The 111308-nt window shown below is 68.1% G+C and carries 112 protein-coding genes, 3 tRNA genes and 1 pseudogene (1 of these 116 running past the window's edge); 42 read left to right on the top strand and 74 right to left on the bottom strand.

All coding sequences use genetic code 11. The annotated features are described in order from the left end of the window. Both Q0044_RS07455 and Q0044_RS07450 read left to right on the top strand, forming a co-directional pair. Positions 1 to 347, top strand: the 3' portion of a protein-coding gene (locus tag Q0044_RS07455) for a beta-helix domain-containing protein (RefSeq protein ID WP_298161213.1). It extends 1180 nt beyond the left edge of the window; only the last 347 of its 1527 coding nucleotides appear in the window; its start codon lies beyond the left edge, outside the window; its stop codon occupies positions 345 to 347. Between the two features lie 76 nt (positions 348 to 423). After that, the gene (locus tag Q0044_RS07450) at positions 424 to 3084 is read left to right on the top strand and encodes a TonB-dependent receptor domain-containing protein (protein ID WP_298161211.1); all 2661 of its coding nucleotides are present in this window, start codon (positions 424 to 426) and stop codon (positions 3082 to 3084) included. An 84-nt stretch (positions 3085 to 3168) separates the two neighbouring features. On the opposite strand, the gene Q0044_RS07445 is transcribed toward Q0044_RS07450, so the two are convergent. From Q0044_RS07445 to Q0044_RS07430, 4 genes are all read right to left on the bottom strand, one after another. Next, a complete protein-coding gene (locus tag Q0044_RS07445; protein ID WP_298161209.1) occupies positions 3169 to 4833 on the bottom strand; it encodes an amidohydrolase in 1665 nt (554 codons plus the stop codon). Between the two features lie 506 nt (positions 4834 to 5339). Continuing rightward, entirely contained in the window at positions 5340 to 7310 is a 1971-nt protein-coding gene (locus tag Q0044_RS07440; RefSeq protein WP_298161208.1) for a M1 family metallopeptidase, read from the bottom strand. Between the two features lie 78 nt (positions 7311 to 7388). Further along, a complete protein-coding gene (locus Q0044_RS07435; protein WP_298161205.1) occupies positions 7389 to 8639 on the bottom strand; it encodes a multidrug effflux MFS transporter in 1251 nt (416 codons plus the stop codon). An 81-nt stretch (positions 8640 to 8720) separates the two neighbouring features. Continuing rightward, the gene (locus Q0044_RS07430) at positions 8721 to 9041 is read right to left on the bottom strand and encodes a hypothetical protein (protein ID WP_298161203.1); all 321 of its coding nucleotides are present in this window, start codon (positions 9039 to 9041) and stop codon (positions 8721 to 8723) included. Positions 9042 to 9173: 132 nt separating this feature from the next. Between Q0044_RS07430 and Q0044_RS07425 the strand changes: the two genes are divergently transcribed. Then, positions 9174 to 10529 (top strand): DUF6880 family protein, encoded by a 1356-nt coding sequence (locus tag Q0044_RS07425; protein WP_298161201.1) that lies wholly within the window; start codon positions 9174 to 9176, stop codon positions 10527 to 10529. Between the two features lies 1 nt (position 10530). On the opposite strand, the gene Q0044_RS07420 is transcribed toward Q0044_RS07425, so the two are convergent. From Q0044_RS07420 to Q0044_RS07410, 3 genes are all read right to left on the bottom strand, one after another. Further along, a tRNA-Leu gene (locus Q0044_RS07420) sits at positions 10531 to 10615 on the bottom strand. An 80-nt stretch (positions 10616 to 10695) separates the two neighbouring features. Next, on the bottom strand, positions 10696 to 11838 hold the full coding sequence (locus Q0044_RS07415; RefSeq protein WP_298161199.1) for a metallophosphoesterase: 1143 nt from the start codon (positions 11836 to 11838) through the stop codon (positions 10696 to 10698). Between the two features lie 82 nt (positions 11839 to 11920). Continuing rightward, positions 11921 to 14296 (bottom strand): TonB-dependent receptor, encoded by a 2376-nt coding sequence (locus tag Q0044_RS07410; protein ID WP_298161197.1) that lies wholly within the window; start codon positions 14294 to 14296, stop codon positions 11921 to 11923. 177 nt (positions 14297 to 14473) lie between these two features. On the opposite strand from Q0044_RS07410, the gene Q0044_RS07405 reads away from it, so the two are divergent. Further along, positions 14474 to 15427, top strand: coding sequence for an ATP-grasp domain-containing protein (locus tag Q0044_RS07405; RefSeq protein ID WP_298161195.1), 954 nt, complete (start codon positions 14474 to 14476; stop codon positions 15425 to 15427). Further along, positions 15424 to 16467, top strand: coding sequence for an LLM class flavin-dependent oxidoreductase (locus Q0044_RS07400; protein ID WP_298161194.1), 1044 nt, complete (start codon positions 15424 to 15426; stop codon positions 16465 to 16467). The genes Q0044_RS07405 and Q0044_RS07400 overlap by 4 nt, the downstream gene beginning before the upstream one ends. 165 nt (positions 16468 to 16632) lie before the next feature. On the opposite strand, the gene Q0044_RS07395 is transcribed toward Q0044_RS07400, so the two are convergent. From Q0044_RS07395 to Q0044_RS07370, 6 genes are all read right to left on the bottom strand, one after another. Beyond that, complete coding sequence (locus Q0044_RS07395; protein ID WP_298161192.1) at positions 16633 to 17418, bottom strand: energy transducer TonB family protein; 786 nt, start codon at positions 17416 to 17418, stop codon at positions 16633 to 16635. Positions 17419 to 17443: 25 nt separating this feature from the next. After that, complete coding sequence (locus Q0044_RS07390; protein ID WP_298161191.1) at positions 17444 to 17980, bottom strand: CcdC protein domain-containing protein; 537 nt, start codon at positions 17978 to 17980, stop codon at positions 17444 to 17446. 83 nt (positions 17981 to 18063) lie between these two features. After that, the gene (locus Q0044_RS07385) at positions 18064 to 19071 is read right to left on the bottom strand and encodes a fumarylacetoacetate hydrolase family protein (RefSeq protein WP_298161189.1); all 1008 of its coding nucleotides are present in this window, start codon (positions 19069 to 19071) and stop codon (positions 18064 to 18066) included. A 45-nt stretch (positions 19072 to 19116) separates the two neighbouring features. Next, entirely contained in the window at positions 19117 to 19902 is a 786-nt protein-coding gene (locus Q0044_RS07380; RefSeq protein ID WP_298161187.1) for a hypothetical protein, read from the bottom strand. A 114-nt stretch (positions 19903 to 20016) separates the two neighbouring features. Beyond that, a complete protein-coding gene (locus Q0044_RS07375; RefSeq protein ID WP_298161186.1) occupies positions 20017 to 20277 on the bottom strand; it encodes a hypothetical protein in 261 nt (86 codons plus the stop codon). Further along, positions 20274 to 21344 carry an isoaspartyl peptidase/L-asparaginase family protein gene (locus tag Q0044_RS07370; protein ID WP_298161184.1) on the bottom strand — a complete coding sequence of 357 codons (1071 nt, stop codon included), beginning with the start codon at positions 21342 to 21344 and terminating at the stop codon, positions 20274 to 20276. Before Q0044_RS07370 ends, Q0044_RS07375 begins: the two co-directional genes overlap by 4 nt. Between Q0044_RS07370 and Q0044_RS07365 the strand changes: the two genes are divergently transcribed. After that, entirely contained in the window at positions 21344 to 21601 is a 258-nt protein-coding gene (locus tag Q0044_RS07365) for a hypothetical protein (RefSeq protein ID WP_298161182.1), read from the top strand. The genes Q0044_RS07370 and Q0044_RS07365 overlap by 1 nt on opposite strands. Before the next feature lie 187 nt (positions 21602 to 21788). Here the strand turns inward: Q0044_RS07365 and hppD are convergent, their stop codons facing one another. Beyond that, complete coding sequence (hppD, locus tag Q0044_RS07360) at positions 21789 to 22895, bottom strand: 4-hydroxyphenylpyruvate dioxygenase (RefSeq protein ID WP_298161181.1); 1107 nt, start codon at positions 22893 to 22895, stop codon at positions 21789 to 21791. Between the two features lie 220 nt (positions 22896 to 23115). Next, positions 23116 to 23742 (bottom strand): exopolysaccharide biosynthesis protein, encoded by a 627-nt coding sequence (locus tag Q0044_RS07355; RefSeq protein WP_298161179.1) that lies wholly within the window; start codon positions 23740 to 23742, stop codon positions 23116 to 23118. A gap of 76 nt (positions 23743 to 23818) precedes the next feature. On the opposite strand from Q0044_RS07355, the gene Q0044_RS07350 reads away from it, so the two are divergent. From Q0044_RS07350 to Q0044_RS07340, 3 genes are read left to right on the top strand one after another with little or no spacing between them, the layout of a single operon-like run. Then, the gene (locus Q0044_RS07350) at positions 23819 to 24394 is read left to right on the top strand and encodes a YqaA family protein (RefSeq protein ID WP_298161177.1); all 576 of its coding nucleotides are present in this window, start codon (positions 23819 to 23821) and stop codon (positions 24392 to 24394) included. 43 nt (positions 24395 to 24437) lie between these two features. Next, on the top strand, positions 24438 to 24974 hold the full coding sequence (locus Q0044_RS07345) for a disulfide bond formation protein B (protein ID WP_298161175.1): 537 nt from the start codon (positions 24438 to 24440) through the stop codon (positions 24972 to 24974). A 40-nt stretch (positions 24975 to 25014) separates the two neighbouring features. Next, positions 25015 to 25536: a demethoxyubiquinone hydroxylase family protein gene (locus tag Q0044_RS07340; protein WP_298161173.1), complete on the top strand. Its 522-nt coding sequence runs from the start codon at positions 25015 to 25017 to the stop codon at positions 25534 to 25536. A 176-nt stretch (positions 25537 to 25712) separates the two neighbouring features. Here the strand turns inward: Q0044_RS07340 and Q0044_RS07335 are convergent, their stop codons facing one another. The 6 genes from Q0044_RS07335 to rpmH all read right to left on the bottom strand — a co-directional run bounded on the left by Q0044_RS07335 (position 25713) and on the right by rpmH (position 31804). Then, positions 25713 to 26657: an esterase-like activity of phytase family protein gene (locus tag Q0044_RS07335; protein WP_298161171.1), complete on the bottom strand. Its 945-nt coding sequence runs from the start codon at positions 26655 to 26657 to the stop codon at positions 25713 to 25715. After that, positions 26657 to 28543 (bottom strand): cobaltochelatase subunit CobT, encoded by a 1887-nt coding sequence (gene cobT, locus Q0044_RS07330; protein ID WP_298161169.1) that lies wholly within the window; start codon positions 28541 to 28543, stop codon positions 26657 to 26659. The genes Q0044_RS07335 and cobT overlap by 1 nt, the downstream gene beginning before the upstream one ends. 197 nt (positions 28544 to 28740) lie before the next feature. Further along, positions 28741 to 29382, bottom strand: a complete 642-nt coding sequence (yihA, locus tag Q0044_RS07325) for a ribosome biogenesis GTP-binding protein YihA/YsxC (protein ID WP_298161167.1) — start codon at positions 29380 to 29382, stop codon at positions 28741 to 28743. Further along, positions 29379 to 31208, bottom strand: coding sequence for a membrane protein insertase YidC (gene yidC / locus Q0044_RS07320; protein WP_298161166.1), 1830 nt, complete (start codon positions 31206 to 31208; stop codon positions 29379 to 29381). Before yidC ends, yihA begins: the two co-directional genes overlap by 4 nt. Before the next feature lie 5 nt (positions 31209 to 31213). Continuing rightward, the gene (rnpA, locus tag Q0044_RS07315) at positions 31214 to 31639 is read right to left on the bottom strand and encodes a ribonuclease P protein component (RefSeq protein WP_366941109.1); all 426 of its coding nucleotides are present in this window, start codon (positions 31637 to 31639) and stop codon (positions 31214 to 31216) included. 30 nt (positions 31640 to 31669) lie between these two features. Next, entirely contained in the window at positions 31670 to 31804 is a 135-nt protein-coding gene (gene rpmH / locus Q0044_RS07310; protein ID WP_013268133.1) for a 50S ribosomal protein L34, read from the bottom strand. Positions 31805 to 31946: 142 nt separating this feature from the next. Here rpmH and Q0044_RS07305 point away from each other — a divergent pair, with 142 nt between their 5' ends. Beyond that, positions 31947 to 32669 (top strand): TVP38/TMEM64 family protein, encoded by a 723-nt coding sequence (locus Q0044_RS07305; protein ID WP_298161161.1) that lies wholly within the window; start codon positions 31947 to 31949, stop codon positions 32667 to 32669. Then, positions 32666 to 34126, top strand: a complete 1461-nt coding sequence (locus Q0044_RS07300; protein WP_298161159.1) for a sensor histidine kinase — start codon at positions 32666 to 32668, stop codon at positions 34124 to 34126. Before Q0044_RS07305 ends, Q0044_RS07300 begins: the two co-directional genes overlap by 4 nt. Before the next feature lie 3 nt (positions 34127 to 34129). On the opposite strand, the gene Q0044_RS07295 is transcribed toward Q0044_RS07300, so the two are convergent. After that, positions 34130 to 35869 (bottom strand): gamma-glutamyltransferase family protein, encoded by a 1740-nt coding sequence (locus Q0044_RS07295; RefSeq protein WP_298161157.1) that lies wholly within the window; start codon positions 35867 to 35869, stop codon positions 34130 to 34132. 167 nt (positions 35870 to 36036) lie between these two features. On the opposite strand from Q0044_RS07295, the gene Q0044_RS07290 reads away from it, so the two are divergent. Further along, positions 36037 to 36113: transfer RNA gene (locus tag Q0044_RS07290), tRNA-Arg, on the top strand. 163 nt (positions 36114 to 36276) lie between these two features. Here the strand turns inward: Q0044_RS07290 and Q0044_RS07285 are convergent. The 21 genes from Q0044_RS07285 to Q0044_RS07185 form a co-directional block, all read right to left on the bottom strand. Continuing rightward, positions 36277 to 37026 (bottom strand): hypothetical protein, encoded by a 750-nt coding sequence (locus Q0044_RS07285; protein WP_298161155.1) that lies wholly within the window; start codon positions 37024 to 37026, stop codon positions 36277 to 36279. Beyond that, the gene (locus Q0044_RS07280) at positions 37023 to 37559 is read right to left on the bottom strand and encodes a hypothetical protein (protein ID WP_298161153.1); all 537 of its coding nucleotides are present in this window, start codon (positions 37557 to 37559) and stop codon (positions 37023 to 37025) included. The genes Q0044_RS07285 and Q0044_RS07280 overlap by 4 nt, the downstream gene beginning before the upstream one ends. A gap of 26 nt (positions 37560 to 37585) precedes the next feature. Next, complete coding sequence (locus Q0044_RS07275) at positions 37586 to 38203, bottom strand: DUF1353 domain-containing protein (RefSeq protein ID WP_298161152.1); 618 nt, start codon at positions 38201 to 38203, stop codon at positions 37586 to 37588. Further along, positions 38200 to 38655: a D-Ala-D-Ala carboxypeptidase family metallohydrolase gene (locus Q0044_RS07270; RefSeq protein WP_298161150.1), complete on the bottom strand. Its 456-nt coding sequence runs from the start codon at positions 38653 to 38655 to the stop codon at positions 38200 to 38202. The genes Q0044_RS07275 and Q0044_RS07270 overlap by 4 nt, the downstream gene beginning before the upstream one ends. After that, the gene (locus Q0044_RS07265; RefSeq protein ID WP_298161149.1) at positions 38652 to 39059 is read right to left on the bottom strand and encodes a hypothetical protein; all 408 of its coding nucleotides are present in this window, start codon (positions 39057 to 39059) and stop codon (positions 38652 to 38654) included. Before Q0044_RS07265 ends, Q0044_RS07270 begins: the two co-directional genes overlap by 4 nt. Further along, complete coding sequence (locus Q0044_RS07260) at positions 39059 to 41737, bottom strand: hypothetical protein (RefSeq protein ID WP_298161147.1); 2679 nt, start codon at positions 41735 to 41737, stop codon at positions 39059 to 39061. The genes Q0044_RS07265 and Q0044_RS07260 overlap by 1 nt, the downstream gene beginning before the upstream one ends. Continuing rightward, entirely contained in the window at positions 41734 to 44415 is a 2682-nt protein-coding gene (locus Q0044_RS07255) for a hypothetical protein (protein WP_298161145.1), read from the bottom strand. The genes Q0044_RS07260 and Q0044_RS07255 overlap by 4 nt, the downstream gene beginning before the upstream one ends. A gap of 49 nt (positions 44416 to 44464) precedes the next feature. Further along, positions 44465 to 47536 (bottom strand): transglycosylase SLT domain-containing protein, encoded by a 3072-nt coding sequence (locus Q0044_RS07250; RefSeq protein ID WP_298161143.1) that lies wholly within the window; start codon positions 47534 to 47536, stop codon positions 44465 to 44467. Next, complete coding sequence (locus Q0044_RS07245) at positions 47536 to 49947, bottom strand: hypothetical protein (RefSeq protein ID WP_298161142.1); 2412 nt, start codon at positions 49945 to 49947, stop codon at positions 47536 to 47538. Before Q0044_RS07245 ends, Q0044_RS07250 begins: the two co-directional genes overlap by 1 nt. Next, positions 49948 to 50505 carry a hypothetical protein gene (locus Q0044_RS07240; protein ID WP_298161140.1) on the bottom strand — a complete coding sequence of 186 codons (558 nt, stop codon included), beginning with the start codon at positions 50503 to 50505 and terminating at the stop codon, positions 49948 to 49950. After that, on the bottom strand, positions 50495 to 50950 hold the full coding sequence (locus Q0044_RS07235) for a GNAT family N-acetyltransferase (protein WP_298161138.1): 456 nt from the start codon (positions 50948 to 50950) through the stop codon (positions 50495 to 50497). The genes Q0044_RS07240 and Q0044_RS07235 overlap by 11 nt, the downstream gene beginning before the upstream one ends. Then, positions 50943 to 53156: a phage tail protein gene (locus Q0044_RS07230; protein WP_298161136.1), complete on the bottom strand. Its 2214-nt coding sequence runs from the start codon at positions 53154 to 53156 to the stop codon at positions 50943 to 50945. Before Q0044_RS07230 ends, Q0044_RS07235 begins: the two co-directional genes overlap by 8 nt. Positions 53157 to 53286: 130 nt before the next feature. Then, positions 53287 to 53895, bottom strand: coding sequence for a phage connector family protein (locus Q0044_RS07225; protein ID WP_298161134.1), 609 nt, complete (start codon positions 53893 to 53895; stop codon positions 53287 to 53289). A 74-nt stretch (positions 53896 to 53969) separates the two neighbouring features. Continuing rightward, positions 53970 to 54467 carry a hypothetical protein gene (locus tag Q0044_RS07220; RefSeq protein WP_298161132.1) on the bottom strand — a complete coding sequence of 166 codons (498 nt, stop codon included), beginning with the start codon at positions 54465 to 54467 and terminating at the stop codon, positions 53970 to 53972. 85 nt (positions 54468 to 54552) lie between these two features. Next, positions 54553 to 55470, bottom strand: coding sequence for a phage capsid protein (locus Q0044_RS07215; protein WP_298161131.1), 918 nt, complete (start codon positions 55468 to 55470; stop codon positions 54553 to 54555). Positions 55471 to 55794: 324 nt separating this feature from the next. Continuing rightward, positions 55795 to 56721, bottom strand: a complete 927-nt coding sequence (locus Q0044_RS07210; RefSeq protein WP_298161130.1) for a hypothetical protein — start codon at positions 56719 to 56721, stop codon at positions 55795 to 55797. Then, a complete protein-coding gene (locus tag Q0044_RS07205; RefSeq protein ID WP_298161128.1) occupies positions 56693 to 57058 on the bottom strand; it encodes a hypothetical protein in 366 nt (121 codons plus the stop codon). The genes Q0044_RS07210 and Q0044_RS07205 overlap by 29 nt, the downstream gene beginning before the upstream one ends. Then, positions 57055 to 58734 carry a portal protein gene (locus tag Q0044_RS07200; RefSeq protein WP_298161126.1) on the bottom strand — a complete coding sequence of 560 codons (1680 nt, stop codon included), beginning with the start codon at positions 58732 to 58734 and terminating at the stop codon, positions 57055 to 57057. The genes Q0044_RS07205 and Q0044_RS07200 overlap by 4 nt, the downstream gene beginning before the upstream one ends. 46 nt (positions 58735 to 58780) lie before the next feature. Beyond that, positions 58781 to 58972 (bottom strand): hypothetical protein, encoded by a 192-nt coding sequence (locus Q0044_RS07195; protein ID WP_298161125.1) that lies wholly within the window; start codon positions 58970 to 58972, stop codon positions 58781 to 58783. An 8-nt stretch (positions 58973 to 58980) separates the two neighbouring features. Then, positions 58981 to 60486: a hypothetical protein gene (locus Q0044_RS07190; RefSeq protein WP_298161123.1), complete on the bottom strand. Its 1506-nt coding sequence runs from the start codon at positions 60484 to 60486 to the stop codon at positions 58981 to 58983. Between the two features lie 198 nt (positions 60487 to 60684). Then, a complete protein-coding gene (locus tag Q0044_RS07185) occupies positions 60685 to 61278 on the bottom strand; it encodes a hypothetical protein (RefSeq protein ID WP_298161122.1) in 594 nt (197 codons plus the stop codon). A gap of 708 nt (positions 61279 to 61986) precedes the next feature. On the opposite strand from Q0044_RS07185, the gene Q0044_RS07180 reads away from it, so the two are divergent. The 3 genes from Q0044_RS07180 to Q0044_RS07170 are packed head-to-tail and all read left to right on the top strand — an operon-like array spanning position 61987 to position 63103. Then, positions 61987 to 62298, top strand: coding sequence for a hypothetical protein (locus Q0044_RS07180; RefSeq protein ID WP_298161121.1), 312 nt, complete (start codon positions 61987 to 61989; stop codon positions 62296 to 62298). Further along, positions 62295 to 62837: a hypothetical protein gene (locus tag Q0044_RS07175; protein ID WP_298161119.1), complete on the top strand. Its 543-nt coding sequence runs from the start codon at positions 62295 to 62297 to the stop codon at positions 62835 to 62837. Before Q0044_RS07180 ends, Q0044_RS07175 begins: the two co-directional genes overlap by 4 nt. After that, positions 62834 to 63103, top strand: a complete 270-nt coding sequence (locus tag Q0044_RS07170) for a GreA/GreB family elongation factor (RefSeq protein WP_298161117.1) — start codon at positions 62834 to 62836, stop codon at positions 63101 to 63103. Before Q0044_RS07175 ends, Q0044_RS07170 begins: the two co-directional genes overlap by 4 nt. Here Q0044_RS07170 and Q0044_RS07165 read toward each other — a convergent pair. The 9 genes from Q0044_RS07165 to Q0044_RS07125 are packed head-to-tail and all read right to left on the bottom strand — an operon-like array spanning position 63100 to position 68756. Beyond that, a complete protein-coding gene (locus Q0044_RS07165) occupies positions 63100 to 65286 on the bottom strand; it encodes a hypothetical protein (RefSeq protein ID WP_298161116.1) in 2187 nt (728 codons plus the stop codon). The two genes, Q0044_RS07170 and Q0044_RS07165, sit on opposite strands and share 4 nt — an antisense overlap. Then, entirely contained in the window at positions 65283 to 65573 is a 291-nt protein-coding gene (locus Q0044_RS07160) for a hypothetical protein (RefSeq protein WP_298161114.1), read from the bottom strand. Before Q0044_RS07160 ends, Q0044_RS07165 begins: the two co-directional genes overlap by 4 nt. Further along, positions 65570 to 66001 carry a helix-turn-helix domain-containing protein gene (locus Q0044_RS07155; protein WP_298161112.1) on the bottom strand — a complete coding sequence of 144 codons (432 nt, stop codon included), beginning with the start codon at positions 65999 to 66001 and terminating at the stop codon, positions 65570 to 65572. Before Q0044_RS07155 ends, Q0044_RS07160 begins: the two co-directional genes overlap by 4 nt. Then, positions 65998 to 67149: a DUF7146 domain-containing protein gene (locus Q0044_RS07150; protein ID WP_298161111.1), complete on the bottom strand. Its 1152-nt coding sequence runs from the start codon at positions 67147 to 67149 to the stop codon at positions 65998 to 66000. The genes Q0044_RS07155 and Q0044_RS07150 overlap by 4 nt, the downstream gene beginning before the upstream one ends. Further along, entirely contained in the window at positions 67146 to 67400 is a 255-nt protein-coding gene (locus Q0044_RS07145) for a hypothetical protein (protein ID WP_298161109.1), read from the bottom strand. Before Q0044_RS07145 ends, Q0044_RS07150 begins: the two co-directional genes overlap by 4 nt. Beyond that, positions 67397 to 67750 carry a hypothetical protein gene (locus Q0044_RS07140; RefSeq protein WP_298161107.1) on the bottom strand — a complete coding sequence of 118 codons (354 nt, stop codon included), beginning with the start codon at positions 67748 to 67750 and terminating at the stop codon, positions 67397 to 67399. The genes Q0044_RS07145 and Q0044_RS07140 overlap by 4 nt, the downstream gene beginning before the upstream one ends. A 3-nt stretch (positions 67751 to 67753) precedes the next feature. After that, on the bottom strand, positions 67754 to 68140 hold the full coding sequence (locus Q0044_RS07135; RefSeq protein ID WP_298161105.1) for a hypothetical protein: 387 nt from the start codon (positions 68138 to 68140) through the stop codon (positions 67754 to 67756). Then, the gene (locus Q0044_RS07130; protein ID WP_298161103.1) at positions 68137 to 68499 is read right to left on the bottom strand and encodes a hypothetical protein; all 363 of its coding nucleotides are present in this window, start codon (positions 68497 to 68499) and stop codon (positions 68137 to 68139) included. Before Q0044_RS07130 ends, Q0044_RS07135 begins: the two co-directional genes overlap by 4 nt. Continuing rightward, entirely contained in the window at positions 68496 to 68756 is a 261-nt protein-coding gene (locus tag Q0044_RS07125; protein ID WP_298161101.1) for a hypothetical protein, read from the bottom strand. The genes Q0044_RS07130 and Q0044_RS07125 overlap by 4 nt, the downstream gene beginning before the upstream one ends. Before the next feature lie 167 nt (positions 68757 to 68923). On the opposite strand from Q0044_RS07125, the gene Q0044_RS07120 reads away from it, so the two are divergent. Further along, complete coding sequence (locus tag Q0044_RS07120) at positions 68924 to 69589, top strand: helix-turn-helix domain-containing protein (protein WP_298161099.1); 666 nt, start codon at positions 68924 to 68926, stop codon at positions 69587 to 69589. On the opposite strand, the gene Q0044_RS07115 is transcribed toward Q0044_RS07120, so the two are convergent. Further along, positions 69590 to 69871, bottom strand: coding sequence for a hypothetical protein (locus Q0044_RS07115; protein WP_298161097.1), 282 nt, complete (start codon positions 69869 to 69871; stop codon positions 69590 to 69592). A 157-nt stretch (positions 69872 to 70028) separates the two neighbouring features. On the opposite strand from Q0044_RS07115, the gene Q0044_RS07110 reads away from it, so the two are divergent. The 14 genes from Q0044_RS07110 (at position 70029) to Q0044_RS07045 (ending at position 80169) form a co-directional block, all read left to right on the top strand. Next, entirely contained in the window at positions 70029 to 70466 is a 438-nt protein-coding gene (locus Q0044_RS07110) for a hypothetical protein (RefSeq protein WP_298161095.1), read from the top strand. Next, positions 70463 to 70777 carry a hypothetical protein gene (locus Q0044_RS07105; RefSeq protein ID WP_298161094.1) on the top strand — a complete coding sequence of 105 codons (315 nt, stop codon included), beginning with the start codon at positions 70463 to 70465 and terminating at the stop codon, positions 70775 to 70777. The genes Q0044_RS07110 and Q0044_RS07105 overlap by 4 nt, the downstream gene beginning before the upstream one ends. Beyond that, positions 70774 to 71385, top strand: a complete 612-nt coding sequence (locus Q0044_RS07100; RefSeq protein WP_298161093.1) for a 3'-5' exonuclease — start codon at positions 70774 to 70776, stop codon at positions 71383 to 71385. Before Q0044_RS07105 ends, Q0044_RS07100 begins: the two co-directional genes overlap by 4 nt. Then, complete coding sequence (locus Q0044_RS07095) at positions 71382 to 71705, top strand: hypothetical protein (RefSeq protein WP_298161091.1); 324 nt, start codon at positions 71382 to 71384, stop codon at positions 71703 to 71705. The genes Q0044_RS07100 and Q0044_RS07095 overlap by 4 nt, the downstream gene beginning before the upstream one ends. Beyond that, complete coding sequence (locus Q0044_RS07090; protein ID WP_298161090.1) at positions 71702 to 72118, top strand: DUF6874 family protein; 417 nt, start codon at positions 71702 to 71704, stop codon at positions 72116 to 72118. Before Q0044_RS07095 ends, Q0044_RS07090 begins: the two co-directional genes overlap by 4 nt. 2 nt (positions 72119 to 72120) lie before the next feature. Further along, positions 72121 to 72585 carry a hypothetical protein gene (locus Q0044_RS07085; RefSeq protein ID WP_298161088.1) on the top strand — a complete coding sequence of 155 codons (465 nt, stop codon included), beginning with the start codon at positions 72121 to 72123 and terminating at the stop codon, positions 72583 to 72585. After that, a complete protein-coding gene (locus Q0044_RS07080; RefSeq protein WP_298161087.1) occupies positions 72582 to 73613 on the top strand; it encodes a hypothetical protein in 1032 nt (343 codons plus the stop codon). Before Q0044_RS07085 ends, Q0044_RS07080 begins: the two co-directional genes overlap by 4 nt. After that, positions 73613 to 73918, top strand: a complete 306-nt coding sequence (locus Q0044_RS07075; protein ID WP_298161085.1) for a hypothetical protein — start codon at positions 73613 to 73615, stop codon at positions 73916 to 73918. The genes Q0044_RS07080 and Q0044_RS07075 overlap by 1 nt, the downstream gene beginning before the upstream one ends. Positions 73919 to 73984: 66 nt before the next feature. Beyond that, positions 73985 to 75415 (top strand): site-specific integrase, encoded by a 1431-nt coding sequence (locus Q0044_RS07070; RefSeq protein ID WP_298161084.1) that lies wholly within the window; start codon positions 73985 to 73987, stop codon positions 75413 to 75415. Further along, complete coding sequence (locus Q0044_RS07065) at positions 75412 to 75777, top strand: hypothetical protein (RefSeq protein ID WP_298161082.1); 366 nt, start codon at positions 75412 to 75414, stop codon at positions 75775 to 75777. The genes Q0044_RS07070 and Q0044_RS07065 overlap by 4 nt, the downstream gene beginning before the upstream one ends. Continuing rightward, the gene (locus tag Q0044_RS07060; RefSeq protein ID WP_298161080.1) at positions 75774 to 76316 is read left to right on the top strand and encodes a hypothetical protein; all 543 of its coding nucleotides are present in this window, start codon (positions 75774 to 75776) and stop codon (positions 76314 to 76316) included. The genes Q0044_RS07065 and Q0044_RS07060 overlap by 4 nt, the downstream gene beginning before the upstream one ends. Positions 76317 to 76438: 122 nt before the next feature. Next, a complete protein-coding gene (locus Q0044_RS07055) occupies positions 76439 to 77146 on the top strand; it encodes an HAD family hydrolase (protein ID WP_298161078.1) in 708 nt (235 codons plus the stop codon). After that, positions 77143 to 79470 carry a glycoside hydrolase family 65 protein gene (locus Q0044_RS07050; protein ID WP_298161076.1) on the top strand — a complete coding sequence of 776 codons (2328 nt, stop codon included), beginning with the start codon at positions 77143 to 77145 and terminating at the stop codon, positions 79468 to 79470. The genes Q0044_RS07055 and Q0044_RS07050 overlap by 4 nt, the downstream gene beginning before the upstream one ends. A gap of 48 nt (positions 79471 to 79518) precedes the next feature. Continuing rightward, complete coding sequence (locus tag Q0044_RS07045; RefSeq protein WP_298161074.1) at positions 79519 to 80169, top strand: YoaK family protein; 651 nt, start codon at positions 79519 to 79521, stop codon at positions 80167 to 80169. Here the strand turns inward: Q0044_RS07045 and Q0044_RS07040 are convergent. The 4 genes from Q0044_RS07040 to Q0044_RS07025 all read right to left on the bottom strand — a co-directional run bounded on the left by Q0044_RS07040 (position 80160) and on the right by Q0044_RS07025 (position 83368). Beyond that, complete coding sequence (locus tag Q0044_RS07040; RefSeq protein WP_298161071.1) at positions 80160 to 80597, bottom strand: c-type cytochrome; 438 nt, start codon at positions 80595 to 80597, stop codon at positions 80160 to 80162. The genes Q0044_RS07045 and Q0044_RS07040 overlap by 10 nt on opposite strands. 62 nt (positions 80598 to 80659) lie before the next feature. Beyond that, positions 80660 to 81640: an L-lactate dehydrogenase gene (locus Q0044_RS07035; RefSeq protein ID WP_298161069.1), complete on the bottom strand. Its 981-nt coding sequence runs from the start codon at positions 81638 to 81640 to the stop codon at positions 80660 to 80662. Beyond that, positions 81637 to 82323, bottom strand: a complete 687-nt coding sequence (locus Q0044_RS07030; RefSeq protein ID WP_298161067.1) for a VIT1/CCC1 transporter family protein — start codon at positions 82321 to 82323, stop codon at positions 81637 to 81639. The genes Q0044_RS07035 and Q0044_RS07030 overlap by 4 nt, the downstream gene beginning before the upstream one ends. Before the next feature lie 4 nt (positions 82324 to 82327). Beyond that, positions 82328 to 83368: a sensor histidine kinase gene (locus Q0044_RS07025; RefSeq protein WP_298161065.1), complete on the bottom strand. Its 1041-nt coding sequence runs from the start codon at positions 83366 to 83368 to the stop codon at positions 82328 to 82330. A 129-nt stretch (positions 83369 to 83497) separates the two neighbouring features. On the opposite strand from Q0044_RS07025, the gene Q0044_RS07020 reads away from it, so the two are divergent. Continuing rightward, a complete protein-coding gene (locus Q0044_RS07020) occupies positions 83498 to 83803 on the top strand; it encodes a hypothetical protein (RefSeq protein WP_298161064.1) in 306 nt (101 codons plus the stop codon). On the opposite strand, the gene Q0044_RS07015 is transcribed toward Q0044_RS07020, so the two are convergent. The 3 genes from Q0044_RS07015 to Q0044_RS07005 form a co-directional block, all read right to left on the bottom strand. After that, positions 83804 to 84334 carry a pyridoxamine 5'-phosphate oxidase family protein gene (locus Q0044_RS07015; RefSeq protein ID WP_298161063.1) on the bottom strand — a complete coding sequence of 177 codons (531 nt, stop codon included), beginning with the start codon at positions 84332 to 84334 and terminating at the stop codon, positions 83804 to 83806. A gap of 76 nt (positions 84335 to 84410) precedes the next feature. Continuing rightward, positions 84411 to 85172, bottom strand: a complete 762-nt coding sequence (locus Q0044_RS07010; RefSeq protein ID WP_298161061.1) for a cyclic nucleotide-binding domain-containing protein — start codon at positions 85170 to 85172, stop codon at positions 84411 to 84413. 103 nt (positions 85173 to 85275) lie between these two features. After that, on the bottom strand, positions 85276 to 85665 hold the full coding sequence (locus Q0044_RS07005) for a c-type cytochrome (protein ID WP_298161060.1): 390 nt from the start codon (positions 85663 to 85665) through the stop codon (positions 85276 to 85278). Positions 85666 to 85781: 116 nt separating this feature from the next. Here Q0044_RS07005 and Q0044_RS07000 point away from each other — a divergent pair, with 116 nt between their 5' ends. From Q0044_RS07000 to Q0044_RS06990, 3 genes are read left to right on the top strand one after another with little or no spacing between them, the layout of a single operon-like run. After that, positions 85782 to 86615, top strand: coding sequence for a universal stress protein (locus Q0044_RS07000; protein ID WP_298161058.1), 834 nt, complete (start codon positions 85782 to 85784; stop codon positions 86613 to 86615). Beyond that, complete coding sequence (locus Q0044_RS06995; RefSeq protein ID WP_298161056.1) at positions 86612 to 87727, top strand: Acg family FMN-binding oxidoreductase; 1116 nt, start codon at positions 86612 to 86614, stop codon at positions 87725 to 87727. Before Q0044_RS07000 ends, Q0044_RS06995 begins: the two co-directional genes overlap by 4 nt. Continuing rightward, a complete protein-coding gene (locus tag Q0044_RS06990; RefSeq protein WP_298161054.1) occupies positions 87724 to 88428 on the top strand; it encodes a DUF6544 family protein in 705 nt (234 codons plus the stop codon). The genes Q0044_RS06995 and Q0044_RS06990 overlap by 4 nt, the downstream gene beginning before the upstream one ends. 15 nt (positions 88429 to 88443) lie before the next feature. Here Q0044_RS06990 and Q0044_RS06985 read toward each other — a convergent pair whose 3' ends face one another. From Q0044_RS06985 to cpdR, 5 genes are all read right to left on the bottom strand, one after another. Next, on the bottom strand, positions 88444 to 89910 hold the full coding sequence (locus tag Q0044_RS06985; protein ID WP_298161052.1) for a mannitol dehydrogenase family protein: 1467 nt from the start codon (positions 89908 to 89910) through the stop codon (positions 88444 to 88446). Beyond that, complete coding sequence (gene uxaC, locus Q0044_RS06980) at positions 89907 to 91322, bottom strand: glucuronate isomerase (protein WP_298161051.1); 1416 nt, start codon at positions 91320 to 91322, stop codon at positions 89907 to 89909. The genes Q0044_RS06985 and uxaC overlap by 4 nt, the downstream gene beginning before the upstream one ends. A gap of 81 nt (positions 91323 to 91403) precedes the next feature. Continuing rightward, on the bottom strand, positions 91404 to 92207 hold the full coding sequence (locus Q0044_RS06975; protein ID WP_298161049.1) for a tryptophan 2,3-dioxygenase: 804 nt from the start codon (positions 92205 to 92207) through the stop codon (positions 91404 to 91406). Between the two features lie 124 nt (positions 92208 to 92331). After that, positions 92332 to 92406: transfer RNA gene (locus Q0044_RS06970), tRNA-Val, on the bottom strand. A gap of 270 nt (positions 92407 to 92676) precedes the next feature. Continuing rightward, positions 92677 to 93036, bottom strand: a complete 360-nt coding sequence (gene cpdR, locus Q0044_RS06965) for a cell cycle two-component system response regulator CpdR (RefSeq protein WP_271084958.1) — start codon at positions 93034 to 93036, stop codon at positions 92677 to 92679. A 75-nt stretch (positions 93037 to 93111) separates the two neighbouring features. Here cpdR and Q0044_RS06960 point away from each other — a divergent pair, with 75 nt between their 5' ends. Next, a complete protein-coding gene (locus Q0044_RS06960; protein WP_298161046.1) occupies positions 93112 to 94080 on the top strand; it encodes an N-formylglutamate amidohydrolase in 969 nt (322 codons plus the stop codon). 260 nt (positions 94081 to 94340) lie between these two features. On the opposite strand, the gene Q0044_RS06955 is transcribed toward Q0044_RS06960, so the two are convergent. Continuing rightward, entirely contained in the window at positions 94341 to 95042 is a 702-nt protein-coding gene (locus Q0044_RS06955) for a DUF599 domain-containing protein (RefSeq protein ID WP_298161044.1), read from the bottom strand. A 113-nt stretch (positions 95043 to 95155) separates the two neighbouring features. Between Q0044_RS06955 and ppa the strand changes: the two genes are divergently transcribed. Both ppa and Q0044_RS06945 read left to right on the top strand, forming a co-directional pair. Then, positions 95156 to 95722, top strand: a complete 567-nt coding sequence (gene ppa / locus Q0044_RS06950; RefSeq protein ID WP_298161042.1) for an inorganic diphosphatase — start codon at positions 95156 to 95158, stop codon at positions 95720 to 95722. Between the two features lie 276 nt (positions 95723 to 95998). Next, positions 95999 to 97000 carry an LLM class flavin-dependent oxidoreductase gene (locus tag Q0044_RS06945; protein WP_298161040.1) on the top strand — a complete coding sequence of 334 codons (1002 nt, stop codon included), beginning with the start codon at positions 95999 to 96001 and terminating at the stop codon, positions 96998 to 97000. Here Q0044_RS06945 and Q0044_RS06940 read toward each other — a convergent pair whose 3' ends face one another. From Q0044_RS06940 to Q0044_RS06920, 5 genes are all read right to left on the bottom strand, one after another. Beyond that, a complete protein-coding gene (locus tag Q0044_RS06940) occupies positions 97001 to 97717 on the bottom strand; it encodes a hypothetical protein (RefSeq protein ID WP_298161038.1) in 717 nt (238 codons plus the stop codon). It lies immediately after the preceding gene. Positions 97718 to 97722: 5 nt separating this feature from the next. Further along, the gene (locus Q0044_RS06935) at positions 97723 to 98871 is read right to left on the bottom strand and encodes a polysaccharide biosynthesis/export family protein (RefSeq protein ID WP_298161037.1); all 1149 of its coding nucleotides are present in this window, start codon (positions 98869 to 98871) and stop codon (positions 97723 to 97725) included. Positions 98872 to 98961: 90 nt separating this feature from the next. Then, entirely contained in the window at positions 98962 to 100215 is a 1254-nt protein-coding gene (locus Q0044_RS06930) for a glycosyltransferase family 4 protein (RefSeq protein WP_298161035.1), read from the bottom strand. Further along, complete coding sequence (locus Q0044_RS06925) at positions 100212 to 101579, bottom strand: glycosyltransferase family 4 protein (protein ID WP_298161033.1); 1368 nt, start codon at positions 101577 to 101579, stop codon at positions 100212 to 100214. Before Q0044_RS06925 ends, Q0044_RS06930 begins: the two co-directional genes overlap by 4 nt. A gap of 163 nt (positions 101580 to 101742) precedes the next feature. Further along, the gene (locus Q0044_RS06920) at positions 101743 to 102738 is read right to left on the bottom strand and encodes a KpsF/GutQ family sugar-phosphate isomerase (protein WP_298161031.1); all 996 of its coding nucleotides are present in this window, start codon (positions 102736 to 102738) and stop codon (positions 101743 to 101745) included. Positions 102739 to 102964: 226 nt separating this feature from the next. Here Q0044_RS06920 and otsB point away from each other — a divergent pair, with 226 nt between their 5' ends. The 3 genes from otsB to Q0044_RS06905 all read left to right on the top strand — a co-directional run bounded on the left by otsB (position 102965) and on the right by Q0044_RS06905 (position 107031). Then, on the top strand, positions 102965 to 103735 hold the full coding sequence (gene otsB, locus Q0044_RS06915; RefSeq protein ID WP_298161029.1) for a trehalose-phosphatase: 771 nt from the start codon (positions 102965 to 102967) through the stop codon (positions 103733 to 103735). Positions 103736 to 103737: 2 nt separating this feature from the next. Then, positions 103738 to 105534: a glycoside hydrolase family 15 protein gene (locus Q0044_RS06910; protein ID WP_298161028.1), complete on the top strand. Its 1797-nt coding sequence runs from the start codon at positions 103738 to 103740 to the stop codon at positions 105532 to 105534. A 72-nt stretch (positions 105535 to 105606) separates the two neighbouring features. Beyond that, a complete protein-coding gene (locus tag Q0044_RS06905; RefSeq protein ID WP_298161026.1) occupies positions 105607 to 107031 on the top strand; it encodes an alpha,alpha-trehalose-phosphate synthase (UDP-forming) in 1425 nt (474 codons plus the stop codon). A 3-nt stretch (positions 107032 to 107034) separates the two neighbouring features. Here the strand turns inward: Q0044_RS06905 and Q0044_RS06900 are convergent, their stop codons facing one another. Beyond that, positions 107035 to 107646, bottom strand: coding sequence for a glutathione S-transferase family protein (locus tag Q0044_RS06900; RefSeq protein ID WP_298161025.1), 612 nt, complete (start codon positions 107644 to 107646; stop codon positions 107035 to 107037). A gap of 150 nt (positions 107647 to 107796) precedes the next feature. On the opposite strand from Q0044_RS06900, the gene Q0044_RS06895 reads away from it, so the two are divergent. Continuing rightward, entirely contained in the window at positions 107797 to 108498 is a 702-nt protein-coding gene (locus tag Q0044_RS06895; protein ID WP_298161022.1) for a helix-turn-helix transcriptional regulator, read from the top strand. A gap of 160 nt (positions 108499 to 108658) precedes the next feature. On the opposite strand, the gene Q0044_RS06890 is transcribed toward Q0044_RS06895, so the two are convergent. Both Q0044_RS06890 and Q0044_RS06885 read right to left on the bottom strand, forming a co-directional pair. Continuing rightward, positions 108659 to 109861, bottom strand: a complete 1203-nt coding sequence (locus tag Q0044_RS06890; protein WP_298161020.1) for an acetyl-CoA C-acyltransferase — start codon at positions 109859 to 109861, stop codon at positions 108659 to 108661. 118 nt (positions 109862 to 109979) lie between these two features. Continuing rightward, positions 109980 to 110885 carry an SDR family NAD(P)-dependent oxidoreductase gene (locus Q0044_RS06885; RefSeq protein WP_298161018.1) on the bottom strand — a complete coding sequence of 302 codons (906 nt, stop codon included), beginning with the start codon at positions 110883 to 110885 and terminating at the stop codon, positions 109980 to 109982. A gap of 195 nt (positions 110886 to 111080) precedes the next feature. Between Q0044_RS06885 and Q0044_RS06880 the strand changes: the two are divergent. Next, positions 111081 to 111308 (top strand): annotated as a pseudogene (locus tag Q0044_RS06880) (cell envelope biogenesis protein OmpA); the annotation flags it as partial.

The raw sequence follows: 111308 nt of genomic DNA, 5'->3' as shown, positions 1-111308 counted from the left end.
ATACGGCCACGGTGCAGCCGACCTTCAACGCGGTCTTCATGTCCTGCGCGATTTCGTATCGACCGAACAACGCCGCCCGCTCGGCCGCGACGTTCGTCCAGGCGCCCTCGGGTGGGAACACGGCCGCCGGTACGTCCACGCTGACGGCTCCGGCCGGCGCACCGCTGACGGGTCAGGCCCTGACCTTCATCAACGGCGCGAACGAAAACGCCGTGACCCCGGTTGCAGCCAACACGGTCTATCCGTTCTTCGTGAACACCGCCTACATCGGCGCCGTCCGCAACGCGACCGACACCTGGTACCTGGGGTGGACCTGCGGCCTGGCCTCCGGTTCGAACTGCCGCTGACGAATGCGGGGCGGCGGCTCTCCTGAGCCGCCGCCAGCCCTCGCGGACCTCGTTAACCCCCTTCAAGGCGCAGAACATGAAGACGCTTAAACTGACCCTGAGCGGGGTTCTCCTGGCGACAAGCGCGCTCATCGCGCCCTCGCTGGCCTTTGCCCAGGACGCCGTCCCGGCTCCGGCCCAGGACCCCGTCGAACAGACTCCGGCCGAACAGGCCAATGAAGAAACCACGGTCGACGAGATCGTCGTCCTTGGTCGCTACATTCCCGAACCCAATCGCGAAAGCTCGGAAGTCGCAGCCTTTCTGACGTCCGAGGACCTTGAGCGTACCGGCGACGCCAGCGCCGCCGCCGCCCTGACCCGCGTCACGGGCCTGTCGATCGTCGAAGGTCGCTTCATCTACGTCCGCGGCCTCGGCGAGCGCTACTCCTCGGCCATGCTGAACGGCTCGCCCCTGCCCAGCCCCGAGCCGCTCCAGCGCGTCGTGCCGCTCGACCTGTTCCCGTCGAACATTCTGGAGTCCGTTACGGTCCAGAAGACCTATTCGGCCAACTTCCCCGGTGAGTTCGGCGGCGGCGTGATCGACCTGCGGACGATCGACGCCCCGAACGAGCCCTTCTTCAGCATGGAAGCCTCGGCCGGCGGCAACACCGAGACGACCGGCCGTGAAGGCCTGATCTATTTCGGATCGCGCACCGACTTCACCAGCTTCGACGACGGCACCCGTGACGTGCCGTTCGCCCTGCGAGGCGCCTTCGCCCGCGGCCGCCAGATCACGAGCGCCAACTTCGACGCCGAAGAGCTGCAGGACATCGGCCAGGGTCTGATCAACGCCCCGCTGCGTCTGCTGCAACTCGAGGATAACCCGGTCAACTTCGGTCTCGGTGTCTCCGCCGGAGGCTCGACCGAAATCGGCCTCGGCACCCTGGGCGTGTTCGCTTCGGGCGGCTACGACAACAGCTGGCAGATCCGTGAAGGCAAGCAGCAGGCGGCCCAGTTCTCGGGTTCGGTCCTGGTGCCGGTGAACGACTTCGATGTCGTCTCCAACCAGAACGACGTTCAGCTGAACCTGCTGGCCGGCGCCTCGCTCACGGGCGACATGCATACGATCAAGTGGACCAACTTCTTTGTCCGCAACTCGACCAAGGAAGCGCGCACGCGCACCGGACCGGCGTTCGACGCCGGCGGAAACGTGCTGCGGACCGACTACACCGAGTGGTTCGTCCGTCAGTTGTTCTCGACCCAGCTGGCCGGTGAGCACGACTTCATGGACGGCGCACTGTCGGTCGACTGGCGCGCGGCCTACGCCGTGACCTCGCGCGACGCACCTTACGAGACCCGCTTCGGCTACAGCGTGGACGCCACCGGAACCTTCCTGCACAGCGGCAGCGGCAACCAGATCTCCTTCTCGGAACTGGACGACGATATCGTGTCGGGCGGTGTCGACGTGAGCTACGAAATGTCGCTGTCCGACTATCGCACGGCCGTGTTCAGCTTCGGCGTCGACGGTTTCGACAACAATCGCGACTCCGAGCGTCGCGACCTCCGCTTCGAGGCGGTCAATGGCCTGACGCCGGACCAGCAGCGCTCGCGCGTCGACTACCTGTACTCGGACTTCAACATCAACCGGTCGACCCTGCAGATCCAGGAAGTGACCGGCAGCAACGGCGCGGCGGCCTACGACGGCCAGCTGCAGGTCAAGGCGGCCTACGCCATGGTCGACGCCGAGATCATCCCGCTGGTCCGCACGACCCTCGGCGTCCGCTTCGAGGACGGCGAACAGAGCGTCACGCCGCGGGACCTGTTCGGCGGCGCCTCGCCCTTCGCGGCCACGAAGATCGAGGAACAGTACTTCCTGCCTTCGTTCACAGCGACCTGGAACTTCGCCGAGGACATGCAACTGCGCCTCGGCGCTTCGCAGACGATCGGCCGGCCCCAGTTCCGTGAGCTGGCTCCCCAGTCCTACACGGACCCGGAAAGCGATCGCACGTTCATCGGCAACCCGTTCCTCGTCGATACGGAAATCCTTAACCTGGACGCCCGGTACGAATGGTATTTCGCCCGTCAGCAGTATGTGACGGCGGGGGTCTTCTACAAGAACCTGGACAAGCCGGTCGAGGCGATCATCGTCGACGTTGGCAACCAGCGTCAGCAGTCGTTCCTGAACGCGCCCCAGGCCGTAATCATGGGCGCCGAGTTCGAGGCCAAGAAATATTTCGAGTTCCCGGACAACGGCTCGACCTTCATCGCCAACAAGCGTTGGCTGGTCCAGGCCAACTACACCTACTCGAACTCCGAGGTGCAGGTGGATTCGGGTGACAAGGTCCGTGATCTCGGCGGCGGCGGCGTCTCCTCTCCGGCGGCCTTCTTCATCCAGGACGGAAGCCGTCTCCAGGGCCAGTCGGAGCATGTCGCCAACCTGCAACTGGGCTGGGAAGACGACACCGCGCGGTCGCAGGCGACGATCATCGTCAACTACGTGTCCGAGCGGATCACCGCCCGCGGCGCCGGCGTCTCGTCCAGCCGCGAGCCTGACTACATCCAGGAGCCGGGCGTCTTCCTGGACCTCGTGTACCGCAAGGACTTCACCATGGGCACGCGCGAGATGGGCTTCTCCGTCGAGCTGCGGAACCTGCTCGGCACCGACTTCGACGAGTACCAGGAACTGGGCAACAAGATCCTGATCAACAACTACGATCTGGGTTCGAGCGTTTCCTTCAGCCTGAGCTCGCGCTTCTAGACGCCGACGACGTCGGCTACCGAAAGGGCCGTCCGCCGCAAGGCGGGCGGCCCTTTCTCTTTCTGCTTCCAGTCGCGCTGGAGACTACTCCCTCCGGTAGACGACCTCCCCGTCGACGACGGTCAGGACCGCGTGTCCCCCGGGGATATCCGCCTCGGGCACGGTCATCAGGTCGATATCGAAGGCGGTGAAGTCGGCGCGTTTGCCGACCTCGATCGTGCCGAGCTCGTCTTCGCGGAAGGAGGCGAAGGCGGGCCACAGGGTGAACATCTTCAGCGCCGTGGCGCGGTCCACGGCCTCGTCCGGACGCCAGTCGGGTCCCTGGAAGCCCTCGAGGTCGCGGCGGGCGACGGCGGCGTAGAACTCGATCAGCGGGTCGCCGCGCTCGACGGGTGCATCGGAGCCGCCGACCACCGCGACGCCGAGATCGACGAGGCTATGCCAGGCATAGGCGCCGTCCAGACGGGCGTCGCCGAGGCGGGCCGGGGCGAAGTGGAAGTCGCCTATCGCGTGGCTCGGCTGCATGGAGGCGATGACGTGCAGGTCACGGAACATCGGCTCATCCGACGGACGGAGGATCTGGGCGTGTTCGATCCGCCAGCGTGGTTCGGCGACCCCGCGATCGCCGGCCGGCACGGCGGCCAGGGCGTCGCGATACCAATTCAGCACCTCCGTATTGCCCCGGTCGCCGATGGCGTGGGTGGCGACCTGGATGCCGCGGCGCAGGGCGCTCTCATAGAGGGGGAGCATCTCCGCGCGCGTGGTCTGCATCAGGCCCGAGGTGTGGGGCGCGTCGGAATAGGGGGCATGGAGGGCCGCGCCGCGCGAGCCCAGGGCGCCGTCGACATAGTATTTGATGGCCCGGGTGATGATCCGGCCGTCGGCGACGCTGCGCGGACCCGAGGCGATCAGGGCGGCGCCGCCGTCGGGCGTGACCGAGTTGTAGATGCGGAGCGGCGCCTCGCCGGCCTCGGCCATCTGCTCCAGCAGGGGAATGTCGGACCAGGGCGCGCTCATGAAGTGGACGCCGGTCCAGCCGTAGCGCGCCTCGACCCGGAAACCGGCACGGTAGGCGTTCCGCTTCGCCTCGGGATCGGCCTGGGGCATCAGGGGGGCGAGCAGTGACATGGCGGCGTCGACAATGAAACCGGTCGGCCGGCCGTCCGGGCCCCTGGCGATCTCTCCGCCGGACGGGGCGACGGTCGAGGCGTCGATGTTTGCGGCGGCGAGGGCGGCGGAGGAGGCGGTGATGGCGTGGCCGTCCGCGCGTTCCAGCAGGACGACGCGGCCGGGGGCGGCGGCGTCGAGGTCGGCGGCGGTCAGGAAACGGGCGCCGTTCGCGCTCTCCGGCCAGCGTGTCTCGATCCAGCCGCGCCCGATAATGGGGCCGTCGGGATGGGCCCCGGCCCAGGCCGTCAGCCGGGCCATGGCGTCAACCACGGAGGTGGAGCCCTCGAGGTTCAGCGTCAACTCGCGCCAGCCGATCCCGTCAAGGTGGGCGTGGCCGTCCGTAAAGCCGGGGAACAGGGTCGCGCCGTCGAGGTCGATGACGGTCAGGCCCTCGGTCGAGGGCGCATCGGCGGCGGAACCGACCCAGGCGATGCGGCCGTCACGGGCGATGACGACCTCGGCCGTCGGAGCGGCCTCGACCCCGGTGTGGATCACGCCGCCCCGAATCAGCAGGTTCTGGGCCTGGGCCGGAAGAGCGAGCGCGGCGAAGGCGGCGGCGGAAAGAAGGGATCGAAGCATGGGGTCACCGGACTGGCGGAAATCGGACCCGGAGTTGCGGTCATGCCGATCGGAAGGTCAAGGTTCGGGGTGGCGGTCAGCGCGCACTCCAAAACACCGTCCGAAGCGTCCGAAGCGTCCGAAGCGTCCGAAGCGTCCGGGGAGGCGGCCGGACTCCGGAAATTGGAGTCCGGATAGTCCGTAGAGTCCAACGCCCGCGGTTCGTGATGGCGATGTCAAAGACCGGGACCAGTGTCTCACGGCTTTCGGGAGCGGTTGGGATAAGGGCTCAGAATAGAGCCGGGCGTTGAAATCGCGGGCGGATTCGGGGGATGTGTTGATGGGTAAGGGGCGCCGAACCCTCTCCCGGCGGGAGAGGGCTTGAGGCTCGCAGAGCGAAGCGATGCGGCTTAGCCGAAAGGGTGAGGGGCGTGGCTCACCGGTTACCATCCGACCCTCACCCTTTCGCGCAAGTCCGATCGCCTGACGGCTCCCGGGCGCTCAAGCCCTCTCCCTCCTGGAGAGGGTCAGGAAGTCGGAACCCACACCACCCCGTCGACCGATCCCGTGGTGACCGGGTGATAGCCCGGGCGCGCCCGGGCATAGACGCGGGTCGCGATCGGACGGCCCCAGTCGCCCTCGGCCCACAGCGAGGTGTAAAGCGGGAGGACGAATTTGCGGCGGCCCTGGGAGGTCAGGAAGCGTTCCAGAGTCGGCACGGCCGGCTGATAGCGGTGGGCGACGGCGATCTGGAGCCACTGGAACAGCACCTCGGCATTGCCCTCGGCGCGCAGGTTCAGAGTGGTTTCCAGATCGGCGAGCTGCTGGTTGGTCAGCCAGTCGCGGCCGGCGGCCAGACCCTCGGGACGCCAGGCGAGGAAATGCTGGCGTTCCTGCGTCGACCAGCCGCTCCACGGGACGGCCGAGGCCGGCCCCTTGTCGGCGAAGAAGGCCTCGGCGGCCGTGTCGACGGCGGTCAGGGCGGTGGAGACCGGCGCGACGGCGTTCGACGGGAGCCCGGGCTGATAGACCCAGGGATCCAGCTGGAGCGCGAATTCAAGCGGCACGTCACCGCGCACCAGATTGGCGCGGATGTCGGCCAGGAAGCCGGCCGCCGTCATCGGGCGGAAGGCGTTGCGTTCGAAATACCCCTTCAGCCAGGCGTCGAAACGCTCGCGTCCGACGATCCGTTCGATCGTGCGCAGGAAGGCGGCGCCCTTTTCATAGGGGATGTCGTTCAGGCCTTCGTCCGGATCGCGGTTTTCCAGATCGTTGTGCAGCCGGGTGTCCAGCGGCTCCATCTCGGCCAGTGAGGCCTGAAGATCGTTCCAGCCGAGAACCTGGAGCATCAGGGCGCGGTCGCGGCCATAGACTGCCTCCATGATCCGGTTCTCGAAATAGGTGGTGAAGCCCTCGTTGAGCCAGATGTCGGCCCAGGTGGCATTGGTGACGAGGTTGCCGGACCAGGAATGGGCGAGTTCATGGGCGACCAGGGAGACGAGGGACTTGTCGCCCGCGACGACGGTCGGGGTGGCGAAGGTCAGGCGCGGGTTCTCCATCCCTCCGAACGGGAAGGACGGCGGCAGGATCAGCAGGTCATAGCGGCCCCAGCGGTAGGGGCCGTAGAGGGCCTCGGCCGCATCGACCAACTGGCGCATCTCGGAGAACTCGTTGCGCGCGGCCTCCAGACGGCTCGGCTCGGTCCAGACGCCGACGCCCTCGCCGACCGAGGCGAAGTCGACGTCGCCGACGGCCAGGGCGATCAGATAGGGCGGGACCGGGTTGGTCATGCGGAAACGATAGGAATGCATCTTGCCGCCTGGGCCGTCGGCGGCGCGTTCGCCCTCGGGGGTCAGCATCTCGGCCGACATCACGGCGTGCAGCGCCTCCGGGACCGTGATCTTCGCCGACCAGGTCTGGCGGATGCCGGGGCTGTCCTGGGTCGGGACCCAGGTGCGGGTCAGAATGGCCTGGCCCTGGGAGAACAGGAAGGGCTGCTGGCCGCCCGCGGTCTGGGCCGGGGTCAGCCATTGCAGGGCGGCGGCGTCGGGGCGGGTGGAATAGGTCACGACGATCTTCTGCACCTTGCCGGCCTCGAAGGCGGGGACGGTGACGGTCAGGGCCTGGCCCTTGATCGGGTCTTCGGCGCCGAGGGCGAACTGCAGGGCATTGCCCTTGTCGTCGGCGACGGAGCGGATCTCAAGATTGCGGACGTCGAGAATGACCTGGGTCGCGCCCGGCTCGCCGGTGACGTCGAGCGTGGCCGTGCCGCTGAGCGTCTTCGCCGTGAAGTCGGCGACCAGATCCAGATCGACGTGCTTGACCCGGGCGATGGTGGGCTCGGCCCAGGAGTGGATGTCGCGCGCGTACTGGACCGGCGCCGTGGCCGACGGCGGCAGGGGCGGCATGTCCGACTTGCTGTCGGATTGGCCGCAGGCGGCGACGGCGGCGAGAAGGGCGGCTGTGGAAACCATGGCGATCAGGCGGGCGCGGGACATCGAGGCGTACTCCGGAAGGTGTCGGCGCGGAGGGAGCCCTGAAAGCGTGGCGAGATCAAGGGGGCTGACGCCCTTCGTCTACTCGGCCGGGACGGGCGCGGGATTGCGCGCCACGAACAGCTTGCCGCGCTCGGCCAGCAGGACGAAGCCCAGGGCGACGATCCCGCAGCAGGTGATGCCCAGGGTCATGGGGACGACCGTGCCGTTGAAGGACTGACCGATCGCGAAACCGATCAGGGACCCGATGATGGTCGAGATGAATCCCTGGGCCGAGGAGGCGGTGCCGGCGATATGGCCCATAGGCTCCATCGCCATGGCCCCGAAATTTCCGGCCAGCAGGCCGAAGCAGAACATGGTGCAGGCCTGAAGAATGCCGAAGGTCCAGATGGTTTCGTGGCCCGACAGGGTGACCATCAGATGGATCGCGCCGAAGGTGATGAAGCCCAGCAGGGCCGTGTGGCCGATCATCCGCGAGCCCAGCTTCTCGACCAGTTTCGCGTTGACGATCGAGGCGATGGCGATGCCGCCGGCGATCAGGGCGAAGACGGTGGTGAACAGAGCCGGGGTCTTGAACACATCGAAGAAGATCTGCTGCGAGGAGTTGATGAAGGCGAACAGGGCGCCGGTGATTGCCGTCATGGCCAGGGTGTAGCCGATCGAGGTGCGGTGGGTGACGGCTTCGCGGAAGGCCATGGCGATCCGCCTCGCCTCGATGGGCAGACGGTCCCGGGGGTGCAGTGTCTCGGGCAGGCGCAGACCGGCCCAGATCATCAGGGAGACGCCGGCGAAGGCGAGGACGCCGAAGATCGCCTCCCATGGGGCGACCAGCAGGATGGCCTGACCGAGCGAGGGCGCGATGACGGGCACGCCGAGGAAGACGAGGAAGCTGAGGCTCATCACCCGCGCCATGGTCCTGCCGGAGAAGCGGTCTCGCACGATCGAGACGGCCAGAACCCGTGTGGCGGCCGAGCCCATGCCCTGGCCGATGCGGGCGAGGATCAGGGTCTCGAACGTCGGGGCCAGCATGGCCACGAGGCTGAAGGCGACATAGACGCCGACGCCGATCATCAGGACGGGTTTGCGTCCGAACCGGTCGGCCAGCGGGCCGTAGACGATCTGCATGGCGCCGAAGCCCAGCAGATAGGCGGTGATGACCCACTGACGGCTGTTCTCATTGGTGACGCCCAGCGCCTTCCCGATGTCGGGCAGGGCCGGCAGCATGGAGTCGATGGCCAGGGCGTTGAGCGCCATCATCAGGGCGATCATGCAGACGAACTCGGGGAAGCCCGGGCCTTTGGGCTTTGCGATTTCGTCTGTCGTTGAGGTCATTGCGACCAGATGAGCCCTGCGGCGGAGCGCCGCAACCGGTCGTCCCGTAACTTTTCGCAACTGCGAGAAGGCGGCCGGCCGCTACGGCATGAACTGGATGGTGCGGGCGAACCGGTGGTCGGCCGACGCGCGGTCCGTCGTCGCGTCCCGCATCAGGGCGATCGCCGCCTCGCCGAATCCCAGGCCGGGATGGGTCTCTTCCAGGACGACGCAGTCGCCTACATGACCGTCAGCGAAGGCCGTGCATTCCAGGGTCACGGCGACGCTCTGGAGCATCGGCGCGGGTGCAAGCTCGACCGCCGTCGCCGGCGCGGGTTCGACCGTGAGCGCGGCGCGGGTGGGCATGGGCCGGCCCAGCGAGGGGTCGGCGAACAGGGCGAGGGCGAGGGTCAGGGCGATCATGGGGCGGGCCTTTGGACTGCTGCATCAATGATCGGCGAACCGGAGCGTTCCAGCTGTGCAGCCGTCGACAACGGACCTATCGCTGATGTGACCCGTTCGGCACACTGACCGACCCTGACAACAAGGCGACCCATGGCGAAACGACCGGCGACGGCGAAGAAGACCCTGTCGGCGGCGAACCTGAAGGCGCTTGGGGACGGGCGGCTGGCCGAGCTGCTGATGGAGATGGCCGGCGAGGACGCGGGCTGGAAGCGGCGGCTGCGGATGGAGCTGGCGGCCGAGGTCGGGGCGGCGGACCTGGCGCTGGAGATCGACAAGCGGCTGAACACCCTGGCGGGTAGCCGGGCCAAGGTGTCGTGGCGCAAGCGGCCCGAGCTGCTGGCCGACCTGGCCACCGTGCGGCGGATTATCGTGGACCGGCTGGCGGCGATGGATGCGCGTCTGGGGCTGGACCGGCTGGTGGCGTGGTTCGACCTCTATCCGGGACTGGCGTCGCGGGTGAAGGACCCGAAGGGCGAACTGGCCCTGTTGTTCGACGGGTCAGCGACGGAGCTGGCGGCGACGGCTTCGCTGGCGGGGCCCGAGGTCGCCGCGCCGATCCTGATCGAGGCCCTGAACACCCGTCTGTCGGAATGGGCGTCGTGGGTCGGGCGCGGCGCGGCGGCGATGGAGCCGGCGTTGGCGCGGGCGCTGCTGACCGGGATCACCGAGGGACGGCCGAAGCCGACCGGACGGCTCGCCCTGGTGGTGCGCAAGCTGGCGGACCGGGCCGGGGATCTGGACGCCTGGATTGCGGCCCTGCCGGCGGCGGAGGTGACGAAGCCGGAGATCGGGGCGGAGATCGCGCGGCGGCTGGCCGAGGCGGGCCGGGCGGGCGAGGCGCGGGCCGCGCTGGAGGCGTCGCGGCCGGTGTCGAAGGAGGCTGTGGGCCGGGGTGGTGGCGAGCCGCCGCCGTCCGAGGCCTGGCTGACCGCCGAGGTCGCCGTGCTGGAGGCCGAGGGAGATGCGAAGGGAGCCAGCGACGCGCGCTGGATGCTGTTCGAACGGACCCTGGCCGAGGCGCCGCTGCGGGCCGAGATCGCGAAGCTGGCGGACTTCGAGGACGTCGTCGCCCTGGATCGCGCCTTCGCCCACGCGGCGGCATATCCGGACGCGACGGCGGGCCTGAGGTTCCTGATGAACTGGCCGGCGCTGCGCGAGGCGGCGGAGATGGTGGTGGCGCGGGCGGGCGACCTGCGCGGCTCGGCCGACGAGGTCCCGCTGTGGGCGTCACGGCTGGAAGGACGGCATCCTGCGGCGGCCCTGGTGCTGCTGCGGGCGCGGGCGGTGGCCCTGACCCGGCTGGCGCTGGGCCGCGGCGGCGAGGAGGTCGAGCAGTTGATCCAGCAGGCGGCCGCCCTGGCCGACCAGACCGGCGACGACGGGCAGGACGGGTTCCTGCTGGCGCTGGAGGAGGCGGCGCGGCCGGTCAGGCGCGGCCGGCGCTAGTTGGTGCCCCCGGTCGGACTCGAACCGACACTCCTCGCGGAACCGGATTTTGAGTCCGGCGCGTCTACCAATTCCACCACAGGGGCCTGCGTCTGGTGCACTTAATGGGGCCTCGCCCGGTCGTCGAGCAAAACCTTGTCGACGGACGGGGCCGCGCGGGGGAGGTCTAGCGGTCGCCGAGAAGCTGGGGCGGGAAGTCGAGTTCGAACAGGGACTCTTCGGGCGCGACGCCGAAGGTCGCCTCTCCGTCCCGGCCCGCATGGCGATCGAGCAGCGGCGAATAGGTGTAGAAGCGCATCATCCTGCGCTCGACGTCGAACTCGATGAAGCGCAACCAGCCGCCGCCCCCGTTGGCCGATCCGGCCTGGCCGTCCGGCCCGAGGGTGTTGCCCTGATAGTCCTGAAGCACCTGATAGACGGGATAGCCCGCGTCATTCAGGTCGACCCGCCGGTTCTCGCCGTCGGAGACGCCCCCAACCGCGGGGATATAGGCGTGGCCGCTGAGGATCAGGAAGATCATCGGGTTCACGCGGATGAACCGGTCCCAGACCTGGTCGGGCGTCTGGTGATCGGTCCCGGCGAACAGGCCGGCGTAGCTGTTGGCGCGCTCGGTCCCGCCGGGCGTCAGCCACTCGTGGGTCGAGACGATGACGGGCAGGCCGGGATGGTCGTCGATCACGCCCTGGGCCCAGTCGAGCGCGGCGGTCGGCGGATCCATCTCAAGCGACAGATGCAGGAAGGTCCGGCCGTCCCCCTGGAAGGTCTGGAAGCTGTTCAGGTGGTTTTCGGACGCGCCGCCGTACCAGGCCTTGCCGGCGAAGTGACGCGACGTCGGCCCGAAATAGAAGCTCCAGGCGCGGCTGCCCGCCAGGGGGCGTGACGGACCCGGCCCGCCGTCTTCGGCAAACCAGGAATAATTGTCATAGTCGTGGTTGCCGGGGACCATGCCGAAGGGGATGCCGCTGCGGCCCAGGATCGAGACCGACCGGTTGGCGATGTCCCATTCGGCGCGGGTGTCGAAGGTGCGGGCCTCACGACCGTCCGCCGCCGGAATGCGGAACTGGCCGTCGCCGTGCTGGATCAGGTCGCCGACGAAGGTGACGAAGACGATGTTCTTCGACGCCTTCTGGTCCGCAAGATACTGCATCTCGAGCGCAAAGGTCTGTTCGCCGCGCGGCTGGGCCAGGGTGACGTCGGAATAGTTCTGTGTATCCGGGACGACGGCGACCGTGAACGACTGGGCGGCCGCAGCGGTGGCGAACAGCAGGCCGGCGAAGACGCCGAGTGCGGACTTGAGCCAGGTCTTCATCGATATATCCCGGAAAGAAAACGGGCTCCTCCCCGTCGGCGACGGGAAGGAGCCCTGGCAGTATAGGCGGCAGGCGTGACGCCTAGTAGGCGACGGTCAGGGTGGCGAAGACCTGTCGCGGCGCCGAGGTGTGGAAGACCACGATCGATCCGGCCGCATCGTCCGGCGCGAAGACGCTGGAGTCGAAGTTCGAGGCATAGCGCTCGTTGGTCAGGTTGGTGACGTTGACCGAGAACCGCGACCCCGGAGCGCCCAGATTGTCGAAGTCATAGCTGAGGCCGAGGTCGAAGGTGGTGACCGCGTCGAAGCCCTGGTCGTTGGTGTAGGTGTAGAACCGTTCGCCGGTGTATTTGCCGGCCAGGGAGGCCGAGAAGCCGTTCCAGTCCAGGGTCAGGACGCTGGCGACCATTTCCTTCGGCGTATCGACCTGCTGCTTGCCGGCCGTGGCCTTGAGCACGCAGGTCGCGGTGCAGAAGTTCAGGTCTTCGTCATAGGTGGTCTCGTTGATCGAGACCGAGTTGTACCAGGTCAGCCAGTCGGTTGCGCGCCACAGGGCGGCCATCTCGAAGCCGTTCGAGGTGACGCCGCCGGCATTGTGGAAGGAGTTGCCGCAACCGGGGTTCTGCTGCTGGTTCGTCGGGCAGGGGTTATACTGCAGCAACCGGTCGGCGAAGAGCATGTGGTAGGCGGCGACCGAAACCTGCAGCGGTCCCGAAACGTAGCGGTAGCCGGCGTCAAGGCTCTGCGAGGTCTCCGGCTTCAGGGTCGCGCCCTGCAGGTCCCAGATCGCCTGGGACACCGATTGCGGTCCAAGCTTGAACCCGCCCTGGTACATGGCGATGTTCTCGGAATAGCTGGCATAGAGCTCGTGGCCCGGTGCGACCTGCCAGTGCACCCCGATCTGAGGCAGGAAGTTGTCCTCGGCCGTCAGGCTGCCGGTCGCGAACTGGCTGGAGGCCGGCGGAGCGGTGACCGCGATGCCGGGACGGGCGAAGGCGTTCGATTCCGACCAGGTGCTCTTGAAGCCGAACTCGACCGTGACCGCGTCGTTCAGCAGCGAGACCGTGTCCTGGACATAGAACTGCCGGGTCTCCCACTCGGTCTCCTGTACCCATTGGGCCGAGGCGGGCTGGCCGCCGAGGAAGTGAGCCAGGCTGAAGGGACCGGTGACGTCGTTGCGGATGTAACGGGCGGCGCTGGACGTGTTCTCCTCCAGCCAGAAGCCGGCCTCGATCTCGTGCATGCCGAACGCCCAGGTGGCGCTTCCCAGAACGCCGGACCGGTCGATGGTGTAGCGGGTGTCGCGGATCTGGACCGGCAGGTCGTCGGCCGTGGAGGCCGTGCCCTGGGTCGAGAGGCCGGTGATGAAGTTGTTGCCCGCGCCCTTGTCGGTGTGGGTGTACACCTGACCGCGCACGCTCAGGTCTGCGGTGACGTCGAGGTCGGCGGCGAGATAGTAGAGGTCGTCGTCGCGCAGGATCTGACCGTTGGTGAAGGTCACGTCAGAGTTCCGCCGCGGGGCGACGGCCGGGACGCAACGCGCGGCCAGCGACGGCACGGAACAGGCGGCGACCCCGAGATAGGCGCTCCAGTCGGGCGCATAGCCGCCCCAGTCCGGACCCAGGCGGTTCAGCATGTCCTTGGACAGATAGGCGTCGTCGGCCTGGTTGGTGCGCGACAGGTCGGCGAAGGCGGTGATGCGGCCCCGGCCGAAATCATAGATCGCCTTGGCGTTCAGCTGCTTGCCCCATGAGGTGTTGTACTGGGGCTGGTTCACGAACAGATCCTGTTCGCTGTACTGGGCCGAGACATAGGCCGAGAAGCCGCCGTGCTCGCCGGTTTCGAGCCGGAGGAAGCTGCGCTGGGTGTTCTCGGAGCCGAGGCTCTGGCTGGCCGTGAACCCCATGTCCCGGGCCGGGTTGCGCGAGGTGTAGATCAGCGCGCCGCCGAGGTTGCTGGTCGACGGAATGCTCAGCCCGGCGATGCCGGTGGTAAGGTCGGCGCGGCCGAGGTTCTCGGAGATCAGGGCCCGGCTGATCGTCAGGCCGTTGTAATTGTTGTAGGCGCCGTCGCCGAGCGGCATGCCGTCCAGCGAATAGCCGAGGTGGGTGGTCGAGTAGCCGCGCACCTGCAGTGACAGCGACTGTTCATTGACGCCCAGGGCGTCGATCGACTGGGCCATCACGCCGGGGAGATAGTTCAGCGCCTTCTGGATGCTGGTTCCCGGCGGCAGGACGTCGAGGTTCTGGGACGTCAGGGTCGAGACCGAGCGGGTCTCGCCCGAACCGATGACGACGATTTCGTCGAGCTGATCGTCAGAGGCGACGACCTGGGCCGGGGCGGTCTGGATGACCTCGGCGGCGCGATCCGGCTCTGCAGCCGAAGCGGCTCCAGCGAGCGTGGTCACGGCCGTGCCGGCCAGCAGCCAGGCGAGCTTTGAGATTTTGAAGTGTGACATGATGACGCGATTTCCCCAGGAATTGGGTGACGCCTTAGGCCGGTCGCATAACGGCAAGGCTTCCATTCTGCGACGGTCGAATGACGACGGGCGACCGTGGCAAGAAAGTCCGCATTCCACCGACTTCACTTTCGGACCCCCTTGCGTTCCATCGTGGTGTAACGCATCTGCGCTGGCATGAGCGCCTCCCTGCCTGACCTCGCCGTCGTCTATGAGCATCCCGAGTGGTTCGAGCCGCTGTTCGCGGCGCTGGACCGGCACCGGGTCAGCTATGTGAAGGTCCCGCTGGCGGGCGGCGCCTTCGATCCGGCCGGGTCGCCGGCGCCGGGGACGGTGGTGTTTTCTCGCGTGGCCATGTCGTCGTTCCTGCGGGAGCCCGAGCATCCGATCTTCTATGCCCAGAGCCTGTTCGAGCACTGGCAGGGGCAGGGGACGCGGGTGGTCAATGCCTCGGCCCTGAACATCGACACCTCCAAGGCCCGGCAGATGTCGCTGATCGCGCGGCTGGGGCTGAAGGGGCCGGCGACCAGAGTCGCGCATCGGCAGGCGGACATTCCGGCCGCGGCCGAGGGGCTGCGCTATCCGGTGCTGGTCAAGGCCGATATCGGCGGCGCCGGGGCCGGGATCACCCGCTATGAGACGCCGGAAAAACTGGCCGAGGCGGCGGGCGAGAAATGGTGCCCGGTCGGGGTCAACGGCATCTCCCTGATCCAGGAATATGCGCCGCGCCGGGACGGGAAGATCACCCGCGTCGAGACGCTGAACGGGAGGTATCTTTACGCCATCGACATCGAGAGCCCGGGCGACGCCTTCGACCTGTGCCCGGCCGATGCCTGCCTGGTGCGGCCGGGCGCGCCGACCCTGACCATGACGAAGACCACGCCACCCCCGGAGATCATCGAGGCGGTCGAGCGGCTGGCAGTGGCCGGCGAGCTGGAGGTCGGGGGAATCGAATATCTGATCGACGACCGGGACGGGTCGGTCCTGTTCTACGACATCAACGGCCTGTCCAACTTCGTGGCGAAGCCGGTCGAGGTGCTGGGCTTCGATCCACACGACGATCTGGTTGAATGGCTCAAGGGCATCGTCGCCGAGGAGAAGGCGAAGCGCGGTAGGGGAGTGGCGGCATGAGGTACGGATACTGGGCGCCGGTCTTCGGCGGGTGGCTGAGGAACATCGCCGACGAGCGCGAGGCCTCGTGGGAGAATGCGTCGCGGCTGGTCAAACGGTCGGAGGCCCTGGGCTATGACCTGACCCTGATCGCCGAGCTGAACCTGAACGACATCAAGGGGATCGAGGCGCCCGCCCTGGACGCCTGGTCGACGGCGGCGGCCCTGGCGGCGGTGACCGAGACGATCGAGCTGATGGTGGCGGTGCGGCCGAACTTCCACCAGCCGGCCCTGTTCGCCAAACAGGCGGCCAATATCGACCGGATCTCGAACGGGCGTCTGGCCCTGAACGTGGTCTCGTCCTGGTGGGCCAAGGAGGCGGAGAGCTATGGCCTGCAGTTCGACCAGCATGACGATCGCTATGCGCGGACGACCGAATGGCTGCAGGTGCTGGATCGTCTGTGGACGGAGAAACGGGTCGATTTCGAGGGCCGATACTACACGCTTCAGGACGCCATCGTAGAGCCGAAGCCGACGTCGTCGCCTGAACGGCCGCGCCCGGTCATCTATGCCGGCGGGGAGTCCGAGGCGGCCAAGACCCTGATCGCGAAACACTGCGACGCCTATGTCATGCACGGCGACGAACCGGAGCATATCGCGGCGAAAATCGCCGACATGCGGGCGCGGCGGGAAGGCTTCGGCCTGCCGCCGATGTCATACGGCATGGCCGGCTATGCGATCGTGCGCGACACCGAGGCCGAGGCCGAACGCGAGCTGGAGCGGATCACGACCATCCCCGGTCTGGCCGAGGGCGCCCCGCCGGCGGGCTTCGCCAACTTCGACCAATGGCTCTCGGGCACCGAGCTGGAGCGCGAACTCAAGATCCGCGAATACAGCGTCTCCAACCGCGGCCTGCGCCCCGGCTTCGTCGGCACGCCGGAGACCGTCCGGGACCGGATGCAGGAATTCGAGGCCGCCGGACTGGATCTCGTCCTGCTGCAGATGTCGCCGCAGGAAGAAGAGATGGAACGGTTCTCGGCCCAGGTGATCCGGGCGAACTAGCGGCCCGATGGCTCAGCGACGCTCCATCTGGACGTTCGTCCGGTAGACTATGCGTCGGACCGGGAGGGGCCTGTCCGGCGGCCTCGAATTCCTGCAAACGGGGCCAGAAACAGACCGAGCCCTGCGGAGATGACGATCTTCAGCCCGGGAACTCCGGTCATTGGCTCATCCCATCCTGTAGTTCACGCGGAAGCCGATCATTCGGGGGGCGTACTGGCCGACGGTCTCGCCGGGACTGGTCAGGCGCGCCCTGTCGGTGGCGCGCAGGGCGGCCCGCCCAAAGCCGCCGTCGACCGGGAACTCGGATTCGACCTGGCATTGATCGATACCCCCGTCGGGCTGGACCACGCAGGTGAGCACCGCAAAGCCCTCGGCATAGTGGGTGGCGGGCCAGGTCGGCCGGGGTTGCCGTTCCCAGACGACGCCGCGCGGCAGACCGTTCTCCTCGATCTCCGGCAGGAGGGCGTCGCGGGCGTCCTCCAGGGGGCGTCCGCACGCGGCCAGGGTTTCGTCGATGGCCGCCGAGGATGCGGGCAGGGTGAGATCGTGGCGAAGGTTCCGACCCTGGCCGCCCCCGCCGGGAATTACGATGCTGACGGGGCCGCCGTCACGGAGCGAACGCGCCAGGCTGGCGGGATAGTCGGCCATGGCCACCGTGCGGTCTGTGGTGACGCTCCAGATCGAGTCATGCAGGTGGTCGGCGGAGGGGCCGATTCTCAGGGTCCGGATGCGGGCCTGGCGCGGGGCCACGGGCAGGCCGGCGATTACGGCGCCGTAGACTCCGTCGACGCAGCGGAAGGCGATGGTCAGACCTGTGGTGGTCGGGACGAAGGCGAAGACGGTCCTGTCTTCCGGCTGTCGAATGATCTCCCAGTCGTCGGTCTCGTCCTGGGCGAGGGCGGCGCCGGCGCCGGCGATCAGGAACAGGGTTGTCAGGGCCTTGAAACGCATACGCCTACTCTCGACTGGAAGGGGATCAGACGGCGGCCTCGACATGGCTGTCGGTTCCACCGGCGAGGACGCGGCGGGCGCGGATGAACATCTCGATCCGCTGGACCACGATCATGCCGACGACGAACAGCAGGAAGGCGTCGGCGACGGCCAGGGCGTTCAGATGCCAGGCGGCGGCGTGGGGTTCCAGCACCGAGCGCAGGGTGCTGCGGCCGAGGAAGAGGCCGATGATCAGGAGGATGCCGAGGGGCGAGGCCTGGGCCTTGAGCGTGCCGTCCGCATGGCGTTCGATCGTGGTCATCTTGCCGCGCCACCAGCCGGCGGCGCAGCCGAGGCCGAGGCCGAGGGCGAGAATGGCCCAGGCGATCGCGTCAAACGGCGTGTGATCGGCGCCGGGCTCCAGACTGGTTCCCCAGAGGGCCAGACCCATCAGGGGGACGATGATCGCGGGGGTGACCCACATCCACTCGGGTCGCAGCGTCCGGGGCGCGCGGTTCCGCAGCAGGATGATCGGCAGCATGATCACCAGGGCGATCAGCGGTGCGTACTGTTGCGGCGTCATGGCCGGGCTCTCCGCGACGGCGTGTCGCCGCGAGAGTCAGATAAGCACGTTCAGCTTGTGCCGGGAAGCGGCCGAAGATCCCGTCAGACGGGTTGAACGACCTGTTCGATGGCTCCGAAGATCGAGTGATGCCGGTCGTCGAGCATCTCGATCCGGACAGTGTCGCCGTGCTTCAGGAAGGGAGTGACCGGCGCGCCCGTCGTGATCGTCTCGACCGTGCGGATCTCGGCGATGCAGGAATAGCCCTGGCCGCCCTGGTCCACCGGCTTGCCCGGACCGCCGTCGGCGCCCTTGTTCGAGACCGTGCCCGATCCGATGATCGTGCCTGCGCCGAGCGACCGGGTCTTCGCCAGATGGGCGATCAGGACGCCGAAGTCGAAGGTCATGTCGACGCCGGCGTCGGCGCTACCGAATGCCTTGCCGTTCAGCTGGACCTGAAGCGCGCCCGAAAGCTTGCCGTCCTTCCAGCGGTCGCCGAGCGCGTCGGGGGTGACGAAGACGGGCGACAGGGTCGAGGCGGGCTTGGACTGGACGAAACCGAACCCCTTGCCCAGTTCACCCGGGATCAGGTTCCTCAGGGAGACGTCGTTGACCAGGCCGACCAGGCGGATATGGCCGCGCGCCTCTTCCGGCGTCACCCCCTGGGGCACGTCACCGGTGACGACGACGATCTCGGCCTCGAGGTCGCAGCCCCAGGCTTCGTCGGCGAGCGGGATCGGGTCGCGGGCGCCCATGAAATGATCGGAGCCGCCCTGGTACATCAGGGGGTCGGTCCAGAAGCTCGCGGGCATCTCGGCGCCGCGCGCCTTCCGCACCAGTTCGACGTGGTTCACATAGGCCGAGCCGTCCGCCCACTGATAGGCGCGGGGCAGGGGGGCGGCGGCGTCGCGCTCGTGGAAGCGGCCGCGCGGCACGGCCTCGTGGTCGAGGCTTTCGGCTAGGGCGCGGAGTTTCGGTTCGCAGGTCTCCCAGTCGTCGAGCGCCGCCTGCAGGCTGGGGGCGATCAGGAAGGCATCGGTGAACCAGGCGAGATCGGAGGAGACGACCACGAGGCGACCGTCGCGGCCGTGCTTGAGCGAGGCGAGTTTCATGGGCGCAGGCTAGGCGCTTTCGTCCCGGCTGCAAACCGTCTGCGGCTAGAGCAGAACCCGCCGGGCCTCGCGCAACTCGCGAATCCGCTCGGAACTGTTGGACCAGTGATCGTGGAACTGGCGGATGGCCCGGCTGAGCGCCTCGGTCTGTTCCGGCGCGCTCATGTATTCGATCTCCGGCCTGGCGGCAGGCGCGGGCGCGTCATGCTTCGGTTCGCCCTTGTGGTGGCAGTCCGGACGATGCGCACCCGTGCAGCCGCAGGTCGCGTTGGCACCCGGCGGAGGCGCGACCGGCAGGCCGCCCACATAGACCTGATTGATGGTCACGGAGGCCGGCGTCACAGGCCCGCTGCTGCCACCGCAGGTGCAGGCCTGAGGTTTCCCGCAGCTGCAACCGGTCGCGTGGGCTTGATCGTGCGACTTCTGAACCGCCAGCGCCGGTTCGGTCTTTGCGGGCTTCTTCTCGCCCTTGATCGCGTCGTCCAGCGCCTTGAGCGGTCCCGTAACGCCCTTCGTGGCCTCGATCACCGGCCCGAGGTGGCGCCAGATCGTCTGGCGCAGGATCTCGGCACGCGCCTTCAGTTCGTTGCTGGGCGAGGCGAGGGCGTCGGTCGAGGCCTTGAGAATGGCCTTGTGAATGTCGTCGGGCGTCCGGCTGCCGGCGGTGCGTGTCTCGCCCGCGTGCCAGCGGCCGAGGAAGAACATCCCGATCGCAATGGCCAGCAAGAGCAGGAACAGGATCAGGGCCAGCAGCGGCGGAAGCCCCAGGAACAGGGTGTCGTCCTGGGGCGTGAAGACCGCGTCGGCCGTTTCGAAATCCGATGGATACATACCCAGTCCCCGCAATCGCCGAACGCCGTGCGATCATGCCGCAGGGGTGAACGCCTGACCACGGAAAAGGTTAACGGCGGACTGTGAAGGTTGTGGGTTTCCCCGCTCTGCGTCTCAGGGCGCGTGCAGGATGGCCCGGGTCTCCACGCCTTCGCGGGCGGCGGTGTCGCGCACCTCGACCTCGACGATGATCGCGCCCTCGGGCTCGAGGGCCCAGAGGTAGCGACGCTCGATCTCGACCGTGCGGCCTGACGGGGCGAAGCCTTCGAAACTGTCGCCCCAGGGGGTGATCCGCCTGAGTTCGGGCCAGGTCAGGGCGCAGGCGGCGTTGAGCTCCTCGTGCGCCATCTGGGTCAGCTCGTCGGAGGCGCTCATTCTTCGTCCGCATAGATGGCGACGTCGGGGGCCGGCTGGTCGGCCGAGACGCGGCCGCGGTACATGCCCGAGGTGGTCATGGCGAAGGCAGGCCGGCCCTGGAGGTCCATGACGACTACCCCGCCATATCCTCCAAGCGACAGGGCGTCGTCGACCTCGGCCTGGGCCGCGACCTGACCCGTCGCGCCGTGGGCGATGCGGGAACAGATGTCGCGAGCCACCGAGGCGCGGATGTAGAACTCCCCGTCACCGGTCGCCGAGACCGCGCAGCCGTCGCGGTTGGAGGCGTAGGTGCCCGCGCCGATGACCGGCACGTCGCCGACCCGGCCCCAGCGCTTGCCGGTCGTGCCGCCGGTGGAGGTGCCGGCCGCGAGATGGCCCCGGCTGTCGAGGGCGACCGCCCCGACGGTGCCGAATTTGCGCTCGTTGAGGGGCGGGGCCGAGGCGTCATTGTCGGCGATGGCGGCGGGCGCGGGCGGCGCGCCTGCGGGGCGTTCGGGGATGGGCAGGTTGTTGTCGGTCAGGAACTTCACCAGTCCCTGCCAGCGGCGCTCGGTGAAGAAGAAGGAGGGGTCGACCTGCTCCAGTCCCTGGGAGGCGGCGAAGGCGTCGGCCCCGGTGCCGATCAGCATGACATGGGGCGACTGCTCCATCACCGCCCGGGCGGCGGCGATCGGGTGGCGGGTGGTGGTCAGGCCCGCCACGGCGCCGGCTGAAAGGTCCGAACCGTTCATGACGGCGGCGTCGAGTTCGTTGCGGCCGGCGGCGGTGAAGACCGCGCCGCGCCCGGCGTTGAACAGGGGGTCGTCCTCCATCAGCCGGATCGCGGCCTCGACCGCGTCGAGCGCCTCTCCGCCGTTGCGCAGGACCTCGGCTCCGGCCTCCAGAGCCCGGGTCAGGGCGGCGCGATAGGCGGCGTCCTGTTCGGGCGACAGGTTGGCGCGTTCGATGACGCCCGCCCCGCCGTGGATGGCGAAGGACCACCGGGGCGCGTCCTGGGCGGCGGCGGGCGTTGTCAGCGCGAGCGCGGCGAGACCTGCGAGGGCATACAGCTTCAGATTGCACATTGGCTTGGCATCCCCGTTCGCGCTATATTCCGGCCATGTCCGAGGTGACCGACATCGTCGTGCCGATGCTCCAGAAGATTCAGCACCAGCTGGGTCGTCTCGAAGCGGATATGTCGAACATCAAGGAAGACATGCACCTGATCAAGGTCCGGGTCACCGGGCTGGAAGAGAACATGGCCGGCATGAACCGGCGCATGGACAAGTTCGAAGTTCGCCTCGACCGCATCGAACGCAGGCTGGATCTCGTCGAGGCCTGATCCTCACGGTTCCCGCTTGTGGTGGGACCATTTCCAGACGCGATAAGCCACGATCGGGGCGAAGCCGCCGATCAGGGCGCAGGCCAGCACGGGCCAGAACCCCATCTGGAGCCACTGTCCGATCAGGCCGCCGACCACGGCCGCGACGAGCGGGCCGAGGAACGGCAGCCAGGAGGGAGGCGCGATCTTAATTGGCGTCGACCTTGATGACCCCGCGACGGATCTGGTCCAGCTCGATGGAATCGAACAGGGCCTGGAAGTTGCCGTTGCCGAAACCCTCATTGCCCTTGCGCTGGATGATCTCGAAGAAGATCGGTCCGAAGGTGTCCTGGGTGAAGATCTGCAGCAGCAGGCCGTCCTCGTCCGAACCGTCGATCAGGATGCGGTTCTTGCGCATCCGCTCCACGTCATGCCCGTGGTTGGGCAGCCGTTTGTCGATCAGTTCGAAATAGGTCTCGATCGTGTCCTGGAACTGGACGCCGCGCTCGCGCATCGTCTCGACGGTGGCGAAGATGTCGTCGGTGGCCAGGGCGATGTGCTGGATGCCCTCGCCGTTGTAGCGCTTCAGGAACTCCTCGATCTGGGAGTTGTCGTCCTGGCTCTCGTTCAGGGGGATGCGGATGGCGCGATCGGGCGCGATCATGGCCTGGGAGAAGAGCCCCGTCGCCTTGCCCTTGATGTCGAAATATTTCTGCTCCTCGAAGGCGAAGACGTCGCCGTAGAAGCCGGACCAGGTCCGCATCTGGCCGCGCTTCACATTGTGGGTCAGGTGATCCAGCAGGTGCAGGCCGACGTTGTTCTTGCGCTCGGCCTCCTCCCAGCCCTCGATCTCGTCCCAGCTGTCGTAGAGGGAGCCGGTCTCGCCGTAGGCGTCGATGATGTAGAGCAGGGACCCGCCGATGCCGCGAAGGACATAGGCGCCCTCGCCGAGGGCCCCGCCGTCGTGGGCGTCGGCCGGATGGGCGCCGCGGGCGACGGCCTCGTCATAGGCCTTCTTCGCATCGTTGACCCGGAAGGCCATGCCGTTGGCCGAGGGGCCGTGGTCGCGGGCGAACTCGCCGGCGTGACCCTCGGGCTTCGTATGGACGAGGAAGGTGATGTCGCCCTGCTTCATGCGGACGACCCCGTTCTTCGGGTTCACATGGGTCTGGACGAAGCCCATGATCTCGATCTGTCTGATCATCGACTGGGGGTCGGGGCCGGTGAATTCGACGAATTCGAAACCGTCCACGCCGAGCGGGTTTTCATAGGCGGGGAGGGTGGCGTCAGCCGTGCGGGCGGTCAGGTCGTCCATGGGGCGTCTCCTGGAATGGCGGGATCGGGCGACACGGCCCGACCGGATTGGCGCGGAACCTAGTCGCGGATCGCGCCAGAGCCAAGGCGGGGAAGCGAGACCTTGCACGCGAACGTGATTCCGGCGCGACGCGGGGTCGCCTGAACCCGGCCGGGCCGCGGCGTCCGTCCGGCGGCGGGCCTTGCCAGGAATCGCGTCTTCCAGCCCGCCGGATTGGCGATCAGCCCGGGATCAGCCGAGCGGCCCAGTCGGCTCCCATCAACAGTCCCACGCTCACCGCGCCCAGCAGGCTCAACCAGGCCGTGGCCACCCCGGACCCGGCGATGACAAACAGACCGTCGCGCTGGATCAGGCCGACCGACAGCAGGGCGAGCGCGATCGAAGGGATGGTGTTGGTGAAGGGCAGGACGATGGTCAGGGTGGCCAGGATCATGAACACTGCAGCCAGCTTTTCACCCGCCCCGGTCGCGAACCCGAGCAGGCGGGGCCGCGACAGGCGTTCAATCCAGCCCAGTCGTGTCTCGGCGAAATCGGCCATGGCCGCCAGCCATGCCCCCTTGGCGCGCAGGTTCAGGATCCTGCCCGGCAGCCACGGCTCCGCGCGTCCGATCAGCAGCTGTGCGGCGACCAGGATGATGATGACGCCGACGGCCTGGGGCACGCCGTAGAGCCCGGGGACGAGGCAGGGGATCGACAGCAGCAGGATCAGCAGGCCGTAGGCGCGCTCGTCCAGCCGGTCCCGGATCTCGCGCAGGGTCAGGCCGTGATCGCCGCCGTCGTCGGCGAGGCGACGCAGCAGTCGGGCCAGATCCTGGGTGACGTCGTCCTGATGACCGGGGGCAGGCATGAGCATGAGGCTCCTTGGGCGAGACGGGTCCGCTGACCGAGGTGACGCAATGCCGCAGGGATGCTAACGGCGCCTGATGCTCCGCAAACTCTACGACTGGGTCTTCGAACAGGCGCGCAAGCCCTATGCCGAAAAGACCATGGCGGTCGTGTCCTTCGCCGAGGCCTCTTTCTTCCCCATCCCGCCGGACGTGATGCTGGCGCCGATGATCCTGTCGCGGCCGGACCGGGCCTATCGCTATGCGGCGGTCTGTTCGATCGCCTCCCTGCTGGGCGGACTGCTCGGCTATGCGATCGGCGTCTTCCTGGAGCCCGTGGCCGTCAGGCTGCTGGAGGTCTTCGGCCACGGCATGGACATGAGCGTCTATCAGTCCTGGTTCGCGTCAAACGGCTTCCTGGTGATCCTCGGCAAGGGACTGACGCCCATCCCGTTCAAGCTGGTGACGATCGCGGCGGGTCTGGCGCATTTCCATCTGGGCCTGTTCATCCTGGCCGTCGCCCTCACCCGGTCCGGGCGGTTCTTCCTCGAGGCCTGGATCCTCAAGACCTGGGGGCCGTCGATGCTGGAGATCGTTGAAAAGCGACTGGCCCTGTCGTTCGTGGTCGCCCTGGTCCTGCTGGTCGGCGGCTTCCTGGCGCTGAAGCTTCTCTAGAGCCTGATCGACGGACGCCTTCGGCGCCGCTAAGACGGTCGTCATGAGAAGCGCTTACAGTCTCCTGACCCGTTGGTGGACCGCCTTCGCCCTAGCGATATCGCTGGCGATGCTGGGCGCAGCCCATGCGTTCGAGCGGTTCGCCGGCCTGTCGCCGTGCAACCTCTGCCTCAAGCAGCGCGAGGTGTTCTGGGGCGCGGTGGCCATCGCGCTGGTGGCCACCCTCTGGGCCATCATCAGTCAGGCGCGCCGGGGCACGCCGCGGATCGCCGCCTTCCTGCTTTTCGCCGTCTTCGCCACGGGCGCGATCACCGCCGGCTTCCATGCCGGGGGTGAGCTCAAATGGTGGGCCCTGCCGGCCCTGTGCTCGGGCGGCGGCGCGGCCGCCGATCTGGAAGGTCTGACTTCGCTGGCCCTGGGCACCGGGCCGGCCGTCCGTATCGCCATGTGCGACGCGGTGACGTGGAGCTTCCTCGGCCTGTCCATGGCAGGGTGGAACGCCCTGATCTCTGCTGCGCTTGCAGGGTTCAGCCTGCTCGCCGCCAAGAGGCCCAAGGATGCAAGAGCACCCCGGAACTGAGACCCGCCGCACGCCTCTGCCCCGTCCGGGGCGGGGGGCGATGCGCGCGAGGATGGCCGAGATCCTGCGCGTCGATCACGCCGGGGAGTTCGCCGCCGTCAAGATCTACGAGGCCCAGGCGAGGGTCTTCGACGGCGTTCGCGGCAAGGAGGCGATCACCGCCGACATGGTCGGGATGAAGGCCGGGGAAGAGGTGCACAAGGCGCGTTTCGACGTCCTGCTGACCCAACACGGTGTGCGACCGACGGCCATGTTGCCGCTGTGGTCGCTGGCGGCCACGGGGCTGGGCGCTGCCACGGCCCTGATGGGCGAGAAGGCCGCCCATGCCTGCACCGAAGCCGTCGAGAGCGTGATCGAGGAACACTATGCCGACCAGATCGCCGAACTGTCCGACCGCGATCCGGAACTGGCGGCGGAGCTGACGAAGTTCCGCGAGGACGAGCTGGAACACCACGACCATGCCGTGGCTCACGGCAGCCGCGAGGCCCCGGGGTATCGGCTGCTGAGCGCCGTGATCAAGGCGGGCTGCCGGGTGGCGATCAAGGTCAGCGAACGGGTCTAGACCGCCTTCCCTTCTCCCCTTGCGGGAGAAGGTGGCCGAGCGAAGCGAGGTCGGATGAGGGGTCACGCTGACGCCGAACGGCAACTCCCTCGAGCCCAAATTCCAGCCGCCGGCAAGACCCCTCATCCGTCAGCCTTCGGCTGCCACCTTCTCCCGCAAGGGGAGAAGGGACTTGGTCAGCGCCTCACATCAAACGCCAGCAGCAGGGTCTTCTGGACGAAGTTGTTGTTGTCGTCGCTCAGGAGATAGAGGCGGGTCCCCGTCGCCGTCGGGACCGCGGCGATCCCCTCGAAATTGTCGGTCGAGGCCGGCGGGCGCAGGTGGATCAGGGGCTCAGACAGGGTCCCGTCCGGGGCCATGCGCCGCACACGGGCCTGCATATTCAGGGGCGGGACGAACAGGCGCTGGACGATGAACCAGCCGCCCGCGGGGTCCACATCGACGCCCGTGGTCAGGAAGCCGTCGTCGTATGAGGTCGGGGCCCTGGGCAGGGGCTCGCAGGCGTCGGCGTCGCACAACCAGGCACCGCCGGCCTCGCCGAGCGCCAGCCACTTTCCGTCGGGGGCGGGGGTCAGACCCTCGAGGCCCTGATTGTCCTCGAACGGATGACGGGGCGTGGAGACCAGGACCGGCCGGTCGTTCGCCTCGACGCCATAGGACCAGATGCGGTGGTCGCGCTCGAAACTGATCAGGACGCGGCCGTCGGGCAGCAGGGCCAGGCCTTCCGCATCCGCATTGGCCTTGGGCGTCAGGACGGCGCCGTCCGGGCCGGTCAGGGGGCGGCTGACGGCACGGTCGGCCGAGGTCAGGCGGCCGTTGCGGTCGAGCCGGATCGTGAAGCGGATGAGGTCGCCGAAATCGCTGACCACCCAGGCGCGGTCGCCGTCCATCTTCAGGTCCGACAGGCCGTGCAGGTCCGGCCCGCGCAGGACCAGGCCGCCCGCCCAGGTGACGCCCGGCGCCAGGGTCGCTCCACCGATGCCCAGGGGCACGTGGCGGGCCTCCAGACGGATGGCGCGGTCGGGACCTGTGGCCGCACCCGGCATGGAGGTCGCGATGGCCGCGCAGGCCGCCATGCCCATGAGGGCCAGCGACATCCCCGCGCGGAAGACCAGCCTCATCACGCCGCGCGTTTCAGCCGGCGACCGGCCTTCTTCGCCGCCTGTTTCGGGGCCGCGTCGAACAGTTCGGCCAGCTTCTCGATCATGACCCCGCCCAGCTGTTCGACATCGACGATGGTGACGGCGCGGCGATACCAGCGGGTGACGTCGTGGCCGATGCCGATGGCGATCAGTTCGACGGGCGAATGAAGCTCGATGCGCTCGATGACGGCGCGCAGGTGCTTGTCCAGATAGAGGGCGGCGTTGGCCGACTGGGTCGAGTCGTCGACCGGGGAGCCGTCGGAGATGACCATCAGGATCTGGCGCGACTCCGGCCGCGCCTTGAGCCGGTCGTGGGCCCAGGTCAGGGCCTCGCCGTCGATATTCTCCTTCAGCAGGCCCTCGCGCATCATCAGGCCGAGGTTCTTCTTGGCCCGGCGCCACGGCGCGTCGGCGGCCTTGTAGATGATGTGTCTGAGGTCGTTCAGTCGGCCGGGCATGGCCGGTTTGCCGGCCGTGATCCAGGCCTCGCGCGCCTGTCCGCCCTTCCAGGCCCGGGTGGTGAAGCCGAGGATCTCGACCTTGACGCCGCAGCGCTCCAGCGTCCGTGCCAGGATGTCGGCGCAGACCGCCGCGACCATGATCGGCCGGCCGCGCATCGAGCCGGAGTTGTCCAGCAACAGGGTCACGACCGTGTCCCGGAACGGGCTTTCGCTCTCCATCTTGAACGACAGGGGGCTGGTCGGGTCGGTGATGACCCGGGTCAGGCGGGCGGTGTCGAGCACGCCCTCTTCCAGATCGAAGGCCCAGCTGCGGTTCTGCTGCGCCATCAGGCGGCGCTGCAGCTTGTTGGCGAGGCGGGCGACGACGGAGGACAGGATGGTCAGCTGCTGGTCCAGCAACGAACGCAGACGATCGAGCTCCATCGGGTCGCACAGGTCGGCGGCGTCCACGACCTCGTCGAAGGCGGTGGTGAAGACTCGGTAGGCGTCGATGACGCGGCCGTCGTCCGAATTTTCCTGACGATTGGGAAGCGCGCCCTCGGCCACGTCGGGACCGTCGTCGGCGGCGTCGCCGTCGCGTTCGGCGGGGGAACCGTCGGGGCGGGCGTCGCGGTCCTGTTCGGAGGTGGGGTCCTCGGAGGCGCCGTCCATCGACTGGCCGCCCTCGCCGCCGCCCTCGTCCTCCTCGTCGTCCTGGTCCTCGCTGGCCTCGGGCTCCTGGGGATCGGGTTCCTCGTCGCCCTGATCCTCGGAGGCGTCGTCGCCGCGGCCGTCGCCGGGATCGAGATCGAGCGCGCGCAGCACGTCCTTCAGCGCCTTGCCGAAGGCGGCCTGGTCGCCGGCCGTCTCCGCCAGCCTGTCGAGCTGGACGTGCGCCTTGCCTTCGATCTCGGCGCGCACGAGGTCCAGCATGGTTCCGGCCCCGTCGGGCGCACGCTGGCCGGTGACGCGTTCGCGCAGCAGCAGAGCGACGGCCTCGGCGACGGGAACGCGGTCGGCCTCGGTGACGCGCAGGGCGCCCATCTTCTCCAGACGGGTCAGGAGGGCGGCGTTCATATTGTTGCGTACGCCGGCCAGGGCGGTGGAGCCGTGGGCCTCGACCCGGGCCTGTTCAACCGCCTCGAACACCTCGGCGGCGCGGGTGTCGGAGGGGCGCAGGGTCGAATGGATAGCCGGATCGTGATTGGCGAGGCGCAGGGCCAGCCGGTCGGCCTGACCCCGTATGGTGGCGCTGTCGCCGTCCGAGGGCGTGCGCGGCGGATGGGGCAGGGTCAGGACGCCGCCGGTCAGCTTGGGGCCGTCCGAGCCGAACACGACCTCGAGCTCGGACTGTTCCGCGAGGGCGCGGGCCGCATGGGCGAGCGCGCGCTTGAAAACCTCGGCGGGGGTGTCGGCGGGGGGCATGGAGGCTAGTTAGGCGGTCAGGACTGGAGAGGCCAGAGCAGACCGGCTCCCTCTCCCGTTGGGAGAGGGATTGAGCGCCGGAGAGCGTAGCGAACCGCCTTACGCGAAAGGGTGAGGGTCGTGCGTGACCGGTGAGGCCGAACCCTCATCCGTCTCGCTTCGCGAGCCACCTTCTCCCACCGGGAGAAGGAAGGGAATCAGAGCTCCGCGCCCGTCGTGCGCATGATCTCGGCGCGAAGTTCGGGCAGGCCGGCACCCTTTTCGGCCGAGGTCACGGCAACGGCCGGGAAGGCGGCGGGGCGTTTGGAGATGGCCTTCAGCGTCGCGGCCTGGACCGTGTCGCGCTCATGCGCCTTGATCTTGTCGGCCTTGGTGAGGACGATCTGGTAGCTGACCGCGGCCAGGTCGAGGGCGTCGAGCGCCTCGGTGTCGACCGATTTCAGGCCGTGGCGGGCGTCGATCAGCAGATAGACCCGCTTCAGCGTGACCCGGCCGCGCAGATAGTCGCGGCCCAGATTCTGGAACTGGCGCACGGTCGATTTCGAGGCCTTGGCCCAGCCGTAGCCGGGCAGGTCGACCAGACGCATCTTGCCGTCGAGGTCGAAGAAGTTGACCTCGCGCGTCCGGCCCGGCTCGTTGGAGGCGCGGGCCAGCTTGTGCATGCCCACGAGACCGTTGATCAGGCTGGACTTGCCGACATTGGACCGCCCGGCGAAGGCGATCTCCGGCAGGTCGGGCTCGGGCAGCTGTTCGATCTTGGCCGCGCCCATGACGAAGGTCGCGGGGCGCTGGAACAGGACCCGCGCAGCCTCGACTTCTTCGTCGGAATACTCGGTCAAGCGGGCTTCTTCGTGAGTTTGGCGATCAGGTCGTCGATCGGGTTCTCGGCCTTGAAGCGGTGCATGATGACATACTGCTGGGCGATCGAGAGGACGTTGTTCCAGGCCCAGTAGAGCAGGAGCCCGGCCGGGAAGCCCGCCATGATGAAGGTGAAGATGATCGGCATCCAGGCGAAGATCTGGCGCTGGACCGGATCGGGCGCCGGCGGGTTCATCGCCTGCTGCAGCCACATGGTGAAGCCGTAGATGATCGCCAGCACGCTGAGCGCCAGGGTGAAGCCGCCGGCGTGCGAGCCGATCAGGCCGCCGATCAGCGGCACGGCCGACGGATCCCACGGGATCAGGCCGAACAGGTTCCAGATATTGGTCGGGTCCGGCGCCGACAGGTCGCGGATCCAGCCGAAGAAGGGCGCGTGCCGCATCTCGATGGTGACGAACAGCACCTTGTACAGGGCGTAGAAGACCGGGATCTGGACGAGGATGGGCAGGCAGCCCGCCAGCGGATTGATCTTCTCCTTCTGGTACAGCTCCATCGTGGCCTTCTGCTGGGCCTGCGGGTCGTCCTTGTGCTGTTCCTTGATCTTTTCCATCTGCGGCTGGAGCTTCCGCATCTTGGACAGGCTCTCGTAGCTCTTGTTCGCCAGCGGGAACATGATGAGCTTGATGGTCAGGGTCAGCAGCAGGATGGCGACGCCGAAGTTGCCGACCAGGCCGTAGAAGAACTCGACCAGCAGGAAGATCGGCCGCGTCAGGAAGAACAGGAAGCCCCAGTCGATCGCGTAGATGAAGCGCGGCAGGTCGTACTGCTCCTCGTAGGCGGACAGGATTTCGTTGCGCTTGGCGCCGGCGAACAGGTGCTGGACCTCGGTGATCTGACGACCCGGATTGATGGTGTGGGTCTCGCCCAGCATCCGGGCCTCATGGATGTTGTAGCGGTCGGCGTCCGTGACGACGAACTCGGCCTCGACCGTCTCCGTCTGGGGCGGGATCAGGGCCGCCATCCAGTATTTGTCAGTCATGCCCAGCCAGCCGCCGGTGGACTCGAACTCTTCGCGCGGCTTCTTGGCCCAGTCGCCGTATTTCAGCTGGGTGGTGGCGTAGCCGTCGCCCTTGGAGAAGGTGCCGATGGCGCCCTCGTGCAGGATCTGGGTCTTGCCGAGCGCCGGCGGCACGCCCTGGCGCTCGATGCGGCCATAGGGGGCGATGATGACCGGCTGGGTCCCCAGGTTGGCGACCGTGTCGGTGACCGTGAACATATACTGGGCGTCGATGGCGATCTGGCGGGTGAAGCGCAGGCCCTGTCCGTTGTCCCAGGTCAGGGTGACCGGGGTCGTCGGGGTCAGGGTCGCGCCGTCGGTCAGACGCCAGACGGTGTTCGGTCCGGGAACGCCGCCCGCGACATTGGGGCCGGTCCAGCCGAACTGGACGAAATAGGCGTGCTCCATGCCTTGGGGTCGGAACAGTTCCTCATAGGGCGAAGAGGGATCGACGGTCTGGCGATAGTTCTTGAGGAACAGGTCGTCGATACGGCCGCCCTGGAGCGACAGCGACCCCTGCAGCGTCGGCGTCGAGACCGGAATGCGCGGGACGCGGCCGAGCGCCTGGGTCCGGTCCGTGACGAAGGTCAGGGCGCCCGTGGCGCTCGAGCCGGGAACGGCGCCCGCCGTCGCTCCGGCCGGGGCCGCGGCCTGTGCGGCGACGGCGGCGTCCTGGGCGGCCTTACGGCGCTCCATCTGCGGGCCCATGACGAAGACCTGGTACAGGATCAGGATCGCCGCCGTGCACACGGCGAAGATCACCATGTTGCGCGTGTTCTCGTTTTTCATTCGGATCAGCGGTCCAGGTGGTCTGAAAGGGGGGCGGGCGTGTCGGGAGAAGTGGTGGCCGGCCGGGCCGGTCTGGGGCCGTCGGCGGGGGTCGCCAGCCTTGTAAGCGCCGATTTCACATCGTCAAGCAAACGCTCCCAGGGGCGGTCGGCCGTGCCTTGCCGGGCGATGAAGACATAGTCGCTTCCCGGCACGCCGTGCTGGCCGACCAGGGCCCGCGCGGCCTCGCGCAGGCGTCGTTTGCAGCGATTGCGCGCCACGGCCCCGCCGACCTTGCGCGTGGCGGTGAAGCCGACGCGCATCGTCGCATCCCCGTCGGCGCGATCCAGCCGCTGCACGACCACGGCGCCGCGGGCCAGAGAAACGCCTTTCGCGGCCGCCAGAAACTGGGGCCGCGAGGTCAGGCGATGGATTGTAATGGCAATCGTCATCGGTCCCCCCGGATGGAGGGGGCAGGCCGCTTAAGCCGTCAGCTTCTTGCGGCCCTTGGCGCGACGCCGCGCAACGATCTTCTGTCCGTTCTTGGTGGCCATCCGCGAACGGAAGCCGTGACGGCGCTTGCGCACGAGTCGCGACGGCTGATAGGTCCGCTTCACGGTCGGCTCCAGAGGTTATGAGTTGCGCAAGGGACGAACGTGTCCTCTGCGGGAAGGGCGGGCGTATAAGGGGCGAGGCTTCGGCTGTCAACGCCGGGGACGCCTCCGGCAGCCAGGAACGGCCGGGAGCGTTGGGGTGACTATGGACCGGATCAAACGATTTCTGCCCCTGGTGGTCCTGGCCTGCGTCATCGGCCTGATCTTCGGCATGGGCTGGAACCGCTATCTGTCGCTGGAAACCCTGCGGGAGCATGGCGCGGAACTGCGGGCCTTCACGGCCGGGAACTATGTCCTGGCCCTCCTGGTGCTGATGGCGATCTTCGCCACAGCGACGGCCAGTGTGGTGCCCGGAGTCTTCTTCGTCACCATCACGGCAGGCTATCTGTTCGGGCCATGGGTCGGCGGGGTCTCGACCTCGATCGCCGCCACCGTCGGCGCCCTGATCGTCTATGCCGTCGCGCGGTCGGCCCTGGGCCGGGACCTGCGCAACAGGGCCGAACGGGATCAGGGCATGCTGCAGAAGGTCTGCGCCGCCATCGACAAGGATACCTTCTGGTATGTGCTGGCGTCGCGCCTGGCCGTCGTGGTGCCCTTCCATATGATCAATATCGCCGCCGGCATCATGTCGGTGCGGCTCCTGCCCTATACGGTCGCGACGGTGATCGGCCTGCTGCCCGCCCACATCATCTATTGCTGGATCGGGGCGCGGCTGAACCAGCTTCTGGCCGAGAACCCGAACCCGGACATCCAGTCCCTGTTCGCCCAGTTCTGGGCCCCGATGGCCGGCGTCTTCGTTCTGGCCGTCGTCCTGCCCGTCGTCCTCAAGTCCATCCAGGCCCGTCTGCCGGGAGGCGCGCCGACGTGAGCGGACCCGGCGGCCTGCTGGATCGGTTGCGTCTGCCCGCGGACTGGCGCGAGCGGCTGACCCCCCATGCGCCGGACGGCCTGTCGTCGCGCCTGCTGCTGCTGACCGTCCTGTTCACCCTGGCGGTCCAGGCCCTGATCCTGGGACCCAATGCCGCGAGCTTCCATGAGCGCTGGCTGCAGGACCGGCTTCAGGCCGCAGAGCTGGCCTCGGTCGGCGTCGAGGCCCTGCCCTACAGCGCTGTGGACGACCAGACGGCCGAACAGCTGCTGCGCATCGGCGGGGTGTCGGCGGTGGCGATCAGCGACCAGGGGGTGATGCGCCAGCTGCTGCAGGCTCCGAACCTGACCCGGGCGCCCGACTTCATCGACCTGCGCCGCCGCAGTCTGGCGGCGCGGCTGTGGGATCCGGTGCGGACCCTGTTCGGGCCGCCGGACCGGTCGATCCGGGCCCGGGCGGCGCCCCGCTATCGGTCCGGGGATTTCATCGATGTGGTGGCGCCCGCCGAGCCGCTGAAGATCGAGCTCCGGGCCTTCCTTCTGAACAGTCTGCTGGTCTCGATCCTGATTTCGGTGGTGGCGGGCGGACTGCTGTACACCGGCCTGTCCTTCCTGGTGCTGCAGCCGCTGCGCCGGGTGACCCGCTCCATCGAGGGCTTCGCCGCGGACCCCCAGACCGTCGCCCCGACTCCGTCGGATCGCCACGACGAGATCGGCCGGGTCGAGCGCGAACTGGCCAGCATGCAGGAGGAGGTCCGCCAGGCCCTGCGCTCCCGTTCGCGCCTGGTGGCCCTGGGCGAGGCCGTGGCCAAGATCAACCACGACCTGCGCAACATGCTGACCTCGGCCCAGATCGCCTCGGAGCGTCTGGCCGATTCCGCCGACCCCCAGGTGGCCAAGGCGCTGCCACGGCTGGAACGGGCCCTGGGGCGCGCTGCGGCCCTGACGCGCAATGTGCTGGACTACGGCAAGTCCGAGGAGCCCGAGCCGGTTCTGGATCGCATCGTCCTGGCCGCCGCCGCGAGCTCGGCCGCCGAGGACGCGGGGCTGGACGGTCAGGGGGTGCGGCTGGTGAAATCCATCCCGCCCCGTTTCGCCGTCCAGGCCGACGCCGACCAGCTGCACCGCATCCTGGTCAATCTGATGCGCAACGCCCGCCAGGCCATAGAAGGCGACGCCACGCGCGCGACGCGCCGGAAGGGCCCTCTCGGCTCGGTCCGGATCGAGGGCTCCAGCGAGCCCGGCTGGTGCGTCATTCGCATCATCGACGACGGCCCCGGTATCCCGCCGCGCCTGTCGGAACGGCTGTTTGAACCCTTCGTCAGCGGCGGTTCAGCCGACCGCACGGGTCTGGGCCTGACCATCTCGCGCGAACTGGCGGCCAATCACGGAGGGGAGCTGAGGCTGGTCGAGACCGGCCCGACCGGGACGACCTTCGAGGTGCGCCTTCCGGGCTGAGGCCTATTCGGTGCGGGCCACGCCTTCGCGGCGGTCATCGGCGCCGCCGTCCCAGTGATCGCCGCGCCAGATCGCGCCATGCAGGCCCGAGGTCTCCGACGCATTGGGCTGGAGCACGATGCCGTTCCTCGCCAGGCCCTCGGTCAGGGTCGGTCCGAAGCGCGCTGTGTCCGCCCCGAAGCCCGGCCCCCGGGCGACCAGGTTGGGCAGGTCGAACGTGGCCTGGACCGGCAGGCCCCAGATCAGGGTCCCGATCAGGGCCTTGGCATTATAGGCCAGGATCGCCGAGCCTCCCGGCGACCCCATGGCTCCGACGAGGCGACCCTGCCGGTCCAGGATGATGATCGGCGACATCGACGACCGCGGCCGCTTGCCCGCCGCCACGGCGTTGGCGACCGGCGCGCCCTCCGCCGTCGTCGGCGAGAAGGAGAAATCGGTCAGCTGGTTGTTGAGGAAGAAACCCGCGGCCATCCGGCCCGAGCCGAAGATGCTCTCGACCGTCGTGGTCATGGAGACGGCGTTCCCCTCAGCATCCACCACCACCATGTGCGAGGTGCCCGCCGGCTCGCGCGTGCCGTCGGGTGCGCGGAACACGCCTCCGGGGGGCGTCCCGGCCATGGCGGCGGCGGTCGATGCGGGGGCCAGGGCCGAGCGCGCAGCGACATAGTCGGGGTCGAGCAGACCCGCGACAGGCACGCCGACGAAGGCCGGGTCGGCGACATAGCGGTCGCGGTCCGCATACATCAGCCGCTGCAGCTGGGCGAACAGGGTCCAGGCGTCGGCGCTGGTCGCGCCCTCGGCCAGGATCGGGGCGGAGGTGGAGGTCTCGGCCATGGCCATCAGTTGCAGCAGGGCCACCCCGCTGGACGGCGGCGGCGGCACGCAGAGGACATAGACCCGGAACGGACGGCACAGGGCGTCGCGCGCGACCGGGCGATAGGCCGCGAGGTCGGCGACGCTGAGCGAGCCCGGACGCGGCTCGGCATGGACGGTGTCGACGATGGCCTCGGCGATCGGACCGCTGCGCAGGGCCTGAATCCCGTCCCGGGCGATCGTCGCCACCGTTTCCGCATAGGCGGGGTTCCTGAGCGTGTCGCCGGCGACGTAACGGGTCCCGTCAGGCTTCGTGAAATACTCGGTCGCCCAGCGCGTCCTGGCCTGTCCGCCCCCGGCGATGAACCCGGCCAGACGGGGGCTGACGGTGAAGCCGTCGCGCGCCAGTCGTTCGGCGTCTCCGAACAGGGACGACCAGGCCAGGCTTCCGTGGGCCTCCTGCGCCATGGCGAGGGCTGCGACGGCGCCCGGCGCGCCGGTCGATCGGCCGCTCAGCACCGCGTCGAAGAAGGAGAGGGGTGCGCCGTTCTCGTAGAACAGCTCGGGCGTCGCGTCGGACGGCGCCGTCTCGCGACCGTCGTAGGTGGTGACCTCCTGGGTGTCCGCGTCATAGACCATGATGAAGGCCCCGCCGCCGAGGCCCGACGACTGGGGCTCGACCAGGCCCAGCACGGCCTGGACCGCGACCGCGGCGTCCACCGCCGAACCGCCCCGTCGCAGCACCGCCATCCCCGCCTCGACCGCCAGCGGGTTGGCCGCCGCCACGAAGGGGCCGCGCGCCGGCGCCGTGTCCGGAGCCTCGACGACCCGGGCGGGGGCGGCGGCGTCGCCGACCGTCGCCGTCTGGCATCCGGTCAGGGACAGGGCCACGGCGGCGACGAGCAGGGGACGGAAAGGCGACTTCGACATGAACATCTGGAGGACAGCCCGAAAAGCACTGACGCGGAGAGGCGTTCCTTCCGACCTAAGCCCCGCTGTCCGCCTCGCCAAGCACCGGTTTTACAAAGTCTCGAAAACCGGGTTGCGCCCGCGAAGACGACCCGCTAGATACCCGCCCTCGCCGTAAAGGCCTGTGCGCGCCCGTAGCTCAGCTGGATAGAGCATCAGACTACGAATCTGAGGGTCGGACGTTCGAATCGTTCCGGGCGCGCCAAACTTCCCGTGATGAAACAGAGACCTAGCCCTTCGGGCGACAGTCCGCATCGAGAACTTACCCAGAACAATGAGCTTTGTGAAAAGGCTCACGTGAGCTTTTCGGATTTGCGACCATGACTGAGGCTAGGCCGAACGCCTCCGCCGGCACTGGCGGGCGCGGGTCAGGTCAGCCGCAGGCGCAGGGCGATGACCGAGCCGGTCGGGGTGTTTGCCGTGGCCGTGCCGCTGAAGGCTTGCGAGATCCCTACGGCGCTGCTGGCCTGGGATGTGATCGGCAGATAGTTGAACCCGTGCGACATATCGTTGCCCTGCGTCGTCGAGTTGTTTCCGATCAGGGTCATGGGCACTGCCGAGTTCAACAGCATCGCTGCGTTCGGAGCGCAGACATCGCCATTCGCCGCGAGGGCGGTCACGACATAGTCGCCCGACACAAGAGGCAGGGCAGACCCGAAGCTCTCATCCCACGTCGTGGCGGGCGTCGCCTCAACGGCGCTGGCAGGGGTGACCGCCCACGTCCCGGCTGTCTTGCGGAACCCAACGATCTGGCCCTGCGAACAGATCGGCGACCCCGAAAGGGTTACGGTCAGTGACGCGCCTTCGCTTCCGTCTGCGATCCTCGTGTAGACATACGCCCGGAAAGACCCGCTATCCGCGCCATCAACGCCGATGCCGCCGATGCGATCGGCTTGATAGGTCCAGCCAGGAACAGAGCTGACGTCAACCCCGGTGTTCTTAAACGAGACGCTAAGCACAAGCAGATCGCCCGGCTGAACCCCTGTCGGGATGGCATATCCAGGCCCACTATTGGTGGATCCGGAGTTATACGCCCCCGCGCCGACGTAAGTGATGACCTTGGGGGTGTCGGCCCGACGCCCCAGCACTGCCCGGCCAATGGCGCTCGCGAGGTTCACAGTTGCACGAAGCCCAGCAGGGCCGTTATACCGGCCGCCGTGTGGGTCGGAGCGCCCCGCGTGATGGCAGCCAGATACAGGTCGCGGGTCGCCGCGCCAGCCTCAGCGAGGACCGGCTTGATCGTCGGCGTGGCGACCCGGATGCCCCCCAGGTCGATCCAGTCGCCCGCGACGACGCTGCACACGAGCTGGGCCTGGTTTGCGATCAGGTTGGCGTCGGAAATGTTGGGCGCGGTGTTGATCGTGCCGAACGCCACATTGCCCGAGCAGAGGAATATATCCATCGCCAGCCCCTGGTCGTCGCCGTCATAGAGGGTCAGCGACTGCAGGATCGCGCGACCGCCCACCGCCGGCACGGCGTTGGCGATGGTCGCCGGATTGAACAGGACGTCGCCGGACGTGTAGCCCACGGTGTCCAGCACCGGCTGGATCGCGATGACGTCCCCGGGCGTCGATCCGCCGCCGCCGATCGCGGTCGCCAGGGCGGCGATCGAGGCGTCGCCGATCTCGGCGGTCGAAGTTCCTGCACCCATAGTTCTCTCTCCTCTGACTGGCGGCCCTAGCGGCCCCAGCCGTTGCCGCCGCCCATGCGGACGGCGCGATGAATGATGGCGCGGTCCAGGCGCTTGGGCTCGCCGTCCGAGCGGTCGGCGGCAATGGCGATCATGGCGTCGCGCAGCATGTCGTCGGACTGGGCGCGGGTGAATGCAGGCCACGGCCCACCCATCTGGGCGACCAGCTGGTGATAGGCCGCGATCTGTTCGGGCGTGAACATCGGCACGCGTTCGCCCCGGATCAGGACCGTGCACATAGCCGGGTCCTGCGTCCCCTTGGTCAGATAGCTCCAGTCGTGGGGAATGGCGGCCCGCGCCCAGGGACCGAAGGCGGGATACCTGCGTCGGACGAGACGGGGCATGGAGGCGAAGTCAGTCACGAAGCCCGCCGGCACAAGGTTGAAGGTCGGTCCCTCCGGCCCTTCCACGCCCCACGCCAGCGGCTCCAGCATGGCGACCATTTCGCTGCCGTCTTTGGCGTAGTTCAGGATCTCGAACCGCAGGCCGCCGGTCATCCGCGCGGGCTGCAGGCAGGTCCCCGACAGCAGGCCGCCGCCCGCCCGGCCGGGCAGGAGGCTTTCGGTCAGCCCTGTGGCGGCGGCCTCGGCGAGGGCGGGGCTCATTGGCCCACGATCCCCTTCGTGTATCGGGTCCGGCCGCCGACCTTGCGGGCGGTCAGCTTCTGGCCGCGCGTGCCGGGGCCGAAGCCGACGTGGATCCACTGGCCGAACTCTTCGATGATCTGGTCATAGCCGGTCAGGTGCTGGGCCAGATGCGCGGCGACCTCTGCGACCGTGCCGAACTCGGGACAGACGAAATCGACGGCATGGCCGGTGCGGTGCGCCGACGTCCGCGACCCGCCCACGGCCCGGTTCACCGCATCGCTGCGATAGCCCGACAGGACGCGGATCGGCTTGCCGCCCAGCAGGTCGCGCACCTTCTCCATCCGGTTGGCCGTCAGGATCAGCTGATCGACGATCTCCGGCGGCGGCACGTTCGACAGGCCCTTGCGGGCGGCGGTGTTGCTGGCCGTCATCTCGGCCAGGGTGAAGTGATCGGACAGGCGACGGGTCATCTCGTTTTCCTTCGGGGTTCGCTGCCGCCGGTCAGGCCGCTGCGCAGCTGGCGGATCAGGGCCGCCATCTCGCGCCGGGCGCGGCGCAGGTCTTCGGCCAGGGCGTTGCAGCGCGCTTCGCACTCGTCATGCAGGCGGCGGGCCGCATCCATTTCCTTGCGGTGCTCGTCCTTCATGGCCTTCTGGGCGTCACGCAGGGCGTCCAGGTCCTCGCGCATCCCGGCCATCAGGGCGCTGGCATTCTCGATCGACTGCGCGTCCAGCTTGGCCGCGTCGCTGGCCTTCTGTTCCGGCGAGCGGCGCAGGGCGATCCAGCGATCGGCGAACCATTTCAACAGGCCGATCCCGACGGCGATCAGGGCGCCGCCGCCGCCGACGCGGGCGATGTCCAACGGCTCGGCCATCAGACGTTCGCGCGGTAGCGGCCGGACACGACGATCACTGCCCCCGTCGATCCGGCAAATGCGGCGTCAGCGCGCGCGATCCCCAGCACCGCCGAAGCCGCGTCGATGTTGCCACAGATGCCGACGTTCGTGTCTGCCCGCATTCCGGCGAAGGCTTGGCGATACTCGGCCGCGTAAGGCAGGGTGACGAACATCGCGCCCGCTGCCGTTCCTGCGTTTGTGACGGTGATGGTCAGCGTGAACTCGACCATTCCATAGGCGTCCAGCCTGCTGGCCAGAGAAGATGCGACCGTCGTGAACGAACCGGCCGCCGAAGTGACCGTTGGCGTGGTCGTGGCCCAACCGGCAGAGGCTGCGTTGACCTCGCGCGCCAGTTCTTTCCAGCCGGTGGCCGTCATCACCATCCGCATCAGCAAGCCGTTGCGGGCCTGTACGGGCTCAAGCCCGGCGAACTCGTTGTTGCCGGGCGAAACGCCCATCAGGGGCGTACCGGTGAAATGCACATCGACGATGTGGCCGACCTTGGTCGTCTGCCACGTCCCGAAATTCGTGTTGCCGGTGACGACGACATATTCGTCGGAAGGTCGCAGCGGCAGGGGGTCGGCCGAAACGATGGTCCGCGTCTTGCGCTCTTTTTGGCCGTAGCTTCCCAGATACCCCGACGTGGGTTCAGCCGGCAGCGCCAGGCCCCAGCCGTTCAGCCGTCGCGGATTGACGTAGTTTCCAGCCACGTCGGTCGTGAACTCGACGGCGACGCCCGAGCCCGATCCGATCGGATCGAACATCACCGCGTCGTCGATGACCATGGTCCCGGAGGTCTGTTTGAAGACAGGCTGCAGCCGGGTCGTGTTCGTCAGGCCGAGCACAGCACCCCCGGCAAGGGAAAACTGCCCGCCGCCCGAAACCTCGACCGCAGGATAGGTCGAGGAAACCAGAAACGCGCCCGTCCCCATCGTCAGATAGCCGCCCGCCACACGGACCAGCGCCAGCGAGCCCAGGCCTGCACCTGCGATCCAGAATGAGGCGAGCGACAGATGCCCGGCCGCCAGAGACACGGCAAAATCGTCCGCGGCGTCCGAGGTGCTGTAGAGGGCGGCGATCGCCAGCCGGCAGTTTTCAATCTCAAGATTGGCGAACCGGCCGTCCAGCTGAACCGCCGACAGAGTGCCGAACACGCCTTCGCCGCCGGTGTTCTCCAGAATGATCTTGCCCCGGAACGTCGACAGATCCTTGAACTGGAAGCCGTCACACCGCCCGATGCGCGCCGCAACGCGCGTCCCGTCCGAATAGGCGTCCAGCGCCCCACCTTCGAACTGGTAGCCGAAGCACCAGTCATGCAGGCTGTCACCGTGGGTGAAGTCGAGCGATGGCCCCGCCGCGCCCACGCCGCCGATGCGCAGGCCTTCGTTAATATAGCCGCCTTCCGCGCGGCCGATCATCAGCCCCCCGGTGTTGCCGGTCAGATCAGGCCCGTCCCACCCGCCGGTCACACGATGGTCGCCGATCATCAGACGCGAGACATCGGGCGCATAGATCGAGCGCGGGTATTGGAAGAAATGCGACCGCAGCACGACCGCGATCCGCGTCACCGCGCCCGCAACCGCCTGTGTCCCACCGCTGGGCGGTGCGCCGATGGTGACGGTCGGGCTGGACGTGTACCCCTTGCCCTTGCGCACGACCTTGATGCTGGCGATCGAGCCGCCCGACATGATGGGGCGCAGAAGAGCCCCGGTGCCGCCGCCCCCCGTCACCGTGATTACAGGCGGACTGGTGTAGCCGGCGCCGCCGTTGGTGAGGGCCACGGCCGAAATATGGTTGTCGCCGGGCTGGTGGCATACAAAGCCGATATCGTGGAACCCGGCCTGTTGTTCGTCGGCCGTGTCGGGGATGATCATGATGCCGTCGGCATCCATGTCGAAATCGCCGTCGATCTCGAAGAAGCTCTCGGTCTCGCCGTCGCCGGTGATGAAGTTGCCCAGCGACCGATGCGTCACCGGCCGCGTGATCCGATATCCGCCCCCGTTTCGGCCCGGCATTTTCAGGTTGCGATCAACGACCGTCCAGGCATCGACCGCGTCGGACCAGTCATCCAGCGCCGCCTGCGCCCCTGCAATTTTCAGGTGGCCGTATTCGCCCAGAGAAATCGCGTCTTCCTCGCGACGCTCCTTTTCCGTGCGCGCTCCGGCGCCCGCGACCCCCAGGGCGAACAGTCCGCCCGTACCCTCGACCTCATTCGCCTTTTCCAGCGCCGCCGCCGCATTCGCACCGGCCGCTGCGGCGTCTTCGAGGTTGGCGATCGTCGGCGGGGTCGCGCCCGGCGGGACGACGATCGCGCGGCTCAGTTTGGCGTCCAGCTCCTGCGAGATACGCGTCTGTTCGTTCAATCCCTCTTCGACCGATTTCGGGACCATGGTCGGCTGGGTCGGGAAGGCCTTCTTCTGCGCGATCGGCGTGCGCCGACGGATGAAGATGACGGTCCCGTCTTCGGGCGCGCTGACGAACACCACTTGGTCGCCGACCTTGTTGAAGTCCACGCCGAACGTCTGCGCCACGCCGTCGATCGTCACGACCAGGTTGGCCGCGATAGGCGCGGTGAAGCCGATCAGGAACGACGCGGTGACGCCGTCGCCGTCATGGATCGTCTCGGGAACCTCGACTGCAACCGGAAACGTAGTCATCGGCCCACAATCTCGGTCGGTTTGACGATGAAGGCGGCGCCCGTCTCTTCCTCGACCCGCTTCTCGTAGCGGGCGGCCCAACCGGGGCTCAGCCACTCGTTCATGTGCCAGAGCAGGCCCATGTCGAGCGCCTGGCGCGTCCACCACAGGTTCACGAAGGGCGTATTGCCGGTCACGAAACGCAGGGTGTCGGCCCCGGCGTCGCCGAGGCTTTCCTTGCGTTCGTCGCCGGTCAGGTTCGGATCCAGCGCGCCGCGCAGATGGCCGAACAGCTTCAGAGCCTTTTCCGCCTCGCCGACGGCCGGCCCCCCCAACGTCGCGATCGGCGAGCCGCCGAAGCGGTTGTATTCCCCGAACAGGAAGTCGCCGTAGATCCCCAGTCCGCCGCCCTGCAGCCCGGCCGCCAGGAAGGTGTCGAAGCGCGGACGGCCCTCATCGTCAAACAGGGGCCGCATTTCGCGACCCTTGACGATCTGTTTGGCCTGCATCGACACCAGGCCGAAGATCGTCGTGGACAGGATCAGGTGCGCCAGCAGGAAGGCCGGGGCCTTGCCTGCACCGCCGGCCGCCGCCGGACCGACATGGCGACCCATGAACGACAGGGGGAAGGCCCAGAATTGGGTGAACAGCCGCACGGCCTCACCCAGGGTCGTGCCGGGCTTGGTCCCCAGCTTCAGGGCACTGTTCTCGCGCGCCCGCGCTTCCGACAGGGCTGTGTCCAGGGTGTCGCTGATCAGGGTGCGATACCGCAGGCCCAGATCCTCGCGAGCCCGCGCCGCGTTCTCGGGCGTCGCGGCCTTGCCGGTCATGCCCGCCCAGGCGTTCAGCTCTGCGTCCGTCGCCTTGTCCAGGGCGTCAAAGGTCAGATAGGGGCGGCCGTCCTCGGCCGTCTCGACACCCTTCCTCAGGATGTCCCAGCCGCCTTCGTCGATGCCGAACCGTTCCAGCTGCTCGCGCGTGCCGGGTCGCAGCGATGCGAAATCGTTGACCGCCTCGCGGCCGAAGTGAACGCCCAGCATCTGGCCCGCGCCGCGACGCACCCCGTCCGACCAGAACTCGAACCCGTTGGCCTTGTAGAAGAACCGCATGGCCCAGGCCGACCAGCCGATCGGGCCGTCGCCGGCCGCGAACCGCGACGACAGTTCGGCCGCCGCTGAACGCGCACCGACGTCCAGCATGTCGGCGATCTCCCGCCCTTCCGGCCCCTGCAGGCGGGCGACGCCTTTCAGGATGGCGTCATAGCCCTCAAGGAAATCGACGCCGACCCGGCCCATGGTCTGGACCGCGATCGGCGCGTCGGAAAAGGCCGACAGCAACATCCCGCCCAGTTTCGACAGGCTCTGATCCACACGGATCAACCGGCCGACCGTGGCCAGTCTCAGGTTCTCGGGCGCATTGGCCGTGCCGTCGATCTCGTCGAACCGACGGGCCAGGGCGCTGGATCCCAGCGCCTTGCCGACCGTCGTGTCATTGCGGTCGCGGGCGGCCGACAGACCGCGCTGCAGATCCGCCTCGAACGCCGCGCGCGGCGACGGGCCGAAGGTCCGCATCAGGGCGGTGTTGCCCGCCGCGCGGCCCAGCTGGCCGACGACGTCGGCGTAGAGCGAGCGGCTGGCCCCGAACTTCAACCGGTATTCCCGGCGGGCCGTGGCGTCGCGGTAATGCAGGACGCGGCTCTGCGACACGCTGCGCGCCTTCGACGGCGGCGGGCGGAAATCGCCGAGATCGTCGGCGCCCTTCAAGATGGCGTGGCGTCCCGTCACGATGTCCCACCAGACTGCAGCGAGGAAGCGATCACGCGGTGTCGTGGCCTCGCCCAGGAAGGGCAGTTTCACGTCGCCGGCGGCCGCCTCGATGCCGTCGAATGTGCGGGCGTCCAGCCGAGGGACGGTAAAGTCGCGCCATGCCTTAAAGGCCTTCGCAGCCGCCGCATTCTTCGCCGCATCCCAACTCCGGGTCGCGCCCAGCGTCTTGAGATCGGCGATGCCCTTCCAGAAGCCGCCCGCGACCTTGAGCGCGTCGTGGGTCTGGCGGCCGTTGTAGCCTTCCATCTGGGCGATCCAGGCACCCTCGGCGTTCTGCATCGTCCGGGCGCGCTCCATCACCGGGGCCATGGCCTCGGCGACCTTGACCGCCTCGGCGTCGCCCGTCGGGGCGTCCTTGCCGCCGTTGACCCGCGCCAGCTCGATTTCGACCCGGCCTTCGAATTCGCTGTCGAAGAAGCCGTGCCAGGGCGCGACGCGGTCCAGCTGTCCGGTCGCCTTCATCGCCCGATCCAGCTCGCCCCAAAGTTCGGCCTGCAGGGCGCGGCCCTGCGCATCGACCGACAGGCCCCGGCCGAAGCCCAGCGCCTCGTCGCCGACGGTGACGGCGAGCAGCTGGCGATCCTCGCGCCCACCCATCCGCTCATAGGTGCCGGTTCGCCGGATCTGCGCGCGCGTCTGCGCCAGCCGCATGCGGCGCTCGACCAGGCTCATCTTCAGCTCTTCGGCCGTGATTTCCTCGGCCGCCGCTCGCCATCCGGCCGCGTCGTCGAGGTTGGCGTCCGCGCCGGTCCTGCGCTTCTTCGCAGCCGCCAGACGGTCGATGACGGCGTCGATTTCTTCGCCGCTGAACGCCTTCTCCTGCCCCTTGCCCTTCAGGGCGGCACGCACCGGACCACGGCAACGACGGGTCATTGACCCGACCTCAAGTAGCCCGACGGGCGGTAGGTCAACACAGCGAGCGTCATGCCTCGCCTCCTTCGGCAAGACAGGCGGTGGCGGTCTCGATGACCAGATCGAACAGGGAGGGGTCGCGGACGTCGGCGTCGATCGACGCGACGTCGTCTTCGCTGATCAGGCCGCGTTCGACATACAGATCCAGCTCGGCTTCGAGCGCGGCGATGTCGTCTTCCAGATCCTGTGTCTCAGGATCCTTGCCGGCGGCCTGTTCTAGATCTTCACCGTCGGGTCGATCTCTTGGGCTTTCGCCGAGATCCGACCGGCCGCCGCCAGATAGGCGGTCCTGTCCGCGCCCTTGAGCGTCGCCTGCGCCGCCGCCTTCATCCCCGCCGCGATCAGCGCCGGTCCGATCGCCAGCTCGCGCGCCAGAGTCTGCCTGGTCGGCACGGAGGGTCGCTTCGCGGGCTTGCCGCGCGGCGCGTTCGAGGATGGTGGCGGCGTCGAAGGCATGGCTGTCTCCAAAAAGGTCCGGGCCGGGTGTCGTGTCAATGGCCCGCGACGAGGTCTCTCTCAGGGTCGCGGCGATCGTCTCGGCCGAGGCGGGCCGTTTCAGGCCGTCGTCGATGAAGAAGGCCCTCAGATACGACTGGGTCGCGGGCGACAGGGTCTCGCCGCCCAGCAGCCGGTCCTGATCCGCCCAGTCCTCAACCAGCTCGCCCAGTTTCAGCCGGTTGTCGCGGGCGTGGCGCACCAGGGCGACGGCCGCCGTCAGGGCCTCGGTCGTATCCGCACCGGCCGCCAGCTCGCCGCGCGCCGAGGCCGCCCGCATCCGCGCCCAGTCGGGCGCCGCGCCCATCAATCCCTTGCCGATCGCCTTGACCGTGTTCGACTGGGTCTCGAACAGCGCATAGACCAGCGACCGGTCGCCATAGGCGCGCGCCACCATGGCCGCCTGCACGCGCTCGACGCCCGCCTGGCTCAGCCGCTGGGTCGCCCCATCGACCAGGTCGTTTTCCTGCCCCGCCCCGGCCTTGTCGATGAACCGGCGCGCGAAGGCATCGTTGGCGACAGAGGTGATCTCGCCCCCGGCGAACAGCCCCAGATCCGTGTCGTCCAGGGTGTTCGCATCGGCGAAGGCCTGTTCCGTGGCGCTCATCCGTTCGGTGACGTCGCCGTTCATCTCCCGCGCCAGCCGCGTCCGGGCCTGCCCGTCCATCGGCTCGGTCCGGAACCGCACCAGCACCGGCTGATCGAACCCGGCCAGGTCATAGCCCCGGCGTTCCAGCTCGCCCCGATAGGCGGCCGCGACCTTGGTCCCGCGCTCATAGTTCCGGCGCAGCATGATCGACCGTCCATTGCCGCTTTCGACCACGGCCCCGCGCGACAGGATCGGCGCGCCGCTCTCGGCGTCGGGCGAGGCCATCAGGCGGCGCGGATTGAATTCCTTCTCCATGCGCAACAGCCGCGCCTGCGATCCGGCCCGGCCACGATCGCGCGGCTGCAGATCCTCGGGGAAGGCCGGGTTGCGGATCAGATCGTCGTCATGGCTGGTGATCATGTCCCGCGCCTCGACGATGGCGTAGCGAACCGGGATCTCGGTCCCGCGCACGGTCACCGCGACGTCGTCGCCCACCCCGTCCAGCGGCCGCGCTTTGATCTCCACGGCCGCATCGGGCGTCTCGTCCAGCGCCGGCCGCGCCCGCCCGCCGATCTGCAGCTCGATGTCGATCAGCGGCCCGACCGACACCTGGCGATCGGCGGCCATGTCCTCGACCGCCCGCGCCAGAGCCCCGGCACGCGCCTCATCGTTGAGCAGGCTCACGGCCTGCGGCGGGGTTTCGAACGCAGCCTCAACCCTAGCCCCGGAACCGACGCCGGGCTCTCCGACCTCACGGCCGAGACGGGCAAAGACCTCGCGGGGATAGCGGGCGCTGCGCGGATTGTTACGGCCGACGCGGGCCAACCAGGCCTCCCGGCTGATCGCCCCGGTGCGCGGGTCGCCGTGGCGCTGGATCCAGCGATCCACATTGCCTTCGCCCGCGTGATAGGCGGTGACGGCCAGGAACTGATCGCCGTCATAGCGGGCGGTCAGCATCCCCATGTATTCGTCGGACAGGCGCACGTTGTAATCGACATCGTTGAGCAGCCGGTTCGCATCGAACGGAATGCCCAGCCGCCGAGCCATGGCCCTGGCCGTGTCCGGCAACAGCTGCAGCGCCCCGACCGCCCCGCCGCCCGCCGGTCCAGCCCCGTCCGGATCCCGGCTCACCTGACGCGGATTGCCGCCGGTCTCCTGCGCCATCATCGCCCGCCTCAGATCGACGGGCGCGATCGGCGACAGGTTCGGCGCGGTCGCGCTCCCGGCCGAGGAGGCGGCGCGTGTGACACGGGGGCTTCCAAACGACGCAGGAGACACCTCCGGGGGTCGCCAGCCTATCGCGTCCAGACCGCCCCTGACCGAGGCCCCGAACAGCGCATTCGTGCCCACGCCGACCATCAGATCGTTCAGGTCATAGTCGCGACCCTCACGCTGGCCCGCCAGATAATAGGCCAGGCCTTCCTGAGCCCCGCCGATCACCGCGCCTTCGACTGCACCGACGGCGAGGCCGCGCGCCGTTGCCACGCCGCGACTGGCGGCCGAGGCGATGCCCAGGCGGGTCAACAAGGCCTCCTGGCCGATGCCGGGGATCAGGTTGAACGGCACGGTGACGGGATCCACCATCCCGCCCAGAAGCTGGGTCCCCAACGCTTCCAGCGGGGTGATCCGGTTCGCGCCGGTGTTCCGTGACAGGATGTCCATTCGGCCCAGCTCGTCGCGCTTGGCCGACTGTCTCCACGCAGCCTCCCGCTCGCTCACCGGCCTGTCGAACGTGAGGCGGCCTTCGATCCCGAACCGCTCTGTGGCCTGTTCCGGCGTGAGCATCGGCGACCGTTCGCTCAGACCAAGCGCTTCACTGGCGTCATCCCACCGGCGCATCCCTTCGCGAACGACGAGGTCCGTCAGACTTCCGTTGGGACCGCCATAAGCGAACACATTGCCCACGACGTGCCGCGACGCGGGCGTGGCGCTGGCCAGGGCGTCAATCTCTTCCAGGGTGGCGGTCGGCGCGCTCGCGCCCGGCAGGACCTGTTGCATCAGCGGCGCTCAGGCGCTCGACCCGGGCGGGAAGCGCGTTCGAGCAGCTGCGCCCACGTCATCGTGACGCTGGACCCGGCGGCGTTGACGACTGGCACCATCTGTCCGGCCGGGCCGGGCACGACCAGCATCAGGCCGCCGTCGTCCGGGGTGGAGATCCAGCGGCCGTTCGAGGCGACATTGTCGGCGTAGCGGCTGCGTTTGTAGGCGTCGTCGAGATCAGGCTCCCGACCGGCGGCATATAGGCCTGCCCCCGCGCGGCCGACCAGGTCGGTCACAGCCCGGAACGCACCCAGCGAGATCGCGTCCGGGGCCGCCTCGGAAGTTCGGCCGACGGGAGTGACCCCGCCGACAGCGCGGATCTGGTTGCCCATCCGTTCAGCCGGCGATCGAATGGCGACGACGTGACTTCCCTGAGCGAGGGAGGCGGGCATGCGCCAGCCGTTCTCAAAACGGTAGTTGCTCAAATAGGCGGCCGTCGCTTCGCGAGCTGCACGATCCGGGTTCATCCCGTCAGCGACATGGGCGGCCGCCACGGTCTCGATACCGGTCACCAGGGCATCGCTGGCGGCCACGCCGCCGACGAGAGGGCGCATGGTTTCCAGCAGGGGCGCGAGACGTTCGACCACTTCGCTGCGGGTCTGACGTCGGACCGTCGGCGTCAGTCCGACATTCCCGCGCGCCCGTGCGCGGGCGTAATCGCCGAGCCGCACCGGATCCCCGTTCGCGACACCCAGGATCGCCGCGTCGGCGGGCGACAGGCCCTCGCGTGTCAGCTCTGTCAGGATCTGGCCTTCGTGACCGCCGAACTGCCCGACCATGGCCGAGGCCGTCTGCAGGGCGGTCAGGACATCTGGACCGGCCGCATCCTTGACCAGACCAGCCACCCGCCGGGCCTCTTCGACCGGCAGGATCCGGCGGCCTGTCGACGGCACACCCATGGCGGCCTGACGTCGTAGGGCGTCGTTCGCCCAGAGCTGGGCATTGGTCGGGGTCCGGGCGCCCTGATACTGACGCCAGAGCGAGGCGCTGGTTTCGTTGACCTGAACGGCGGCGGCCGGGTCGGTCTGCTGTTGCTGGCGGATCGCCGTCAGGGAGCCGACCGCACGTTGATAGGCGGCGAGGCGATCGTCATAATCCGGCGCGCCTTCGGCCGGGCGCAGGCTCGCGACGCGGCGGTCCTGTTCCGCCGGGGGCAGGGCCAGCAGGCCGCGCGTCGTCTCGAACACCGATCGCGACAGGGCGACCTGACGCCGGAATTGCTGGGCCGCGACCGGACCGCCGGCCGCAAGCGCATCGGCCTCGGTCAGGCCAGTGGTGGCCCCGGTGTTTTCCAGACTGGCGACCTCTGCGCTCAGCCTGTCGGAAAACGTGTCGGCCGCCAGCTGGCGCTGCACGCTTTCCGCCTCGGCCTGGGCACGGGCCTGCGCCTGCAGCGCCTCGCCGCGCACCTGGGCCTTCCGTTCGGATCCAAGGCGGTCGTCCCAGACGCCGCTGTCGATTTCGGTCAGGACCGATTGCCAGTCGCCGCCCTGCAGGATCCCCTGAAAACGGGCGACGGCCAGTTCGCGGCCAAAGTCAGTCCGCACGACCTCGGCCAGCTGGGCGGGCTGTTCCGCTGCCAGGACTTCGAGCTGATTGAGGGCATCGTCATATCGGCCCGGATCCGTGATCACGGTCGAGATCAGGGCGTCAGCCGTTTTTTGCGTCGTCGTCGCCTGCCAGGCCTGACGAGTGTTCTCTTCCAGGCTTTGCAGCCGGATCCACTCGCTCGCGCGGCTCGATGCGATCGAGACGGCCATGGCGTCGCGGGTGGCTTCTGGTGCGGCGGCCAGCGCCTTTTGCGCCTCTTCGTCGAACGCGGCAAGAGCGCTGTCGGCCAGACCGGCCTGAGAGCCGTCGAACCCATTTCGCAACGCGACGAAGCGGCTGGCGTATGCCGCGCCCACGGCCGTGGAACGGTTGATCGCGTCGATCCGCGTCGTCCGCTCCGTCGCCTCCCTCTGACGCTCGCCCGACCGTTGGCTCTCGACCCGGATCGCCGCCTCGAACTGTTCCGTCCGCCGGTTGGGCCGCATCCGCTCGAACGCCCGGCGGGCGTCGGGATCCGTGATCGCCTCGGCGGCGGCGGCCGTCATCCCGTCGAAACGCGCCATCTGTTCGCGGGCGAAGCCGGGGGAGCGCCCGTCATAGGTCTGGGCCGCCGGCTGATAGACGGCGTCGAACTCCAGTTGGGTCCGGTCAAACGCTTCGGCCGCCGTCCGGTCGGCCGTGTTGGCCATCCCGCGCGCGGTCCGGCCCAGGGCGTCGCCGACGGCCGACAGGCCCAGGTCGCCGGTCTGCGCCAGACGGCCGTTCGCCGTGGGCGTGCGGGGCGCGTTCGTTGCCGCCCGGGTAGGGATTGCGACCATCTACCAGACCCCGCGCATATTCGGAGCGGGGGCCGAGATCCGGGGCATGCCGCCGCCGAAACCCGTGCGCCCGACCATCCCGGTGCCGCGCAGTCGGCGTTTGGCGATCGCGTCGCTCAGCAGCGTCCCGTCGCCCGCCCCGTTCGGCGCACCGGCCAGCTGCGCCCCGGCCTGCAGAGCCTTGCCGAACGCGGCGAAATTCCCCTGTCTCTTGGCCTGACGCGCCTCCGCCATCAGGGCGCGGCTGGCGTTATCGCCCTGAACCGCGATCCGGTTGACCTCATAGGTCTGCTGTCGCGACAGATCCCGCAGGACATCGAGCGCGGATCCGGCCACGCCGCCGTCCTTGGCCGCCAGGGTCACGCCTTGGCTCAACTGGCGCGCGCTGTCTTCCAGCGACAGCTGGGCCTCGATCCCGGCATCCTGTCGCGCGGCCTCGGCCTGGTTTCTCAGGACCGAGGACTGATAGCGGCTCGACGCGAAGGCATTGACGCCCTCGGCTGCGCTTCCGGCCGCGCCCGCCACGGCGGCCGCCAGGGCCATGGTCTCAAGCCCCATCGGTCTTTCCCTTCACGACCATCGCCATCGTCCAGTAGTCGGAGCCGTCCGGTCCCCAGGCGACAGCCACGCCCTCGCAGACGAAGCCCAGCCGCTCGTTGAACCGGCGCGCCACCGGCATGGAGACGGGCACATGGCTTTCGATCCGGCGCGCACCATGACGGTTGATGGCGGTCCACAGGCCCATGGTGCAGGCATCCAGAACCGCGCGACGCGCAGCGCCCGAGATCTCGCCGACCCATGTCCAGGCCAGCCAGCGCCCCTTGCCGCATTCGAACAGACCGCCGCAGCCGATCGGGATGCCGCGTTCCTGCAGCGTCCAGGCCAGGCCCGGAGGCGCGCCGGCTTTCAGCGCCTCGTCCATACTGTCGAACTCGTGCGCCACGGCTGCGCGTGGCGTGATCAGCAGGGCGTCCCCCGCGACGTAGCGGCGCAGCTCAATCATCGGTCTGCACCGAGGCGCGGACCGCCCTCAGGGTCACGGGCCAGCAATCGTCAGTCTGGACGCGCCAGCGCGCGTCGCGACCGGTCGCGCCTCCGACCGAACATTTGAACACCTGGCTCACCGGGACAGGATTGGTCGCCCAGGGCTTGCCCCCTTCCGTCTCCTTCGGACCGTCGCCGAACGAGACCTCGGCCTCGACGCAGTCGGCCAGATAGACGGTGACCTTCAACACCCGCTGCAACGCGCCCGCCGTCTCGCCTGGGCCTCCGACGTCCAGCGGCAGGCTCTCGGCCATCCAGAGATAGCGCAGGCCGACACAGGCCTTGGTCAGGGTCGAGCCTTCCGGCGTCGAGATCTCGCCGTCCCCGGTCACGACCGCGTCGAAGATCAGCGTGCCTTCGTTGCCGAACACCCGCACCGTCTCCCCGGCCAGATGCTCAAGCCCGTCGAGCGTCGAAACCGCCGCCCCGGTGTAGAATTTGCAGCCGTCCAGATAGACGATCTGATCCAGCCCATCGCCGTCACGCCAGCGCGCGGCCTGCCGCCAGATCCTGCGCTGTGTCTCCCCGTCCTTCTCGCGGATCACGGCCAGCCAAAGGACGTCGCGGCCGTCGCCGTCGGTGATCACGGCCGCGCTCTCGACCTTGAAGCCGCCGGGCAGGGGTTGGCGCGCCCAGCCGAATTGGTTCTGTTTCGGCTGATAGGTCACAGCCAGCAGAGAGCCCTGCTGTGTCCAGATCCAGCCGACCTTGTCGGGATTGGCGGCCCAGACGATCCCGGCGACCCGCTCCGACACCAGATCCTCGACGAACAGCGCCAGGTCCGCGTCCTGAACCCCGGCCTCGCTCGTGGCCTTGATGAAGCTCAGACCCCGCCCGCCGCGCGGCGCGAACAGAACCCCGTCGTGGGCGATGGCCGGGGCCACGTCCGAACAGCCGCCGCCCGATGCGACCGTGCGCGCACGGTTGTCGGCCGGGGTCAGGGGATCTTCGAGCGTGGACGCCATGATGACGCCCTGCCGCGAGGTCGTGCCGAACATCAGCGGCCCGGCCGGGGCCAGCCATTCGATCGGATCGCCGCCGCCCCGGATCGGCTTCCTGATCGCGTCATCGTCCAGAACCCGGCCGCTGCCCTGGCCGGGGTAAAAGTCCAGGTAGTCGGGGCCGTATCCGCCGACGCGGGTCAGGTGATAGACCCCGGGCTCGCTGCGGGATCCGCTGAGGGCCACGCGATCGTCGTCAGTCAGGGCGATATGGCCGGGCCAGCCCAGCCGCTCGCTGAAAGCTCCGAAGGCCCAGCGCGACGAGGCGACGAAGGCGACCGACGCCGGGCTCGTCACCTTGGCCCGGTCGCTGGAAATCACCCAGCCGGGCAGGGTGTTCAGCACCACGGCCGTCACCGTGGTCGCGTCGGTGAAGGCCGAGATCTGGACCACGCCCGCGCCGTCGCTCAGGAATGTCCAGAACATGGCACCGTCCGAGACGGATCCCGCGTCATGGATCGGCGCGGCCGTGCCGGACTTCTTGTCGGAGCCGGGCGCGACGTAGAGCTTGCCGTCGCTCTGCACCAGCTCGTTCGCCTTGTAGTCGGTCGCCGGGGTCCAGGACGAACAGCTGGGTTGACCGTCGGCCAGGCGCAGCCGGATCTTCTCGCCGACCATTTCTGCGGTGAAGGCGGCGAAGTTGGCGATCAGGGTCACCGTGCCGGTCAGGGCCGAGGCCGCAATCGTCAGGGCCTTGTCGCCGTTTTCGGTGCGCCACGGCCCGTTGCGGGTGTCGAGACCGCCATAGGACCAGTCGGTCGCGCCATGACGCTGCAGCAGCTGCGGGGCCAGCGTCCGGCTCTTGTGGGTCAGGTAGAGGACGTCGTTCGACTGGTCGAAGCCCAGACCGGCGACGGCCGTGTGCGGATAGGCCGTGACGACTTCATAGGGATCGCCGCCGTCCATGACAGGGGCGCCGTCCGGGCTGCGGAAGCGCGCATAGCCCTCGCCCATTTCGATCATCAGCTGATCCCCCGCCGAGCGGCGGAACGGGATCAGCCGACAGGCCGTGTCCTGAAACTTCGGCGCGCCCTCGTCGATGAAGCCGGCGCGACGACGGAACGATCCGAGGGTCGAGGGGATGCCGTTGACCGCGTCGCCGAGCGACCCGGTATAGACTTCAAGATCGACGCGGCCGTGGGCTTCCTCGTCGAGGATCCCCATCGCGAAATTCGATTGAAAGGCCCGCCCGCGCATGGCGACATGATCGTCGCCGCCACAGCCGGGACGGTAAGGCCCGGCTCAAGCAGCCCGCGACCGCGTCGCGGGCGTTAGCCTCGCAAGAAAAGCCCTCCTACCGTCCGCTCAGCCAGCGGCCGCGCGGCGCGGGATCCTCGGTCAGCTCCGAAGTCTGGATCGTCATCGCATCGATCATCGCATCTTCAGCGTCGCCCTTCAGCGCCTTGGCCAGAGCCTTGTCCGCCTGAAGCGGTCCGGCCATCAGCGCGGCCAGCTCGAAGCTCAGGGCGTTCGACAGACTGGCGTCGAAGAACTCGTAGCCGATAAGGTCGATGATCGTGATGTTGAGCGGCCCGGCCGCGTTGCAGAACAACGCCTTGCGGCGGCTCTTCTCGGTCATGTCCGGGTTCATCTCGACATAGGGCCCCATCTGGTAGGGCTCAGACGTGTCGGCCAGCCAGAGCCTCAGCGTGGTCGGCGGCAACAGAAAGACGTTGGCGAACTTCCAGTCCACCGGGTCGGCGAGCGGGACGCGGGTGACCCTCAGCCGCCGTTCGGCGCACAGCCAGGGATGCTTGCGCAGGATGGCTTCGGTCGCCTGCGGCAACAGGGCTTGCGCCACCCGCTGTTCGCGCGGCGCGGGATCCAGCGTCAGATCCGACAGCTGGCGCTCTTCGCCCAGGTGGGCCAGCGCGGTGTTGATGATGCTCAGCTCGGTCGCCATTGGGGCCTCTCAAATCGAATGCGGCCCGACGAGTGAAACTCGCCGGGCCGCGTCTCAGTCGAAACGATGCGGGGCTACGCGAGCGTTCCGACGAGAACCCAGGCCAGCGAGGTCGCAGCGCCGAGGTTGGCGCCCTTCACCGTGGCGAAGAGGATTGCGCGAGGGCCGGTGGCTTGCGCGGCCTTGCGGTCGGCATAGCCGAGCAGCTTCCACAGGGGGTCCCCGTGCTTGTCGATATCCACCGACTTGAGCAGGGAGACCGAACCGGCCGCCGCGGCGATGTCCTGGCCGGCGACCAGGGCGTCGGGATCGTTGGCGTCGCCGATGTCCAGCGTCTGGCCGGTGCCGGCGTCGTCGAAGGCGATGTGGCTGGAAAAGCGGTTCGGAATGAAATCCCAGTCGATTTCGCCGAGGTAGATCTTGGAGTTGATCTCGACGCCCGAGGGGATCTCGGCGCGATCCTGCACGGCGACGTGCTGGAACTGCTGGACGTATCCTGCGGCCGCGAGCTTGCGGACTTCACCGGGAAGGCAGACGGGGGCGAAAACGCCCTTGTGGGTCGTGGCGGCCATGGAAATCTCCTGTGCTGGCGGCTAGGCGGGCCATGACGGCTCGATGAAGGGGCCGGGTCTTTCGACCCAGCCCCTCGACGAGCCGTCACTCCTGAACGAGGACCTTGACGACGGCGCGATCGTAGCGCCGCAGGGCTCCGCTCATGCCCTTGTAATAGGCATACCAGTTGAACTTCCGGTCGGCCCGGCGAACGATCGTGGCCATGGTCAGCTTGCGTGCGCGATACTGGATCGCCGGGCGCACGAAGCCGAAATTCTTCCGGACCGTGCCGCTTTCGAACGGCAAGCGTTCGGAGATCACCCAGTCGAAGCCCATGAACGTCGACAGCTCGCCCGACATCAGCATCTGAACCGACGAGCTTTCGCGATCCGTGATGGTGGGGTCCGTCAGCAGCTGGGCCACGCCCTCCTCGTTCGTCACGAAGGTGCGACGGCCGGGGATCTGGCTCTGGCCGAGCTTCTTCTTGGTGTGGTTCAGCTTGGCGAACGTCAGCGGGGCGTTGCCGGTCGAGGCGTCGCCCTTGCGCTTGTAGGACCAGTCGTTGACGGCGATGATCTGGGCCGCCGGGAAGGCGACCGTGGTCTCACCGGTTCGGCCCTCACGGGCCGGGGCGTCCATGGCCGCGATGATCTTGTCGTCGTGGTAGCGCTCGTGACCCCACTGCATCGACTGCATGGTTTCGTTGGTCGGATCCGACAGCGACTTGGCGCTGTCGATGTCATCGACCCATTCGCCGTCGTCATAGGCCTCGAAGAAGCCGACGCGGCGGATCTTGCCGCGAGCGCCTTCGGGCGACTTGCCGAACCGATCCTCGATCGGCTTGGGACCGCCGGACTCCATCAGGTCGTCGGCGTTGAACATGTCGCCGGTCTTGGTGAAGTTCAGATTGCTGTCCACGACCGAGACCAGGCGCGAGCCGATTTGCTGCGGCACGCTCGACAGGTTCGCCTCGAAGGCGTCGGTGTAGTGGGACGAAAGGGTTTCTTCGACGTCGAACGCCATGGTGGTGTCTCCCCGGGACGGCGGCATCTGCCGCACGCGCGCGATCAAAAAAACCAGCGCTCAAGCAGGCCGAACGGCCGTTAGCGCACTGGCGGTGTCTGGTTTGATCGTCAGCGGTCCCCGGCGAGCCGGGCGCGAGACTGGGCTTTTCGTCCCCTGTGACGCCTCTCCGCGACCGGGCCGCTTTCGCGGGTATCCACGCCAGAGAGGTATTCGAGAGGGCGGTGACCGGCTTGTCACCGCCCTCTCCCCATCCAACTTTCGCTGCTTGGGTTATGGCGGGAAGCTGAGTCCGGTTTGGGTCCGGGTCAACCCCCTTTTTCGTTAATCCGGCCGCTGACCCCGCTTCATCTGGAACAAGGTGTTCCGGCGATTGACGTGGAAGTCGTGCTGGGCGTGGGCGGGATCATTCAGAGCCGTGTATTCCGGGCTCCCGGCGGTGCTGTAGACGGTCAACGCCGCCTCGGCCTCGGCCGGGCTCATCAGGCCGCCGCCCTTGCCGCCGCCGCCCTTGCCGCCGGGATCCGGGTTCGAGCGCTCGCCTGCCGCCTTGGCGACGGCGGCCCAGGCCTTCAGATTGGCGGGGTCGTTGCCCTGACCGCTGTCCTTGAGGAACTTGACGTAGTCCTTGCCGCCGAACCGTTCCGCCATCTCGGCAGCCGCGTCGAGATTGTCCTCAAACTGCGCGCCCCATTCGGCTTTCAGGGCCTGCGTGCCCTGTTCCTGGGCGGCCGCAAATTCGGCCTGTCGCGCCGTCGCCAGCTGCGCGGAGTAACCGGCGTACCAGTCGGCCACGCCCTGGGCCATTGCGGGCGTCAACGGACCGGCCTTGTGCATATGCGCCAGGAAGCTGTCGAGACCGGCTTTGTCGAGATCGGTCCCATCGGGGATCTTGACCTCGTATTTGTCCGGCGTTTCGGGGCGACCGAGGCTGTTCCACAGCTTCGCGTTTCCTTCGGCGTCGTCCGGCTTGGGCAGACGGACGATCTGTTCCGCCGGTATGCCGAAATGCTTTTGCAGATGGATCAGGCTGCGCGCCATCCCTTCGGGGTCGGCGGCAAACTTGGCCACAGTCGGATCCGTGCGGACGTCGTCCGGCAGCTTCAAGCCGTCCAGCCAGGACTTGCCTTCACCGACGCCCTTGTCGTCGCTGGCCCCGCCCCTGGCCGCCTCGGCCGCAGCTGTTGCAGCGGCCTCTGCAGCGGCTTCATCGCCGCCGGCGTTAGAGTTCGATGTCTGTTGTTCGCTCATACAAGTAGCCCTCGTTTCCGGTTGTCAGCGCTTCGGCCATGTGGCGGGCATCGACGCCCGCCAGGTCGGCTATGATGACGATGCGGTCGCGCTCTCCCGCCTCGTAGTCGGAGTGACCGGCGACGCCGCTCGGCGGGCCTCGCCAGCCGAAGACCTTCGCTTCGATCAACATGTCGAGCAGGATGAGTTTCCCCAGATCCGACGAGAACAGCGCTCGATAGGCTTCGGCCCGCTTTGTTTCCTTGACCTGCGGATCTTCGATCCCGGTCCAGTCGTAGGCTGTCCCGGTAACCGGGACCGCTGACGTGGCCGGGGCTTTGGTCCTTGTCCGGCTCATGCCGCCATCGCCATTTCGCCCATGTCATTCGCCGGGCGCAGGGCGTTCGACATTGTGCCGACCGCCTGGGCGCCGTCGCGCAGGGCCGTGGCCTGTTTCGCGGTCTCGTCGGTCTCCATCGCGCGGCGCTGGGCCTCTTCCTGCGCTTCGCGGATCTCGGCCATCCGCGCGCGCGTCTCGAGAACGGCGGGCGGCAGGCCGACGCTGTCGGCCAGGACGCGGATCGCCTCCTCGATATTCACGATCTTGGCCGCTGCCGGGTCGATCGCGGCAATCTGCTGGGTCACCGACAGGATCAGGCTTACGCTCTCGCGCTGCGACTGCAGCTGCGCCAGGGCCATCGGCCCGGTGTAGCCCCAACGCAGGTTCAGACCGGCCATGCTTTCGGGAGGATCGCCGAAGAACCGCTCCTGATCGTTGATTTCAAACGTTCGGTCGGCCAGCGGACCCATCAGGTCGCGCTCGGCGCGGGATACGATCGGCGACATGCCGCGCAGCCGCATGTCCCGACGGTCGCCGACCTCGGTCGCGGTCATCGAACCGCTTTCACGCAACCGCATCCAGTCAGTGTAGAAGGCGAATTCGACGCTGCGCCGGATCTCGCGGATCAGCTCGACCCCGACATTGATGTCGCCCGCCGTCACCAGCGACCGCACGGCCTGTTCGGCCGTCTGCATCCCCATCTGCGACGCCTGGTAGTAGTTGGTCGCCCCGCGACGCCGGTCGATCGCCTTGGGGAAGGCCCTCAGCGGCAGGATTACCGCCGGATCGACGATCTTTTCCGCCCCGTCGACCACGGCTTCCATGATCGCGTTCAGCATCTTGACGTCGGACATGCACATCGACGGCGGGCCGTAGCCGTAGACCTCGCCGGGGCGCACGGCGAAACGCGGCACCGAGTAGGGGAAGCTGTCGTAGCCGCTCTCTTCGACCACGACCTTTTCGTCGACCATCAAAACGGCCGCCATGAAGGGCTTGCCCATGGCCAGGTTGCCGGCCATCCCCCCGATCCGGGGCTCGACGGCCATGACGAAGTTGATCTGGGCGTTGTCCCCGCGCGACGCGGCGTCCTTGACCGTCTTCAGCTCGGCCGTGTCCGGCCATTTGGCCCTGACGCGCCAGGCCGGCATGGCGAAGGCGTAATACAGGGTGTCGATCTCGCCGTCTTCGTTCTCGGCGATCCAGCAGCTCCACATCGACCGGCTCTGATACCGCGCGCCGAAGCCGCGTTTCCGCCCGGTCCAGACCACGCCGGTCCCCTTGGCCGCCCAGTCGTTCAGGGCCTCGGGCACGGCGACGGTGAAGCCGGACTGGGCCGACATCAGATGGCCGTGGATCCCCCAACTGACCCCGTCCAGATAGTCGCGCCCGTCCAGATCGATGTCGTCGGCCGCGCGGCCGTTGGCGATCAGGCCCGAGCCGACGTCCGGCCGCACGAACGGCATGGCCGGGTTGATCATGAAGCCGAACGTCATGGCCGCCAGCCGATCGACGCCGACCATGCCCGAGGCCTCGACCACCCGCCGATCGCGCAGCTCGCCCTTGCCGCGCGTGATGATCTGGCTGCGGCGTGGGGTGAAGTAATCGTCGATGTCGCGCCACCAGGCCTCGACGTCGAGGCGCGCCTGTTTCAGCTCTTCCCAGCGCCGCAGGATCGCCTTGGGTTCAGCGCTCATTTAGCGAGCCTCCGCGAGGCGAGCGGTAGCGAAACAAAGGTGCTCATCAGCCCATCCCTACGAGGGTCTGACGCGGGCTGGATCCGGCGCGACGTTCCATCGCGTCGGTCAGGATCGTCGACTGGGCGCCGCCCGTCGCCAGGCGGGCCAGACGGGCTTCTCCGCGCCGGTTCGCGACGTCGTTCGGATCGACGGTCGGCGTCGGCTTCGGGGCCTTGGGTCGGAACAGGGATCCCATCGTCTCTCTCACATGATCGGTGGCGGCATGAGGTCGGCGGGCACGCCGTGGTCGCCGCCCAGGCCGCCGAAAAAGCCGGTCATGCCCTCGCCGCCCAGCACGCCGTATTCGCAGCCCTCGGCGATATGGCTGTGCATGTTCTTTTCGGGTTCGAGCAGGACCTTGTCCCCGGCGCGCTTGCGGTAGCGGAAGCCGCCGGCCAGGGCGCGGATCAGATAGGTGACGCGCGGGTCGCACGAGAAGCCGTCATGCTCCTTCAGCACCTTCGCCAGGGCGCCGCGCCGCTCGGCGGGCTTGTTCGACGGAGCCAGCTGGACTTCGATCCCGGTCAGGGCCTGCAGCTTCTGGCCATAGGTCTGGATCGAGAAACCCCCGCCCCCGCCGCCGAAGGTCATCCCCTGCGCCATCGCCGGATCCCCGAGGATGATGGCCCCGGCCGAGCGCTTCACCTGGGTGTTCATGACCCGCAGGATGTTGTGGGCGAACTCCTCGACCGAGCAGCGTTCCTGTGGCGCGAATTCCGCGTTCACGCGCCATTGCATCGGCCGGGGGTTCTGCATGAAGGCCGCCGACGGGTGCAGGGTCCCGCCACCGCCGTCGGCTCCGATGATCATCGGCTTGTAGGGGTCGATCTGGATCCGACCGGCCGCAACGTGTCGAACCTCGTCGAACAGTTCGTGGACCGGGGTCGCGTGGCGCGAATAGCCGGGCTTGCACTGCAGGAAGCGCCGGATCTGCCAGGCCTGCATGTCGCGGGCCTGGGTGGCGTACCAGTTCGGGTCCGCCTTCCGCAGATTTTGCAGGTTTTCGGCGTTCGGGTTCTGCAGCCAGGGCGGGCCGCCAGGCAGGATGGCCGAGGGCTGAAGAAACAGGTGCCAGTGTGAAGGCCGGTTCGCGGCCAGCCAGAACTGATTGTAGAACCAGTCGTCGATGTCGGGCACGTTGGCGTCGCCGAAGACGCCCGCATAGGCCAGCGGCCGTTCAGTCTGGCCCTCTTCCGGCTCCGGCCGATCGTCGGGCTCCGGGTAGCGGCCGACGCGCTGGGCCGCCAGCTCGACGATGGCCTGCGGCAGGGTGTCCATCTCGGTCAGCCACCAGGCCGTGCACTCCATGCCGCGCACGAAGTCTTCCAGGTCGATGTCCTGAACGGCCCGGAACAGGACCTCGACGTGGAGGATCCCCTTGCCCGGTTCGCGGATGTCATAGACGTGGTCGGCCTGCCGGTTTTGCGAGCCCTTGATCTCGCCGAACATCGAAGCGGGATAGGTCTTGCGGTAGCTGGGCAGCACCTTGTCCCAGATGTCGCCATAGGTCCGGGCCAGCACCACGATCCGGGCTCGACGGATCCCGTCGCGCGGACTAGGCTCCTGCATTCGGGCTACGCGAATACACTTCTTCGACGAACTGATCGTCTTCCCACCGCCCACAGGGCCGAGGATGACGGCGACACGGGCGCGCGACTGCTCGTAGGCGTTGGCCACGTCGCCGGCTGACCGGCTCTGCAGAATTTCCAACGACGCAGCCAACCCGGACCCCCGACCCTTTGAGTGGGTTCAGAGTTTCGCGCCGGTCGAGGGCGGGACGGTATCAACCGGGTCAGTCTCGCCTGAACAACACCCCGGCCTCAGAACGGGGCCGCCCGGTTTTGGGGGGTGGGGGTCGAAGAGGGGGGAGGGGGTCAGTCCGTGGCGCAGATACTTGATCTGCGGCTCTCAGGCCTCGTCGTCAGGCCACGACAGGCTTTCGTCATCGTCGTGAGCCTTTGGCTGTGAGCCTTGGGCCTGATCCATATCGTTTGTCGATGTCCAGTCGGTCACCTCGACCGCTTCGCCCTCGATCGGCGGATTGCCCGCGACCAGGTCGGGCCGCACGGGCGCATCCCCGAAGATGGCCACCGGCAGCACCGCCACCTTGCCGTCCAGCTCCACCCGCTGCGTCGGCCTGCCCTCCTCATAGGCCACCACCAGCTCCGTGACCCGCAGCCAGCTGTCGAAGGCATCCTTGGGCTTCGTGATGCCCGTAGCCTGCATGAACTCGGTCAGGTTCAGGTCCGACCACTCCTTCAGCGCCAGCAGCCCCGGCCGCTTGGTGGCCTTGATCAGGCTGACGACGTTCAGCCCCGCGCGGTTCTTAGACCCTTTGGGCCGCCCAGGCCGACGGATCGCGACGTCACGATCCGCCAGGCGGTCGGCGACCGGCGAGGCGAAGTCGTCGAAGATCTCCAACGACAGCTGATCGCCGTCATCGACCAGATCATCCTGATCGATGATCGCCCTCAGATCAGCGTGTAAGCCCCGGTCGGTCATTTCCGACCCATTGTTTATTCGATGCGGCCGAGGGCCGGTAAGGCGGCCGATCCGGAACAGCCGGAACAGCGACCGGAACGGCTCAAAGCCAAGCCCCGCCTCGTCTTCTATGACCTGTTCCACCTGTTCCGGATGTTCCAGAGCATTCAGCATCGCGCCCGCGCGCGCATGCGAGGGCGTCACAAGACCGCGCGCACGTCACACGCGGAGGGCCGGAACAGCCGGAACAGCCGGAACACGGCTCTATGTCGTTGATTGCGTTGGCATTTGTCTGTTCCGGTTCGCATTGGAACAGGTGGAACAGCCGGAACAGGGGGCCGAAGCACCGCCAGACGCACACCCTCCCCCGGACCCGAAGGCAGGTCAAGCCACGGTTTTCGGATCTACTTTTGCGAGCTCTTCGCAGATCAAAGCGCCGCCTCGTCTTCCACCTTCAAGAGGGTCCGGGTGGTGGTGGTGGAACAGGGGCGAACACAGGCGCGCCAGACCTGACCTCACAGGCGGGTCCGGAGCCGAAGGGAAGGACATACGGCCCCCGGCGCGCACCACGCGGCCTTTGGGCCGCGCTGCGCCGGGCGTCGGCGGCGGTCGGCCAGTGGCCGCCCTTGCCTCCTTTCATGCCGGGTTGACACCCTTTAACTGGCGGAGTAAACCGCCAGTCATGGTCACCGGCAACGGGTCGGGGCCAGCTCGGAAAGGACCGAACCCATGCCACAGCTCTATCAACTCGCCGATGAGCCAGAGACCTACGGCAGCGACGCCGCCAAATGGATCATCGTCAGCGACGACGGCGAAAGCGAACTCACCGGCCCCATGGACCACGCCGCCGCGCTGGCCAGTCTGGAACGCCAGTACACCGTCACATGGACCATTGACGTGATCGCCGGCTCTCCGGAGGAGGCGGCCGCCAAGGCGCGCGGCTACCAGCACCCGGACACGACCGCTCTTGTGTTCGAGGTCGCCGACGACGCCGGCACGATCACCAGCGTCGACCTGATGGTCGAGGCGGTCGAGGCATGACCCGCATCGTCCTCACCGACTGGACGGACCCGTTCGGGCGCGTCATCGGCTCCACGGTCCATTGCGACCAAGAGAACGGCCGACCTCATCAGCTCTGCCGCGACGTCACCTTCAGCGACAGCTACGCCAGCATCATCAACGCATGGACCAAGGGGGAGATTGTTGACGACCAGCGCACGCGCTGGGCGCCGCAGTCTGCCGAGGACTTCGCCCGGAGCGTTGGCGCGACCGGCTACTGGCGTCTCATACGCGGGATCGAAGTCGCGGCCGAAGGACTGGTGATCGACTGGGCCGCCGACATGAAGCGCAGCGCCCAGACAGTCGCCAGGGTCAAACCGGAGTATCGTTTCGAGGTCATCGACCTCGCCGACGGCCCGGCGGACCAGTTTGTCGTCCCGACTGTCGAACCCGTGTCACACGCGGCCCGCCAGATCGCTCAGGAGCGTCAGAGGCGGGCGGCCCGGCACGGGGCATCACCCTTGCCCGCAGGAGGCCTCTTCGACGAGACTGCATGGGCGCAACAGGAGCTATTCGCATGACCCCCCTATCGAACGCCCAACTCGTCATGCGGGTCGGGGAGGCGCTACACGGCCCCTACGCCGTGGACCGCCTGTCGCGGGAGTTGCCCATGGCCAAGCGCACGGTCGAACGCATCGCGGCCGCCGCTCAGGAGGGCGGGGAATACGCGGCGGCGAAAGGCGCGCTGACCGAGCTTCCGCGTCTGATCAATGCGCGCATCCGCGAGCTGGAGGCTTGGAAGGCCTACGCCGTCTCGACGATGGAGGCCCAGGGGCTAAGATCCTAGAACGGTATATCGTCGCTTCCGGGTCCGGGGTCGCCCGGCTGATCGTTCGGCCCGCCTTGACCCGTCAAGGCGGGCCTTGCCGTTCTGGCCTCGCCGTCACCGGCCGGGGCGATGATCTTTTTCAGCGCCAGCAGCGTGCACTGGACCGAGGATCCATCGACGCGCTGTTTGGCATGGTCGGCGATCCCCAGCTCGGCCGGGACGAACTTCAGGGCATGCGCCCACCCGCCCGCGACCGCGCCCACCCCCATGCTGAACAGCGACCCCTCATAGAGTTTGGCGACCTGAATATGGTTCGACGGCACCGCCAGGCACAGCTGGCCCTTCAGCGCCCCCTTCGTCGGCGTACACAGACCCAAGCCCGCCGTAGCCAGCCGGTCGCGCGCGTGCGCAGGTGTCGTCTCGTCCGGATCATCCTTCGGCCGGTCATCGAGAACGGCCGTCAGGAACTCACCCACGGAACGGTATTTGTAGCTGCGCCAGGCGTCGGGCTGCGACTGCAACAGGCGGTCGATGCACCGTTCCCAGTTCGCCTTGTCGTCGGCCGTCTCGCCCATTTCGGCCTTCGGCAGACATTTGGCCAAGGGGTCGATGTCGGCCGACAGCGGCACCCCGTCTTTCAGCACCAGGTGCGCGGCCGCCAGCAGCGTCCCGAACGTATCGGCGGCCCGGCTGTCGTGGCCATGGCTCAATAGCACGCCCCGCCATGCCGACAGGACGTCAGGCCAGTCGTGCCACCGCTCGACGATCCGCGTCAGCAGATGCTGGCCCAGCTCGGCCCCCAGCGCCTCCGACAGCTCGGGTGCTTTCAGCTCGGGCGCGCCCTTCTTCGGCGTCGGGAACTTGCCCAGCATCGGCATGGCGGTCCGGCTCAGCTCGGCCGGTTTCATCGGCGGCGGGTTGATCCCGGTGAAGCCGAAGGTTCCGCGCGCCTGATAGTTGGTCGGCACCCCGTCCTGTCCGCCGCGAACCATGTTCTTGCCGTCCGAGGCGTAGCGCGCCAGCCGCATGACCGCCGCCGCCCGTGCGTCGGATCCGGTGTCGCCTTCCTGTTCGAACTCATCGACCCAGACGCCGATCGCGGCCAGGCCGAGGCTCTGATAGATGCCGGCGCCCGACGGGTCGGCCAGATCCATCAGCCGGTCGCCGAGCACCTTCTTGACCAGGTCCAGCAGCGACGACTTGCCCGAGGCCTTGTCGCCGGTCGGATAGATCGCTGGCCGCCACTTCAACGCGGCCCCCAGCATCACGCACACGACGTAGCCCAGCACCAGATAGGGATCGAGATCCGGCCGCATCCACGTCCACGTGCGGAACGACTTCAACAGCCACCGGCCCGGCACCTTCAGGCTGTCGTCGCCGGTCAGCTCCCCGTCTTCGAAGAACACGGCCGCCAGCTCGGTCGAAAACCCCTTGATCGCGGGCGCGGGCAGATCCTTGTCGCGGGCATAGACGTGGCCCGCATATTCGCCCAGCGGCTGTTCCTCGCCCCCGATCCACAGCCGGTCGCCCAGGTGCAGCACCAGCACCCCTTCGTCGGTCCTCCACGCGCCCCGGCCGCGCACCTTGCGCATCGGATCGAACAGGCCGGTGCGGCCGACCATCCGCCCGCAGGCCCCGATCAGGTCGCGGCTGACGTCCTCGTATTTGATCCTCAGCTCGCCGTTCGAACTCATCTTGCCGTAGAACGACCACAGGTAGCCGATGGCCGGACCGAACAGGTTGTTCATCTCGGATTGCTGACCCAGCTTCGTCGCCGACAGCTCGATGAACTCGTCGTTCGTATCCATGAAATACAGGTGCGACTTCATCTTCCCCAGCGGCCGCACCGGCATGTGCGGCGGCAATCCCAGCTCGTCGGGCGACCAGGTGAAGCCGCGCACGAACCGCGCCGCGTCCTCGGCCTTCTTCGCCTTGGCCGATCGATCCTTGGGCGCCGTGACTTCCAGCAGCGAGCGGCGCGCCGAGGCGAAGGCTTCGTCGGCCCCCATGGGCGGGATCGATCCATGCTCGAACGCCGCCGCCTCGGTTTCCGCGCCGATGGCGTCTGTTTCCCCCTCGGGTTCGGGATCGGACGGCAGGAATTCCGGCTTGGGCGGTTCCTTGCCGTCGAGCCGGGCGATCGCCCGTTCGTGCTTCTTCTTCGCGGCCGCCGCCGCCGCCTTGCGCGCCTCGTTACTCATGCGACGCCGGCCTTGTTAACAAAGGGATGGTCCGGGCCGTAGGCGTCCAGAAAGTCGCGGCGGGTGCAGGCCCGCGCCACGGCGCGCTCGATGGCGCAGACTTCGTCGATCGACTTCCCGGCCAACAGGTTCATGCGCGCCCGCCGCGAACCCAGATCGCTCAGGGCATAGTTGATCGCGTCGCGCACCGGCCGCGGCAGGCTGTCGAATTCCGACCAGCGGAACGGGTTGCGGCCGAGGCCGGAGTTGTCGCCCTTGAAACGGTGCTGACCTTGCTGGAGGCTCATGCCGCTTCACCGGCGGCCGCGCAGAGGATCTTCGCCAGCTCCGCATCCAGGCTGACCCCGACGCCCCATGACGTGGTGATCCCGCCGTCGATCGCAGCGAACCGGGCGGGCAGGCGTCCCGCCGTCGCCTGGGCGCGAAGCGCGGATCTCAGCTTGCAGATCTGCACCTTGATCGTGCGGGCCTCGACGTCTTCGCCCAGCATCTGCGAGATCCGGTCATAGGATCGGGCGACACCCGGATGATCGGCCAGCGTCATGGCGATGATCACCCGCTGACCGGAACAGCCGAGAACCCTGGACCATCTGGCGATCCTCTCGACGGACTGGTCGGCCTTGGCCCCTTCACGCCGATCCGCGCGCCAGGCTTCCAGCTCTTCCCGAGCGTCGGCCAGCTCACGCGCCAGCCGATCGCATGTTCCACAAGTCACGAACGCACCCCGCGCAGCATGTCGTTGACGTCTTTGAAGCCGCGCTCGGGCCAGCTTTCCATGAACGGCAGATCCCGCGCCTCGCACTTCGCCCGCAGTTCATCGACCTTGGCCGTCACGCCGTTAAGCACCTTGCGATCCTTGTCCCGATCACGTCCGGCGATCACGGCCGTCGCCGAAACCGCAGGCTCGACGTGGGCGAAGTTCGCGCTCGCCCCGACGGCGCTGATCCGCCATTCCGGGATCAGGATGGCCGCGCCGAAACTGTTCTCAACGCCCTCCCAATAGCCGCACTCGTCAGCCAGCCCCGCTTCGGCCGCCCTGCGTGGCGAAAGGCCGGTGCGGCCGCGACTGATCGGGATGACCGCCCCGTGCCAACCGCGCGGCCAGATCTTCTTGGTCGGGAAGCCATGGCGGACGGCCTCTTCCAGCTTTCCCTTGCCGCCGGGCTCAAGGAAGACGCGATGCACGGCCGCGATCGTTCCGTCAGGGAACATCATCGCCGAGATCAGGCAGGGCACGAACCGGTCGCACTCGACGTGGCGCATGGCGTGGTGTGACCGCACCGCCCAGGGCAGGCGTTCCAGTCGCGACAGATCCAGCTCACGCGCCTCGCGCAGATATTCGTACCCGGGCAGACCCGGTTCGAGCGGTTGCGCCTCAAGGAACATCCGCTGCGCCCCGCGCCGGTCTTTGTCCCGGTTCGACAGGGCCAGGGCCTCGGCCCGCGCCGTGTTCTCTTCCATCGTTTCGCGCGCCGCCTTCAGCTTGGCGGCCGCCTTGGGGTCCATATGGGTGTGGTCGCCGATGCCGATGAACCGCTTGCCCCAGCGCAGGGCCTCGGCCTTGGCCTCGCGGCTGATCGGCCAGCCGCCGAAGTTGACATAGGCGACCAGATCCAGCGCATCGCCATACTCGCCGGTCGCGTATTCGTCCCAGCGCCCTTGCCGCGTCCCGCTCAACTGGATCACGAAGGATCCGGGCTTGCGGTCATGCCGCGTCGGGTTCAGCGGCAACAGTCCGCCCTGAACGATGTGCCCGTCGAGCCCCAGCGCCGCACAGACCCGGTCGATCCGGTCGGCCAGCATCGTCGAGATCTCGCGCACCGTGATTTCCGGCGGCCGCCCGTGTTGAGGAAGGTTGCTCAATAGCCTTCCCTCGCATTGATCTGGCGCAGCAGGCGCTTGGAGCGCTGGCGCGTGATGTCCAGCGCGTCGCCGCCGTTTCGCGGCGTGCAGGCGATCGTGATGCGATGGATTTCGCCGGAGCGCGACCAGACCTTCAGCACTAGGTGCTTGCCGCCCATTTCGATCGCCGACGCCAAACCCCAGGGCGAAATTTCCTGCCGCGCGACCTCGACCTGACGTCGCTGGATCTTGGTCAGATGCAGGGCGCTCATGCCGCCGCCTTCGAAGGCTTGGCCAGCTGCCGTTCTGCCTCGGCCTTCAACAGATCCAGCAACTGGTCGATCGCGGGCGTGTCGCGCGCCTCTTCCATCCGGTGCAGGACTTCATAGGCGGCGCTGTGCTGCACCCCCATGAACCGGCGCATCGGCTTGACGCCCGCGCCCAGGCCGACGACGGCCGTATAGATCGCCAGCTTGCGCCGCCAGGCCGTGGCCGGATCGCTGCGCCGGCCGCCGCGCGTGACCCCGGCCGTCAACGGCGGCGGCGCCCCCATCAGCATCCGCACGGCGGCGCTGGACGCGGCCCATGCGGCCGCCGGATCGACTTTTTCCCCGGCTGCCATGGGTCAGCCCGCCAGATCCGCGCGCCGTTGCCAGGCATGGACTTCGTCAGCGTCAAAGGTTTCGCCCGGAGCCGGCATGGACACGGCGGCGGGTCCGGGGTCGTTGCTGACGAACAGGTTGCGCACGGCCTTGGCCAGCGCTTGCAGGGCCGCGACCAGATCCTGTCGATCCAGCGGCGCGGCGAAGGCGAAGGCCTGACACCCCCAGCGGAAGGCCAGGCACGTCGCCATCGCATAGGGCTCGCTCGACGACGGCGTCGCCGACTGCATTGCCCCGGCCATGCGGCCCAGCACATCGGCGGGCTCGGCCGCATCCACGCCCGGCCGCATGGCCAGATCGGCCAGGGCCAGCCACCGTTCGCGGTTCAGGTTGACGATCTGGCCTTTCATCGGAAAAGCCTCCCGCGTTGGGCGGCGTGTTCGAGCATGCCTTCGTGGGTCATCCGCCAAAGCGTCCCGCTCTTCGGCGTGGATCGCGCATGCGGGCGGCCTCCGGGAGGCGGATAGTGACTGCTGACGAGCCCGCGATTTTCGAGCGACGCCAGCGTCAAAACAGGCCGCGCCCAACCCTTCGACTGTGCGACGTCGGTGATCACGCGCTGATCAACCCAGACGTCGGCGAGACCGCGAGCATGGACGTCGATCACTTCCAGGGCGCGCAGATCGTTGTGCGACAGATCCCGCTCGACGAGCAGTTCATGTTCGTCGGGGATATCCAGCGTGATCGTGTCAAGAGCTGCGCCGGTCATGCTGGCGCTCCCGCCAGAATGTCGGCCACGGCCGGGTAGAAGTCGCCGGGCTTCACCTTGCCTTCGGTCACTCGAACAATGACGGCCATCAGGCGACGGCCCGGCTTCTTCCGCGCCGGGTCGTCAAAGGGCAGGCACATCAGCCGCACGAACTCGGCCGAGGTCTCGAACAGCTTGGCCGCTTGGGCATAGTCCAGCCCGTGATCGCGGATCCAATGATCCAGCTCGGGGCGGGGCCGGTATTCGGGAAGGGTCACGGTGTCGGGTCCAGGTGAGTCGGTCCGACCGGCAGATGGAGGGTGATTTGGTTGTGCCGGTCAACCGTATTTCGTGAGGAATGTGTGGACCTCGTGAGGGTTCTTTGGTTTACATCGTGTTAATGTCGATGGTGGCGCTTACATACGAACGGTGGCCCACCCATCGCATGGTGGACACATCCGGCTATGAGGCTGCAGAGCGCGCACGCGCCGGGGCGGCGCTGAAGATCCTGCGCAAACGCGCGGGGCTCTCTCAGGAGAAGGCCGCCTCGATCGCCGGAATCGGCACCCAGACCTGGCAGAACTACGAAGTCGGGCGCCGGGGCATGGATCTCGGGATGCTCGGCCGGGTTACGTCCGCGATTGGCGCAACGGTCGAAGAACATGCTCTGATCATGGCCAGAACAGCTTCAACCGATATCCGCCCTACTGCAGCCGGCTTCGCCGAGCGCCAACGCAGCTTTGAAATTCCCGTCGGCGGGATCGCCTATGGCGGCGCGCCCAGGCAGCAGTTCAACGACGGGGAGGCGGACATCATCGACTTCTCCGCCTTCTTCAAGCCGACCAGTCGGGTGCTGCGGAACGACGGCATGTCGATGTGGCCCTATGCCAAGCCCGGCGGGCTCGTCACCTACGACTTGAGGGTTCCGCCCAAGCGGGGCGAGGGTTGCGTGGTGGAGCTGAACGACGGCTCCTACCTGCTCAAGCTGTTTCAACGCTACGAGGGCGACACGCTGATCGTGTCGGAGATCTACCCCGAAGAACGCGAGCTGGATCCGATTCCGCTGCAGGACGTCCGGGGCATTTACGCGATCGGCCTCAGAGGCGACTGATCAGCAGCCGTTCGTGCCGAGGTAGGCGCGGCCGGACATATCGCCGATCTGAGCATTCAGCCGGTGCAGCTCGCACCGGTTGCGAGCGGTCTCTTCGTGCACCTTGGCGACATCGGTCGCCATGCCCTCGACCGCCTTGGTCAGATCGGCCATCGCTTCCGCTTGCGCTGGATCCTCGACCAGTTCGGCGACGGGCGCGGGCCGGGTCAGCAGGATCGTCGCCAGCACGGCCGTCGAGAGGACGACAGCGGCGGGCGTGGCCAACCATTTCAAGTCTCGCAAGGCCGTCTCCCCGTTTGCTGGCCGACTTTCGCGCCGACCGCCACGACCGACCACCATCGAAATATCGTGAGGAAATCGTGAGGTCTGGTTGACTGGCGCAACCAATCATGCCTTTTTCCCCACATGCCGTGTGACACGGACTGTGAGGAGGTTGACTATGAGCCCACGACTTGAGCGGACGGAACCCACGACCCTCGTCGCGTTTCCCGGCGGCAAGGAAGCCCGCGTCCCGACCAGCTGCATCCGCACGACCGACGAGGTTGCCCGCATGCAGGCCATGGCCGAGGACGTCGGCCACCAGCTGCTGGAAGAGCGCGACGGCGAGCCGGGGTTCTTTCCCTACACGCCGGATCCCATCGCCGAGGACTTGATCAACAGCGCCTTCAAGCGGGGGGTCGAACTGGGTCGTCGGCTGGAACGTCAGGACGCCGGACAGATTGTCTCCATCGTCAGCCCCGCCTGCACGGGCGAGCATGATGACGGGCCCGCCCCGCCGCCCCACGGCCAGACCGGCAAGCGGGTCACCCTCGTCCTCATCATCGCCACGGCGGGCTACTTCATCGCCCGCGCGATCCAGACCGGCGGTGGGGCATGAAGAAGCCGATGTCCCAGGTCATGGACGTGGCCGCCGTTCGTCTCGATGGCGAGTTCGTGCTGATCGGCTACGAGGATCAGGGCGACCAGTTCCGCACATGGATCGGGATCGGGGCAGAGACCTCGATCGCCATGATGGAATGCGCGGCGCATCAGATCCTCTCGCGCATCGCCGAGATCCAGGCGTCGCGCACCGATGACTGCGCCGGCTGCGACCAGTGCCAGAGCCGGGTCGCCCGCATGCAGGCGGCCATGGCTGCGCTGAACCCCGACAATCTGGTCGGCGCCCGTCCTGCGGGGGCGGTCCATTGACCGGCTCTGTCCCCATGCCCGACGTCATGGTCGATCTGGAAACCCTCGGCCAGCGGCCGGGCTGCGTCATCCTGTCGATCGGCGCGGTCGCCTTCGACCCCGTCGCGGGCCGCTTCGGCCAGCAGTTCCACACGATCATCAACCGGGACGACTGCATCGCCCACGGCCTGGTCGAAGATCTGGAAACCCTCGCCTGGTGGAAGCGTCAGTCGCCCGAGGCGAGGGCCGTCCTTCGTCGGGCGCTGGAAAGCCCGGTCGGTCTGATCCCGGCGCTTGAGGCCTTCGCCGCCTTCGTCAAGGCGCAGGCGGGCAAGGTCTGCATGTGGGGCAACGGCGCGGACTTCGACAACGCCATCCTCGCCCACACCTACAACCTGGTCGGGATAAAACAGCCGTGGATGTTCTGGAACAGCCGCTGTTTCAGGACCCTCAAGAACCTGCGGCCTGAGATCACGGTCCCGCGCACCGGCCTTCACCACGACGCACTGGCCGACGCCCAGCATCAGGCCGAACACGCCGTGGCCCTGTTCGCGGGGATGAGGACCGGCGCTCAAGCAGCGAACGGCCGCGCCGTGAGCGATAGCGCCCCAGAAGGCGAGGCGGCATGACCCCGGCCGCCGACATGCACGCGGCGGCCAAAGTCGCGGGCCTGTCGTGGGATCGATTCCGCAAGGTCTGGCCCCGCCTCGTGCTCACCTTGGCCTTCCCGGCCCCCTTCGCCGGGCCGCCCTATCGCTGGGAGCCCGCCCGCCTCGACGCTTGGCGCGAAGCCAGCGCCGAGGCCCGCCGCGCGGCGATCCTGTCGCAGGCGCACTCCGCCGACATCGCCAACGACGACCATCCGGTCGCCGCCCCCCCTCCCGTCCGTCGCGGTCGCGCTGCCGCCGGACGGTCCCGCATCCTCAAGCGTCTGGAGAACCACGCATGACCGACACCCCCGCCACCCACGCGAGCGACTGCGCGACGCACAACATGCCGGCCGAGGCCGCCGGCCCTTGCGACTGCAAGTTCGCCGGTCCCTTCGTCGTCGATTTCGAGACGACCTCGACCGACGCCACCCTGATCGACAGCATCGTCGATCGCTACCTCGCCCTCATCGGCAAGATGGGACCGAGCGAGCTGCGCCTCGAACTGCGCATGGACCTGACGGCCTGGCATCTCAACGGCGCGCCGCTGGATCTGGAAAAGCTGGAGGCCGCGACGGACTTCACCCTCGCCCACGACGTCCAGGGCATCAACCACCACATCGAGCGCGACGGCCGCGATCCCACCCTCGCCTATCAGGCGGGTATATTCGTGCCGAAGTGCGACCTTCGCCAAGCCGAAGAAACGGAGGCCTGACCATGCCCAGCTATCAGCTCCCCTCTTCGCGATACTGCGCGGTCGCCAACGGCAACCAGACCTTCGCCCTGCAGCTTCCGCGCAAGGCGACCTCGCCGCGCCACGTCCGCGTCGGCGAGACCATGAGGATCCGGGTCGGCGGCGAGACCAAGACGTTCGAATGTGTCGCCCGCGCCGTCATCCACATGGACAAGGCCGGGATCCGCCGCCTGCTGGACCCGTCCTATCCCGCCATCGCCGACCGCTTCGACGCCGGTCAGGTCATCTTCCAGCGCTTCCTGAATGCCGAGAACGCCTCTGCGACGGCCGAGGCCAGCCGCGACGCCATCGCGCGCACCCTGGGTCACGACGACTACGACGCCCTGTGGCGCGCGGAGTTCGCCCGCGAGGACGGCCGGGGCAAGGTCTCGCGCGGCGTCATCGCCCGCGAGCTGGTCGGCTGGATCCCTGCGGAGGAGGAGGCGTGAGCCATGTCTTCGAAATGCCGCCCGCAAGCGGCCCTCTCCATCTGCGCCGCGCGGCGCGCCAGCAACTCGGCGTCGCCATCGAGCGGATGTCAGCCGAGACGGGGTACAAGTTCGGGCCTCGCGGCTGGGCATACTACGCCGAGGGTCTCGGGCTGATCACCAAGGGTGAATTCGATCGCTTCGAGAAACTTCTCACGGACATGCGCAAAGACGGTGAGCTTGATCCCGACGTGATCGAGCCGGACGCGTCGCGAATGGCGACCATGGTCTACGATTTCGAGGCCAGCGATGAAACGCCTGAAGAACTCGCGCAGTACGCCGTCGATGAAATCGGCCAGCGGCTGCGTGATTGGGCGCGGACCTATCACGAGACCGGCTTTTGGGACGACCTCGACTACTACGTGGAGGGGATCGTCGAGAAGAAGGACCTTGTGCAGATCTTCCGCTCTACCGCCGACCGCTACAACGTACGGATCACCAACGGAAAGGGTGACACGGACATTCACACCCGTCTGGCGATGCTTAAGAGGTTCCGAGAACACACCGAAGCGGGTCGGCGCTGCATTCTGTTGGCGATCGGTGACCACGACCCCAAGGGGTTGCACATCGTCGAGGGTCTGCACCGCACGATCATGTCCTGCGCCAACATCAAGGGATTGGACTGGGACGAACCTGAGTTCGATGTGATCAACATCGGCCTGACCGAACAGCAGGTCTACGACTTCGGCTTGATGCAGATCGCAAACCTTGAGACGGGCGGCGGCAAAGACCTGTCCGATCCTAGCCACCCCGATCACTACAAGCCCTATGTGCAGGACTACCTGTCCCGCTTCGGCGTGTGGAAATGCGAGGCCAACGCCTTGGTCGGTCACCCAGCCCGCGCCCGCGAACTTCTCGAAGACGCGATCAACCGGTTCATTCCAGCATCCCATCTCGCCGAGATCAGGGTCAAGAACGAACCAGGCCAGGCCGCAGTCCGTGATGAGGTCGCGCGCCTCATGCAGGACTGGACATTCGGGGAAAGCTGATGACCCCCGACGAAGCCTTCCTCGCCACCCGTGACGTCCTGATCTCGACCCTGCACAGCGCGGCCGCAGCCCAGGGCCTGACCCTCTCCGTCGGCCAGATCACGGGCATGGCCGACACGGCCTTGGAGGCCTCGGGCTTCCGCGTCCTGGCGACCATCGTCCAGGCCGCCGACGTCGCGGCCGGCGGCTATGCCGGGACCTACGAAGAGATCCCCGAAGGGGTCGAAGAGGCCGACGCCGACTGGCGCGACAGCCGGACGTCCTTGTCCGACTACCCCAATATCGCGGGCCTGCTCGCGCTCTGAAACACCGTTGACCCGGAGTCCGCCGGGTCGCAGGCTTAAGCCTCAACCGCCTCGGAGGGCTATCCGTTGGCCAAGCGCCCCGCCCCGTCAAAGACCGCCTATCGCCGCCACGGCGATCTTCCCGCCTATTTCCAGTTCCGGAACGGCCGCCCCGCGTGGATCCCGTCACAGGGCCTGCGCGACGCGGGCTGGAAACGCTTTGACCTCAAGGACGCCGAGGGCGAATATCTGTCCCAGGGCGCCGCGATCGACCAGGCCGCCCTGATCAACGACGCCGTCGGCCAGTGGCGCGAGGGCCGATCCGTGCCGATGGCGCACGCGGCCTATGCCCCGGCCGGGGCCTGCGGCGACAGCCCGACCATCCGCCGCGCCGAGGACCGGCTGTCGATCGGCGCGCTGATGGATGCGTGGTGCGGGGTCACGGCCCCGTTCAAGGGCGGGCAGAAGACGATCGTTCTCAAGCCCCCGTCCGACAAGTTTGCCGAGCTGCGCGAAAGCACCCAGCGCGAATACCGCTCCAAGATGAAACGCCTGCTCGACGTCATGGCGGGCTATGTCGATCCGCCCGGATCCGACGCGACCGAGGCCGAACGGCTCGCCTATCACCGCGCCGTCGCCGAGACCCGCTCCGAAAGCATCTTCGCCCTGCAGGCGGACGAGGACGACGACGGCGTCAACGACCCCCTGCGAGAGATCTATTCGGTCCTGCGTAAGAAGGCCGGGCCGAACATGGCCGTCGGAACCCTCGTCGTCACGGGCGTCTGGCTGAACTGGTGTCGCGCCCACAAGACGCGCCGGATCCAGAACTGGGCCGCCGAGGTCGATCGTTCCAAGCCGTCGGGCCGGATCCGCGTCCTGAACTGGGCCGAGATCCACGCCCTGATCGCGGCGGCCGAGGCGATGGACCGGCCGTCGATCGCCGACGCCGTCATCCTCGGTCTGGACCTGTCATGGTCCCAGGCCGACCGCCTGGCCCTGACGTGGAACCGGGTCACCACGGACGAGAACGGACGCACCCGTGCCTTGACCCGCAGCGTCCTCACCGACGGCCCCAAGGCCGAACGCCTCGGCCGCGCCAAGACGGGCCGGATCGGCGGGACGCCCTTCCTGTCGATCGGCCTGACCCGCATCGCCGAGATCCGCGCGCGCCAGCAGAAGATGGACGCCCACCCGACCCATGTCCTGTGGTGCGAGACCACGGGCGCGCCGTGGAACGCCAGCCACTTCCGCCATACCTTCGCCGACGTCCGCGCCCTGGCCGCGAAGAGTGTCCCCAGCGTCGCCGACGCCACGGATCAGGATCTGCGGGACACCGCGATCACCTTCTGCCGGCGGGCCGGGCTGTCGATCGACGAGACCTGCGCCCGCTCGCTGCAGTCGCGTCGCCGCGTGCTGGATCTCTGGGACGAAAGCTATGGCGAGATCGGCCCCGAGATCGCCGATGGCGGCGCGGACCGCATGAACGAATGGCTCAAGACGCAGAAGGGTGGGCTGTGAGGTTCTGGGTCCCGCGATCGAGCCCGGCCTTTCCGGACGGCTGCACCGTTCACGTCTTCAATCGCTTCGGCGACGTTGTCCGTATCCTCGGCTTCATGCCGGATCCGGGCCACAATTTCGGCCGGGGTAAGACCGGCTGGGTCACGCTGGACGATGACCCCGAGGTGATGCTCGGCGTTGAGCCCCGTCGCTTCATCGACCACACGACGCTCCCATGGCCCACGGCGTTCCGCCAAATGGTGGACTGGCGAGCGGGCCGCGCGGGCGCTCCAATCCATCTCGCGGGCCTGACGATTGATCCGTGTGACACGGACTCCGATAAACTGCCGCCAGCGGCAAACGAGGGCGATCCGCGCCGATGACCCGCAAGCTCCTTCGAACCTGTCCAGAGTGCGCCCAGCGCTTCGCAACCGAGCGACTGGATCAGACCTTTTGCACCCCCGCGCACAAGGCGTCTTTCCACCAGCGGAACAGCGCGCGCGGTCGGGGCGGCCTGGTCCAGCTGGCCATCGCCTGGCGCACCAGCCGCAACCGCAAGGACGGCGGCCCCGCCGGTCAGCGGGCGTTCCGCGAACTGTGCATCATGCTCGACGAGCTGGCCCGCCAGGACAAGGCGGCGGGCCGCGACGCCATCGCCTACCTAGAGGCCCGCTGGCGCGCCGAAGGGACCATGGCCCCGCGTGAGCCTTTGCCGCCCGCCCGCGCCCTCAAACGCCCCGCCGCGACCCAGCCCATTCCCCTCAAATCCAGTGGTGGCGGGCGTCGGCCCCCAAGAGCCAAATCCTACGAATCTGAGGGTCGGACGTTCGAATCGTTCCGGGCGCGCCATTTCTTCCATCACATACGACGGGCATCCCGGAAGCGTCTTTCCGGTGGCCGTTGTGTGCTCGCTCGCGGTTGATGCGGCGGGCAGGATTTGCCGCCGGCTTGTCGAGTGCGCACGGATCGGCCCGGCCGGGCCTTCGGGGGCGCGTCCTTGATCCACCTCAAGGGTTTGCGGATCGTGGGGGTGCAGGGTGGGGGATGACGTCATGCCTCGCCGGTGCAATTCTTGACGTCGACGGAGTCCTGCTGGCGTCACCGCACGAGCGGGCGTGGCGGGAGGCGCTGGACGGTCTCGCTGATCCGGCGGCGTTCACGCCCGAACTCTATCGAAGCCAGGTCGCCGGCCGGCCCAGGCATGACGGGGCCGTGGCCGCCCTTCGCAGTCTCGGCGTGCGGGACGCCGGGGTCCGTGCGGCGGACTATGCCGTGCGCAAACAGGGGCGGCTCGAAGCCCTGATCGCGGACGGCCAGGTCCACGCCTTCCCCGATGCCGTGCGGTTCCTGCTGACCCTGAAGGACGCCGGGATGCGCGTGGCGGCGGCCTCGTCCTCGAAGAATGCGACGTCGATGATGCGCGCCATTCCGTTGCCGGAGGGCGGCGTCCTGTCGGACGCCCTCGACGTCGACCTCTCGGGCCGGGAGATGGCGCATGGCAAGCCGGCGCCGGATCTGTTTCTGGCGGCGGCGAAGGCCCTGGGCGTTGCGCCGTCCGCCTGCTTCGTCGTGGAGGACGCCGCCGCCGGTATCCGGGCGGCGAAGGCGGGGGGCATGCAGGCGTTGGGGGTCGCCCGTTTCGGCGAGGCCGCGTCCCTCAAGGCGGCCGGCGCCGACCTTGTGGTCGCCAGTCTGGATGAGGTCGATCTCAAGGCTCTGGGTGAGGGTCGCCTCGCGCGGCTCACCACATGACCCGGTCCGCCCTGACCCTGTTCGACCCGATCGCCGATCCGGCCTGGCGGCTGGACGCCGTCGGCGACGACGCCCTGCGCGAAAGCAGCCGGCAGTCGCGCTTCGCCCTCAGCAACGGTCTCCTCGGCGTGCGGGGCGGGTGCGCGCCTTCGCAGGGCGATCCGTTCGGGACGGCGTCCCGCACCCTGGTGGCGGGGTTGTTCGACACGGGGGAGGGGGCGGACGCCGTCCCGACCCTGATCCCTGCGCCGGACTGGCTTCAGGTCCGGCTGACCCTCGGCGAGGGGACATGGGTCCGCGACGCGGCCGATGGGGAACCGTTTCACAGCCTGGACATGAAGCGCGGTCTGCTTGCCGGCGGTTGTCGGCTCTCGCATGACGGGGCTGTCGTGCGGGTCGGCGCCCTACGCCTTGTGTCGGCCCATCAGCGGTCACTGGGACTGCAGATCCTCAGGGTGGTCGTCGAGACGGGCGAATGCGAGATCGGCATCCAGACCCTCGCGGCCTGGCCTGATCCTGCCCTGCTCCCCGAACGGCAGGAGGCGGACGTCGCGGTCTGGCGCACCCGTCGCTCGCACAGGCGGCTGGCGATGGCCGAGGCCGTAGCGGTCCGGATCGACGGCGTCCTGCTGGTGCCCCCCGCCGGATCTTCCCCCGGCTTCTGGACGGCGCGGGCCGGTGAGGGGCAGGTGACCGAATTCGTGCGGCTTGTGGCGTTTCAGGTCGGCGACCCGGACGCGCCATCGCCCGGTCCGGCCGCGATCGCCGCGCTTGAGACGACGACCCGCCTGGGCTGGCGGGCCGTGCTCGAGGACCATGAAGCGGCCTGGGTCGGGCGATGGGCGGCCAGCGACATCCGGATCGACGGCGATCCGGAGGCGGAGCGGGCGCTGCGTTTCGCGGCCTACCACCTGAACGGGGCGGCCAATCCGGAGGATGAGACGGTCTCGATCGCCGCGCGCGGCCTGACCGGGCCGGACTATGCCGGTCATGTGTTCTGGGACACGGAGATCTTCCTCCTGCCCTTCTACAGCCTCACCTGGCCCGTCGCCGCCCGCGCCCTCCTGATGTATCGCTTCCACACCCTCGACGGGGCGCGCGCCAAGGCGGAGCGCCTCGGCTGGCGGGGGGCGCTCTACGCCTGGGAGTCGGCCGACACAGGGGCGGAGGTCACGCCGGATCATGCCGTGGGGCCGGATCGACGCGTCGTCGACATCCTGTCCGGGGTCCAGGAACAGCACATCAGCGCCGATGTCGCCTATGCGGTCTGGCACTACTGGACGATCACGGGGGACGCGGCCTTCATGCGCGACGCCGGGATCGAAATCCTGCTGGAAACCGCGCGGTTCTGGGCCAGTCGGGCGATCCTGGAGGACGACGGACGCCGCCACATCCGCGGCGTGATCGGGCCGGACGAGTATCACGACGGGGTCGACGACAACGCCTTCACCAACGTCATGGCGCGCTGGACCATCGAGCGGGGCCTCGCCGCCGCTGCCCTGATGACGGAACGCTGGCCGCAGCCCTGGGCCGAGCTGTCCGGGCGCCTCGGGTTCGATGCGGGCGAGATCGAAGCCTGGGCCGATGTCGCCGCCGCCATCGAGACCGGTCTCGACCCCGACGCCGGTCTGTTCGAGCAGTTCGAAGGCTATTCAGGCCTCGAGCCGATCGATCTCGACCTCTATGCCGGGCGGTCGGTGCCGATGGACGTCGTGCTCGGCCGGGAACGGACCCGGCGGTCGCAGGTCATCAAACAGGCGGACGTGATCGCGCTTCTGGCCCAGCTGCCCGAGGTCTTTCCGGCCGGTGCCGACGCCGTGAACTTCGACCACTACGCCCCCCGATGCAGCCACGGCAGTTCGCTGAGCACAGCGATGCACGGGCTGGCGGCCGCGCGTCTGGGCCGGACCGAAACAGCGCTCGACTATTTCAGGCGCACGGCGGCCATCGATCTCGGCGACACGACGGCCGCCCTCGCCGGAGGGGTCCATATGGCGGCCCTGGGTGGCCTGTGGATGATGGCCGTCCTGGGGTTCGCCGGCGTCTCCTTCAGGGACGACGGCATCGGCCTGAATCCGCAGCTGCCCGACAGATGGACCGGGCTGCGGGCGCCGCTTCAATGGCGCGGGCGTCGTCTCGCGATCGCGATCGACCGGGTCGGGCGCGCCCTTTCGATCCGTCTGGACGCCGGCGAGGCGATGACCGTCCATGCCTATGGAGCCGGATACCGGCTGAAGCCGGGCGAGACCCGGGTGATCCCGATGCCCCGTTCGCCTGCCGCCCCCTCGGCCCCGATCTTGTCGCCGGCCTCGGGGACGTCATAGCCTCGATGGGCACAAGGGCCCGTTTCCCGGCTGCAGAAGGGGTCGGTCATGCTGCACCATAACCGTCGCGTCCGGGTCCTCGCGGCCTGCTTCTCCGGCGTGGCGGGATATGTCGACGCGATCGGGTTTCTGATGACCGGCGGCTTCTTCGTGTCCTTCATGAGCGGGAATTCGACCCGTCTCGGCATCGGGCTGGCGGAGGGGGCGCCCCATACGGCGTTCGCCGCCGCCCTGCTGGTGACCTTCGTCGTCGGGGTGATGCTGGGAACGGTGGTGGGCCGGATCGCGAAGACGCATCGACGTCCGGCGGTTCTGGGCCTGGTCACCGGATTGCTGGCCTCGGCCGTGGTCCTGCACTGGATCGGCGCCGGCGTCTTCGTGGCGATCCCGATGGTTCTCGCGATGGGCACCGAAAACACGGTTTTCGCGGAAGACGGCGAGGTCAGGATCGGCCTGACCTATATGACCGGCACCCTGGTCAAGCTGGGCAAGCGGCTGACGGCCGCGCTCCTCGGCGGGGACCGCTTCGGATGGGTGCCGTTCCTTCTGCTGTGGTCGGGACTGCTGGCCGGTGCCGTCGCGGGTGCGCTGGCCTACACTGTCTTCGGCGTGACGGCCCTGGTCGGGGCCGTCGTCGTGATGGCGACCCTGACGGTCGTCACCATCCTCATGGGACCCGACGCCGGGCCTCAGCCCTGAGGCGAGGGGCGTGGCCCCGGCCCTCGGCCACCGCTCGCCGGGGCTGACTCCAGCGTTCCCAGATAGGCGATCAGGTCGTCGATCTCGCTGGCCCTGAAGACATAGGGCGGCATGGCCGGATGGGTGGTCACAAGGCCTGTCGCAAAGGCCGTCTCCAGCTCGTCGAGAGACCGATGACGAACGACGTCACGAAACGGAGGCGCGGCCGGAAGAGGGCTGTTTCCGGTCGGGTCGATCGCATGGCAGCTCGCGCATCCGATCACCATGATCGCCCGGCCCCGCGCTGCGGCCTCCATGTCCATCGCGACGGACAGGGAGGGCGGCGCGGTCGTCGCCTGCGCGGCGATGGGCGCCGGCTCGGCCGTGCCGCACGATACAAGCAGCAGGAGGGCTACGGATGTGACGGCTCTGGTGGTTGAGGAATGCATGGCCATGGCCGGGATAGGGCCTGCGATCCGCCGGACCGTCCTTGATACAGGTCAAAGGCCGATCAGCGGCGCGGTGCGGCGCCTGACAGGGAGGCGAAGGCCGTCGTCAGCACCCTGCCCGAGGCCGCCAGCCCCGCGGCTTCGTCCGGATCGAGGTCGGGAGTGAGAACGCGCTCGACGCCGCCGGCGCCCAGGACGCAGGGCAGGCTCAGGCAAAGATCGGAGAGGCCGTACTGTCCTGTCAGCAGGGTCGACACCGGAACGACCGCCCGCTCGTCGCGAATGACGGCCTCGCAGATGCGCACGACGGCGGTCGCCACCCCATAGGAGGTGTATCCCTTGCCCTTGACGATGTCATAGCCGGCGTCCCGGACCTGGCGCCCGATCCCGGCCCGGTCGATCCCGCCTGACCCCGCGCAAAACTGGTCGAGCGTCTCGCCGCCGATGCGGACCGTGGAGAAGGCCGCGACCTCGCTGTCGCCATGCTCGCCCAGGACGAAGGCCTCGACCGAGGCGGGCGACACCTTCAAGGCCTCGGACAGGGTCTGCTTCAGGCGGATCGTGTCCAGCAGGGTGCCGGTTCCGATCACCTGGGCGGGCGGAAGACCGGACCGGCGCAGGGCGACGAGCGTCATCAGGTCGACGGGGTTGGCCGAAACCACGAGGACACCCTGAAAGCCGGCGGCCATCAACGAGTCCACGCAGTCCGTGACGATCGCAGCGCTTTCGGCGGCGACCGACAGTCGGGTCTGGGAGCCATGGGTGACGCCCCCGGCGGTGATGACGGCGATACCCGCACTGGCGGCGTCGGCGTAGTCGCCGGCCCGGATGCGGGTGGGGCGCGCCAGGGCGTTGGCGTCGGCGATGTCCGCAGCCTCGGCTGTGGCCAGGGCCTCATCGGTGTCGATCAGGACGATCTCCCGGAACAGGGCCCGGAGCATCAGGGCATAGGCGGCCGTCGCCCCGACGTGGCCGGCCCCGATGATCGCGACCCTGCCGGGATCAGCCGTGGGCCGGGCCTGCGCGATATCGGGACGGGTCATACGACGGCTCCGAACAGTCTGCCGATACCCGCAGTGATCGCCATGGCGATCACGCCCCACAGTGTGACCCGGAGCACAGGCTTCAGCATCGACGCGCCCCCGGCCTTCGCGCCGATGCCGCCGAGGAGCGCGAGGCTGACGACCGCCGCCGCCGTGACCGCCGTGATCAGGGTCTGGACGGGGGCGATAATGGCGACGACCAGGGGAACCGCCGCGCCGATCGAGAAGGCCATGGCGGAGGCGAAGGCCGCCTGGATCGGCCGCGCTGTCGTGATCTCGGAGATACCCAGTTCATCGTGAACGTGGGCCGCCAGCGCGTCGGTCGCGGTCAACTGCCTGGCGACCTCGTCCGCCAGCTCCGTCGTCAATCCCCGCGCCGTGTAGAAGCCCGACAGCTCACGCAGTTCCGCCTCGGGCGATGTCGCAAGCTCGCCGCGTTCGCGGTCGATGTCCGCCTTCTCCGCGTCGGACTGGGAACTGACGGAGACATACTCCCCGGCCGCCATCGACATGGCCCCGGCGACCAGGCCGGCGACCCCGGCGACGAGGATGCCGTTGCGGTCGGCCGCGGCTGCCGCGACCCCGACGATCAGACTGGCCGTCGAGACGATGCCGTCATTGGCCCCGAGCACGGCGGCCCTGAGCCAGCCGACCCGCCCGATGAGATGGCGTTCCCGGTGCATCTGTTCAGACTCCTTGATGGGATGGAGACGGGCAGACGATCGACACGCGGACGCCGGGCCTGGCGTCCGAGATGTCGATGACCGCGCCGAGTTGATTCACGAGGGCGTGGAGGATGCCCGTGCCCAGTCCCGGATTGCCGAAACGGGGATCATGCGGCATGCCGACGCCGTTGTCGCGCACGGTCAGGCTCCAGCCCTCGCCCCGAGCCCGGTAGTCCACGTCGATGCATCCGTCCCGGTCGTCCGGAAAGGCGTGCTTGAGCGCATTGATCACCAGTTCGGTGACGATCAGGCCCAGGCTGACGGACCTGCCGGACGAGGCGATGCTGTCGTCGGCGGTCACCTTCACGGTGATCCGGTTGTGATCGCGGATCATCGAGTCGCCGATGCTGCGGCACAGGTCGGTGAAATAGCTGCGGAGGTCGACGTCGCCGAGGGTTGACCCGGCGAGCTGGCGCTGGACGGCGGCGACCGACAGGATCCGCTGGTGGGCGTCCCGAAGATGGGTGCGGCTCTCGCCGGAGCTGACCTTCCGGATGCCCTGCATCAGGACGCTGGCGATGATCTGCAGGCTGTTGGCGGTGCGGTGCTGGACTTCCTGGACCAGAACCGCCTTGTCCCGGATCAGGTCGTCCTTCTTTTGCTCCCGGGCGCGCGCGTCGGTGACGTCCTCGATGGACAGAAGCAGTCGGGTCTGGTCGACGTTGCCGTAAGCGAGACGCTGGACGTTCAGGATCAGGCGTCGCTGGCCGTCTCCGGTGTCCAGGTCCACCTCCAGGGCGTGGATCGAAGCCTCGCCACGGGCTGCCGCCTTCAGCAGCGACAGGAGCCGCGGCACATGCCATTCGCCTCGGCCGAGGTCGGCGAGGCGCGCGCCCGGAATGTCCTCCGGCCCCACATCGAAGGCGTCGAGAAAGCTCTGGCTGGCGGCCACGATCGACAGGTCGCCGTCGAGCAGGAGCACCGGCGCGACAGAGGCGGAAATGAGCGACAGCGCGAGGTTCAGGGCGATGTCGGAAGGTGGCGCGAGCGATGTCACCGGCATGGATGGTCCACCCCCGGGGGACTGCATCACCGGACCCTATTGAGGTCGCAGCGCTTCGACCTTGATCCAGATCACCGATTTCTGTCCGCCGATCGGCTTGGATGGCGCGTCACCAAAAGGAGCCTCCCCATGACCCCCGCCACCCTCAAGACCCTGAGCCGCGACCTGCACGATCTGGCCGATGAAGCCACCGACCATCTGAAGGAGGCGGCCCGCGCGACCGGTTCGGACGCCAGCGACGCCATCGCCCGATCGACCAGGGCCATCTCCCGTGCCGCCGATCGCCTGCGTGATGAGGCCGAAACCTCGGCGGCGACGACGCGAGCCCAGGTTTCCGAGACGGTCCGGGCCTATCCGGTCAGCACCAGCGTCGTCGTCGGGGCGATCGCGGCCTTGCTCGCGACCTTCGCCCTGGTTCGTCTCTCGCAGTCCTGATCAGAACAGGCGGGCCTCGGCGCTGACCGCGTCGGGGCCTGCGGCGACATCGGCTGCAGCGTCGCCCAACGAGAAACATTCGGTCTTGCTGCGTCCGGCCGAGGCGCTGATCGCGCAGATCAGTTCGGGCTTCAGCCGAACGATCGCGATCGAGCTGGTCGCCGGGCAATAGACGCTGACCGTGGGCCAGCGCGCGAACATCAGCCGGTTCAGGCGTTCGACCTCGGCCGGGTCCCTGACCTCCGAGGCCCGGGCCGCCATGGAGACGCCGACCGCGCCGCCGACCTCGATGGTGGAGTGGATGGCGAGCGAGACACGGGGATCGGCCTCGAGGTTGGCCAGCTTCTGGCTCTCGCGCCCGGTGACGAAATACACGTTCAGGCCTTCGTTGATGTAGCCGACCGTGGTGACCTGGGGCCAGCCGTCCGCCCGGAGGGTGGCGACGCTCATCAGCCGCTCGTGCTCCAGCAATTGCGCGATGGTCTCCACCGCGGCCCCGTGAATGGGCGGATAGGGGGCCGGGGTGGTCATGGGCTGGTGCTCCGTCGAGATCGACACCTACCTCGCGTCGGGCCGGTCATCGTTGATCTGGCGCAAGGCCGGCCGCTCAGACCTCGCCCGAGGCGTGCTGGCGAAGGCGCTCGGGGCGTTCCACGATGAGTTCATTCGGCGACGGGATCGAGATCAGGCCCTTGACCTTCATCCGGGTCAGGACGCGGCTGACCGTCTCGATCGTCAGACCCAGGTAGTCGGCGATCTCGCCCCGTTTCATGGGAAGCCGGACATGGCCGGGCGCGCTCGGGCGGGCGGGATCGTGACCCGGCAGGTCGAGCAGGAAGGATGCCATCCGTTCGATCGCGGTCTTGCGCCCGAGGAGCAGCATCTGGTTCTGCGCCGCCGCCAGCTCGTGGGAGGTTCGGTGCAGCAGCATGTGTTCGAGCGGTTGCGAGCTCTCGACCAGGGCGCGGAAGGGACCCTTCCGAAAACGGCAGACCGTGGAGGCCTCCATCGCCTCTGCAGAGAACACATAGGTCTCGCCGATCGCCAGACCGAGAAAGTCTCCGGCGAACAGGAAGCCGGTGATCTGTCGACGCCCGTCGGGCAGCAGCTTGTAGACCCTGAGCGATCCCGCCGCGATGTTGAAGACATGGGGCGCAGGCTCGCCTTCGCGGATGAGGACGGCGCCGGACTTCAGGTTCAGGACCTCGGCCAGATCGCCGAGGCGTTGAATGTCCGGGTCGTCCGCGGCCCCGCAGACGCTCAGCGCGCGCGCCCCGCAGCTGTTGCAGTCGCTGCTTTTCGGCCGTTCGGCGCAACCCGGCCGGGACGGTGGTCGCGGCGCAAGCGAAGGCTTCAGGGCAACGGCCATGCCGCAATGTGCGCCAGAACCCAGTGATTACCGAGTCGGTTTAGTGATCTGGATCAAATCAATGACGCCAATGGTGAAGCTTGAACCTTGATAGGTCTCAGGATCAATGAGTTGAATGGGTCTGAATGCTATTCAGGTAGGCGATCAAATCTGAGTTTTCCTGCGTCGACATCAGGAATTCGGGCATGGCCGGGTGGGCGGTATCGATACCTTCTGCGAAGGCTTCGGCCAGATCGTCGACAGGGTAGCGCAGGCCAAGCTCCCGGAAACGGGGGGCGGCGGGCATAGGACTTTCGCCCGTCACGCCCACGGCATGGCAGCCTCCGCAGTTCGCCTCGGCATAGGCCGCTCCCCGCTGCAGCGCGACGACGTCCGGTGCTGTGAAGACGACCGATGAGTCCGGTCTTGCGGGTGCGAGGGACGCGGGCCCGACGGACGGGGCCGCACAGCTCGTCAGTGCGAGCAGCACGGCAAGGGCGACGAAATTTCTCACGGGCGGCCTCCTCAACGGTGGCCAGCCTCTCATTCCCGTCCGTCAGGAACATTGATCCTGATCAAGGCGCAGGCCGCGACAAGCCGGTCTGATCGCGGCGAACGGGATAAGATGACATGCGCTTCGCCAGCCTCCTGGTCTATGTCGATGAAGGTCCGGACGCCAGGGCGCGCGTCGACCTGACCTGCGCGATCGCAGGCCTTTCGGGCACCTCTGTCATCGGTCTGGCGGCCAGTATGCCGGACGTTCCCCAGGTCGATCCCTATGCCGGCGGCGCGATGCTGGGCGAGATGCTGGGACTGTTCCGGGACATCGCGGAGGCCGACGTCAGTCGGGCCGAAGCGCTGTTCCGGGACGAGGTCAACGGCTATGTCGACCACGCGGAGTGGCGCGGCGAGGTGGGCTATCCTTCCGACCTGGTCGTTCAGGCGCTGCGGGCCTCTGACATCGCCGTCCTCGGGCGCCGTGACCCTGCGCGTTCGCCGGCGCGTTCGCCTGACCCCGCAGACGTGCTGATGGCCGCGGGCCGCGCCGTGCTCATCGTTCCGCCCGGGATCCCGAGAGATCCGATCGGCGCCCCGGCCGTCGTGGCCTGGAAGGACTGTCGCGAGGCCCAGCGTGCGGTCTCCTCCGCCTTGCCGCTCCTGACCGCCTCGTCGATCGTTCATGTCATCGAGGTCTGTGCGGCCGAGCAGGCCGATGCAGCGAGACGTCGCATTGAGGACGTGGTGGCGTTTCTGGGCCGACATGGCATCACCGCCAGCGCCCGGGTCGTGAACGGCGACGGCCGGTCGAGGTCCGACCAGATCCTCGAATTCGCCGAGGACGAGGGCGCGGGCCTGATCGTGGCGGGTGGATACGGCCACGCCCGGTTGCGCGAATGGGTGATGGGCGGCGTGACCCACGGACTGTTGGCTCGCTCTCCGGTCTGCCTGCTGCTCAGCCATTGACCCGCCTTGCGGGTTCGACAAGGCGGCACGCCCTTCTGGCCGGTGGCGCGGCCGTCGTCGTGGGCGGTGCAGGCGCCGCCTGGCTCGGCACGCGTCGCATGGGGTCCATGGACGGCTATGAGGCCAGCGCCGCGCGACTGCGCGCAGTCCTGGCCGCCCAACCCGAAGTCGCCGATCTTGTGCGCTATGCGACCCTGGCGCCGAGCGGGCACAACACCCAGCCCTGGCGGTTCCGTCCCGGTGCGGACCGGATCGAGGTCCTGCCCGATGTCTCGCGCCGGACCCCGGTCGTCGATCCGGACGATCACCATCTGTACGTCAGCCTCGGCGGGGCCGCCGAGACGCTCGCCCTGGCGGCGGCGGCACGGGGGCGTCCGGGTGAAATCGTCTTCGATCCGGCCGGTCCGGGCGGGCTGATCTTTTCCCATGTCCAGGGACCGGCGGTCGCGTCCGCCCTGTTCGAGGCCATCCCGGTCCGACAGTCGACCCGGGCCGACTACGACGGACGGGCTGTCAGCGCGGCCGATCTGTCAACACTCGCCGCCGCCGCGCGGATGCCCGGCGTCGACGTCATCCTGATCACGGAGCGCCACCGGATCAGCGGGCTGCGCGATCTGGTGATCGAGGGAAACACGGCGCAGCTGGCGGACCCGGCGTTCGTGCGCGAGCTCAAGTCCTGGATCCGGTTCAATCCCCGACGAGCCATGGACACCGGCGACGGCCTGTTCAGCGTGGCGAGTGGCAATCCGCCCCTGCCGACCTGGCTGGGGTCGGTGATGTTCGACGCCACGTTCAAACCGAAGGCCGAGAACGACCGGTATGCCCGCCAGCTCGACACCTCCGCCGGCGTCGCCGTCTTCGTCGGCGAACGCGAGGACAGGGATCACTGGACCCGCGTCGGCCGGTCCAGCCAGCGGTTCGCGCTTCAGGCCACGGCGCTGGGCCTGAAGATCGCCCACATCAACCAGCCGGTCGAGGTCGCGGCGATGCGGCCCGAGCTGGCGTCGCTGGTCGGACTGGCCGGCCGACGCCCGGACCTCGTCATGCGGTTCGGCTATGGGCCGGCGATGCCGTATTCGGTGCGAAGATCCTTGCCGACCGTGATCGCATGACGGATCGAGCCCACCCCCTTTGGCAGCGCCTGATCCCGGCCGTCGCCGATCTGGCTCATCGACTGGGGGCCCGGCCCGGCGGCGGGCCTGTGGTTCGACTGCGTCACAGGGGGCGAATGCGACAGACGGCGACGGCAGCGTGGAGCGGCTTCACCTCGCGCCAGACGATCACGCTCGAGCGATGCGCGTTCGACTGGATCGCCCGCACCGGCCCGGGCGGTCTCGTGTCTGTGCGCGACGCGCTCGTGGACGGGATCGGCCATCTACATGTCCGCGCCCTGGGCTTCATCACCCTGGCGCGCGCCGCGCCGTCGCCCGATCTCGCGCAAGGCGAGCTCATGCGATACTTGGCCGAGCTGGCCTGGGCCCCTGACGCCATCCTGCGTAATACCGGCCTGCGCTGGCGGGAGGACGGGCCTGACCGGCTGGCCGTCGCGGCCGGATCGGGCGAAGCGGCCGCCGAGGTCACCCTGACGCTCGATGGCGACGGCCGCATCGTCGGAGCCTTCGCGCCCGACCGGGGCGCCCTGGTCGAGGGCGTCATTGTGCCGACCCCGTGGCGGGGCGCCTTTTCCGACTACCGGCTCCACGACGGCGTCTGGCTGCCCTTTTCCGGAGAGGTGTCATGGGACAGGCCGACCGGCACGTTCACCTACTGGCAGGGTCAGGTCGAAACCTGGGAACGGTCAGCCCCTGCCTGAGACCCGTCCAGGCCGTCAGGCCTGTCGGCTGAGCCACGCCTCGACGCCCTGGACCGCGATGCCGTCGAGATGGTGGGCCACCATCCCGGTGAACCGGTCGTCGTCGGCCAGGCGGGGGGCGACGATCCCGGTCAGGCTGGAAACGGCGCGAACGCGGTCGGTGGCGGTCACGGCGTCAACGAGGGCGCCGGCCAGGGTCGCGGCCATGGGATCATCGATCTTGAAGCCTTCGCCGGTTTCGGTGACCCCGTCCTGCCACCGAATCCACCCGGCGACGCCGAGCGCCAGGGCGTCGATGGGCCGGTCGGCGTCCAGCCGGGCCGTGATCGTGGCCAGCAGCCGCTGCGGCAGTTTCTGGGAGCCGTCCATGGCGATCTGGCGCGTGCGGTGCTGCAGCGACGGATTGCTGAACCGGGCCATCAGGTCGCGGCGGTAGGCCGGAATGTCGAGGCCGGGCGGCGGGTTCAGCGTGGTCTCCGCCTCGTCCCACAGGCGCTCGACGAAGGCCCGGAAGGCCGGGATGGCGACGACCTGATGCACGAATTCAAGGCCCGCCAGGCCGCCCAGATAGGCGATCGAGGAATGGGCGCCGTTCAGCAGCCGCAGCTTGGCGTCCTCCCAGGGCGCGACCTCTGAGGTCAGCTGAACGCCGAACGCTGCGAAGTCGGGACGCGGGCCGGCGAACCGGTCCTCGATGACCCACTGGGTGAAGGGCTCGGTCTTGACCATACCCTCGTCGCGGACGCCGATCCGGGCGGCCTGGACGGCGATGTCGTCGGGCGTGGTGGCCGGGACGATCCGGTCGACCATGGTCTGGGGAAAGGCGCCCTCGGCCTCGATCCATCGGGCCAGGGCGGGGTCGTGGGCCCCGGCCATCGCCAGGACGGCGGCGCGGACCCGGGCGCCGTTGTGCGGAAGGTTGTCGCAGGACACGACGGTGAAGGGCGGCAGGCCTGAGCGACGGCGTTCGGCGAGGGCGGCGACGAGGAAACCGGGAGCGGTGCGGGGCTGCGACAGGTCCGCGAGGTCGGCGGCGACGTCGGGATCGCCGGTCAGAAGGCCGCCCGAGGCCGGGTCGAGGCGATAGCCCTTCTCGGTCACCGTCAGGGTGACGAGGTGGACATCGGGCGAGGCCATGGCCGCCACGACCGCTGCGGGGTCTTCCGGGGCCACCCGCACGCCCTGGACCGCGCCGATGATGCGGGTGCGGTCAGTGACGCCGTCGCGCACGACGAGGCTGTACAGGCCGTCCTGGGGCGTCAGCTGATCGCGGACTCCGGGCGACCGCAGGGACACGCCCAGCACGCCCCAACGCAGGTCGCCCGACCTCAGTGCGTCGTCGAACACCACCGCCTGGTGCGCCCGATGGAAGGCGCCGATGCCGAGATGGACGACGCCGGTCTTCACCGACCCACGATCATAGCCCGGGCGTTCGACCTCGGCAGGGAGGCCGGCGAGGCTCGCGTTCGAGAGACGGCTCACAGCCTGTAGGCCGCCTTGACCAGATCATAGGTCAGGGCGCGGGCCAGGTCGTGAGCCTCGTCCTCCTCCATCCGGTGCTCGACCACCAACTTGGCCAGCCAGCCGCAGTCCATGCGGCGGGCCACGTCGTGGCGGGCCGGGATCGACAGGAAGGCGCGGGTGTCGTCGTTGAACCCGACAGTGTTGTAGAAGCCGGCCGTCTCGGTCGCCTGCTCGCGGAAACGGCGCATGCCCTCGGGCGCATCGTGGAACCACCAGGGCGGGCCCAGCTTCAGCGCCGGATAGTGGCCGGCCAGAGGCGCCAGTTCGCGGCTGTAGGACGTCTCGTCGAGGGTGAAGAGGATGATGGTCAGGCCCGGCTCGGAGCCGAACGCGTCCAGCAGCGGCTTCAGGTCGGCGACATAGTTGGTCGCGGTCGGGATGTCGGCGCCCTTGTCGCGGCCGAATTTCCGGAAAACGACCTCGTTGTGATTGCGGAAGCTGCCCGGGTGGATCTGCATCGTCAGACCGTCGTCCAGGCTCATGCGCGCCATCTCGGTCAGCATCTGGCCGCGGAACAGTTCGGCCTCCTTCGCCGAAACCGGGCCGGTCGCGACCCGCTCGTACAGGGCGGCGGCTTCGGCGGGGTCGAGATTGGCGGTGAAGGCCGTCGGGTGGCCGTGGTCGGTCGAGGTCGCGCCATGGGAGGCGAAGAAGGCGCGGCGTGTCCGGTGCGCGGCGAGGTAGCCGTCCCAGGTCGAGACGTCCTCGCCCGTGAGGTCGCCGAACTGCACCAGATTGTCGTGGAAGCCTTCGAAATCGGGGTCCAGCACCGGGTCCGGGCGATAGGCGGTGACCACCTTGCCCGACCAGCCCGAGGCCCTGATCGCGGCGTGGTGCTCCAGCGGATCGAGCGGGCTCTCGGTCGTGGCGATGACCTCGATATTGTAGCGCTCGAACAGGGCGCGGGGCTTGAAGGCCTCGGTCTTCAGGGCGGCGTCGATGATGTCGTAGTAGTGGTCGGCGGTCTCGGCCGAGAGACGCACGTCGATGCCGAACACTTCGGAATAGACCCAGTCGTGCCACATCCGCGACGGGGTGCCCCGGAACAGGTGGTAGCGCTCGGCGAACAGACGCCAGATCTTGCGGGGATCGGTTTCCACCGGTCCGCCGTCGGCGCGCGGCACGCCGAGGTCTTCCAGGGCCACGCCCTGGCTGAACAGCATGCGGAAGACATAGTGGTCCGGGGTGATCAGCAGCTCCGCCGGATTGGCCCAGTTCTGGTTCTGCGCGAACCAGGCCGGATCGGTATGGCCATGCGGGCTGACGATCGGCAGGTCCTTGATCCCCGCATAGAGCCGACGCGCCACCGCCCGGGTCTCCGGATCGGCGGGGAAAAGACGATCGGGGTGCAGGCGCAGCGGATGGGTCAAGCGAACCTCGCGGGAGCGGAAACCGGTGTCAGGTCCGGTGATAGCCGTTGATCTCCGGCCGGGTCCAGTTCCGTTTCAGCATCACAGCTTCGTGCGAAGTGACCACAGCTCGGGGAAGCAGCGCCGCTCCAGCGTCGAGGACAGGTAGCTGACCCCGTCGGTGCCGCCGGTGCCGCGACGCCGTCCGATGATCCGCTCCACCGTCACCACATGTTTGTGCCGCCAGGTCAGGAGGGCGTCGTCGAGATCGACCAGTTTTTCGGCCAGCTGGTAGAAGGGCCACCAGCGCTCGGTGTCGCGATAGACCTCCAGCCAGGCGGCCTCGACGGCTTCGGACGGCTGATAGGGCTGGCTGACGTCACGGTTCAGAACCTCGGCCGGGACCGGCAGGCCGGCCTTCGCCATCTGGGCCAGGGCGTCGTCATAGAGGCTGGGGGCGGCCAGGGCCTCGGCCAGGGCGGCATGGGCCTCGGGCCGGTCCTGCTGGAACGACAGGAATTTCGCATCCTTCAGACCCAGCATGGTCTCGAAGCGGCGGAACTGGTCGCTCTGGAAGCCCGAGCTGGAGCCCAGGACGCCCCTGAAGCGCAGGTAGTCGGCCGGGGTCATGGTGGCCAGGATATCCCAGCTCTGGGTCATCACGGCCTGGATGCGGCTGACCCGCGCCAGGCTCTTGTAGGCGGGGACCAGGTCACCGGCGCGGACCAGCGACTGGGCCAGGGCGACCTCATGCAGGATCTGCTTCAGCCAGAGTTCCTTGGTCTGATGGATGACCACGAACAGCATTTCGTCGTGTTCGTCGCTGACGGGGCTCTGGGCGGCCAGCAGCCGGTCCAGGTCCAGATAGCGGGCATAGGTCATGTCGGCGGCGGGCGTATCGGTCATGCCGCTGTATCGTCCGGTTCCCGACAGGTCTCAAGGTCAGTCGAGGGTGCGGCCGTGTACCGGACCGGCGATCAGGGTCGAGCGGACGCCGGCTTCAACGCTTCGACTGTTCCGGAAGAGAGAATGGTGGACGCGACAGGGATTGAACCTGTGACCCCCTCGATGTCAACGAGGTGCTCTCCCGCTGAGCTACGCATCCGCCAAGACGGTTCCGGACGGGTCCGGAACGGGAAGGAGCGGTCTATAACCAGCCCGTGCGACGGCTGCAAGGGCGAAACGGGGGTGATATTGGGGCATCCCTTCAAGGGCGCTGCCGTCCGGCTCGCGGAGCCGCGTTGCCCGGGCGCCCCGTCGAGGCCGAACGAACCCTTGCACTCAGGCAGCGCGCCGCCGCGTGTGGAGCGATAGCCCGCTCTACTGGCTCAAGCAGCGAGCCGCCGCGCGGGGAGCGATAGCCCGCACCAATGCCTCAGGCTGCGGCGCACATCTTTTCGACCTCGCTGACGAGATCGCGCAGGTGGACGGGCTTGGACAGGACCTTGGCCTGCGGGCTGGCCTGGGCGGCGCTCAGGGCGACGGCGGCGAAACCGGTGATGAACATGATGCGCAGGCCCGGCTGGCGGGCGGCGGCGACTCGGGCCACCTCGATCCCGTCGGCCCCCGGCATGACGATGTCAGTCAGGAGCAGGTCGTAGGGGCCGTGCTCGAGGGCGTCGATGGCGTCGTCGCCGTTCTCGCAGTCGATGACCTGGTGGCCCGCCCGTTCGAGCGCGCGGGTCAGAAAGCCCCGCAGCGAGGCGTCGTCTTCGGCCAGCAGAATGCGCGCCATAGGTGGTAGTCCCCTGTTCAGACCCTCGACGCTAATCCGGTAACGGTAAACCGGCCATGAAATTCCTGCGCCAGGATGACCCGGTCCATCGACAGGTCCGTGGAAAACCTCGCGGATCGCGTGGAGATCCGCGTCGCACTTTTCCGGATCAGGCCCTATGCGGGAAGCATGACGCCGCCGCTCGACGCCAGCATGCCTGCATCCCGTCCTCCGTCCCCCTTCGTCGTGACGCCGGCGTCGGGGGAGGCGGGCGCGATGGTGTTCGCCTCGCCCCACTCCGGCAGGGACCGGCCCGGCGACATGGGGGAGGCCGCAGGCCTCGCCCTGTCGACCCTGCGCAGCGCCGAGGACGTCGGAGTCGACGGGCTGATCGCCGAGGGTCCGCAACGCGGCGTCCCGATCGTCGCCGGACGGGTGTCGCGCGCCTATGTCGACCTGAACCGGGCGCCGACGGAACTGGACCCCGCCCTTGTCGACGGCGACATCGAGGCGCCGCCGACGGCCAGGGTCTCGGCCGGGTTCGGCGTCATTCCCCGCCGGGCCGGGGACGGGACGCCTCTTTACGATCGGCGGCTGACCCGGGTGGAGGCCGTCGACCGGCTGGAGCGGGTGCACGCGCCCTATCATGAGGCGCTCGGCGACCTGATGCAGGCCGCGCGGGATCGGCACGGGGTCGCCCTGCTGATCGACTGGCATTCCATGCCGTCCCGCGCCGCCGGGGCGGGCGGTCGAAACCGGCGGGGTGTCGATGTGGTGCTGGGGGACCGGCACGGATCGGCCTGTCGCGGGGCGACCATGCGGCGGATCCGCGCCCTGTTCGAGGCCCAGGGATGGCGGGTCGGGCTGAACACCCCCTATGCGGGCGGCTACTCGACTGAGCGCTGGGGGCGGCCCGATGAGGGATTTCAGGCCGTCCAGGTCGAACTGAACCGGGCGCTCTATCTGGACGAGGCGACGCTGGAGCCGTCCGCAGACTACGGGCGGTTCAGCAAGGCCCTGGACCGGGTCATTGTCGCCCTGGCCGCCGAGACCTGGCCGCGCTGAACCGGCGTCGGGCGAAAAAAAGCCGCGCCCGAAGGCGCGGCATAAAAGTCTATAGGGAGGAAACGCCCAGGAAGGGCAAGACGCCCGGAGGCGTCGGAGGTCAATCTAGGTTGCGGTGCACAACGCGTCAAGCGGGCTTTTATGATCACTGATCACGCCTTGTTACCGGTAGACACAGCCGTTCCGCCGCAATGTAAGCGCTTTCAGGACACGTTTCTTGCGCGATCCGCATCCGGAGCAATTGCTGCGCTGCGAAATGATCAGAATCCGCGCTCGCGATTGACCTCCAGAAGCCGTCTGGCGGTCCGGATCGCGCGGGCGGCGGGGGACCCGGACTGACGCCAGACCAGCAGGGCGAAGGCCGACAGCACGCCCGCGCACAGCCAGATCGGGCCGAACAGCCAGGCGGCGGCGGCGAGGGCGAAATAGTAGCCGCGCACCCCCTGGCTGAAGGCGGCCAGCGCCGGGTTCAGGACCTCGGCCGTCGCCTCGCCGAACGCGACCTTGTCGGCCTCGGAGTGGACCTCGGGCGCGGCGCCGATCAGGGCGAGAGCGTAGTTCATCTGACGGATCGACCAGATGAAATCGAGCAGGCCGCGCGCGAGGCACAGGAGCACCAGTCCCAGCTTGGCCTCAAGAAGCTTGATCGGCACCTGCTCGGCGCCGACGGCGGTGAAGCCCTGCAAAGCCTGATCCCCGCCGAACAGGATGCCCCCGACGCCCGCGATCAACAGCAGGTTGGAGGAGGCGAAGAAGGAGCCGGAGTTGATCGAATGTCCAAGCAGCTGGCTGTCCAGCAGCCGGATCTCCCGGTGCGTCATCGCCGTCATCCAGGCGTGACGAACGGTCAGCATGTCGGTGTTGAGCGTGCCGCTTCGGTGCGCCAGCAGCCTCAGGAGCAGGCCGTAACCGAGCCAGCACAGGAAAAAGAGGCCCAGACCCAGCCAGTCGATCGTGGTCATTTCCGCCAGACTCCCAGGGCCGTCAGATACCGTCTGCGGCCGTTCCGCTTGCCGTTCGCCGTCAGGAGGCCTATCACGCCCTCCCTTCGCACCTGCACAAATCCGAGCCGAGCATGAACATCGACGCCATTCCCGTCGGTCCGAACCCGCCCTGGGACCTGAACGTGATCATCGAGATCCCGCAAGGGGGCCTGCCGGTCAAATATGAAATGGACAAGGCGTCCGGCGCCCTGTTCGTCGACCGTTTCCTTCACACGGCGATGTATTACCCCGGCAACTACGGCTTCGTGCCGCACACCCTCGCAGATGACGGCGATCCCTGCGACGTGATCGTTCTGAACCCGACCCCGGTGGTGCCGGGCTGCGTCATCCGCTCGCGCCCGATCGGCGTGCTGATGATGGAAGACGAGGCCGGCGGCGACGACAAGATCCTGGCCGTGCCTGTTGACGCCCTGCATCCCTACTACACCGACATCGCCAGCTATCGGCAGCTGCCGACGATCATGGTCGAGCAGATCGAGCACTTCTTTACCCGCTACAAGGACCTGGAGAAGAACAAGTCGGTCCGGGTCAAGCGTTGGGGCGATGCCGGCGAGGCCGCGGAGCTGATCGTCGAGGGCATGCGCGCCTATGAGGCGGCCGAGAAGGCCAGGAGCGGCAAGGCGGCCAACGCCGCCTGATCCGCTCCGGAGCGTCGACGATAAAATCTCGTTCGACGCCCTGATTCCCGCTGTGACGGGCTTTGCGGGCCGTTTCCGGGTTCGGGTGCGCCCTGGTCTGCGGCTGAGGTACAATCCCGTCCACGGTTCGCAGAGCGTTGGGACCGGCGGCGACTTCGTCCGTTTCGTCCGTTTCGTCAGGGTGTTTTTCGTCCGGACATCGGACGAAGTCTCTCCCCGCCCGGCCGACGCGCCGCCTCTGATTGCGGGGGCACCGGTCGTCCCCATATGGCGGGGATGGCAACACTCTCTGTTCTCGATCTCGCGCCGGTGCCCGAGGGCTCTGACGTCTCGCGGGCCCTGGCGAACACGATCGACCTCGCCCGGCACACCGAGCGGCTGGGCTACAACCGCTACTGGCTGGCCGAGCATCACAACATGCCAGGGATCGCCTCGGCCGCGACCTCGGTCGTGATCGCGGCTGTGGCCGGTGCGACGAGCACCATTCGCGTCGGCGCCGGCGGGATCATGCTGCCCAACCACGCGCCGCTGGTGATCGCCGAACAGTTCGGCACGCTGAACGCCCTCTATCCCGGCCGGATCGACCTCGGACTGGGCCGCGCGCCGGGGTCGGATCAGGCGACGGCCCGGGCGCTCAGGCGGACCCTGCAGGGCGACGTCGACGGCTTCCCGCAGGACGTGATGGAGCTGATGCACTGGTTCGAGCCGGCGACCGGGGACCAGCGTATCCGGGCCAACCCCGGCGAGGGGCAGGCTGTTCCGGTCTGGATCCTCGGCTCGTCAACCTACGGCGCCCGGCTGGCCGCCCATCTGGGCCTGCCCTACGCCTTCGCCAGCCATTTCGCGCCGACAGAGATGATGTCAGCGATCCGTATCTATCGGGAGACCTTCCGGCCCTCGGCGCGGCTTGAGAAGCCGTATCTGATGCTTGGCTACAACGTCTTCGCGGCGGAGACGGACGAGGCCGCGCGGCTGTTGTTCTCATCGGTCCAGCAGGCGTTCGTGAACCTGAGGAGCGGCCGCCCCGGCAAGCTGCCGCCGCCGAGGGCCGGGTACGCCGAGTCGTTGAACGAAGGCGAGCGCGCCATGATCGCCCAGGCCCTGTCCTGTTCCGCCGTGGGTTCGCCCGCGACGGTCCGGGCCGCGGTCGACGCCTTCACGGCGGCCACCGGCGCGGACGAACTGATGATCACCAGCCAGATCTGGGACCACGGCGCGCGGGTGCGCTCGCTGGAATTGCTGGCCGGGGCGATGACGGACGGCCGGGCCGCGGCCTGATCAATCCGATTTCGGCTTGCGGGGCTTTCGCGGCTTGCGGGGCGGTTTCGCGGGCGCAGGCGTGGTTCCCAGGTCGAGTTCCGGCTGAAGATCGGACGAGCCGGCCGGTTCAGTCGTAGGACCGGCCTCCGACGCAGGCGCGCTTTCTGGCCCGGGATCGGCGTCCGGCCCGGGCAGGGCGTCGGTGGGGGTCGTCAGCTTCAGCCGCGCCTTCTCCTTCCACGCCATGGCGTCTTTCAGGGCGTGCCATTCGAAGCCGAGACGGATGGCGGTCTGGATGTCGTCGCCGGGCTCGCCCGGCTCGCGCCCGGTCAGCCGGTCCTTCAGGTGGCGGCACTCGGCCAGCAGGTTCGCCGCCGCCAGCAACTCGTCCGATGCGCCCGGGAAGCGGCCGATGTCTTCAAGGGTGGCGTATCGCCATCCGTGCTCCGGCGGGCGTTCCAGCACCATGGCCCATCGCAGTTCGGCCGGGAGCTCCTCCGCCAGCCAGGTCCATTCGGGGGCGCCCGGAGCGCGCTGGTAGTGGCCGTGCTGCGTGGGCAGGCCATGGGCGGCGTAGACCTCGATTGCGCTCGACTCGACCTCTGCAATGGCCGGCAGGGTCGGTGGGGCGCGTCGACCTGCCCGCTCCCACATGTCGCCGGTCGCGACGGCCAGCCCGGTGTTGCGCCTGCCGCGCCCGCGACTGCCCAGAAGCCATTCTCTCCAGGCGGCCATCGCGATCAGTTCGTGTTCAGGGCGCTCGTAACCGAGATGTCGTAGACGACGCGCGACACCGACTGGACCACCTCGAAGAATTTCCGGACCTCGGCCGACAGGGCTCGCGGAGCGTAGACGATGTCCTCTGGCTGAATCTGGAAGCTTGAGGCGGTGAAGAAGCCGGACGCTTCCTCCAGGTTCAGGCGGTAGACGACAGGGACGCCCTTGACCGTCGCCGGCTGGGTCACGCCGAGAGCCGCAGCGACCTCCGGCCGCTCGAAGCGGAAGACCAGGACCGAGCGAGCATTGGCCGCACCGTCGTTGAGGCCGCCCGCCATGCTGAGGGCGCCGGCGAGGGTCAGCTCGCCCGCCGGCATGTCCTGACGGGTCACCGCGCCCAGGGCTCCGAAGGTCGAGAACCGGCGTGGCGAAAAGACGAGGTTGATCTGGTCGGCCCGTTGCAGACGGACGTTTTCGGCGAACTCGGTGGTCACGGCGGTCATGGGCGCGGAATAGGTCTGGCCGTTCCGGCGGATCTGGACCTGGATGTCCTGAACCGGTCGACTGGCGCCGCCCGCGGCGGCGATCACGTCCAGAAGGGTGTCGGCATTGACCGACAGGGGGGCGCGGCCGGGCTGTTTGACTTCGCCCAGAACGGTCACGGTGTTGGAGGCGTTCTCGGCGAGGGTGACGGAGACCTGCGGATTGCCGACCCGGCCGATCAGGGCGCGGCGGATCGCGCCGCCGGCTTCCGTCGTGGTCAGACCGGCCACACGGACAGGGCCTGCGAAGGGCACGGCGACGTTGCCGTTGCGATCGACGATGACGTCGGGCAGGGCCTGGTTGCCTGAGCGAATGCTGTCGTTACCGCTGCCGCCCCCGAACAGGGCGCCGCTGGGCTCGTAGATTGCGATGGAGAGCTGGTCGCCTTCGCCGATGACGTCGACCGGAGCCGTGCTCGAGGCAGCCGCGAGCGAACCCAGGTACTGGGCCGGGACGGACTTGATCCGCTCCGCAGCCGCATAGTCCAGATCCACGATCGCATAGTCCGATCCATCCACATCGGCTTCCGCGCCCCGCTCCACGGCGCGTCCCGAGGGTCCGTCGCGGGGCAAGGTCGAGCAGCCACCGAGGATGGCGACGATCAGAAGGGCGAGGATGGATCTCGTCATGGTGTCCGAACTCAGCAGTACAGCGCCGTGATTACCGGCCTTTGACCTGACGCGCCAGCGCAAGTCGTCGTCGCACAACGCGCCGGGGCGTCAATCCGTCAAACCGACCCGCCGGCCGACCTCGGCGAAATGACGGCCCCAGGTCGGAGCCGTGAACGGCACGGACTTCGGCGGCTGGCGGGCGGCCTTTTCCAACGCATCGAGCCAGCCGAGCCCGTCCAGTGGATCGATCAGCTGCGCGTTGGGGACCAGTTCGCGGTGCACGGGGATGTCGGAGGCGATCAGGGGCACGCCCAGGGCAGAGGCCTCGACGGCCGGCAGGTCGAATCCCTCGACAGAGGACGGGGCGACCAGGGCTCTTGCGCTGGCCATCAGGGTCGCGAGCGCCGAGTCCGGCAGGTCTGCGGCCTGGTGCACCAGACCCCGAAGGGCCGGCGAGCGTTCGAGGTGATCCAGAACCGCCTCGTTCTCCCAGCCGTAGCGGCCGACCAGAACCAGCTGTGGCGCTGCATCGCCCATCCGTTCGTGCAGCCGTCGCCAGATCGACAGAAGGAAGGCCAGGTTCTTGCGCGCCTCGATCGTGCCGATATGCACGAAATAGGGACGGGGGGTCGCCGCCGTCAGCGGAGTCAGGAAAGTCGGCTCCAGGCCCAGGTGCACAGCATGGATCGGCGGCGGCGTCACACCTTCGCGCTCGGCGAAGGCGGCGAGCTCATCGGCCGTATAGCGCGAGTTGACCACGATCCTGGACGCGGTGTTCAGGGTGTTCAGGACCCGTTCGCGGTGCTTGTCCCGGTCGCCGGGGCGGCAGTACTCGGGATGGGTGATGGGGATCAGGTCATGCAGGAAGACGATCCGCTCGATGTCCCGTTCGCGCAGTTCCATGAGGATGCGAGCGTCGCCCAGTCCCGTGTGGCCGACGTTGAAATAGAGGGTGCTGTCCGGAAGGTTCTGGATCCACTGCGAGCGGAAGAATTGCTTCCAGACGCGCCGGCGTCGTCCCGGCGTCCGCCCCGGATCAGCGGGCGGAGTTCCGATCACCGAGTCTGACGACTTCGTGTCGCTGCTCAGCGCGGTCATCAACCGCATCTCGTCCTCGGTCAGGGAGCGTTCAAAGAACGCGCCGGTCCAGCGGGATCGCATGGCGGCGATGCATTTTCGAAACCAGACCTCGTCAACGACGACCAGCTGATCGTTTCGGCTCCTGACCGGAGTGACCTGGACGCCGGGCAGGGACAGCAGCCATTCCGCATAGGCCAGGCAGACGCGGTCCACCCCCGTCGGCGCGGTCCGTTCGATCCGGCTGAGCAGCCGGCTGGCGTCGAAGAGAACCGATCGCGTCACGAGAGGCCGATGCGGCCGTACATTGCGGACAGCCGTCCCTGGTAGGCTTCGACCGAGAATTTCGCGGACTGCGTCAGGCCCCGGCGGACCAGGTCGTCCCGCATCGCCTCGTCGCCGTCCAGGGCGCGGAGACCCCGCGTCATGGCCTGGACGTCATAGGGATCGACGATGACGGCCGCGTCGCCCGCGACTTCCGGCAGGGAGCCGCCGGTAGAGGTCAGGACGGCGGTGGACAGGGCCATGGACTCGAGCACCGGCAGGCCGAAGCCTTCATAGAGCGACGGGAACAGCGTCGCCTTCGCTCCGCGGATCAGACTGATCAGCAGGGAGAACGGCATGTACTCGTAGCGTCGGATGCGCTGGGCGCTGGGGCCGCCGTCCCGCATGACCTGGTTCAGGAGCGCGGTCTCGCCCTCGTCCAGCCATGCGCGGCCGCCGACGATGACCAGCGGCGTTTCCACACCCGAGGCCAGATAGGCCTCGACGATGCGGCCGAGGTTCTTCTTGGGCTCGATGGCGCCGAAATGGAGGAAATACTCTTTCCAGCCGAGGTCGAAGACACCCTCCAGCTCTATGGTCACATCTTCCTGGCTGCGGCCGGTGAGGGCCTCGGGCAGGTCCACGGCCTGATAGGTGTTGGTGACCCTGTCCTCCGACACGTCCAGCAGGCGGATCACGTCCTGGCGCGTTGTCTCTGAAACCACTGCGATGTGGTCGGCGCGCCGGGCGATCATCTTGCACAGCGCCAGGTAGGTCGCCTTGTCGTCCAGCGTCGTGTGCGGAAGGCGCAGCGGGATCAGGTCGTGGATCGTGTAGATGTTGGGCACGCCCCGCGCATAAAGCGGCAGGGTTGCGGTCCACTGCATGGCGTCCGGTCGCTTGATCTCGTCCGAGGCGGCGAAATCAACCGGCGTCTCCTTGCCGTAGGCGTTGAAGCAGCGGTTCGAGATATGAAACAGATCCCGGGCCGCCCAGTAGGCGCTCGCTTCAGGCCGCCCGCCGCCACGTGACGGCCAGACGACTTCGCCGCTGGGCTTGATCGGCCAGGCCGACTGACCGAACCGGCTGGTATAGGTGCGCAGAAAGCGCTCGAACTTCTTGACCTTCGGACCCGGGCGGTCGGGATCGACCAGGGCGGCTTCGTTCACGACATTGCTGGAAGACCGCCTGGCGACCGGACCGTACAAGACCTGCCCGTCCATCCCGAGCCGGCCCAGGGTCGACAGCAGGTTGCGGCCATAGGTGGCGATGCCCGATCCCCTGGCCATGGCGATGTTGAACCCGTCGACGCAAATCGTGGCCCGCGACTTCGCATCCGGGGCGACACTTGACGCGCCTGCCGGCGTCGTAGGCGTGTCGCTCACGAAAACGCTTGGAAGATCAGCGCGAAGGGACCGCTCCGCGACATCAGGCGACGTATCCAAATCCAGCCTTCGGCGTGGTTTTTCCGGACCGGCGGCAGCGTCGCGCGGCTGGCTTGCGGGGTAGACCCTTGCCCGGCAGGGGTCAACTGCAAGCGAACCGCTGTCAGGAGACGTAACCCGCCTGCATCAGTTCGGCGATGTGGACGATGGCGACTGGCCTGTCGTCCACCACGACGAACAGATTCGTGATCTTGTTGGCGGTCAGCAGGTCGACGACGTCGCTCATCCGCTGGTCGGGCGTGACGGTGATCGGCGACTTGCTCATGATGTCGGCTGCTGTGATCCGACCGATATCCTGGGCGAAGGCGCGGCGGATGTCGCCGTCGGTGATCATTCCGGCCAGTGTTCCGTCTTCGTCGAGAACGGCGACCGCCCCCTTCCGACCCTCGGTGATGCGGGCGACGAGGTCGGCGAAGACGGCGTCCAGCGGAACGGTCGGCGGCGGTGCGTGATTGTCGCCCATCCATTCGCGTACGCTCTGCAGGCTCATGCCCAGCGATCCGCCCGGGTGGTGCATGCCGAAATCGGTCGCCGAGAAGCCGCGTCGGTCCATCAGCACCATGGCGAGGGCATCGCCGAGCGCGAGGGTCATGAGGGTCGAGGTGGTGGGCGCCAGGCCGTTGGCGCAGGCCTCGGCCACGCTGGGCATCACCAGGGGCACCGCGGACATGCGGGCGAGGAACGACGACCCGCGTTGGGTCATGCCGATGACCGGAATGTTGTTGCGCTGGCAGAACAGCAGGGGATCGCGCAGTTCGCGGCTCTCGCCCGAGCTTGAGATCGCCAGCAGGGTCGTGTCCCCGCGCAGCATGCCCAGGTCGCCGTGACTCATCTCGGCGGGGTGGACGAAGAAGGCGTTGGTGCCGGTGGAGGCGAGGGTGGCCGCGATCTTTCCGCCGATGTGGCCCGATTTGCCCATGCCGGTGACAACGACATAGCCGGGTCGCGACAGGATGACGTCGCAAGCGCGTGCGATGCTGGCGTCTACCGTCCGTTCGAGCGCCTGCAGGGCCTCGATGTTCAGCCGGATCACCTCGCGCGCGCGATCGGTCATGGCGCCGACGGCTTCGGGTGGGGAGGCGGGGGCGTCGAGGGGCATGAGCCGTCCTTCTGATGCGGCGCCCTTTCAGCCGGCGCGGCGCGCGGCGGGCGTCTGTCGTTGTCGTGCGGCGGAATTGCCCCATCCGGCGGGGTTTCACAATGGAGCGACATGGAAGGTCGCAAGGGTGACGGACCACCGTACCGGAAGTTCAGGCCGAAACCGCTCAACCTTTGCCGGACGGGCGCGTTGAGGCTGAGGGGACCGCCAACTCACCTGGATTTTCATGCCGTCAGACACCGGAACGCTCGCCGAAGCCCTTCCCGCGCCCCCTGTGGCGCTGGCGCAGTCGCTGGCGCTGTTTCTCGACCTCGACGGGGTTCTGGCCCCGATGGCGCCGACGCCGGACGCCGTCATGGCGGATCCGAGGCGAACCGCAGTCCTGAGACGGCTGGATCACGCGCTCGACGGTCGCCTTGCGGTCGTCAGTGGACGGACGCTGGATGAGATCGACCGGATCGCCGGCCGGGCCGCTCTTTCCGCCGCCGGCGTACACGGGCTCGAACGTCGCCGCCGGGACGGAATGGTCGATCGTCCCCCGGCGGCGCCCGGGGTCGCCCAGGCCCTGGCCGCCTTCCAGCGCTTCGCCGCCGACCGGCCCGGAGTCCTCGTCGAGGACAAGGGGATTTCGGCCGGCCTCCACTATCGGCAGTCGCCCGCCAGCGCGGATGAGGCCCTCGTCCTGGCGCGCGAACTGGCCGACACCAGCGGCCTGACACTCCAGCCCGGCCATATGGTGCTGGAACTCCGGACCCCCGGCGCCGACAAGGGCGGAGCCGTCACGGCCTTCATGGCGGAGCCGCCGTTCGCGGGGGCGACGCCGGTCATGGTCGGCGACGACCTGACCGACGAGGCGGGTTTTCGCGCCGCCGGGGCGCTCGGCGGGTTCGGGGTTCTTGTCGGTCCGCACCGGGCGACCGCGGCGCGCTACGGCCTGCGCGACGTCGCGACCGTGATGGACTGGCTTGAGGCCGTCGCAGCGGAGGCGGGACAGTGACCATGGCCTCGGCCCTGCGCCCTTCGCTGGATCTCGCGCCCATCGGCAACTGCGCCCTTTCGGCCCTGATCGATCGCAACGGCCGGTTCGTCTGGGCCTGCGCGCCCCGCGTGGACGGCGATCCGGTCTTTTCGGCCCTGATGAACGGCGAGGCCCCGGAGCACGGCTTCTGGGACATCGAACTGGAGGGTCTGAAACACGTCAGCCAGGCCTATGCCGACAATACGCCCGTCCTGCGCACCGTGCTGACGGCCGAGGACGGGGCCGCGGTGGAGATCATCGATTTCGCGCCCCGACACCGGAAACACTCGCGGACCTACCGGCCTCTGGCCTTCGCGCGGATCGTCCGGCCCCTGGACGGGGCGCCGCGAATCCGGGTGCGGTTGCGCCCCTCCGCCGACTGGGGCGCCCGCCGGGCGGACCTGACGTCCGGTTCGAACCACATCCGCTACCTGTGCAGCGAGGTCACCCTTCGCCTGACCACGGACTGCCCTGTGTCCCACGTGCTGGAAGAGCGGATATTCCGGCTTGAACGGTCCCTGACCTTCTTTCTCGGGCCGGACGAGGGCTACGACCAGGAGGTCGGGCCGGGTGTCGCGGCGACCCTGGATCGCACCGTCGCCTACTGGAAGGACTGGGTCCGCACCCTTTACATCCCTCTGGACTATCAGGAGGCGGTGATCCGGGCGGCGATCACGCTGAAGCTCTGCGCCTATGAGGAGACGGGGGCCATCGTCGCGGCCATGACGACCTCGGTGCCCGAGTTTCCCGAGAGCGGGCGCAACTGGGACTATCGCTACTGCTGGATCCGCGACGCCTATTACACGGTACGGGCGCTGAACCGGCTCGGCGCAGTCGATATGCTGGAAAACTACCTCGTCTATCTGAGGAATCTGGTCGATTCCTCGGGCGGAGGGCACGTCCAGCCCGTCTATGGGGTCGGCCTTGAAGAAGACATCGACGAGCGGATCGTCACCTCTGTCGAGGGCTATCGCGGGATGAAGCCCGTGCGCGTCGGAAACCAGGCGCGCGAGCACCTGCAACACGACGTTTACGGACAGATCGTCCTGCCTCTGGTCCAGTCCTTCTACGACCAGCGCCTGCTGCGGCCGGGCACGGTGGATGATTTCCATGCCCTTGAGAAGGTCGGCGAACGGGCCTTCGCCATGCACGATCAGACTGATGCGGGCCTGTGGGAGTTCCGGACCATCGCCCGGGTGCACACCTATTCGTCGGTCATGTGCTGGGCCGCCTGCGATCGCCTGTCGAAGGCGGCGGACCAGCTGGGGCTGAACCTGCGCGCCGAGGTCTGGCGGGATCGCGCCCGGATCATCCGTGAGCGGATCGAGAAGGAGGCCTTCATTCCGCAGGAGGGCCGTTTCGGCGCAAGCTTCGGTGGGATGGAGCTGGACGCCTCGCTGCTGCAACTCGTCGATCTGGGCTTTCTGGACCCGCAGGATCCCCGCCAGGTCGCGACCTTCGATGCGATCGAACGGGATCTGAAGAAGGGGCCCTACCTGTTCCGCTACGTCGAGCCCGACGATTTCGGCGAGCCGGAGACGGCGTTCAACTTCTGCACCTTCTGGTTCATCGAGGCCCTCCACCTGAACGGACGGACGGAGGAGGCCCGGGAGATCTTCGAGCAGATGCTCAGCCGCCGGACCCATGCGGGCTTGCTGTCGGAGGATATCTCGCTCGGCGACAACGAATTGTGGGGCAACTATCCGCAGACCTATTCGCTGGTCGGGATCATCAACTGCGCGGTCCTGCTCAGCCGGTCGTGGACGGACGTGCGATGAGACGTGCGTCCGCCCTCCCGGTCACGACTTCGCGTTTGATCTTTTCGCTTCGTTGCAACGTTGTCGATCGCAATGAGTAGATTGATCGTCGTTTCGAACCGCGTTTCCGCCCCTGTCGATCCCGCTGCGGGATCCGCAGGCGGACTGGCCATGGCCCTGTCTGCGGCGCTGCGGAAATACGACGGGCTGTGGTTCGGCTGGTCGGGAGAGACGACAGACCATTTCACGGGCGATCTCAAATACGAGGACCGCGCCGGTGTCACCGTCGCCCTGGTGGATCTGGAGGCCCAGGACGTCGAGGAATACTATAACGGCTATGCCAACAAGACCCTGTGGCCCCTGTTCCACCATCGCGTCGATCTGACCGCCTACGAGCGGTCATACGGCGAGGGCTATGAGCGGGTGAACCGGAGGTTCGCAGAGGTTCTTGCGCCCCTGATCGAACCGGACGACGTCATCTGGATCCATGACTACCACCTGATCCCGATGGCCCGGGATCTGAGGCGGTTGGGGATCAGGAACCGGATCGGCTTTTTCCTTCATACGCCCTGGCCGGTGCGGCAATTGCTGGTGACCCTCCCGCACCACAGGCGGCTCGTCGAAAGTCTGTTCGCCTACGATCTCATCGGATTCCAGACCCAGGAATGGCTCGATCTGTTCCGCGACTACGTGATTTCCGAGGCGCGGGGCGAACTGTCCGGCTACGGAGGGCTCGAGGCGTTCGGGCGTCGGGTCCAGATCGGCGTCTTCCCCATCGGCATCGACGTTCAGGCCTTCATCGATGCCCGGAACTCACGCGAAGGCACCCGCACCTATGACCGTATGGCGGCCTCGGCCGCCTTCCGCTCAATGATGGTGGGTGTCGATCGGCTCGACTATTCCAAGGGGCTGGAAGAGCGGATGCTCGGCTATGAGCAGTTTCTGTTCGACAATCCCGACATGCGCGCCGACGTCTTCCTGGTGCAGGTCACGCCGATCAGTCGCGACGACGTCGACACCTACCAGGATATCCGGGCGCGTCTGGACGCCCTGGCGGGCCGGATCAACGGCGAGTTCGCCGACATGGACTGGCAGCCGATCCGCTATCTGAACCGGTCCTATCGCCGCGATCAGCTGGCCGGCATCTATCGCGCCGCCAAGGTCTGTCTGGTCACGCCCTTGCGCGACGGCATGAACCTGGTGGCCAAGGAATATGTCGCCGCACAGAACCCCGACGATCCGGGCGTCCTGATCCTTTCGCGCTTCGCCGGCGCCGCAGAACAGATGGGCGAGGCCCTGCTGGTCAATCCGTTCAGCCGCGAGGAGGTGGCGGAGGCGATCAAGAAGGCCCTGACGATGCCGCTGTCGGAGCGGGTCCGGAAATGGGCCGCCCTGATGCAGGTCGTGCGCGACACCGACGTCGGGATCTGGCGTGACAGCTTCGTCGGCGCCCTGAACGCGGTGGAGATCGTCGGCGACGGGGACGCGCCCTTTCACACGCGTGCGGACGCGGCCTGACGGTCAGGCCGCCGCGCTGTGGGCGGTCGCGCCGTCCCGTGCCATCGCGCGCCTGTAGGCCGGCCGCGCCTGGATGCGCGCCAGATAGTCGTCGATCAGCGGGCTGTCCGGCAGATGCTCCCGGCCCCAGCTCATCGACGCGCCGATCATGACGTCGGCGACGGTGAACCGGTCGCCCATCAGGTACGGCCCGACCCAAAGCGATTCGAGAATCCGCGCCATGGCCGCCTCGTAACGCTCAAGGGCGAAGACATCGCGCTTGGTCTGTCCAGTGATCTCGCTCCACAGGGCCGGCTCCAATTCGCCTGCGGCCCAGCAGATCCAGGTCAGGAGGGGGCCGCGATGCGGCGAGCTCTGCGGGAAGCCCAGCCCGGCCTCCGGATGCAGGCCGGTCAGGTAGAGGGCGACCGCCGCTGACTCGGTGATCAGGGAGCCGTCGTGAATCAGGGCCGGGACCTTGCCGTCCGGGTGCGGGTTCCTCGGGTCGGGCGCGCCTGAACCGTCCATCATGCGGCGGATGTCGACGTACTCGATGTGGCAATCGGCCCCCAGTTCCTCGATCAGCCAGACCAGGCGCGATGAACGCGATTTCGGGGCGTGAAACAGGGTCAGCATGTCGATCTCTCCCATCGGCCGAGCGCCCTCGCCGGCCACGGAGATTGACTACCGCCACCCTGCTGCCAGCATGCTGTCAGCAGTCGTCCGGTACGGGACGCTCAAGCAGTGAGACGCCGCGCGTCGAGCGATAGCGTACCAGGGAAGCCGATGAGACGCGCAGACCGTCTGTTCCAGATCGTTCAGCTCCTGCGCAGGAGCTCGCAGCCCGTAACGGCGGAAGCGATTGCGACCGAACTCGAGACCTCCAAACGCAGCGTCTATCGGGACATCGCCGCCCTGATGGCCCAGCGCGTGCCGATCCGGGGCGAGGCCGGCATCGGCTATGTACTGGACTCGGGCTTCGACATGCCGCCCCTGATGCTGACCTCTGACGAGGTGGAGGCCGCTGTACTGGGCGCCCAGTGGGTGGCGGGCAGGGGAGACCCGGCCCTGGCCCGCGCCGCCCGCGACCTGATCGCCAAGATCGCCTCCACCGTGCCCGAACGGCTGCGGCCGGTGGTGCTGGAGCCGGCCCTGGGCGCGCCCAGGAGCTGGAACGTCCTGCCCGAGACCATCGACATGGCTGCCGTGCGCGGCGCCATCCATGCGGCGCGGAAGGTCGCACTCCACTACAGGGACGAGAAGGGGGTCGAGACGCGCCGGACCATCTGGCCCTTCTCGGTTGCCTATCGGGAGACCACCCGGATCGTCGCCGCCTGGTGCGAGACCCGCGACGATTTTCGCATGTTCCGGACCGACCGGGTGCTGGTCGCCGAGGTTCTGGACGAACGCTACCCGGCGCGACCCGCCGGCTTGCGCGCGAAATGGCGCGCCCATCTGCGGGAACAGTTCGGCGTCGAGGATCACTGAACCCTCGACGCCGCCGTTGTCTTGGTGACTCTCGAACCGCCCGGGCTTTGAAGACTGTCGGCTCTTGGCTGTCCTCAGTAGATCTCGAACAGGCCGGCCGCGCAGCCCGAAACGCTTGCGTTTCGGGCCACCTTCAAAGAGGCGCGGCTTTCGGCTGTTCTCAGTAGATTTCGAACAGGCCGGCCGCGCCCTGGCCGCCGCCGATGCACATGGTCACGACGCCGTATTTGGCGCCGCGACGCTTGCCCTCGATCAGGACGTGGCCGGTCATCCGGGCGCCCGACATGCCGTAGGGGTGGCCGATCGAGATGGCGCCGCCCGAGACGTTCAGGCGATCCATCGGGATGCCCAGGGTGTCGGCGCAGTACAGGACCTGGACGGCGAAGGCCTCATTGAGTTCCCAGATGCCGATGTCGTCCATGGTCAGGCCGTGACGCTTCAGCAGTTTGGGCACCGCATAGACCGGGCCGATGCCCATTTCATCCGGCTCGCAACCGGCGACGACCATGCCGCGATAGGCGCCGAGCGGCTGCAGGCCGTGACGCACCGCTTCGCCGGCCTCCATGATGACCGAGGCCGAGGCTCCGTCGGACAGCTGGGATGCATTGCCGGCGGTGATGAATTCGCCCTGCTGGATCTCCTCGCCCCCGCCGAAGACGGGTTTCAGCGACTTCAGGCCTTCCAGCGTCGTGTCGGCGCGGTTGCCCTCGTCCTTGGACAGGGTCACTTCCTTGGCCGAGGCCTGGCCCGTCGCCTTGTCGACCACCTGCATGGTCGTCGTCATCGGCACGATCTCGGCGTCGAAGCGGCCGGCTTCCTGGGCGGCGGCCGTGCGCTGCTGCGATTGCAGGGCGTATTCGTCCTGGCGGTCGCGGCTGATGTTGTAGCGGCGCGACACCACCTCGGCCGTCTCCAGCATCGACATATAGATGTGGGGCGACAGCTTCAGCAGCGCCTCGTCCTTCATCCGATGGAAGTTCATGTGCTGGTTCTGGACCAGGGATATGGATTCCAGACCGCCGCCGACGGCGACCTTCTGTTGGTCGAACACCACCTGTTTGGCGGCCGTGGCGATCCCCATCAGGCCCGAGGCGCACTGGCGGTCGATGGTCATGCCTGCGACTGTCGAGGGCAGGCCGGCCGCGAGGGCGATCTGGCGGGCGACGTTCTGACTGGTCGAACCCTGTTGCAGGGCCGCGCCCATCACGACGTCCTCGACCTCGGCCGGGTCGATCCCGGCGCGGGCGACGGCGTGTTTGACGGCGTGGGCGCCGAGCGCCTGCGCCTGGGTGTCGTTGAAGGCGCCGCGATAGGCGCGCCCGATGGGGGTCCGTGCCGTCGACACGATTACCGCTTCACGCATCATTCTCTCCCTGTCGGTCGACTTTGGCGACCTTGACGATTCTGTTGGTCGGATTGACCAGATTCCTGGCCAGTTTGACTGACCGCTTGTTGACCAGATTATTGACCGGTTTGACGTGTCAGGAATGAGCCTTCTGGGCCTTGGACAGTTCGATCATACCCTGGGCGGCGCCCATCTCCGGCACGATCTCGCCGGTACGGTCAGAGATGGCCTCAAACTGCGCCGCGACCTGCTCCGGAGCGTCCTCGCCGACGATCCGGACGCCCTGTGTCAGGGTCACGTAGGCCCGCTCGAACCCGCCGGCGCCGGCGCCGAGGATGCAGCGCGTAGGCGCCTCCTGACTGACAAGATACAGCAGGCCCGGCGAAACGAGTTCCGGCCCAAGGGCTTCGAGGGGCAGGGCCGCGCCGAGGTCCTCGGTCATGCGGGTGTGGGCCGTCGGGGCCAGGCAGTTGACCCGGATGTCGTTCTTGGCGCCCTCGATGGCGAGGGTCTGCATGAAGCCGACCACCGCCATCTTGGCCGCGCCGTAGTTGGCCTGGCCGAAATTGCCGTACAGGCCCGACGACGAGGTGGTCATGACGATGCGGCCATAGTTCCGCTCGCGCATCCCGTCCCACACCGCCTTCGTGCAGTTCACCGCTCCCATCAGGTGAACGTCGACGACGAAGCGGAAATCCTCGATCTCCATCTTGGCGAACGACTTGTCCCGCAGAACGCCGGCGTTGTTGACAAGAATGTCGACCGACCCCCACCGCGCGGTCGCCTCGGCTACCATCGCCTTCACGGCCTCGTAGTCCGTGACCGAGGCGCCGTTGGCCATGGCCTCGCCGCCCGCAGCCTGGATTTCGGCCACGACAGCCTCGGCCGGACTGGTCGAGGATCCCGCGCCGTCCCGCGCCACGCCGAGGTCATTGACTACGACCTTCGCGCCCCGCGCGGCCAGGGCCAGAGCATGCTCTCTCCCGAGCCCCCCGCCCGCTCCGGTCACGATCGCCACCTTGCCGTCGAATCGCATTGCCATCTGAGGTCTCCCTTATCGTTGATCACCCCATATCAGCCTGCGGCGGCTCGCCAAGGGGGGGATATGTGTTGAAACGGCGCCACAGTCGCCGTATTGCGAACCGAAATGAGGAACCCCGGGCCAACTCTGCCGTTCGGCCCGGTGAGTGTCACGTGTAAGCGTGGCCTTTAGGCATTCAACGATATGAGGACTGACATGAAGCTGAAACTTCTCGCCAGCGTCGCGGCCGCGGGGCTTTTCGCCGCTGGTGCTGCTTCGGCTGAGCCGGACGGCTGGTACGGCGCGATCGACGCCGGTTACCACAAGATCGACGACATCAACCTGGAAGCGTCCGGCAACGGCGTGAACTGGAACGCCGAAGTGAACGACGGCTGGGCCGCGTTCGCGCGTCTGGGCTACCGGTTCAACCCGAACTGGCGCGTC

The organism is Brevundimonas sp. (assembly GCF_027484365.1).
GTDB lineage: Bacteria > Pseudomonadota > Alphaproteobacteria > Caulobacterales > Caulobacteraceae > Brevundimonas.
The sequence above is the reverse complement of the archived record's forward strand: the minus strand, read 5'-3'. Positions and strand labels throughout refer to the sequence as shown.

Bases quoted from the DNA above. Each gene is read 5' to 3' on its own strand.
- Q0044_RS07450 (WP_298161211.1), top strand. From the start codon at position 424: ATGAAGACGCTTAAACTGACCCTGAGCGGGGTTCTCCTGGCGACAAGC.
- Q0044_RS07445 (WP_298161209.1), bottom strand. From the start codon at position 4,833: ATGCTTCGATCCCTTCTTTCCGCCGCCGCCTTCGCCGCGCTCGCTCTT.
- Q0044_RS07440 (WP_298161208.1), bottom strand. From the start codon at position 7,310: ATGTCCCGCGCCCGCCTGATCGCCATGGTTTCCACAGCCGCCCTTCTC.
- Q0044_RS07435 (WP_298161205.1), bottom strand. From the start codon at position 8,639: ATGACCTCAACGACAGACGAAATCGCAAAGCCCAAAGGCCCGGGCTTC.
- Q0044_RS07430 (WP_298161203.1), bottom strand. From the start codon at position 9,041: ATGATCGCCCTGACCCTCGCCCTCGCCCTGTTCGCCGACCCCTCGCTG.
- Q0044_RS07425 (WP_298161201.1), top strand. From the start codon at position 9,174: ATGGCGAAACGACCGGCGACGGCGAAGAAGACCCTGTCGGCGGCGAAC.
- Q0044_RS07415 (WP_298161199.1), bottom strand. From the start codon at position 11,838: ATGAAGACCTGGCTCAAGTCCGCACTCGGCGTCTTCGCCGGCCTGCTG.
- Q0044_RS07410 (WP_298161197.1), bottom strand. From the start codon at position 14,296: ATGTCACACTTCAAAATCTCAAAGCTCGCCTGGCTGCTGGCCGGCACG.
- Q0044_RS07405 (WP_298161195.1), top strand. From the start codon at position 14,474: ATGAGCGCCTCCCTGCCTGACCTCGCCGTCGTCTATGAGCATCCCGAG.
- Q0044_RS07400 (WP_298161194.1), top strand. From the start codon at position 15,424: ATGAGGTACGGATACTGGGCGCCGGTCTTCGGCGGGTGGCTGAGGAAC.
- Q0044_RS07395 (WP_298161192.1), bottom strand. From the start codon at position 17,418: ATGCGTTTCAAGGCCCTGACAACCCTGTTCCTGATCGCCGGCGCCGGC.
- Q0044_RS07390 (WP_298161191.1), bottom strand. From the start codon at position 17,980: ATGACGCCGCAACAGTACGCACCGCTGATCGCCCTGGTGATCATGCTG.
- Q0044_RS07385 (WP_298161189.1), bottom strand. From the start codon at position 19,071: ATGAAACTCGCCTCGCTCAAGCACGGCCGCGACGGTCGCCTCGTGGTC.
- Q0044_RS07380 (WP_298161187.1), bottom strand. From the start codon at position 19,902: ATGTATCCATCGGATTTCGAAACGGCCGACGCGGTCTTCACGCCCCAG.
- Q0044_RS07375 (WP_298161186.1), bottom strand. From the start codon at position 20,277: ATGAGCGCCTCCGACGAGCTGACCCAGATGGCGCACGAGGAGCTCAAC.
- Q0044_RS07370 (WP_298161184.1), bottom strand. From the start codon at position 21,344: ATGTGCAATCTGAAGCTGTATGCCCTCGCAGGTCTCGCCGCGCTCGCG.
- hppD (WP_298161181.1), bottom strand. From the start codon at position 22,895: ATGGACGACCTGACCGCCCGCACGGCTGACGCCACCCTCCCCGCCTAT.
- Q0044_RS07355 (WP_298161179.1), bottom strand. From the start codon at position 23,742: ATGCCTGCCCCCGGTCATCAGGACGACGTCACCCAGGATCTGGCCCGA.
- Q0044_RS07350 (WP_298161177.1), top strand. From the start codon at position 23,819: ATGCTCCGCAAACTCTACGACTGGGTCTTCGAACAGGCGCGCAAGCCC.
- Q0044_RS07345 (WP_298161175.1), top strand. From the start codon at position 24,438: ATGAGAAGCGCTTACAGTCTCCTGACCCGTTGGTGGACCGCCTTCGCC.
- Q0044_RS07340 (WP_298161173.1), top strand. From the start codon at position 25,015: ATGCGCGCGAGGATGGCCGAGATCCTGCGCGTCGATCACGCCGGGGAG.
- Q0044_RS07335 (WP_298161171.1), bottom strand. From the start codon at position 26,657: ATGAGGCTGGTCTTCCGCGCGGGGATGTCGCTGGCCCTCATGGGCATG.
- cobT (WP_298161169.1), bottom strand. From the start codon at position 28,543: ATGCCCCCCGCCGACACCCCCGCCGAGGTTTTCAAGCGCGCGCTCGCC.
- yidC (WP_298161166.1), bottom strand. From the start codon at position 31,208: ATGAAAAACGAGAACACGCGCAACATGGTGATCTTCGCCGTGTGCACG.
- rnpA (WP_366941109.1), bottom strand. From the start codon at position 31,639: ATGACGATTGCCATTACAATCCATCGCCTGACCTCGCGGCCCCAGTTT.
- Q0044_RS07305 (WP_298161161.1), top strand. From the start codon at position 31,947: ATGGACCGGATCAAACGATTTCTGCCCCTGGTGGTCCTGGCCTGCGTC.
- Q0044_RS07295 (WP_298161157.1), bottom strand. From the start codon at position 35,869: ATGTCGAAGTCGCCTTTCCGTCCCCTGCTCGTCGCCGCCGTGGCCCTG.
- Q0044_RS07280 (WP_298161153.1), bottom strand. From the start codon at position 37,559: ATGGGTGCAGGAACTTCGACCGCCGAGATCGGCGACGCCTCGATCGCC.
- Q0044_RS07275 (WP_298161152.1), bottom strand. From the start codon at position 38,203: ATGAGCCCCGCCCTCGCCGAGGCCGCCGCCACAGGGCTGACCGAAAGC.
- Q0044_RS07270 (WP_298161150.1), bottom strand. From the start codon at position 38,655: ATGACCCGTCGCCTGTCCGATCACTTCACCCTGGCCGAGATGACGGCC.
- Q0044_RS07265 (WP_298161149.1), bottom strand. From the start codon at position 39,059: ATGGCCGAGCCGTTGGACATCGCCCGCGTCGGCGGCGGCGGCGCCCTG.
- Q0044_RS07260 (WP_298161147.1), bottom strand. From the start codon at position 41,737: ATGACTACGTTTCCGGTTGCAGTCGAGGTTCCCGAGACGATCCATGAC.
- Q0044_RS07255 (WP_298161145.1), bottom strand. From the start codon at position 44,415: ATGACCCGTCGTTGCCGTGGTCCGGTGCGTGCCGCCCTGAAGGGCAAG.
- Q0044_RS07250 (WP_298161143.1), bottom strand. From the start codon at position 47,536: ATGCAACAGGTCCTGCCGGGCGCGAGCGCGCCGACCGCCACCCTGGAA.
- Q0044_RS07245 (WP_298161142.1), bottom strand. From the start codon at position 49,947: ATGGTCGCAATCCCTACCCGGGCGGCAACGAACGCGCCCCGCACGCCC.
- Q0044_RS07240 (WP_298161140.1), bottom strand. From the start codon at position 50,505: ATGGGGCTTGAGACCATGGCCCTGGCGGCCGCCGTGGCGGGCGCGGCC.
- Q0044_RS07235 (WP_298161138.1), bottom strand. From the start codon at position 50,950: ATGATTGAGCTGCGCCGCTACGTCGCGGGGGACGCCCTGCTGATCACG.
- Q0044_RS07230 (WP_298161136.1), bottom strand. From the start codon at position 53,156: ATGGGGATCCTCGACGAGGAAGCCCACGGCCGCGTCGATCTTGAAGTC.
- Q0044_RS07225 (WP_298161134.1), bottom strand. From the start codon at position 53,895: ATGGCGACCGAGCTGAGCATCATCAACACCGCGCTGGCCCACCTGGGC.
- Q0044_RS07220 (WP_298161132.1), bottom strand. From the start codon at position 54,467: ATGGCCGCCACGACCCACAAGGGCGTTTTCGCCCCCGTCTGCCTTCCC.
- Q0044_RS07215 (WP_298161131.1), bottom strand. From the start codon at position 55,470: ATGGCGTTCGACGTCGAAGAAACCCTTTCGTCCCACTACACCGACGCC.
- Q0044_RS07210 (WP_298161130.1), bottom strand. From the start codon at position 56,721: ATGAGCGAACAACAGACATCGAACTCTAACGCCGGCGGCGATGAAGCC.
- Q0044_RS07205 (WP_298161128.1), bottom strand. From the start codon at position 57,058: ATGAGCCGGACAAGGACCAAAGCCCCGGCCACGTCAGCGGTCCCGGTT.
- Q0044_RS07200 (WP_298161126.1), bottom strand. From the start codon at position 58,734: ATGAGCGCTGAACCCAAGGCGATCCTGCGGCGCTGGGAAGAGCTGAAA.
- Q0044_RS07195 (WP_298161125.1), bottom strand. From the start codon at position 58,972: ATGGGATCCCTGTTCCGACCCAAGGCCCCGAAGCCGACGCCGACCGTC.
- Q0044_RS07185 (WP_298161122.1), bottom strand. From the start codon at position 61,278: ATGACCGACCGGGGCTTACACGCTGATCTGAGGGCGATCATCGATCAG.
- Q0044_RS07180 (WP_298161121.1), top strand. From the start codon at position 61,987: ATGCCACAGCTCTATCAACTCGCCGATGAGCCAGAGACCTACGGCAGC.
- Q0044_RS07175 (WP_298161119.1), top strand. From the start codon at position 62,295: ATGACCCGCATCGTCCTCACCGACTGGACGGACCCGTTCGGGCGCGTC.
- Q0044_RS07170 (WP_298161117.1), top strand. From the start codon at position 62,834: ATGACCCCCCTATCGAACGCCCAACTCGTCATGCGGGTCGGGGAGGCG.
- Q0044_RS07165 (WP_298161116.1), bottom strand. From the start codon at position 65,286: ATGAGTAACGAGGCGCGCAAGGCGGCGGCGGCGGCCGCGAAGAAGAAG.
- Q0044_RS07160 (WP_298161114.1), bottom strand. From the start codon at position 65,573: ATGAGCCTCCAGCAAGGTCAGCACCGTTTCAAGGGCGACAACTCCGGC.
- Q0044_RS07145 (WP_298161109.1), bottom strand. From the start codon at position 67,400: ATGAGCGCCCTGCATCTGACCAAGATCCAGCGACGTCAGGTCGAGGTC.
- Q0044_RS07140 (WP_298161107.1), bottom strand. From the start codon at position 67,750: ATGGCAGCCGGGGAAAAAGTCGATCCGGCGGCCGCATGGGCCGCGTCC.
- Q0044_RS07135 (WP_298161105.1), bottom strand. From the start codon at position 68,140: ATGAAAGGCCAGATCGTCAACCTGAACCGCGAACGGTGGCTGGCCCTG.
- Q0044_RS07130 (WP_298161103.1), bottom strand. From the start codon at position 68,499: ATGACCGGCGCAGCTCTTGACACGATCACGCTGGATATCCCCGACGAA.
- Q0044_RS07120 (WP_298161099.1), top strand. From the start codon at position 68,924: ATGGTGGACACATCCGGCTATGAGGCTGCAGAGCGCGCACGCGCCGGG.
- Q0044_RS07110 (WP_298161095.1), top strand. From the start codon at position 70,029: ATGAGCCCACGACTTGAGCGGACGGAACCCACGACCCTCGTCGCGTTT.
- Q0044_RS07105 (WP_298161094.1), top strand. From the start codon at position 70,463: ATGAAGAAGCCGATGTCCCAGGTCATGGACGTGGCCGCCGTTCGTCTC.
- Q0044_RS07095 (WP_298161091.1), top strand. From the start codon at position 71,382: ATGACCCCGGCCGCCGACATGCACGCGGCGGCCAAAGTCGCGGGCCTG.
- Q0044_RS07090 (WP_298161090.1), top strand. From the start codon at position 71,702: ATGACCGACACCCCCGCCACCCACGCGAGCGACTGCGCGACGCACAAC.
- Q0044_RS07085 (WP_298161088.1), top strand. From the start codon at position 72,121: ATGCCCAGCTATCAGCTCCCCTCTTCGCGATACTGCGCGGTCGCCAAC.
- Q0044_RS07075 (WP_298161085.1), top strand. From the start codon at position 73,613: ATGACCCCCGACGAAGCCTTCCTCGCCACCCGTGACGTCCTGATCTCG.
- Q0044_RS07060 (WP_298161080.1), top strand. From the start codon at position 75,774: ATGACCCGCAAGCTCCTTCGAACCTGTCCAGAGTGCGCCCAGCGCTTC.
- Q0044_RS07055 (WP_298161078.1), top strand. From the start codon at position 76,439: ATGACGTCATGCCTCGCCGGTGCAATTCTTGACGTCGACGGAGTCCTG.
- Q0044_RS07050 (WP_298161076.1), top strand. From the start codon at position 77,143: ATGACCCGGTCCGCCCTGACCCTGTTCGACCCGATCGCCGATCCGGCC.
- Q0044_RS07045 (WP_298161074.1), top strand. From the start codon at position 79,519: ATGCTGCACCATAACCGTCGCGTCCGGGTCCTCGCGGCCTGCTTCTCC.
- Q0044_RS07040 (WP_298161071.1), bottom strand. From the start codon at position 80,597: ATGCATTCCTCAACCACCAGAGCCGTCACATCCGTAGCCCTCCTGCTG.
- Q0044_RS07035 (WP_298161069.1), bottom strand. From the start codon at position 81,640: ATGACCCGTCCCGATATCGCGCAGGCCCGGCCCACGGCTGATCCCGGC.
- Q0044_RS07030 (WP_298161067.1), bottom strand. From the start codon at position 82,323: ATGCACCGGGAACGCCATCTCATCGGGCGGGTCGGCTGGCTCAGGGCC.
- Q0044_RS07025 (WP_298161065.1), bottom strand. From the start codon at position 83,368: ATGCCGGTGACATCGCTCGCGCCACCTTCCGACATCGCCCTGAACCTC.
- Q0044_RS07020 (WP_298161064.1), top strand. From the start codon at position 83,498: ATGACCCCCGCCACCCTCAAGACCCTGAGCCGCGACCTGCACGATCTG.
- Q0044_RS07015 (WP_298161063.1), bottom strand. From the start codon at position 84,334: ATGACCACCCCGGCCCCCTATCCGCCCATTCACGGGGCCGCGGTGGAG.
- Q0044_RS07010 (WP_298161061.1), bottom strand. From the start codon at position 85,172: ATGGCCGTTGCCCTGAAGCCTTCGCTTGCGCCGCGACCACCGTCCCGG.
- Q0044_RS07000 (WP_298161058.1), top strand. From the start codon at position 85,782: ATGCGCTTCGCCAGCCTCCTGGTCTATGTCGATGAAGGTCCGGACGCC.
- Q0044_RS06990 (WP_298161054.1), top strand. From the start codon at position 87,724: ATGACGGATCGAGCCCACCCCCTTTGGCAGCGCCTGATCCCGGCCGTC.
- Q0044_RS06975 (WP_298161049.1), bottom strand. From the start codon at position 92,207: ATGACCGATACGCCCGCCGCCGACATGACCTATGCCCGCTATCTGGAC.
- cpdR (WP_271084958.1), bottom strand. From the start codon at position 93,036: ATGGCGCGCATTCTGCTGGCCGAAGACGACGCCTCGCTGCGGGGCTTT.
- Q0044_RS06960 (WP_298161046.1), top strand. From the start codon at position 93,112: ATGACCCGGTCCATCGACAGGTCCGTGGAAAACCTCGCGGATCGCGTG.
- Q0044_RS06955 (WP_298161044.1), bottom strand. From the start codon at position 95,042: ATGACCACGATCGACTGGCTGGGTCTGGGCCTCTTTTTCCTGTGCTGG.
- ppa (WP_298161042.1), top strand. From the start codon at position 95,156: ATGAACATCGACGCCATTCCCGTCGGTCCGAACCCGCCCTGGGACCTG.
- Q0044_RS06945 (WP_298161040.1), top strand. From the start codon at position 95,999: ATGGCAACACTCTCTGTTCTCGATCTCGCGCCGGTGCCCGAGGGCTCT.
- Q0044_RS06940 (WP_298161038.1), bottom strand. From the start codon at position 97,717: ATGGCCGCCTGGAGAGAATGGCTTCTGGGCAGTCGCGGGCGCGGCAGG.
- Q0044_RS06935 (WP_298161037.1), bottom strand. From the start codon at position 98,871: ATGACGAGATCCATCCTCGCCCTTCTGATCGTCGCCATCCTCGGTGGC.
- Q0044_RS06920 (WP_298161031.1), bottom strand. From the start codon at position 102,738: ATGCCCCTCGACGCCCCCGCCTCCCCACCCGAAGCCGTCGGCGCCATG.
- otsB (WP_298161029.1), top strand. From the start codon at position 102,965: ATGCCGTCAGACACCGGAACGCTCGCCGAAGCCCTTCCCGCGCCCCCT.
- Q0044_RS06910 (WP_298161028.1), top strand. From the start codon at position 103,738: ATGGCCTCGGCCCTGCGCCCTTCGCTGGATCTCGCGCCCATCGGCAAC.
- Q0044_RS06905 (WP_298161026.1), top strand. From the start codon at position 105,607: ATGAGTAGATTGATCGTCGTTTCGAACCGCGTTTCCGCCCCTGTCGAT.
- Q0044_RS06900 (WP_298161025.1), bottom strand. From the start codon at position 107,646: ATGCTGACCCTGTTTCACGCCCCGAAATCGCGTTCATCGCGCCTGGTC.
- Q0044_RS06895 (WP_298161022.1), top strand. From the start codon at position 107,797: ATGAGACGCGCAGACCGTCTGTTCCAGATCGTTCAGCTCCTGCGCAGG.
- Q0044_RS06890 (WP_298161020.1), bottom strand. From the start codon at position 109,861: ATGCGTGAAGCGGTAATCGTGTCGACGGCACGGACCCCCATCGGGCGC.
- Q0044_RS06885 (WP_298161018.1), bottom strand. From the start codon at position 110,885: ATGGCAATGCGATTCGACGGCAAGGTGGCGATCGTGACCGGAGCGGGC.